This is a genomic window from Rhizobium sp. N122, from assembly GCF_002211295.1.
Classification (GTDB): domain Bacteria; phylum Pseudomonadota; class Alphaproteobacteria; order Rhizobiales; family Rhizobiaceae; genus Rhizobium.
Map to the genome: position 1 here is coordinate 168,678 of NZ_LOKU01000067.1, position 94,425 is coordinate 263,102.

A 94,425-nucleotide genomic window follows, 5' to 3' on the forward strand; every position below is an offset into this window, starting at 1 on the left:
AAGCGTCATGTCGTTCAGAGTTTTCGAAATGCCATTCATGATCGTCTCCTCGCGCGTGCCCAAGGCGGGTCGCAGCGCCGATTTTCTCGATTTGAGAGGTGGCTTTGACTGTCAGATAGGGAGGGATTCTTCAGAAGCAACGCATGGCTGCCGCGCATTTCACGCATGCGTGCAGCGAGACGGGCGGCGCATTCACTCATTTTGCCCGATCATGTCTGGCGCATCAGGAGCTCGGCAAGCATCGGTCGCTGCCCTTTCAACAGCTTTGTCTCTGCCTCGGCCGGGGAAAACCAAGCGGCGCGATCAACCTCCGGAAAGCTCTTGACCCGGCCCGATTTCGGCGGCCATTCCATTTGGAATTCAGAGCTTCGTATCGCGTTCACGTCCAATATCGGATCGGCTTCGACCGACCAGACGACGACGATCTTGCCGCCGGGCTGCCGATATTCGCCGAGCGGCGTGAACATGCCGTCGACCGTGACGCCGAGTTCCTCGGCCGTCTCCCTTATTGCCGCCGCCAGTTCATCCTCTTCCGGTTCGACCAATCCCTTCGGGATCGACCAGGCAGCCTCGTCCTTCCGAGCCCAAAAGGGACCGCCCGGATGAACGAGAAGAATTTCGAGGTCCTTGGACGCACGCCGATAGATGAGAAGTCCGGCGCTGCGGATTGCCATCGCATGGTGCCCCTTCCGCGTTCGTCACGAGGCAAGGCATTCCTCGCAGATGCCGCAGCCGTCATCGTCCATCCATTGGCGCCGGCGCCGGCAACACAGGCACGCACGACCGTCCGGCCGCTCTTTGGTGTCTTCCGGAGGAATGATCTCGATTGTCGTCTCGAATTGAGTGTCAGCTACAAGGTCCGTCATCTCGCTGCTCCGTCAGTCCGGTGGATATGAGATAGGAGCGGCTGGCGATGTCGGCAAGTTCCGGGCGAGAACGGCAACTTGCTGAAGGTTGCGTGCCAGGCTTGATCGCAAGCCTGGCGCGGAGGCTGCTCCCGTGCAGCCGGGGTTTCGATGTCAGTTGCCCGCCGGAATACGGGCGATGACCTTTATCTCGAAATCGAAGCCGGCGAGCCAGTTGACGCCGAGCGCCGTCCAATTCGGATAGGGCGGCTTGTTGAAAACCTCCTGCTTGACGGCCATGATGGTTGCGAACTGGTTTTCAGGGTCGGTGTGGAAGCTGGTGACATCGACGATATCGTCCAGCGTGCAGCCGGCTGCGCTGAGCGTCGCCTTCAGATTTTCAAAGGCCAGCCTTACCTGGCTTTCGAAATCGGGTTCGGGTGTTCCGTCCGAACGGCTGCCGACCTGTCCGGATACAAACAGCAGATCGCCCGATCGGATGGCGGCGGAATAGCCGTGCTCTTCGTAGAGAGCGTGCCTGTCGGCAGGAAAGATTGCTTCGCGTTGGGTCATTTTGGTCTCTCTTTGTTGGTGACAGCGACCGATACCCTTCACAAGATCATGCGGGATTTGGTATACGGTGCGTATGTGTAATATCTGGCATGCGCGGCGTATGTCAAACAAATATACGCGGCGTATGCGAATTGGAGAAGTTGAATGGCGACGAGACGGAGCGAATCGATGCAGGAAAACCGCCTCAAGTTGATAGCCGCTGCGCGAAAGGCGTTTGCCGAGAAGGGTTACGCCGCAGCCTCGATGGACGAGCTGACGGCGGACGCCGGTCTCACACGGGGCGCGCTCTACCACAGCTTCGGAGACAAGCGCGGGCTCTTGGCGGCGGTTGTCGAGCAGATCGACACGGAGATGGCAGCGCGCGCCAAGGAGATCGGGGTTCGGGCGGGCAGCGACTGGCAGGGCCTGCTCGCCGAGGGTGCGTCCTATATCGAGATGGCGCTCAATCCGGAAGTTCAACGCATCGTTCTGCTCGACGGACCTGCGGCCTTAGGCGATCCCTCGCAGTGGCCGAGCCAGAATACCTGTCTGCAGGTGACCAAGAGCACCGTGGAGCGCCTGATCGCCCAAGGCATCCTCAAGCCGCTTGACGCAGAGGCGACTGCCCGGTTGCTGAGCGGCGCGGCGCTCAATGCGGCTCTCTGGATTGCCGCCAGCAAAAATCCGCAAAGCGTGCTGCCGAGGGCAGTCGAGGCTTTTCAGGCCTTGGCGTCAGGTCTGCTGGTGGAGCGGTCGTGATCGGCAAATGCATGTCGCCGGTGCGGCGGTTCCCGGATAACAACATGCAAGGCCGGCCGACCGTTCGCTGCAGGTCAGCGGTCAAGGCTGCCGGCGGCGGCGATGATCTCCGCCGCGGTCGGGAAGACGGAGAGGCTATTCGGTTCGATGAGCCCCTCTATTTGCGCCCAGCCGATGATGCCCTTCGCATTGACCAGGAAGTGTCCGACGAGCTGGGTCCCGTGGTTCGCAAAGATCGCATGATCGGCTTCGGTAAGTTCGAAGCCGTCCTCGGCGTTGAGTATCGTGTTGGCTTCCATCGGGTGCAGCGGTTCCGGCAGTTCGCCGGTGGGGTTGATGCGTACCGCCTGGAACTGCGCCATCGTTGCGCTATAGGGCCATTCGGGCTGCTCGCGGCTGCCTTCGGGCAGGAACTCGGCATGCGGCACACCGTAGGCGCGATGCGTGCGGCAGTCGGGGTCGCATAGAAGCGTTATCGGCGTCGGCCGGTGACGGAAATACAGGCGGGCACGTTCGACCGGCGTATTGATAACGGCCACGATCTCCACCCCGGCGGCGCGCAGCGTCGGCTCGACGCCGGCAAGCTGTTCCAGCTGACGCCGGCAGAATGGGCAGTGCAGCCCGCGAAAGAAGCCGATCAGGAACGGGCGGCCGCTCAAGTCGGCGAAAGAGACCGTACCGTTGAAGTTGGCCGAGGCCAGTGCGAATGCGGGCGCCGCTTCTCCAGGCTGCAGCGGGCGTTTCTGGTCTCCCATGGAATAATTCCTCTATCGCGTCGTCCGGACGGACGACCGAAATTGAACTATACCACGTGTCGTCGGAAGGCCCATGCTCGACGTTGTGGCCGCTGAATGGGGTTCGGCATGCCGTTTGCAGCCGTCACTCCTTCACCGCCCCGGTCATCGAGGACACGTAATAATCCACGAAGAACGAGTAGAGGATCAGAAGGGAATGAGGAAGGTCGGATAGGTGAAGATCAGCGCCAGCCGGGAATCGTAGATCCCGAGTTTGAAGACGATGAAGGCAAGCGGGATGAAGAGGATCGACGGCGGCACGAGATAAGCGAGGAAGATCACCAGGCCGACGGAGCGCGAGCCGGTAAAGCGGACGCGCTCGATCGCATAGGCGCCGAGGACAGACGCCACCAGCGAGAGGAAGGTGGAGCAGACCGCGACCAGCATCGTGTTCCACAGCCAGCCCGGATAGGATGTTTCTAGGAACAGATATTTGATGTGCGCAATCGTCGGCCCCACCACCCAGAACGGGCTGTAATTGGTATAGTCGGTCAGCTGCTCGTTGGGTTTCACCGCGGTGATCGCCATCCAGTAGAACGGGAAGAGCAGCACGAAGACGAAAACCGCCATCGGCAGATAGAGCATCACGATCCGCCGCGGCAGGCGGTTCAGATAGCTCATGCCTTCGGCATTGTCGGTCACGACCTGATCGGCTGTGTTGGCCCGATCGGCTGTGTTGGAATGTGTCGACATCGTCATTCTCCTAATCCTGGCCGCCCTGCTGCCATTTGCGCCGTTGCAGGCCGAAGAAGCTGAACATGATCGCGCCGAGCAGGAAGGGTACCATGGCGACGGCGATCGCCGCACCCTCGCCAAGCTGGCCGCCGGGAATGCCGCGCTGGAACGACAGCGTCGCCATCAGATGTGTGGCGTTGACCGGCCCGCCCTTGGTCAGCACGTAGATCAGCTGGAAATCGGTAAAGGTGAAAAGCACCGAGAAGGTCATCACGACGGGGCGGTGGCATACATGTCGACCAGAACGTAGTCGGCCATGGTTGCCGCCGAGGCGTAGCCGAGCGGGCCGGCATAGCCGTTCGGGCGCAGCTTTTCCGAGGCGCGCGCATAGGGCGCGTGGACCGGATCGGCGGTCCAGACCGGTTTCTTGGCGAAGGCCTTGAGCGGCTGGCAGCAATAGGCGCTGCATAGCTCGACTGCCCGTCGCTCCAGGCAGAAAAAATTACGTATAAATATCAATGGCATAATTTTCGCTTGCAGTCACGGATGGCAGCGGCGCGAATCCGCTTGACTATTAGAGAGAAATGACTAACTCTTGTAATCGATTTCAATGACGTCCGACAAGGATAGATATGAAGTCATTAGTGTATATTCGGCGTATTACAGTGATATATCGGAGGTTAAATAAAGTATATCCAGGTATTAATGCGCCGTCATGCATGTAGTTTGTTGAGCTTTAGGCGATATTTCTAAAGAAAGAAGAGGAAATTTGAGTTGGCAGGTAATGACATCGTTCGGCATCCCATTGAAAACGGAAAATCACGCCTCACTATCTACAAGCTTCCGGGTGGCGGCGGCTTTGTTTGGTGCGTCGCCGGCCCGCCGGACACGTCCAAGGATCTGCCTGGCCAGACGCACGACATCTTGGCAGAGGTCGACAAGCGGCTGGCTGAAGGCGGGACCGACCGTTCAAGAATTGTGAAAGCTGAAGTGGTTGTCACCAACCATGATCGCAAACCCGAATTCGATGCCATCTGGCGCGAATGGATGCCCGAAGGTTGCGGTCCGGTTCGCTCGTTCGTTCAGTCGATCATGCCCGATGGCGACCAGGTTGAGGTCATCATCACCGCGGTCCTCCCTTGAAGTTGAAATCCAACCAGTTACTCGAGCGGTGGTCGCGCATGCATGATAGTTCCGATAACTCGCTGGCTTGCGGAAGCAGAATCGAAAGCAGACTGCAGTTGCTAGAGCAATTTTCGGCAGAGAAGGGAGCGTTAGCACGCTTCCCTCTTTCTCCTGAACTCGCCGCAGCGAATGCATTGGTGCGGGACTGGATGCAGGACGCAGGGATGACTGTCTGGCAGGATGCCGGCGCCAATATCATTGGCCGCTATGAAGGTCATCGAGGCAGTCTCCCCGCACTGGTCTTGGGATCGCATCTCGATACTGTTCGGGACGCTGGCCGTTATGACGGTATGCTCGGGGTCGTCGCGGCTATTGAATGCGTCGATCAACTGAACCGCCGGGGTGCTCGTTTTCCGTTCGCGATCGAGGTCATTGGATTTTGCGATGAAGAGGGCGTCAGATTCGGGACGAGCATCGTCGGCAGTCGGGTGGTCGCCGGCAGTTTCGACGCTGCCGAACTGCTTCGCGCAGATGAAAACGGCGTCTTGGCATTACAGGCGCTTACCGCCTCCGGCCTCGACGCGGATCGCATGCAGACCGCTGTGAGGCGTCCTGACGAAATCCTGGCGTATGTCGAATTGCATATCGAGCAAGGCCCGGTCCTGGAACGGCTCGGTCATGGTCTCGGATGCGTCTCAGGAATAGTCGGCGCCAGCAAGTTGGAGATCGTCCTGCGCGGCGAAGCAGGACATGCAGGTACAGTTCCAATGCAAGGGCGTCGAGACGCGCTGGTCGCTGCATCGGAATGCATCTTGGGTATTGAGACGATCGCTGCAAAAACCGGGGCAGTGGCAACGGTTGGGTATGTCGACGTCGAGCCGGGCTCCAGCAACGTCATTCCTGGAAAAACGTCCTTCGCCGTAGATATCCGGTCGCTCGATGACGAAGTGCGCCGGAACACCGTCGTACTGATCCGCGAATGCGTTGCGGAAATCTGCGCGCATCGGAAGGTCCAACCAGAATTCACCCTCGCGCAGCGTCAGACCACTCCATGCTCGGAGTGGCTGCAAAATCAGATCGTTGAAGCAATTGACCGAGTTCAGGGAGCTTGCCCGGTTTTGCCAAGCGGAGCGGGGCACGACGGTATTTGGATGAGCAAAGTCTCCGATATCGGCATGATCTTCGTTCGATGCGCTGGCGGTATCAGCCACAACCCTGCCGAGTCGGTCTCTGTCGAAGATCTCGAGGGGTGCGCCCAAGCGCTCCTTCAATTCATAGCCAATTTCGAGCCGCCTGGGAAAGCGGCATAGCGAAACGAATGTTCGGTCATGGGGACCAACAAAACAAAAGGGGAATAAAATGAACGTCAAAAGAATTCTTACCGGCATTGCGATGACGACTGCCGTTGCTCTCTCGGCCTTGGCCGCCAAGGCTGATGTCCTCGATGACATCAAGAAGGAGGGCGTGATACAGATCGGCGTCCCGCAAGATGTACCGCCCTTCGGCATGGTAGGCCCGGACGGCACGCGTGTGGGTTACGATGTCGAAATGGCCGAATTGATCGGCAAGGGGCTCGGAGTAACCGTGGAACTTGTTCCGGTTGCGGGCTCGAACCGGGTTCCCTTCATCGAGTCGGGCAGGGTCGCGCTCGTCATCTCGAGCCTGGGCAAGAACCCGGAGCGTGAAAAGGTGATCGACTTCACCGACGCCTATGCGCCTTTCTTCAATGGGGTTTTTGGTCCACCGGACCTTAAAGTGACGAAGGCCGAGGAACTTTCCCAAGTCAAAGTCGGCGTTACCAAAGGCACGATCGAGGACCTTGAACTATCGAAGATCGCCCCTGCAGACGCTGACATTCGCCGCTACGACGGCAGCGCCGCTGCCTATAGCGCATATTTTGCTGGGCAGGTGCAAGCTATAGCCACGGGCAACGTCGTTGCCGCGTCTCTCATGGAGACGGACCAAAGGAAGAAGATGGAGGTTAAGTTCGTAATCAACAAGTCGCCTTGCTTTATCGGCCTAAAAAAAGGCGAACCGGCGCTGCTCGAGGCCGTCAACAAGATCATCAAGTCGGCCAAAGCTGACGGAAGCCTTAACGCGATCTCGCAAAAGTGGATGCACGCGGATTTGCCGCAAGATCTTCGCAACTGAGCAACTGGCCAATAGCTTTCGCTATTGGCCAAGCGAGGAACAAGATGTTTAGTTTCAGCTGGATAGGCGAATACGCCGGTTTGCTCGCCAAATGCATCTTCGTCACGCTGGAGCTGGCGGTCGTCAGTTCAGCGTTTGGGATGCTTTTGGGTATCCTTCTAGCGTGGGTTCTTACGTGGGGACCGAGAGTCTTTCGGCCTGCCGTAAAACTCTACATAGAATCTATCCGCAACACACCGTTCATGATCCAACTCTTCTTCCTATACTTCGGGCTGCCGCAGCTTGGAGTGGAGATGGAGGCACCAACGGCTGCCTACCTGGCAATGATCCTCTATGTTGCGGCCTATTGCACCGAGATCATTCGCGCTGGATTGAATGCGACGCCGAGGGGCCAGGTCGAGGCTGGCGTAAGCCTTGGCATGTCGAAGAACGAAACCTTCTTCTATGTCCTGCTTGTGCCAGCACTTCAGCGCGTTTGGCCGGCGCTGTCCTCGCAAATCGTCATTTCGATGCTGGGATCGGCCGTAGTGTCGCTCATTTCCGTACAGGATCTCAGTTACGCGACGTCCTTTATTGAAACCAGGAATTTCCGCTCGTTCGAAACATATCTCTTTTCAACGCTCGCATATCTGCTCCTCGCGGTGGCGCTTCGAAGATTGCTTGCACTCGTACCCGTGTTCTTCTTTTCGAAGGGAAGTACGCCATGATCGAATATACCAACTGGGAGATATTTCGTAACCTTCTTTTGGGAACGCGGTGGACTGCATTACTATTTCTTGTGTGTCTGTTCGGAGGCGGAATCCTGGGAGTGGTTCTTCTTTTCGCAAGAATCTCCGAAAACAGATTTTATAGGAAGCTGGCATGGGGCTATATCGAATTCTTCCAAGGCACGCCTCTCCTGATGCAGTTGTTCCTGTTCTTCTTCGGACTCGCCTTGGTGGGACTAAAGCTCCCCGCTTGGGCCGCGGCCAGTATCGCGCTTATTTGTTGGGGTGCCGCTTTCCTTGCGGAGATTTGGCGGGGCTGCGTTGAATCAATTGCGAAGGGACAGTGGGAAGCGTCTGCAAGCCTTGGCATGGGACGCCTACAGCAGATGCGCTATGTCATCGTCCCTCAGGCCACAAGAGTTGCGATCGCTCCTACGGTCGGCTTTCTCGTGCAAATCATCAAGGCAACGGCGTTAACCTCAATCATAGGGTTTGTGGAGTTGGCCCAAGCAGGAAACGTCATCGTCAATTCCACCTTCATGCCTTTCACCGTCTACGGCTACGTCGCCCTGATCTATTTCGCGCTTTGCTGGCCATTGTCGGCGGCGAGCAAGCTGATTGAGGAGAAGCTCAATGCCAATAATCGCAGTGCGTGAACTGAGAAAAAGCTATGGCCATCTCGAGGTCCTTAAGGGGATCAACCTCGAGATTGAGGCGGGCGAGGTTGTGGCCATTATCGGCAAGAGTGGTTCAGGAAAGAGTACGTTCCTCCGGTGTATCAACGGCCTTGAGACAATCTCTGACGGAACAGTGGAAGTTGCCGGCGAATACCTGGACTACAATGAAGCGCAGTTGCGAAAACTGAGGCTGAAGGTGGGCATGATCTTCCAGCAGTTCAATCTCTTCCCCCATTTGTCGGCAGGGCGAAACGTCATGCTGGCGCAGAAGGTAGTTCGTGGCACACGTGCCTCGGAAGCCGAAGCTATTGCTCGCCAAATGCTTGCGAAGGTAGGACTTGCGGAAAAATTCGAAGCCATGCCTGGTGAACTGTCCGGCGGCCAGCAGCAGCGCGTCGCCATAGCTCGAGCGCTTGCCATGCATCCCGTGGCCTTGCTCTGTGACGAGATCACATCGGCGCTTGATCCGGAACTTGTTTCGGAGGTTCTGGCCGTTGTTAAGGGCCTCGCGAAAACGGGTATGACTTTAGCGATGGTCACCCATGAAATGAGATTCGCTCGCGAGGTCTGCAATCGCGTAGCCTTCATGCACCAAGGCAAGGTGCATGAAATAGGCCCACCGGAAGAAATCTTTGCAAACCCGCAGACCCCGGAACTCAGGCAGTTCCTCGGGGCGGCGTGACGCGAAATCCCCCTCCCCGAGATCCCGTCTGATTTGAAATCGATTACAGATACGAGAGCGAAATGAACTCTGTCCAAGCAAACGAGCAGCAAACCCCTTGGTGGAAATCCGCGGTCATTTACCAGATATACCCCAGAAGCTTCCTGGACACGAACGGCGACGGCGTAGGTGATCTGAGGGGCATTATTCAGAAGCTGCCTTACATCAAGTCGCTGGGCGTCGATGCAATCTGGCTCGGCCCGATCTGCTCTTCTCCGAATGACGACATGGGGTATGACGTCAGTGACTATCGTCAGATCATGACCGAGTTCGGAACGATGGCGGACTTCGATGAGCTCATAAGCTTAGCAAAAGCTGCCGAGCTGAAAGTCATTGTCGACCTCGTTCTCAACCATTCCTCCGATGAGCATTCTTGGTTCATAGAGTCGAGGTCGTCGCGGGACAATCCTTATCGAGATTACTATATTTGGAGAGATGCCAAAGGTAACGGCGAGCCCTCAAATTGGGAATCGGTATTTAGCGGCTCCACCTGGGAGTTCGATGAAGCTTCGGGCCAATACTATCTCCACCTATATAGCCGCAAGCAGCCGGATCTTAACTGGGAGAATCCCGAGGTCAGGCGTGAGCTGTTCGATGTGGTTCAGTTTTGGATAGATAAGGGCGTCGATGGATTTCGTCTCGACACAATTACGACGATTTCCAAAGCCCCAGACTTCCCGGACGCTCCGGTGGTTGATTCAACGCGAAGCCGACAGCCTGCAACACAGTATTACATGAATGGTCCGCGGATGATGGAATATCTTCGCGAATTCCACGATGTGTTGCTGTCCGATCCTGCGCTGGTCACGATTGGCGAAGCCCCAGGCGCCACCCCCTTGCAGGCGCTCGATCTGATCGACAGCAAGGTTGGGGTTATGGATATGGTAATCCAGTGGGAGCATATCGAAGCCGATCCTGGCACTGGTGGAAAGTGGGGACCGGAATGGTGGACGGTTCCCCATTTCCGGAAGATTATGTCTGCCTGGCAAAGAGGCCTCGCCGGGAAAGGATGGAACACCCTCTATCTCAACAATCATGATCAGCCGAGAGCTGTATCCCGCTTCGGCGATGACGCGAAATACCACAGCGAGTCTGCCAAGATGCTCGCAACATGCATCCATCTCCTCCAGGGCACGCCTTTCGTATACCAAGGGGAAGAAATCGGCATGACGAACGTCGCCTTTGCCTCGATTGGCGACTACCGATGTGTCGAAACCCTCAATATGTATCAAAAGGAGCGAGCTGCTGGTGTGAGCGATGCCACGCTCATGGAACGCATCCATCGCAAGAGCCGCGATAACGCCCGCACGCCAATGCAGTGGTCGGGCAAACCTAACGGGGGCTTCACCGGGGCGAAGCCATGGATTGCCGTCAATCCGAACTATACCGCCATCAACGTCGAAAAACAGGAAGACGATGTTCTGTCGGTCTTGAATTATTATCGAAAGCTTATCGCATTGCGGAAGTCGAATCCCGTCATCGTTCACGGCTCTTATGCGGATGTCGATACGAATAGTGATTGGGTCTATGCCTTCAAGCGCTCGCGCGATGGGACCGAACTCCTTTGCATCAATAATTTCTCGGCCAACGACATTCCGTTCCGTGCTCCGCTCCCTTCGAACGCTGACTCCATTGAGGTGATTATCGGAAATTATGAAGATGATTACGCAGGGAGCGTGCGTCCGTTCGAAACTCGGGTGTATAGGTATAGAACATGAATCGCTGAAAAAGACGGGGTCTAATGACGAGGAAAGTAGGGAAGCTGTCTATCCAGGACATCGCAGAGATGGCTGAGGTTTCGACGGCAACCGTATCCAGGGTGGTCAACGGATATCCGCACATCACACCGGAGAAACGGGAGCGCGTCCTTAAGGTGATCAAGCAGATGCAGTACGAGCCAAGCTCGATTGCACGCGAGTTGCGTATGTCGCAGACGCGGCGGATCATGGTTACGGCGGCAAACCTTACTTCCCCTGTCGTCGATGAATTGTTTCGGGGGATGGAGCGCCGAGCGACGGAAGGAGGGTACAAGGTATTTTTTGCTCCAACCTCGAAAACCTACGACCGTGAGGTAGATCTCATGGATCAACTCGCAAAACGGGTCTTTGACGGCGCAGTCCTGTTCGGTAGTACTTTATCGGCCAAGGAGCTTGAAAAGGCTGCGAAGCGGTACAACATCGTACAATGTAGCGAATTCGTGCCTGCGCGGGTTGCGGGCGTTTCGATTGACGACGAGGCTGCCGCAAAAGACCTGACGGCCTATCTCCTGTCGCATGGTCATAAGAGGATTGGTTTGCTGCGCAAGAGTTCGACCTACTCTGGCCAAGCGCGTGAGCGAGGCTATCGAGCGGCTTTGAAAGAAGCAGGCATGGCTGCTGATACCCCTCTTATTTTCGAGGCTGACTACACATATCAGGGCGGTATCGATGCAACCGCTACACTTCTTTCGTCCCATCCCGACATCACGTCGATATTCTGCACCAACGACCTGATGGCATTGGGGTGCATGAATGCCCTTCGCGCTTCTGGACGAAAAGTCCCAAACGATATCACCGTCGTTGGTTTTGACGGGACGATTGAATCCACAATGTGCGAGCCACAAATAACCACTATTTCGCAGCCGCACTTTGAAATCGGATATTGTTCTATGGATACCTTGATCAATACCATTGAAAGTGGCAGGCGGCAGTCTATGCATCGCTTCTTGCCCCATACACTAACGATCCGCGGATCCGCTTAGCGGCAAAAGCGGAACACGCGGCTCCGGCAGGATCAAGCTTGCTTCGACGCGCTGACGCCAATGCGGGTCGAAGCATAATCGAGGCCGAAATCCACTTAGCGAAACGTTGCAAGCTGTTCAGGCAAACCGAGCTATCTCTGGTAGGACCGGCGCTCCACCTCCAATAGAAGAGCCGACGTACTTTGACGGGGGCGCCTTGACCCCTTCGCACTACTTCAGGTGACGATCGTGCCACCGCCCGGGCGGGCATGATGACCCTGAAGTGCTCCCTGATTTGGGCGGGAGCTGGAATTTTCCGGGGTTATAGCTGAGTTTGGCGGGGATGCCGGTGAGCTGTTCACAAGCGAAATCGGCACTCTACCTATCGCGCTATGTTCGCCAAGTGCAGTTTTTGCATTCGAACAAGCGTTTTTTGCCACTCGTGTTCGCCCTCGGCTGGCAACTAGATTGCCGCTTGTTTGAGGGGCGGACGGATGGGCGTGAGATTTGCCGATGTTCCGGCATTGGCAGGGATTCCACTGTCTTTGGCGGCTTATTTTCTATTCAGTTCCAGCGACATGCTTGTAAAGGCGTTGACGCGGGAAGTCCCGGTTTTCCAGGTTGTCCTGCTTCAGGTGGCCTTCGCGTTCATACCGTTCATGCTTGTGGTGCTCCGGCGCGGCGGCTTCAGCAGACGTATCAGAAATCGCTCGCTGGTCGCCATTCGCGGCCTGCTCGCGGGCGTCAATACGCTTTGCGGCTTCTACGCCTTCTCGGCGCTTCCCCTGGCGGAGGTCTACGCGATCGTTTTCTGCACGCCGATCGTCGTTACGCCTCGCTTCCATTCCCGTTCTCGGGGAAACCGTCGGAATGCACAGGATCGCCGTCATCGTCGCCGGCTTCCTCGGAATTCTCGTCATGATCGATCCGATCGCCACCCATTTCAGCCTGGCGCATCTGTCGGCCTTCGGCAGCGTCTTGGCGAGCGCGGCCGTCATCCTGATCATGCGGAAAATCGGCAAAGAAGAGGACCGGGTCAGCATGGTCGCAGCCGTGCTGGCCGGAATCCTGCTCGTCGGTTTGCCGGGCGCGCTCGTCCAATGGCAGCCTCTGAACGGCAAGGCCCTGCTCATTGCCGCCGGTTCCGGCTTTTTCATGGGCGTTGCGCAATTCGTGTCGCTCGAAGCCCTTCGCCGGGCGCCTGCGTCGGTAATCGCGCCCCTGCAATATACGATGCTCGTCTGGGCGCTTGCCTACGGCGTCGCGATATTCGACGACCCTGTGAAAGCCAATGTGCTGGCCGGAGCGCTGATCGTCATCGCCGCCAATCTTTATAACTTCCATCGGGAGCGCCTGCGCGCCCGGCGGATTATCGAGGCGTGAGATCGATGAGGCGACCGTCAGGCGCCGAGATTATCGACGAGATACTGGCGAAGTCGTGCGATGGCGGGCTCGTTCCACCGGCTCTTGGAGGCATAGAAATAATAGGAGTCCAGGTAGGTTTCCGTTGCAACCGCTTCCACCAGCCGGCCCTGACCGATTTCGGGCGCGACCAGGATTTCGTTAGCAAGCGCCACGCCCTGGCCGATCGCCGCGGCCTCGATGACGATATGCGCGTAGCCCAGCTTCTGGCCGCCGAGCGTCGAGGGAGCCTTGACGCCATTGGCGTGCAGCCATCTCACCCAAGCGTCGGTGGTCTGCTCGTGAAGCAGGGGAACCGAGAGCAGGTCGCGCGGCTCCGCCACCGGATGGCGTTCCAGGAAGTCGCGGCTGGCGACGGCGATATGCCTTGGCCGATAGAGTTCGACGGAGTTGCTGTAGGCGATGTACTCCCGCCCGTAGTGAACGGCGACATCGGCTTCGAAGCGCCGGAAATCCGGAAGATGATCGGTTGCCCGCAACAGCACGACATCGACCCGGGCGGCGCGGTTGATCTCTTCGATCCGTGGCATTAGCCACGATTTGTTGAGGCCCGGTCCGCACCACACCTTCAGCTGCTGGTGGCCCGACGGGCGAAGCATGAATGTCGCGTCGTCGATATGGTCGAATGCCACGGCGATACGCTCGTGATACTCCTTTCCCGCATCGGTCAAACGCGTCTCGGCAAAGTTGCTGTCGAGCAGTTTGACTCCGAGCCAATTCTCGAGCTTGCGGACATGGCGCCCCACCACGGTGTGGTGGATCGACAGATCTTCCGCGGCCGAGCGGAGACTGCCGAGCCGGGCGACGGCATCGAAGGCCCGCAAGGCGGTGAGTGGTGGCAAATTACGAGGCATCGAACCCACGGTTTCGTAAGGAGGCGGGACGAAAACTATCATGTGCATTTTTCGCAGTGTGGTGCATTTCGTGCATTCCGGTTAGCGTTTTTTGCACCTCCCCGGGGCTCACGTTCGGCGCGATGGTCTTTCGCATGGAAACAGCTGAAGCGTTTTCGTTTTCCACCAAGACATCGAACCAGAGGATCAACTCCCGTGAGAATCGGTTTTTACACGAACTATTCCAAGGAAACCGCCGAGTTCGCCCATGAGGTCGGCTTCACCAGTCTGCAGCTCTCCGCCTGGCCGGGTTCGGCCCTCGACGCCAACACGACGACCGACGCCGAGCTCGCGGAAATCCGCAGGGATCTCGACAGCAAGAATATCCAGATCTCGGCTCTGGGATATTATCCCAACTACCTGCATCCCGACGATCATGAACGCGAGGCGGCGCAAACTTACCTGCCCAAGGTCATGAACCTCGCCTCTCGCCTCGGCGTCGAGGTGGTGGCGACCTTCGCCGGCCAGGACCCGCGGCTCAATGTCGAGGAGAACATCCCTGCTTTTAAGGAGCTTTTCTCCCGGTATTGCGATCTCGCCGAAAAATCGAACGTGAAGATCGCCCTCGAAAATTGCCCGATGATCAACGTCGTAACGATGAAGGGCAACAACATCGCCTACAGCCCGGAAATCTGGGACGTAATCTTCGACGCCGTTCCCTCCGACCGCCTCGGCCTCGAATTCGATCCGTCGCATCTCGTCTGGCAGGGCATCGATTACTGCCAGGCGATCAAGGATTATGCCAGCAAGGTATTCCATGTTCACGCCAAGGACATGGAGATCGACCGGAAGATCCTCGCCCGGAGCGGGATTCTCGGGCGCTCCTTCGCGCCGAAAAAGGGCCTCGACCGCCGCTGGTGGCGCGCGCGCGCGCCGGGCTGGGGCGAGGTCGACTGGCCGAAGTTCATCAGCGCCGTCATCGTCTCGGGCTACCAAGGCAATCTCGACATCGAGCATGAGGATGACGTCTTCGCGAGCATGCAGACGATCCACTCGATCAGGTCGGAGGCCGACGTGGTCAGCAATTACAGCCAGGAGCGCGCCGGCTTGCGGCTCGGCTACAACACGCTTTCCAAGCTGATCGTGACGTGAGGCGGGAGGTTCAGATGAGCAATTCAGCCGATATTTCCACCCTTGAAATCGTCGAGCCGACTGAAAAAATCGTGCTCTTCAACGGCAAGGATCTTTCCGGATGGTTCTCGGATATTCCGGCGCGTGACGAAGACCCGTCGTCGCCCGATATCGTCGAAGTCACCGATGGCGTCATCGTCACTCCCGGCAAGGCGGTGGGACATCTGGTTTCGGAAAACGCGTTTCGGAACTACCGCCTCGAAGTGGACTACCGATTGTCCGGCGAGGGCGGTGGCGGAAGCATTCTCGTCCATGTCTCGAAGCTTCGCATGCTTCGGACGAAATCGAAGAACATTTTCCCGCAATCGCTCGACGTGAAGATCCGGCATCATGATGCAGGCGATATCTACTGCATCATCGACAACATCCTCTGTGACAATCCCGAACGGCGACCGCTGGAAAAGGGCCAAAAGCCCGGCGGCGGCGATCAGGATGGCCGCCACATCGTCAAGATCGTCGACGCCGAAGCTCCGCTCGGCGAATGGAACAGGATGACGTTCGAGTGCAAGGGACGCGCCCTGCGCATCTGGCTGAACGGCGTCCTCGTCAACGACGGTTACGATTGCACGACCGATCACGGCAAGGTCGCGCTGCAGGTGACGGAGCAGCGCGTCGAGTTTCGCCGGGTGGAAGTTTTTCCGCTCTAATCGCCGGTATCGGCGCGCCGGCCAGCCCCGCGCGCCGATGCACCACAAACCGAAGTCGGCAGGTCTCACCATGTATCAACTTCAATTTCGGGATGTGCTCTCTGCCTGGAACCTGTTCCTGGATGGGCTGCTGCTCACCTTGGGCCTGTCCGGCATTGCTCTTGGCGGCGGGCTGCTGCTCGGCATCGCCGTTGCCGTAACGCGCGTCTATGGGCCTGGATGGGCGGCAAGGACGGTCACCGTCTATATCGAGGTCATCAGGAACACGCCGCTTCTGGTTCAGCTCTTCACCGTCTATTTCGGACTGCCGAGCCTCGGCATCCGCATCCCCGGGCTCTATGCGGCGATGATCTGCTTCGTCATCTATCTCGGGGCATATCTCGCAGAGATCATCCGTGCCGGCATCGAGGCCGTTCCGCAATCCCAGAAGGAAGCGGGGGCATGCCTTGGACTGTCGGGCTACCAGGTGTTCCGGTACGTCGTCCTCGTGCCCGCCATCAAGGACATGTTCCCGGCGCTCGCCAGCCAGTTCGTCTTCTTCATGCTGTCGACCTCGGTGGTCTCGCAAATCGCGGTATCCGACCTGTTCCACATGGGCTCGATCGTCCAGGCGATGACCTATCGCGACTTCGAGATCTACCTGCTCATCGGCGCGCTCTATCTGGCGCTCGCCCTTCTCTTCAGGGCCGGTTTCGCCACCATCTACCTGCTGTGCTTTGGAGGGGACGAATGATCCGCGACATCCAACTGCTCGACTTGCTGACGATCGTCGAGGCCGCCGGAACCACCCTTCTCCTCTCCCTGGTGGCATTCGCCGGATCGTCTCTGCTCGGGCTTCCTATCGCCGCACTCCGCCTTTCCCGCATCCCGCCGGTCCGGTGGCTCGCGATCGTCTATGTGCAAATCGTGCAGGGCACGCCTCTCCTGGTCTGGCTGTTCCTTCTGTTCTTCGGGCTCGCCACGCTGGGCTTCAACATTTCAGCCTGGCTCGCGGTCTCGATCGGCTTCTCGATCTACGGCGGCGCGTTTCTGGGGGAGACCTGGTACGGCGCCTTGCGATCGGTCTCGGCCACGCAATGGGAGGCGGCATCCTCGCTCGGGCTCGGCATCGTTCACCAGTTCACGCGGGTGATCCTGCCCCAGTCCATCCGGATTGCGATTCCGCCGACAATCGGCTTTGCCGTCCAGCTTCTCAAGAACACCTCGCTCGCATCGACCATCGGCGTCTACGAACTGACCCAGAGCGGTCAATTCCTCTCCGCGGCGACCTACAAGCCGCTGCTCGCCTATTCGATCGTCGCAGCGATCTACTTCGTCATTTGCTACCCGCTCACCACGTGGAGCCGCGGCCTGGAAAGGAAGCTTGATGTCAATCGTTGAACTGAAAAACGTTGAGAAGCGGTTCGGGCCGCTGACGGTGCTGCACGACGTCTCCCTTGATATCCAGCCGGGCGAAATCGTATCCGTCCTCGGGCGGTCCGGCTCGGGCAAGAGCACGATGTTGCGCTGTATCAACGGCCTGGAAGCGATCCAGAACGGCTCGGTCGTCGTCGACGGAATCACCGTGAACGACCCGAAGACGGATCTCAGGAAACTGCGCCAGCAGGTCGGCATGGTTTTCCAGAGCTACAATCTGTTTCCGCACCTGACGGTGGGGCAAAACATTACCCTGGCGCCGAAGCTCGTGCAGGGCCTTCCCAAAGATGAGCTGCGCGCCCTCGCCGAGGAGGCGCTGCGGCGGGTCGGCCTCGAAGACAAGCTCGATCATTTGCCGCGCCAGCTTTCCGGCGGGCAGCAGCAGCGCGTGGCGATCGCGAGATCGCTGGCGATGAAGCCCAAGGTAATGCTGTTCGACGAGGTCACTTCCGCGCTCGATCCCGAACTGACCGGCGAGGTCCTGAAAGTCCTGGAGGACGTGGCGGCGGCAGGCATGACGATGATCCTCGTCACCCACGAAATAGGCTTTGCCAAACGTTTCGGCACCAGGGTCGTGTTCATGCACAAAGGCAAGGTGTGGGAGGACGGCCCGGCGAAAGCCGTTCTTTCCGATCCGAAGACAGCGGAGCTGAGCTCCTTCCTCAGCGCCGTCCTCCATTAATCACCAAGAAAAGGGGAACCTCATGAAAAAGAAACTGATCAAAGCCCTCGCCATCGTTATCGGCGTTGCGGGTGCCGCGACGAACGCCTGGGCCGACAGGCTTCAGGACATTCTGTCGAGCGGCGTCATCCGCGTCGCCGTGTCGCTGGACAGCCCGCCCTTCGGATCCGTCGGCGCCGACGGCAAGCCCGTCGGGTTCGATATCGAAATGGCGGAAATGGTCGCCAAGGCCTTGAACGTCAAGCTCGAAACCGTCGGCGTACCATCGGCCAATCGCGTCGCCGTTCTTGTCACCGACAAAGCGGACCTCGTGATCTCCAACCTTGGCATCACGCCGGAGCGCGCCAAGCAGGTTCTCTATTCCGCGCCCTATGTGAACACGGTGCTCGGCGTGTTCGGACCCAAGAGCCTGCCTGTTTCCACGCCCGACGATCTGAACGCCTACACGGTTTCCGCGACGCGCGGAGCCGCTGCGACGCAAGCGATCCTGTCAAGAAATCCAAGCGCCCAGGTGAAGCAATTCGAATCAGACTCCACCTCCGCAACGGCCTTCCTCTCCGGCCAGACCGATCTGCTGACGTCGAGCACGACGACCGTCGCGGCGCTGAAGAAGCAGAACCCGGACAAGGAAATGGAGCTGCTGATCGCGCTCCGGTCCTCGCCGGCGCACATGGCGGTGCGGATGGGAGAGCTGAACTTTCTCGCCTGGGTGAACAGCTTCATCTACTACAGCCAGTTGAACGGCGATCTCGACCGTCTTAGCCAGACCTATCTCGGCCTGCCCTTACAGCCTCTTCAGCTGGGTCTTCCAACCCGTTAAGAACTTATCAGGGTCGATCACAGCTGCGCAGCGATCGATCCCGATCCATCAAGAGCACGCGCAGCTATTCGAAACCTATGGCCGCGATCATGCCGCCCTCTGCTCGACCGTCATCCGCTATCGGTCGAAGGGAGCGGAGCGGGACGTCGGCAAGGCCTTGGGTCCATGTTCGGAAACCCAGGATTCGCCGTTCCCGGCAGACCAAGCAGCAGCAGTGCTCGGTAGGGCTACTCCTTCACCGCCCCGGTCATCGAGGACACATAATAATCCACGAAGAACGAGTAGAGGATGACCACCGGCAGCGAGCCGAACAGCGCGCCCGCCATCAGCGCCCCCCATTCGAAGACATCGCCGCGCACCAGTTCGGTCAGCACGCCGACCGGAATGGTTTTATTCTCCGATGACTGAATGAAAGTAAGGGCATAGATGAATTCGTTCCAGGAGAGCGTGAAGGCGAAGATCGCGGCTGAGATCAGCCCCGGCACGGCGAGTGGCAGGATGATTTTGGTCAAAATCTGCCACCGGTTGGCGCCATCCACCAGCGCGCTTTCCTCCAGCTCGAAGGGGATCGAGCGGAAATAACCCATCAGCAGCCAGGTGCAGAAGGGAATGAGGAAGGTCGGATAGGTGAAGATCAGCGCCAGCCGGGAATCGTAGATCCCGAGTTTGAAGACGATGAAGGCAAGCGGGATGAAGAGGATCGACGGCGGCACGAGATAAGCGAGGAAGATCACCAGGCCGACGGAGCGCGAGCCGGTAAAGCGGACGCGCTCGATCGCATAGGCGCCGAGGACCGACGCCACCAGCGAGAGGAAGGTGGAGCAGACAGCGACCAGCATCGTGTTCCACAGCCAGCCCGGATAGGATGTCTCGAGGAACAGGTATTTGATGTGCGCAATCGTCGGTCCGACCACCCAGAACGGGCTGTAATTGGTATAGTCGGTCAGCTGCTCGTTGGGTTTCACCGCGGTGATCGCCATCCAGTAAAACGGGAAGAGCAGCACGAAGACGAAAACCGCCATCGGCAGGTACAGCATCACGATCCGCCGCGGCAGGCGGTTCAGATAGCTCATGCCTTCGGCATTGTCGGTCACGACCTGACCGGCGGTGTTGGCCCGATCGGCGGTGTTGGAATGTGTCGACATCGTCATTCTCCTAATCCTGGCCGCCCTGCTGCCATTTGCGCCGCTGCAGGCCGAAGAAGCTGAACATGATCGCGCCGAGCAGGAAAGGCACCATGGCGACGGCGATCGCCGCACCCTCGCCAAGCTGGCCGCCGGGAATGCCGCGCTGGAACGAGAGCGTCGCCATCAGATGCGTGGCGTTGACCGGCCCGCCCTTGGTCAGCACGTAGATCAGCTGGAAATCGGTAAAGGTGAAAAGCACCGAGAAGGTCATCACGACGGCGATGATCGGCGTCAGCATCGGCAGCGTCACGTAACGGAAACGCTGCCAGCTGGTGGCGCCGTCGAGCGAGGCTGCCTCCTGCAGCGAGGCGGGGATCGTCTGCAGCCCCGCAAGCAGCGAGATCGCCACGAAGGGAATGCCGCGCCAGACATTGGCGACGATGACGGATATGCGCGCATTGATCGGGTCGCCGAGGAAGTTGATTGGCCCGCTGATCAGCCCCAGTTTCATCAGCGACCAGGAGATGATCGAGAACTGGGAATCGTAGATCCACCAGAAGGCCAGCGCCGAAAGCACCGTCGGCACCACCCAGGGGAGCAGCACGATCGCCCGGAAGAAGGATTTATAGGGCAGATGCTGGTTGAGCAGCATCGCCAGCCAGAGGCCGAGCGCGAATTTCAGCACCGAGGCGACGAAGGTGTAGAGGACGGTGTTGATCACCGACAGCCAGAAGACCGAGTCATCCATCAGGAACTGGTAGTTCTCCAGCCCGACGAAGATGCCGTCGCGGCCGATCCGCGTATCGGTGAAGCCGAGCCAGACCCCGAGCCCCAGCGGGTAGGTGAGAAAGCAGACAAGGAACACCGCCGCCGGCAGCATGAACAGGAAGCCGAGCACATTGTTGTTCTGCAGGAGCGAAGAGACCGGCCCACGTCCATTCCCCGAATTTGCCATCGACATTGCTTATCTCCAGATCGCATTTCGAACTCTCGGAGGAGGCTGCGGCACGCCGATGCCGGCATGCCGCTTGTTTTCATGCATGTCGTTATCCCCGGAACCGCTACACACTTCCGGGCGACATGCATTAAGCGCGGCTCAGACGCGATAGTAGCGGTTTGCCCGACGCTCAGCTTCCTTCATCGCATCCTCAGGCGACATCTGGCCGGTGACGGCGGCGGCATACATGTCGACCAGAACGTAGTCGGCCATGGTTGCCGCCGAGGCGTAGCCGAGCGGGCCGGCATAACCGTTCGGGCGCAGCTTTTCCGAGGCGCGCGCATAGGGCGCGTGGACCGGATCGGCGGTCCAGACCGGGTTCTTGGCGAAGGCCTTGAGCGGCTGGCAGCAATAGGCGCTGGAGCCCTGGATCCAGGCATTCATCTGGTCGGCCTCCATCATGAACTTGATGTAGGCCTTGGCGGCTTCCGGATATTTGGTGTGCTTGAACAGCAGCAGCGAGCTCGTCTGGCAAAGCTCGACGCTCTTGCCGACCGGGCCGATCGGGAAGTTGGTCGTGCGGATGTCCTTGGCGATCTCGGCGAGCTTCGGGTCGTTCTTGGCGGTGTAATAGACCGAAACGCCGTTGGCGATCAGCGAGACCTGTCCGGCCAGGAAGGCGCGGTTGTTGTTGACGTCCTGCCAGCTCTCCGTGCCCGGAATGAAGGTCGCGTAGAGCTCCTTGGCATAGTTGATCGAAGCCAGCGTCTCCGGGCTGTTGATCGTTACCTTGCCGCCTTCGTCGACCATCTTGCCATTATGGCTCCAGAGCAGCCAGTGGGCGTAATTGTTGCCGTCACCGACCGCCTTGCCGTGCGGGAAGCCGGCGGGCGTGCCCTTTGCCTTCATCGCCTTGCAAAGCTCGAGGAAGCCTGCAGTATCGTTGGGGAATTCATTGAAGCCGGCGGCCTTCACGTGGCTGTCGCGATAGACGACGGCATTGCCGATCGCCGTCAGCGGCATGGCGATGAAGGTGTCGCCGCGCGTGGCATATCCCTTCACGCCGTCGTACCAGCCCTCATACTTGTTGCCGAGATAATTGCCGAGTTCGGTGAGATCGACCAGCTTGTCCGGATACTGGTGCGCGTCGTCGAACCAGCACATGATGAGATCGGGACCGGAACCGACATTGGCGGCAACCGCAGCCTTCGGGCGGATGTCCTCCCAGCTTTCCTTATCGATGCGCACTTCGACGCCGGTCGCTTCGGTGAATTTCTTGGTGTTGGCGATCCAGGCCTCCTCGTCGCCCTTGACGAAAGGCGTCCAGCGCAGCAGCCGCAGGCTGGCGCCGCTTTCCGGCGTGTAGGTCGGTTCGGCCTGCGCAAAAGATGGCTTGATGCCGAAGCCGGCAGCGCCGGCAACGGCTGCCGATGCAGCAAGAAATTCACGTCTCTTGATCGTCATGAGATTCCTCCTCATTGAAACAGCGGGAGCAATTCTCCGGCGTCCACCTCCCGCTTGGGTTGACGGCGGCCTGGCATCCCCGGAGCGGAAGCGCCCACGGAATGCTTGCGCTCCGGCGGCGGGGAAGGCTCCTCCCCTCCCGCTCCGCCGGATGGCATCAGTCGGTCAATCGCTGTCCGCCTTCGGCATCGAAGAGATGGACGTGCGAAGCGTCGATCGCCACGCGGATCGCTTCGCCCGGGCGGGCATTGACGCGCTCCCGGAATACGCAGCTGACATCGCTGCCGCCGAGGCGAACGGTCAGATGGGTCTCATAGCCGGTGGGTTCGATCACCACGATCTCGGCCGGCACACCGTTCGGATCGAGCGAGATATATTCGGGGCGCAGCCCATAGACGAGTTCGCGCCCCACCGCACTTGCGGGCGGATCGGCGACGGGCAGCCGCGTGCCGTTGGCGGCGACGAACTGGCGGGCGTCTTCCGGGTCGAGCCTGCCCTTGATCATGTTCATCGCCGGCGAGCCGATGAAGCCGCCGACGAACAGATTGGCGGGCTTGTCGTAGAGTTCGAGCGGCGATCCGATCTGCTCGACGATGCCGTCGTGCATGACGACGATCTTGTCGGCCATGGTCATCGCCTCGATCTGGTCGTGGGTGACGTAAACAGTCGTGGTTTTCAGCCGCTGGTGCAGCTCCTTGATCTCGGCGCGCATGGCGACGCGCAGCTTGGCATCGAGGTTGGAGAGCGGTTCATCGAACAGGAAGACCTCCGGATCGCGCACGATCGCCCGGCCCATGGCGACACGCTGGCGCTGGCCGCCGGAAAGCTGGCGCGGATAGCGGTCGAGCAATTTATCGAGACCGAGGATGCCGGCGGCATATTTCACCCGCTTTTCGGCCTCCGCCTTCGGCGCCTTGTTCAGCATGAGCGAAAAGCCCATGTTCTGCTCCACCGTCATATGCGGATAGAGTGCATAGTTCTGAAACACCATCGCGATGTCTCGGTCCTTTGGCGGCAGCGTGTTGACCACGCGCCCGCCGATCTTGATCTCGCCGCCGGAAATATTCTCGAGCCCTGCCAGCATCCGCAGCAGTGTGGATTTACCGCAGCCCGACGGGCCGACGAGGATGACGAATTCCCCATCGGCAATGTCGATGTCCACCCCCTTGATGACAGGATGCACACCGAAGGACTTCCGCACATCCGCGAATTGAACGCCTGCCATACTCACTCCTCCCAGAAATCGAGCGCTACATGCTTTAAGTATTCGTATTTCACTATGTCTTGCCGGCGGCTGTCATCTCTCCCAAAGTCCTTCAGCCACCGCAATCCCCCATCTGTGGGGATGGGCCTCCTCCGCCCTCCCCTTAATCTCCGCGGGACGCACCCGGAGCGTCCTCGGCGAGATAGACCTCGATCAGCTCGTCGACGCTGGTTTCGGCTATGAAACCCAGTTGCGTCGCACGATCAGGCGTAAAGGATTTCGGCCATCCGGCGACGATCCCTTCGATGACCTCGTCGCGGCGGCGGTCGATCAGGTCGACCGCCTCGGGGCCGGCGGCGCGGCGCAATGCGGCGATCTGGTCGGCAACGGTGGCGGCAACCCCCGGCATGGTCAGCGTGCGCCGCGCACCCAGCGACGATGTGTCGAGCGTTGCGGCGTGGATCAGAAATTTGACGGCGGAACGCGGGCTTGCCAGCCAGTGCTTGACCGTCTCCTCGACGGGAAGAACCGCCCGCTGGCCGGCGAGCGGCTCCCGCAGTATTCCGGAAAAGAAGCCCGACGCGGCGGCGTTCGGCGCACCCGGCCGGATGACGATGGTCGGCAGTCGAATTCCGACGCCGTCGACGAAGCCGCGGCGCGAATAATCGGCGAGCAGAAGCTCGGATATCGCCTTCTGCACGCCATAGCTGGTGAGCGGCGCCTGGACATAATCGTCGGGGATCGGATCGGGAAACGGCGCGCCGTAGACCGCGATCGACGAAGAGAAGACGAGCCGGGGAACATAGGCTTGCCGGCTTCCCTCGTGCCGGATCGCCTCCAACAGCAATCGTGTGCCATCGAGATTGACCCGGTAGCCGAGGTCGAAATTGCGCTCGGCCTCGCCGGAAACGATCGCGGCGAGATGGAAGATCACGTCGGCGCGGCGAGCCGCCAGGGCTTGCGCAGCATCGCCCTCGGAAATGTCGGCCGCCAGCGCTTCGACCGAGGTAACGACGCCTGATGGCACCGGCGGCGGCGCGATATCGACAAGCGTCATGCGGGTGATCGTTCGAGCGCCGAGGGAACCGCTGCGCGCCAAGCTGGCGGCGAGCTTCCGGCCGATCATTCCGCCCGCCCCGATAATGAGAATATGCATCCTCTTCCCCCTGTCTCCGATGTCGTGTCTCACCCGCTCTTCGCCTGCGAACTAGGCAAGGAGCAGTTTGGTTGTCGTGTAAATGCGGGTTTCATGGATCGCGAAGGCCGCGCATGCGGCGTCCGGATCCCGCGTCTCCAGGCCGGCGAGGATCAGCCGGTGATCGGCGATGCTCGTGGCGATCGTGCCGGGCTGCGAGACGACGCGCCTGCGGTGGCTCAGAAGATAGGAATAAAGATCGGCGGCCATGTCGGCCAGAACCGCATTGCCGCTGGAACGGTAGATGGCGGTGTGAAATTCGCGGTCGCAGATCAAAAAACGGACGGGATCGTCACAGGCGGCTTCCTGGGCGGCGATCGACTTGCGGAGATAATCGAGCGTCGACGCTTCCATCTTGATCGCGGCGGCCCTGACGACCTGCGCCTCGATCAGCAGCCGCGCCTCATGAACATTGTCGAGACTGTAAGCCGCAATGTCGCGATAGCGCGCCGCCTGCACAGCCAGTTCACCGACATCCTCAGATGCCACCACTGTGCGCGTTCCCTGCGCAACCGAGAGAATTCCGTGCGTGGACAGGATGAGGATCGCGCCGCGGACGGTCTCGCGACTGACCGAAAGCGCGCCAGCCAGTTCACGTTCGCTGGGCAGCGGATCGCCTGTCTTGAGGATGCCGGTGGCGATAAAGGTCGCGATTTTCTGGACGACGAAGTCTTTCATCGACTTCTTCGGCGCGCCGCCCAGCGTCGCAACCTCTTCGAGCATGGCCCGCACATCCATCGCCATGCCCTCCCCCTTAGGTCTACTGGTCCGGTAAGTGGGCCAGTAGACCTCAGGGGGAGAGGATTGTCAAACGCTTGATGTCGGGCAATCCACTCCGCCGTAATTGGGAGCGGTTTTTTGAAGGGCAAGACGGCGCGCGCGGAGAAAGTTCATCCCGCCCAAACCAGCCGGCCACGGACAAGCTCTGCCGTTCGCGATGCTCAACCCGCGCTTAACATTTTGCCTAAGCGTTTGATCGCCTGCTCCAGCGGGCGTTGGCCGTCGCAATAATCCTCCCAGGCTGACGATTTCGACAGCAGCGCCGGCACGGTGCGGATGGTGAAGCGTTTGGGGTCGAGATCCGATTTGACCTGGCTCCAGGTCAGCGGCATCGAGACGGTTGCGCCCGGCCGGGCACGGGGCGACAAGGGTGCCGCCGCCGTCGCCATCCGGTCATTGCGGAGATAGTCGAGGAAGATGCGGCCGTTCCGCAGGCTCTTGGTCATCTTGATCAGATAGAGATCGGGATTGTCGCGCGCCATCTGCTGGCAGACGTCGTGCGCGAAGCTCTTCGCCTCCGCCCAGGAAAGCGGCTTGCGCTTGTTGGTCGCGAGCGGCGTGACGACATGCAGGCCCTTGCCGCCGGTGGTCTTGCAGAAACCGACGAGACCGAGCGTCTCGAGACGATCGCGCATCTCGCGGGCGGCGGAAACGACCGTCGAGAACGGCACGTCGGGGCCGGGGTCGAGGTCGAACACCAGCCGGCCGGGCACCTCCGGCTTATGCGGTTCACAATTCCAGGGATGCAACTCGACGGCGCCGATCTGCGCGACGGCGGCCAGGCCCTCGACCCGGTCGATCTGCAGATAAGGTTTCTTGTCGCCGAAGACCTTGACCAGTTCGAGAAGGTTCGAGGTGCCGGGCATCGCATGGCGCTGGAAGAACTGCTCGCCGCCGAGCCCGTCGGGCGCGCGGATGATCGAACAGGGGCGCCCCTCGATATGCGCGATCATCCAGCCGCCGACGGCTTCATAATAGCGGGCGAGCTCTTCCTTGGTCACCGGCCGGCGGTCATTGGCATCCGGCCACAGCGGCTTGTCCGGATTGGAGATCATCACCCCCATCACCTCGGCCTTGGCGCCCTTTCGGCGGACGGGCCTCGCCTTCACGTCCGCCGCCGGCTCCGGCACTTCGGTCTCTTCAGGCCTGGCCGGCCGTTCGGCCTTGACCTCTCTCGCCGGCTTGTCCTCGCGCAAGCCCTTGAAGGCCGCCTGGCGGACGATGCCGTCGGCGGTCCAGCCGGCGAATTCGATTTCCGCCACCAGCTTGGGCTTCAGCCAGGTGACCTCGGCCTCCTTCTTCGGCGCGCCGATGCCGGTGAAGGGCGATTTCGCCGCCTCGAGCGCCTGCAGCTTCGGCAGCAGCGTTTCTACTTTCTTGGCGCCATATCCCGTGCCGACGCGGCCGACATAGACGAAGTGGTCGCCGCGGTAGACGCCGACCAGCAGCGATCGGAATTTGCCGTTGGTCTTGGCATAGGCGCCGATCACCACTTCGTGGCCGGCGCGGCATTTCGACTTCGCCCAGCTGTCGGTGCGGCCGGATTGGTAGGGCGCATCGCCCTGTTTGGAGACGATGCCTTCCAGCGACAGTTTGCAGGCGGAGCGCAGCACCGCATCGCCGCCGGTCTCGAAATGCTCGACGAAACGGATCCGAGGCTCATCGCCGGCCTCCGACAGCAGGCTTTGCAGCCGCGCCTTGCGCTCGACGACGGGCATAGAGCGCAGGTCCTCGCCGCCGTCGTAGAGAAGATCGAAGGCGAAATAGACGAGATCGCCGGTCCTGCCTTCCGAAATGGCGGCCTGCAGGGCGGCGAAATCCGGTGCGCCGTGGTCGTCGAGAGCGCAGATCTCGCCGTCGATGATGGCGTCGGGCAGCGCCGACGCTGCCTCGGCGATTTCGGGATATTTGCCGGTCCAGTCGAGCCCTTTCCGGGTCTTCAGCGTCACCTCGCCCTCGAGTATGCGCATCTGGATACGGTAGCCGTCGAACTTGATCTCGTGGATCCAGCCCTCGCCGGGCGGCGGACGCTCCAGCGTCTGGCAAAGCTGCGGCGCAATGAAATCCGGAAGGTCGATTGGCGCTGTTTTCGGCGTCCTGCCGGTTCGGCCCTCCTCCTTCCTCTCTTCGGCGGCCAGCCCGTGATTGCTGTCCCAGACCGCATCCGCCTTTAGTTCACCGCCCTTGAGCATGAACGGTTTTGGCTTGCGGCCCTTGCCGGCGGCGATGGCGTCCATCGTCCGGCCGGAGGCGACAGAGGTGTCGTTCTCCTCAAGGACCGCTGCGCCGTCTTCCTCGACCGAGAATTCGTCGTGGTGCTTGATCAGCAGCCAGTTGGTTCGCTTGCCGCCGTTGCGATCGTTGCGCATGCGCACCAGCACGAAGCTGCCGTGCAGCCGTTCGCCTTCCAGGGTGAACTTGAAGTCACCCTTGGCAAGTGCCTGCTGCGGGCTCTTCTTTCCCTCGGGTTCCCAATAGCCGCGGTCCCACAGCATCACAGTGCCGCCGCCATACTGGCCTTTCGGGATCGTGCCTTCGAAGTCGCCATAATCGAGCGGGTGATCCTCGACCTCGACGGCCAGCCGCTTGTCGTGCGGATCGAGCGATGGGCCTTTGGTCACAGCCCAGGATTTGAAGACGCCGTCGAGCTCCAGCCGCAGGTCGTAATGCAGCCGGGTAGCGTCATGTTTCTGGATGACGAAGCGGTGACGGTTGCTGCGGGCGATCTGCTTCTCGCCGCTCGGCTCCGCCGTCTTTTGAAAGTCGCGCTTCGATCGATATGTCGAGAGGTTGTCACTGGCCATGGTCGTTCCCGCAAGCAGCATCCACGCACGAAATGCCGGCCGGCGGCTGGAAGTTCCATGATGGCCTCTTCCAGCGGCGGTCTTGCCGGCGTTCCGGTCTGTCGGCGACAAAAAGCGACGAAAAAATTTCGCCGGCGCGTCGCATCGTTCTCGTGCTTCAAACGTTAATTGCTACCACCGGGATGCAAACATGCGCGTTGACCAATGGCTCTCTCTTCTCATCATCGCGCTCATGATGGGTGCCTTCGTATGGGGCCGTTACCGATACGATATCGTCGCCGTGAGTTCGCTTCTCCTAGCAATCATCGTCGGCATCGTCCCTGCCAAAATTGCCTTTTCCGGTTTTGCCGATGACATCGTCATCATCGTCGGCAGCGCGCTGATCGTCAGTGCGGCGATTTCGAGATCCGGGATCATGGATCTGGCGCTGCGTCGATTTTCGCCGGAGAGACGCGGGCCGCGGATGCAGCTGATCATTCTGGTCGCCATCGTCGCCGCCCTGTCGGCTTTCGTCAAGAATATCGGGGCGCTGGCGATCATGATCCCGGTCGCCGTGCAGATGGCCCGCAAATCCCGCGTCTCGCCGTCGATGTTCCTGATGCCGATGTCTTTCGCCTCGCTGCTCGGAGGGCTGATGACGCAGATCGGCACATCGCCGAATATCATCGTTTCCCGGGTGCGCGAGGAGATAACCGGGCAGCCGTTCACGATGTTCGACTATACGCCCGTCGGCCTGGCGCTTTCTGTCGCCGGCGTTGTCTTTCTGGCGCTGTTCTACAAGCTGCTGCCCGAGCGCTCGCGGGTGGAAACGTCGATGGACGAGGCGGTGGCGATCAAGAACTACACGACCGAAGCCAAGGTCGTGACGCCGTCGGCGGCGATCGGCCGCTCCATCAGCTGGCTGCAGAAGCCGGCCGGCGGCGATGCGATGGTGACCGCGATCATCGGCGGCAGCGGCCAGAGACGAACGCCGCTTCCCGACACCGTGCTCAAGGATGGCGACCTTCTGATTATTGAGGGGGAGCAGAGCGCCCTCGACAAGATCGTCAGCGAGGCCAGGCTGCAGCTGTCCGATCGTAAACACGAGCCCGAGATGCGCCAGGACATCAGTTCCGTCGAAGCCATCGTCGGCGAACATTCCCGCCTGATCGGCGTCAGCGCCAAAGACGTCTCGCTCTTCCACAATACCGGCCTCAACCTTCTTGCCGTCAGCCGCCGCGACAGGCGCATCACCGAGCGTCTGGGCGAGATCAAGATCCGCAACGGCGACGTCGTGGTGCTGCAGGGCGACTTGCAGAAGCTGCCGGATCTCTTGCGCGAATGGGGCTGCCTGCCGCTGGTCGAACGGGAATTGAAGCTCGGCAACGCCCGCAACGGCATGATCCCCGTCATCATCCTGCTGGCGACGATGGCGGCGACGGCCTTTGGCGGCATTCCCGTCGCGACGGCATTTTTCGCCGCCGCCTTTCTGATGGTGGTCACCGGGTCCATTCCCTTGCGCGAAGTCTACCATCATCTCGACGCGCCCATCCTGATCATGCTGGCCGCCCTCATCCCGATCAGCGATTCGCTCAGAACCACCGGAACGACCGAAATCATCGCCGACCTCCTGTCGCGCACCGCCGAGGTGCTGCCGCCATTCGGCGCTCTGGCATTGATCCTGGTTGCGGCCATGGCGGTGACGCCGTTTTTGAACAATGCAGCGACCGTTCTGGTCATGGCGCCGATTGCTGCGACCTTTGCCGCCAAGCTCGGCTATCGGCCCGACGCCTTTCTGATGGCGGTGGCGATCGGCGCCGGCTGCGATTTCCTCACGCCGATCGGCCACCAGTGCAACACGCTGGTGATGGCGCCGGGCGGATATCGATTTGGCGACTATGCGCGATTGGGCCTGCCGCTCTCGCTCATCGTCGTGCTGGTCAGCGTGCCGGCCCTGCTGGCCGTCTGGCCGATCTGACCCCAGGGCTGAGCTGGGGGTGGTTCAGGCTGCGCCGTCGCGCAGCCTGACAGTATTACTTCCACTGCGTCCCGTCGGCGCCGGCGCAGCCATAGGGTGGCAGAGACGTGGCGAAGGTGGTTTTCAGCTTGGCGCAGCCCCAGCTGTTGATCGGGCCGGGCATGGCATTGTTGAGCGTGATGCCGATTTCATCATAGGGGCTGTCGGTGTTGCTGACATAGCGATACCAGCGAAAACCGGTAAAGACGACGGCGGCCAGAGCGATGACCAGCAGCAGGCGAAGCAATTTTCTCATCATATTTCCTTTAAGTGCAAACGCCGCCGTTTAGAGCACGTCGCGCAAAGGTGCGCAGCGGTTTTGCGACAACGACATGCGCTAAAACAATGGCCCAAAGTACGAGAAGCGAATCTGAAAGATCGCGACGCGCTTTGCTCCGGCCGGATGCCGGGCGCGGCAATTCTGCGGCGTCTTTTGCGCCTCCTGAAAAGCGGCGCGCGCTGTGGTAGCAATCTGAAACACACCGGGGGCGCAATCGATTCTATGACGGGATCTGCAATGACCATCGAAGCGGCACGCAATCCGCATCCCATCTATTTCATCGGCGCTTTTGCGACCGGTGGGCTTCTGACATTCATGGTGCATCTCAATGGGGAACTGGCACGATACGGCAATCCGCTGTTCTCATCCTGGACCGCTCACGGCACAGGCATGGTCGCCGCCGTCATTCTTCTTTTGGCGCTCTACCGCCGACGCAGACCGATGGCGGGAAAAACCGGCCGCGCACCTTTGTGGGCCTATCTCGGCGGGGTATCCGGCGCCGCAACGGTCATTCTGACCTCGACGACGGTCAACTCGCCGCTCGGGCTCTCCGGCACCCTGGCTTTGGGGCTGGCGGGCCAGGTCGCCTTCAGCCTGGCGGCCGACAGCTGGGGATTGTTCGGTCTGCCGAAACGGCGTCCGGATATCAGAGATATCGCCGCGCTCGGCCTGGTCGTCACCGGCGGCGCCCTAATCATCCTGTTCGGGCGAGGTGGAGCATGATGGTCTTCATTCTCCTGGCATGCCTTGGCGGCGTGCTCGTCGGCCTCAGCCGCCAACTCAATGGGCGGTTGAGCATCTCTACCACGCCGCTGATCGCATCCTTCTGGAACCATGCCGTCGGCTTTGCCGTCCTCACCTGCCTCGGCCTCTTTGTCGGCGGCTTGCTTCCGGCAGGCGCCGCCGAGGCGCCCTGGTATATTATCTCGGCGGTCCGATCGGCGTCGTCTTCGTGGCGGCGGGCAGCTGGGCGATCGCGCGCATCGGCGCGGTCAATGCAGCCCTGCTGATCATTGGCGGCCAGATGGTGACCGGGGTGGCTTTCGATTATCTCAGCGCCGTGCCAACATCGTTCTGGGCGAACGCGACCGGAATTGTTCTGATCATCGCCGGAATGACGGTCAGCCGCAGCCGACGCAAAACCGGCGGCTCGCGATAGCCGACAGCAATGCTGCCGGCGTTGCCAGAAACAGCGGATGTTCTCGGAATTTACAGGCTGGTTCGTTCGTCCAGGGTAGAAAGAGCGTCCTGCAGTCTCAGCGCCGCCAATGCCTTCGTCGCCTCATCCGGAGACCATCCCGCCTCCAGCGCCGCGGCCAGCACCAGCGATTCCGTTTGAAGCTCGAGCTTCTCGTAAAGCGGCTCGATGGCTTCGCGCGCTGTGACGAGGTGCTGATCCGGTGGAGTGATCGATGTCGCGGCAACCGTAGGCATAATGCTCCTCCTATTGAACGCTAAGGTTCGAAACCCATTAGGGGCATCCTTGTTCCGTCTTGTTTCGTTTCACATCGCCTTTTTGGCCTTCGGGCGGCGTTGCGAAAAAAGACGATACCACATATGGCGAAATTTCCTCCACCTTAGAAATGCGCGAACGAGAATTGCCGGCGGGATCTTCCTGTGATCGCCGATCGTCCCCTGCCGGGTGACCGGCGCGTTCGGATCGAGCACAAAGGCGACCAGGATGCTCGGGGCCGCCGCTTCGACCTCGAGCCTGCCACCGGATAAAGCCAGCCCCTGCTCGCCTTCGGCGAAGGTCTGCGCACCGGCGACGACGGAACCTGTGAAGACGTAGAAAGAGAGGTCCCGGCCCTGCCGATAGGGGAATTCCACCCTTGCGCCCGCCTCCAGCCGGATGTCGAAGACGTCGACCGTGCTGCGGACATAAAACGGCGCACCTTCTCCCTGCGGTCCGACCAGGTGCCGCCAGGTGTTTGCCGCGGCCGCCGGGACCGGTCCGCACTGGATCTTCGGCTCGAGATCGGCTGCGCGGGGTCGAATAAGAATCTGCAGCATCCGCAGCGGCGGGTCGGATGCCAGCGTCTCTTCGGAATGCCAAAAGCTTGCTCCGGCATTCATCACCATCAGGTGGTCGCGGTCGATCACCAGCCGGCCGGTGGCCCTGTCGTCGTGACGCATGACGCCGTCGGGCACCCAGGAAATGATCTCGTCGTTCCGGTGCTCGTGCATCGCGATCTGCCGGCCGGGATCAAGAAGGGATTCCACGACCATGGCGAGCGGGCCATGGCCGTGATCGGTCGGCCTCGGCTTCAGCCATCCCGGCATATTGACATGCGCGACGAAGCCGCCCGCATCCCGCACCACGAAGGTTCGTTCGCCCTTGAGCAGCATCGCATCCTCCATGCTTGCAAGGCGATTATGCAGCAGAAGGGGGCATCAATGCCATCGCTGACCGGCAATGTCATCGGTCCGTCGTAAGCCGGAAGGTGGACGGACGGCGAAGATGCCTTTCCCGCCCGCCGTCATCCAAGCCACGCCCCTCTCAGGCAAGATATTTCGTAAACCAGTCGACCGTTCGCTGCCAGGCGAGCTTGGCCGCCGCTTCGTCGTAGCGCGGTGTGGAATCATTGTGGAAGCCGTGGTTGACGTCGGGATAGACATAGGCCTCGTAGGTTTTTTGAGAGGATTTCAGCGCCGCTTCATAGGCCGGCCAGCCTTCGTTGATGCCCTTGTCCAGCCCGGCATAGTGGAGAAGCAGCGGCGCCTTGATCTTCGGCACGTCCTCGGCGCGCGGCTGCCTGCCGTAGAAGGGCACGGCGGCGGCAAGTTCGGGATAGGCGACGGCCGCAGCATTGGCGACGCCGCCGCCGTAGCAGAAGCCGGTGATGCCGACCTTGCCGGTGGTGAGATCGCTTTTCATCAGAAATTCGACGGCCGCGAAGAAGTCGTTCATCAGCTTTTGCGGGTCGACCTTCTGCTGCAGTTCCCGGCCCTTTTCGTCGTTGCCGGGATAGCCTCCGACCGAGGTCAGGCCATCCGGCGCCAGGGCGATGAAACCGGCCTTTGCCACACGCCGCGCCACGTCCTCGATATAGGGGTTGAGGCCTCTGTTCTCGTGCACGACCACCACGGCGGCGACTTTGCCGGCGGCGTTTTTCGGGCGGACGAGATAGCCGCGGACCTCTCCGTTTCCTTTCGGCGAGGGATAGGTGATGTATTCGGCTGTTATATCGGGATCGGTGAATTCGACCTGGGTCGCCAGCGCATAATCGGGGCTCAGCGACGAGAGAATGGCGGCTGCCGTCAGCCCGCCGACGGCGAATTTGCCGGCCCGGTCGAGAAACTCGCGTTTGGTGATCTTCCCATGCGCGTAATAATCGTAGAGTTCGAGAAGTTCCTGCGGGAAATCCTTGGCTGTCATGCGGGTCATGGTGGCTCCTCCTGGCCTCGGTTTCTCACAGCATCCTACACACGTAAACTCGCGGTTCTTTTCAACATTTCGCGAGATTGGCGTGAGGCCCGAATTCGCCTCCCGCCTCAGGCGCGTGCGGGCGCTCCCATGCTGCAATCCGCGTCCGGCCGGTCGCGGCGCGCAATCGGCAGCCGCCTACCGATCTATGAAAATAAATTTCATGCTCGCGCTGTGAGGCCCGTTTTCTATTGACGCCTCTCGTTTTTTGTCCCAACTTAAAGAAAATAAATTACCTAAACTGGGAACTTGATCGGCATGAAAGTGGGAATCATCGGGCTCGGATTCCGGCTCGGCTATCTCGGCTACGTTTTCAAAGCGATCGATAGCAGCTTCGACATTGTCGGCTATGTGGATCCGGATCCTGCCGGGCTTCCCGGATTGACGGAAAAGGGAATTTCGGTCGGCAAGGCCTATGGCTCGCCGCAGGAGCTGCTCGCTTCCGAAAAGCTCGATCTGCTGATGATCGGCTCCCCCAATCACCTGCATCTCGATCATATCAGGCTCGGGCTGCAAGCTGGCCTCAAGGTCTTCTGCGAAAAGCCGATCGTCACATCAATCGCCGAAAGCATCGAGCTCGCCCATCTGATGGCGAAGTTCGGTCACGAGCGGCTGATGGTCGGTCTGGTGCTGCGCTACTCCCCGCTCTACAAGGATCTGCGCGCCATCCAGGCCCAGGGCAAACTCGGCCAGATCGTCTCGATCGAGGCTTCCGAGCATATCGAGCCCTATCACGGCGCCTTCTTCATGCGCGACTGGCGCCGCTACGAGCGCTATTCCGGCAGCTTCATGCTGGAGAAATGCTGCCACGACCTCGACCTTTATAATGGCGTCGTCGGCGCCAGGCCGGAGCGGGTCGCCAGTTTCGGCGGCCGCAAGAGCTTCATTCCGGCCAACGACCCGGCGCGCGAAGGCATCAACGATCTCGAGCTTTTCCACCGCAAGCCGAGCGGCTGGATGGGCTCCGACAAGGTCTTCGACAGCGATGCCGATATCATCGATTACCAGGTGGCGATCGTCGAATATGAAAACGGCGTCGGCATGAACTTCCACACCAATCTGAACGTGCCCGACCAGTTCCGCCGCTTCGCCATCATGGGCTCGCGCGGCATGGCCGAAGGCGATTTCGTGCGCGGCTATCTCGACGTGCATGAACAGCTGACGGGCAACAAGGTGGTGGAAAACAAGTATGCCGCCACCGAACTCTCCCAGCATTACGGCGCCGACGAACAGATGGCGAGCGACCTCTTGGAAAGCGTGCGCACCGGGCTCGAACTGCCCGTGTCCACGCTGAACGCGCTCGAGGCCGGCATTCTCGCCTTGGCGATGGACGAAGCGAGGATGAAGAAAACCGTCGTCGACCTGCGTCCGATCTGGGACCGCTTCGACGAGGCCCTTCACGCAAGAGCGGCTTGAGGACGGCGGCAAGATGAGTGTTCAAAGAAGCGCCTTCATCTTCGCCTGGATCCTCCTCCTTCCGGCCGTTCTCTACGTTCTCGCCATCGTCGCCTATCCCCTCGTCGATACCTTCATTCTCTCCTTCACCGATGCGTCGCTGAAGAAGACCACCAACTGGGTCGGCTGGGTCAATTACGAGAAGATCTTCAACGCCACCTTTGCCGAAGTCATCTTCCGCACCTTCGTCTGGACCTTCTTCTCGGTCGCGCTGAAAATGGTGATCGGCACCTTCGGCGCAACGATGCTGAATGCCGCAGTGCCCGGCCGCTCGCTGTTCCGGCTCCTGACCATGCCGCCCTGGATCGTGCCGATGGCGATCGGCATCTTCATGTGGGGCTGGATGTATAATGGCCAGTTCGGGATGATATCGGGCGTCTTGCAGCGCTTCGGTCTCGTCGACGGTCCGGTCGCCTTCCTCGCCTATGGCAGCACCGCCTTCTGGGCGACCATCGTCACCGATGTCTGGATCGGCGTGCCGCTGGTGACGATCTACTTCCTGGCGGCGATCCAGTCGATCCCGAAGGATCTCTACGAGGCCGCCTGGACCGACGGCGCCGGCCGCTGGTACCGCTTCCGTCGCATCACCCTGCCGCTGATGGTGCCGGCGATCATCACCATGTCGATGCTGTCGCTGATCGCCACCTTCAACTCGTTCGACATTATCTGGATCCTGACCCAGGGCGGCCCGAGCGGCGAAACGACGACGATGATCATCGACACCTATCAGACCGCCATCGGCTCGAAGAAATACGGGGAAGGGGCGGCGCGCGCCGTGTTGATCTGCATCTTCCTGTCGCTCTTCTGCTTCGCCTATTTCCGCGTCACCCGCCGCCTCAACCCGGAGAAGCGCGCATGAGCAGTCCCGCCATGATCGACCGTTACCGCTGGTGGGAGATCATCCTGATCTATTGCGGCATCGCGCTGTTTCTGTTCTTCGTGCTGGCGCCCTTCTTCGAAGGTTTCATGGTGTCGCTGAAGCCGCTCAGCCAGCTCTTCTCCTCCCCCTACCGCTTCTGGCCGGAGAACGGTTCCTTCGAGGCCTACCGGACGATGTGGGTCAGCGTTCCCGGTTTCGGGCGCTATATCTTCAACTCCTTCTTCATTTCGATCATCGTCACGCTGATCGTGCTCTGCCTTGTCATTCCAGCGGCTTATGCCTTCGCCAAGTTCGAATTCAAGGGCATGGGCATCCTGCTCGGCGCCTTCCTGACGGTGAACATGTTCTCCGGCGCCGTGCTGCTGATCCCGCTCTTCCGGCTGATGCGCAGCATGGGCGTGCTCAACACCTATCTCGCCATGATCGTGCCGGGTGTCGCCTTCCTGATCCCCTCGGCGATCTGGCTGCTGCGCACCTACATGATCCGTATCCCGCAGGAGCTCAACGAGGCCGCCTACATGGATGGCGCCAGCCATTTCTACACGCTGCGCCGCGTCATCCTGCCGATTGCGATGCCGGGGATCATCGTCGTCGCCATCACCACCTTCATCGGCGCTTACGCCCAGCAATTCATCTTCGCGCTGACCTTCAACTCGAAGACCGAATACATGCCCCTGCCGGTGGGTCTCTTTGCTTATTTCGGCAAGCAGGAGGTCATCTGGAACGAACTGATGGCGGCTTCCTTCGTCGGCATCGCGCCGGCGATGGTCGTCATCTTCTTCCTTCAGCGCTACCTTGTCGGCGGGCTGACCGCCGGTGCGGTGAAACAATAAGATCAAGAAACGAGTGAACAGCTAACACAAGAACGGGAGTCACGACGTGAGCATAACAATCAAGACAGGCCTTATGGCGCTCGCTTTGCTTGGTTCGACGGCATTGACCGCGGTCACTGCCCATGCGGCCGACAAGGAAATCAGCTGGATCTATTGCGGCGACACGATCGACCCGGTCCACACCAAATACATCAAGCAGTGGGAAGAAAAGAACGCAGGCTGGAAGATCGCGCCCGAAGTCGTCGGCTGGGCGCAGTGCCAGGACAAGGCAACGACGCTGGCCGCCGCCGGCACGCCGGTCGCCATGGCCTATGTCGGCTCGCGCACGCTGAAGGAGTTCGCCCAGAACGATCTGATCGTTCCGGTGCCGATGACCGATGACGAGAAGAAGACCTATTACCCCCACATCGTCGACACGGTGACCTTCGAGGGCAACCAGTGGGGCGTTCCGATCGCCTTCTCCACCAAGGCGCTCTACTGGAACAAGGATCTCTTCAAGCAGGCCGGCCTCGATCCCGAGAAACCGCCGAAGACCTGGGCCGAAGAAATCGAGATGGCAAAGACCATCAAGGAAAAGACCGGCATTCCGGGTTATGGCCTCTCCGCCAAGACCTTCGACAACACCATGCACCAGTTCATGCATTGGGTTTACACCAATAACGGCGCGGTGACCGATGCAGACGGCAAGGTCACGCTCGACAGCCCGCAAATCCTCGCCGCGCTGAAGGCCTATAAGGACATCGTCCCCTACTCCGAGGAAGGCCCGACGGCCTATGAGCAGAACGAAGTCCGCGCCATCTTCCTCGACGGCAAGGTCGCGATGATCCAGGCCGGCTCGGGTGCGGCCGACCGCCTGAAGAAGACGCAGATCAGCTGGGGCATCACCACGCTGCCGCTCGGCCCCGATGCCAAGGGCCCGGGCACGCTCTTGATCACCGACAGCCTGGCGATCTTCAAGGGCTCCGGCGTCGAGGACAAGGCGACCGAGTTCGCCAAGTTCATCACCTCGCCGGATGTCCAGTCGGAATACGAGCTGCAGGGCGGCGCCGGCCTCACGCCGCTGCGTCCCTCGGCAAAGGTCGATGAGTTCGTCGCCAAGGATCCCTATTGGAAGCCGCTCATCGAGGGCATCAGCTATGGTGGTCCCGAGCCGCTCTTCACCGACTATAAGGGCTTCCAGAACTCGATGATCGAGATGATCCAGTCGGTTGTGACCGGCAAGGCCGAGCCGGAGGCAGCACTGAAAAAGGCGGCCGGCGAAATCGAGGCCTTCAAGTAAGCTATCTCTCTGGGGTCGCGGCAAAAGCCGCGGCCCCTCCCCTCTATCGAATGTGCGACGAAGGCCGCCGGCGGAGACAGATTTTTGGGACAGCTCCTTCTCAACAAAGTTCAGAAATTCTACGGCGACTACGAAGTTCTGAAGGGCGTGCAGCTCGAGGTGAGGAATGGCGAGTTCGTCGTCTTCGTCGGGCCGTCGGGCTGCGGCAAATCCACCCTGCTGCGGATGATCGCCGGCCTCGATGCGACGACGGCGGGCGATATCGTCATCAACGGCGTCAGGGTCAACGACCTGCCGCCCGTCAAGCGCGGCATCGCCATGGTGTTCCAGTCCTACGCGCTCTATCCGCACATGACGGTTTTCGAAAACATCGCCTTCCCGCTGCGCGTCGAGAAGATGGAAGAGACAAAGCTCAAAGCCAGAGTGGAGAATGCGGCGCGCATCCTGCACCTCGAGGAGCGGCTGCAGCAGAAGCCCGGCATGCTTTCCGGCGGTCAGCGCCAGCGCGTCGCGATCGGCCGCGCCATCGTGCGCGAACCGAAGATCTTCCTGTTCGACGAGCCGCTCTCCAACCTCGACGCAGCACTCCGCGCCGACATGCGCATCGAGCTTGCCAAGCTGCACCGACAGCTGAAGGCGACGATGATCTATGTGACGCACGACCAGGTCGAAGCCATGACCATGGCTGACCGCATCGTCGTGCTCGACGCCGGCAATATCTCGCAGACCGGCGCGCCGCTGGAGCTCTATCACAAGCCCGCCAACCAGTTCGTCGCCGGCTTCATCGGCAACCCGAAAATGAATTTCCTGCCCGTCACCTGCAAGAGCGTCAGCGCCGCCGGCGTCGAAGTCGAGTATCGCGGCCAGACCGCCCTCCTGCCGGTGACGCCACGCGACGGCATATCAGGCAAGACCCTGACGCTCGGCATCCGCCCGGAGCATATCCAGCTCAACGGCGGCGACATCGTCTTCACCGTCACCCCGACCGTGATCGAACGCCTCGGCGCCAATACGGTCGCCTACGCCTCGCTCAACGGCGAGGCCGAGAACTTCTGCGCCATGCTCCCCGGCAGCGTCGGCATCCGTGCCGACGCGCCTGTGCCAACCGGCATCAATGCCGCCGATTGCCACCTCTTTGACGAGGCAGGCATTGCGTTTGAGCGGCGGGTGGAGCTGACCGAAATCGATATGAACGTGATCAACCCGACGGCTGCTTGAAGTGGCGGGCTTTGTGTTGCGGTTCGGCCTGCCGGGGGGGCGGTTCCTGGTGCGAAACGACACCCCCAGCAATTGCGGCTGCCCGGCGGCCGGAGTTCGGGGCATTTTCACTCTACGAACGTCGTTGGACAATCTCCTGCAGATGGCAGAGTCCGGCTCATTGCGGACAAGGTTGTCACCGGACGATATGGCTGCATTGCGCTTCCATTTCGGTCATTCCAACATCCAGACATATTTCTCATTTGCAGCCTGTGGGCCTGATGTCGTCAGCCCAGTTCGTTGTCGATTGCCTCTAGCCTCTCTACTACCAGCGTCAGCCGGGCGCGGCTTTCCCCACTTGTCTGCTTAATAAGCTTTTTAGCTTCCGCATAAAGCCGTTCCCGCTCCGCCACGAGTCTGCCATGCCGGGATTCCGAATTCCTGATTGTATCGAGCTTCAGATCGACGATCATTTGCTGGGCTTCAGCCTCTCGCCCCGATCCTTGAATAACGGAATAGACAGGCCCTTTACGCTTCAGAACGCAGTCGCTCATGCTGTCAAAATACGGATGAGGCCATCTGAATGGTGCCGCCGCTTGAGAAAAATGGACAGGGTTCGCCTTGCCTTTGACGACAAGATCGCGTGTCCCTTTCTCGACATTGCACCCCTGACATGACAGCACTAGGTTCGTCGCCGTGAACGCGAACTTGCGGTAAGCAGCGCGGGACTTGTCGAGATAGTGCTCGATGTGTTCAGACACGTTGCGGCGCTCCGGGACGATGAGCCGCTGGCAATAGGGGCAAATCTCATCCTGCTCAGCCTTCAGAACTTTCCTGATTAGGTCTTTCAGGGGCTTGAGCGAGGGGTCGCTCCACTTGATCGTACCGGCCAGATAGTCGGCAATGGGTTTTTTAAAAGTCGTCCGCTTCACGATAGTCCTGGCCACCGGTCTCAATCGCGCCATGCCGGTCAAAACTCCAGAATGGTTCCGACGATCTTGGCAAGCGGATCGTCGGGCGTAAAGTCCAGCTTCATGGCGCGCAGTTCAGTCTGCGCAACCTTGAAGTCCTCGCCTTCCGCATCATTGCGGGCGATCAGACCGAGGCACTTGTTGATGATGCCGGCAACCTCCCGCGATCGTGCGGAATAAAGATGAAACTGTTCGCGCAACACGGTGTCGCTTGCTCGGCCGAATAGATCCGCACGTTGCCACGCTTGGCCAGCAGGTAGGTCACAGATATGGACGTTGCCGTTGCGGACACTGCTCGCAATCAAAGGGGAGTGCGTTGCGATAATCAAGGTCGCGTTTAGGACCTGATCCTCCGCGACCTCGGCCAGGTCCTTTACGATGCTTAGTTGCCACTCCGGATGGAGCGAGTTTTCCGGCTCGTCGTAAAAGACTGTGCAGCGCTCGCTTCCACAGTAGATGAAGCCTAGGATCGCCAGCGCATATTGTCTCTCGCCGGAACTGAGATCGCCGAGCCCAAAAGGCTTGCCGCCACGGAAGAAGCGCATGTCTGACAACCGGATGTCGCCAGAGGCAAGGCGGCCGATATATTGCTCGATGCGCCCCAGGTCATTCGTCGGCTTGAGAAGATTGCATACCAATTCAGGGTCCATAGTGTCAGGAGCTTTGGAATGATCCAATCTTCGTTCGCTGAACCGGAACGCGACATCTGGTTGGAAGTTCAAGCGATCCAACGCGCGCGCTACCGACCACAGCAAGAGCGGCGCCTTCAGATTGCGAAGGATGTAGTGACATAGGACACGAAACGGGGCTGTGCCCGAAACCATGTTGTTGTTGACCTTGTTGCCAAGGTATACGACGTTCCAATCAGAGGCCTTCGCCTTATAGATAAGTGGCGGGTATTTGTCGTACATCGTGCCCGACAGACAAAGCAGCCGCTCAGTTTTCGGCCGACCGCTAATTTGCGATTGCCGTATCTCCTTGGTCGCATAGGCGAAGAAGCGTGATTTGCCCGACCCGTTCTTCCCGGTAACGAAGTAAACATTGCCGGGCTTGATCGAATTCAGAAGCGCGTCGAACTTTCGCTCTTCAGCTTTGTCGGTCACCGGGATCATTTACAACCCTCTATCCTGCAACCTTGCCGCCTTATGGCAGGTCTTGCTTTTGCGAACGCAATCGAGCCGTGAGACCCCGGCCTCTAGACACGTTATGTTTGCTTTTGCTCTAATTTTTGAGACGAATCAATAACAGACGCTCGTAGAGCGGAACATGGCCGTTATTGCCCGACGCGCCATGTCGGCGCGGCTGTTTTGCGCCCCCCCGTTCCGGTCGTCCAGGGTCGCTCTGCGACTTCCCGAAAGCTGCCGCGTCTTCAAACCCGTAGGGAGATCATCCGACCATCGAGAAGGCAGGTAGCCAGCGAGCTGCATCCGCCGCAATCGGCATGGCAGATGCCGGCCTGAGCAACTTCCCCCACGGCCACAAGAATCCCAGCAAAGCGCTACTCGAACATCTTGGGCTGTAGGTGCCGAAAGTAATTTGTGACGAGGGAAGGCAACGTCTGCTGATACGCACCTGTGGGTAAGCCACGGACTCCGACAACCGAAAGAAATCAATGGCCATTTCACTGTTGGGCATAATCACCCGCTATTGACTTCCGTATGGCACCGCAGAACTTGAGCGAGAATCGATTTCTGCAGGGTTAGCAAGGCGTTGCTATTGCACCAACTCGCGTTTTGGTCCTAACTGCGAAGCAGCAAGCAGCTTTTCATCATATTCTTTTGGTGAGAGGTCTGCGCAGCAACCGGGCGCAGGAGTGCCCTTCATCAAAGTTCGATGGAGGACGCTGATGGGTGCCAAGACCCTTCGTGAAATTATAATGTTCGGTGTACCCGCGATCATCGCCCTGATGATGGTCGGGGCGGCGATATATCTTGCCATTTGGACAGACAAGGAAATTCCCGGTTTCCTGGTCAACTCCTTGGGTACTATACTGGGTTATTATTTCGGCCTCGGTGTGAAGGCGGGACTGGATGGACGTGGTGACCAAGAGCGCGGTTGACGGTGAGGATATCCCTGATGCTGACGAAACCGAGGTGCGGATTAACAGTTTGGTTTGGATTACCTCCCTGCGAGACGCAGAGAAGGGTGTCACAGACCGTATCCTCGAAGACCTCGAACCACATCTGGATAAGCTTGGAATCGGCGTCACTCGCTTCGAGCCGAAGTCCCGAGATGACCTCTATGCATTCCTCGACATGCTTCGCGAAAAGGCAGAAAGTTCGTTCCGTCCGATCATTCACCTAGATATGCACGGTCACGCTGACGATGGCCTCCACGTCGTGGCAAGCGGTGAGAACGCGCCTTGGCCGCATATGGTCGAGCTGTTACGCGAGATCAACGTGGCCACGACCAACAATCTTTGCGTAATTTCCTTGGCGTGTTTCGGATTTCATATTTTGAAAGACTTGGATTTCAGCAAGCCCACGCCATTTTACGCGCTTGTCGGGTCTGATCGGGAAATCGCTGCCGGCGATATCGAAGAACGGGCAATGCGGTTCTACAAGCGGGTGTTTGAGGTCCAAGATCTAGCAACAGCCTGCGAAGAGGTCTGGCAGGATTCTCCGCGGCTTTGGCTGGCCGAAAAGTACCTGTTCGAAGTACTGGTGAATTACTTGCTCAAGACAACTAAGGGCCAGTTCCTCCGCGTACGGCGTGAGAGAGCCCTAACCTTTGCGAGAGAGCAGGGATTGCCTGCGAGCGAAATGAAAGGGTATCGCCGATGGGTTAGGGAAAACCTGAAGCCAAATCCCAACCTCATCCACAAATACGGAAAGCTTTTTTTCATCGGGCGGCCGGTTGTCTTCACACTCAGACAGCTCAAAGACGCCGCCGATCTGTTTGAGAAGAAGCTCAAAAGGACACGACACAGGCCGGGCTACGAGCCACATTTCATGCTCAATCGGCACTAGCAAGTTGCTCAAACGCCGTCGATTGTCTTGGACCGTAGGCGCGGAGTGAGACGCGTGGGGACCAATGCCGTACAAGAAGATAAGGTTCACTGCCATTGAGCGCTGGGTGGGTTTTTCCGTCCATGGCAAGAAATGCTATATCGACAGCCATCCTATCGACCTGCTGTCGATGCAAGTTGACCACATTATCCCTGAGTTTCTTCTCGCTGAGCCAGAAAGACTTGCAGATGCGGGAGCACGTATGCTGGCCTTTATCGCGAAATCATGAATGCGCCAATTCGCCTGACGCCCACCTTGGTATTGAGACCTGCCGGCTTCTATTAAGTCCAAACAAAAGGCCACGAAGGGCCTATGTCCGCTTTCGCGTTGCGTGCTCCAGTAGCAGACCGTCCGCTCCCGGCCCCTTTTTGTCAGAAATAATCCAGCAAGATCGCCCTCTTACCGAAACATTTCGTCTCTCCGGGCCATGATCCGAGCATTCCGGCGAGAAATGTGTCATAGCGGATCCCGACAAACCAAAAACGTTGGCCATGATCGACATCGTCATGACGATACTCAATGGGTTATTGCAAACGCTTAGTCCTAAGGGTACCTCCCGAGAAGAGAGGCAACGAACCCCGCGAAATTTCGTCACGACGTACGACGCCAATGCGCCAGTTGAATACGAAACACGGGCGGTCGCATTCTTCGATATCCTCGGCTGGGGGCAGGCCGTCGAGAATTCGGACACGGACCCTAAGCTCCGGCAAAAGTTATTGAATGCGGTATGGTCGTTCGCGGCACGAGCGCAAGACTATGTTGAGACGGAGACTGCGGACCATCCTTCGCGGGATGAATATTCGCAATTTTCCGATAGCGTGATTGTCTCTTTTCCATACATTGATTATCGCGACCTTTTCCGGCTGCTGAAATTTGTTACGGAATTCCAGGCCAGCATGGTCATGCTTGGGCTGCCGCTACGTGGGGGAGTGACTGTGGGGTCGCTCTTCCACACAGATGCCATCGCTTTCGGACCTGCGATGAATCGTGCCTATCATCTCGAAAGCAAGGTCGCGAAGATGCCTCGGGTTATCATCGACCGAGCGCTCGACGATGATGTTCAAGCGGCGGCCTCCGGCTTACCCAAACATTGGCATTTTGTCGTCCGCGGCGACGACGGCTATTACGAAACGGATTTCCTGACCGCCTACGCGATGACTGAAAAGCTAGCGCAGATTATCGAGCGCAAAATCGACACTTGGATCGAGCAGTATCGCAACGACGAAGGCACACTCGCGAAGTATCTATGGCTAAGGGCTCGCTGGGACGCCGCCAAAGCCGACGCAGGAGAGCGGATCAATACGAGAAACGAGTTCCACACTGCCCACAATGCAAAGCGCGGCGGCCGCAGTCGGGTTAATTGGCTAGCCCGCTGGTTGCGATAACCCAATCGCGTCAGGGACCGCTAGCTTGGTTTTACGGTGCTCCGAAATTGACGTATTTGCTGAGGCAGGGTTTCGCGCCAATGACCCCCTTCGGATCGGCGTAGGAGGTTAGTTTAGGATTTGAGATGGTGTGGTTGCGACCGCACCCTTCGCGACGCTACTCGAACTGCTGTTCTCAGCCGGCACAACATGTCCGCCATTGGCGCGATCCTGCCATGCCGTCTGTCGGCCCAAAGCAGACACCCGCCTGTAGCGCCTATCTCTGCCACTGGTCCAAGGCCATCCGCAACGCGCACGTTTTGCGAATCAGCGACCGCATCCTTACTGACACCGTGATCGCGAGCCCGAGCCCCCAACAACCGCGGCCTTCGGCGTTCAGAGCCCATTCCGCCCTTAACCGGAACCGGCGCCTACCATACGAGCCCGCGGGCCGCGACTTCCTCGACACGGGTCACCACGCCACCCCGATGAAACACCATCGTGTCGAACAGGTTGGACACCACACAGGTGTGGTTCGGGATGATGAAGAGCTTTTCGCCGATCTGCGGCCGGGGGCCGGTGCAGTTTGAGAGATCGATCACCCCGTGTTCTTCCGAGAGGCTGGTGATCCGCGCCTCGGGATAACCGACGATCAGGCCGTAATCGCTGAAGCCCTGGAGATCCGAGGTCAGCGCCTTCGAGCCGGCATCGATGACGGCGCGGTCGGCGGTCGGGCGGGAGACGACGGTGGCGAGCACGTGCATGGCGCAATCGTCCTCGGTGCAATGGCCCATGCGCACCATCTGGCGGTCGTTGTAGATATAGGTGCCGGCGCGGTGTTCGGTGGCGGAGGGCACGAGGTGCGCCTCGAACAGGCTCGGCGTTCCGCCATTGCTGACGATCGGGCAGGCGATGCCGTCGGATTTCAGGCGGTCCAGCGTCTCGGTGATGAAGGCCTCCACGGCGGCGGCCGATTGCGGTTTGGGATAGGTGACGATGCCGCCGAAGGTGAGGCCGTCGGCGGCGGCGATGCGCCTGGCGAGCGAGGCGGCCTCCTCTGGTGTCTGCACGCCGCAGCGGCCGCCGCCGGTGTCGCATTCGACAAGAACGGTCAGCGGCTTGTGGCCGGAGAAATGCGCGGCGAGCCCGTCGACCGTCTGTTCGCTGTCGGCGACGACCTTCAGCGCCGGGATTTTCTCGTTCAGCTTCGCCAGGCGCTCGAGCTTCTGCTGCCCGAGGATGTTGAAGGTGATCAGGATGTCGCCGAAGCCGGCTGCTGCAAAGACCTCGGCCTCTGTAACCTTCTGGCAGTTGATGCCCTTGGCGCCGGCGGCGACCTGGGCGACGGCGAGCGCCGGGATCTTGTGCGTCTTGATATGCGGGCGGAAGTTCAGCCCGTGCTGATCCATATAGGATTGGACGCGGGCGATGTTGGCAGCCAGCCGGTCTTCGTCGATCACCGGGCGCGGCGTCGAGAGATCGTCGATCCTGTCTCCTGCCCTGGCGACGACGGCAAAGCTGGCATCATGCATCTAGGCGGCTCCGCGTTCTCGTCCGTGTGGATCGGCCACGATCGGCCAGATTGTCTTCGGCGCCCGCCGGTATGGCGTCGTCGCCGGATTATTGGGATAGGGCGTTCCGGCGGAGCAGTAAAGGATCTCCGCGGCGATCCTGGAGAAGGAGGCGAAGAAGTGATTGGTGGATTTGATCACCAGGATCTTCTGCTTCTCGGGATCGATGCCCATCACCGAAAACAGGCTGGGATCGAAGCTCTGAGCGCGCGTCGAATTGAGGATGATGTCGATGCCGTCGAGCACGATATGGGCGGCATCGCCGAAGGGCGCGAGGCTCTCGCCGAACTGCATCTCGGCATTTTTCACCAGCTTGACGATCTTGACGGTGCCGTCGATCGGATTGCCGGTGCCGGGCGCCGATTTGGCGCCGAAGCGCAGCGGAATTTCCGCCCCCTCGCCTGCAGCAAAACAGATCTGCACCGCCATCGGATCCCAGATGGTGCCGACGGCCGCGCTGCTGACGCCGCGGGCCATCAGCTCGGCGAGAATGACCGTCGCATCCCCGGCCGTGCCGCCGCCCGGATTGTCCCAGACATCGGCGATGACGACCGGCCACGCGGTTGCCTCAATCGCACGCGCGACGGCTTGCCTCTCGTCGATCTGCGGCACCATGAAGGTGCCGCGCTTGGAAAACAGTTCGAGGCCGAGGTCGCGCGCCAAGGCGGCGCCCTTTTCCGGCTTGTCGTCGGTGACGACGAGCAGCTTCGTTCCCATTTCGGGAACGTCGCCGACCATGAAGCCGTGGATCACCGAGATCGAGAGGATCTCCGGATCATCCTTCTCGATCCGCATGATCTTGTCGACGAAGGAGCGCATCGGGTCGCGCGAGGTCGGGAAGACGTCGATCATCCGGCAGTCGAACACCGAGATCGCGGGCTTGACCCGGCCTTCCAGCGTGTCGACGGCGATGCGCCAGAGATCCTCGGCGCGGTCGACGAAATCGGTATGCGGAAATTCCTTGAAATAGACGGCGAAATTAAGCGCCGCGACGCGTTTGGCCGTCAGATGGCTATGCGGATCGAGTTCGGCGCAGATGAGCACGTTGGGGCCGACGATGTCGCGCATGCGCTGGAGAAGATCGCCTTCCGTATCTTCGTATCCGGCCGCCACCATGGCGCCATGCAGGCCCATGACGACGGCATCGACAGGCATGGCCGCGCGAAGCTGCCCGAGGATTTCGTCGCGCAGTTCCTCATAGGTCGCCCGGTTGACGAGGCCGGCGGGATCGGCCCAGGTGGCGGTTCCCTCGATCAGCTCCCAACCCTTTTCTCTGGTGACGCGCCGTCCGACGGTGATCGGCGCGGTGCAGAGCGTCGGTGTCTCAGGATGCTGGCCGGGGGGCGCATAAAGCGAGGCTTCGAATGCGCGGCGATCCACGCAGATCGGAGAGAAAGTATTGGTCTCGGTCGCCAGTGCCGCCGTGAAAATGCGCAAGAAAGTCGCCTTCGTGTTGTCTTCCCGCTTTAGCCCATCGGGTTCGGCAGGTAGCCGGTGAAACCTGAGATCTTCCAGCGCCCCTGGTGCAGCCGGCAATAATAGAGCGTCTGCCATTGCAGCACGTCGCGGGTGCCGTCGGCCCTGGTGATGCCGCCGTCGAATTTCTTGCGGACGAGCGCCATCTCGCCTTCGATCTCGATATCCTCGAGCGTCGTCGTGGTGAAGATCGCCGTGCGCGGATCTTCCGCAAAACGCTGCCCGGCGAAATCCTTTGCCTGCCTCAGCCATTCCTGGCGATAGGCCGCGAGCGTCGGAAAAGCCAGCCGCCACCGATCGGGGCTGACCTGCTTCTGGGCATCGATGCCGATGAAGCCCTCTTCGACGAAATCACGCTCCACCTTCGACCAGTCGGCGGCGAGAAAAGCATCGATATCGCGCGGAACGAGCATTTCCCAGATCGCCTGCCGGGCGCTGTCGGAGGGGAAGGGATTCTGGAAAGGGTCGCGCATATCAGCCCCGGATTGAAATTCTTTTCATAATTCATGTTTTTCACTGGTCAAATTCTGCTTTCTGTGGTCATTTGTCAACTTATCAAGAAAATAATTTGCAAGGACTTCAGCATGCCCATCAAGCGCTATGGCACTGTTCAAACGGGGGCCGGCGGCAAGGCGCTGCCTTTCGCGCGTGCGGTCGAGGCCGACGGATGGCTCTATGTTTCCGGCCAGGTTGCAATGGAAGATGGCGAGATCATCGACGGCAACATCATCGCCCAGACCCACAAGACGATCGCCAATGTTTTGGCTATCCTCGAAGAGGCCGGATACGGCGTCGAGGATGTCGTGCGCGTCGGCGTCTGGCTCGACGATCCGCGCGACTTCTGGACGTTCAACAAGATCTACCAGGAGTATTTCGGCGAGCATCCGCCGGCGCGCGCCTGTGTGCAATCGTCGATGATGGTCGATTGCAAGGTTGAGATCGACTGCGTGGCCTATAAGAAGAAGGGTGCATAAGGAATAAGGGCGGGATAGCGGCTTTGGATATCTTTTCGACATTGCAGGAAGACAAGGGCCGGCTCTCTCCCTCCGAAAGCCGCATCGCCGAGATCATCGTCAACGATTTCGAGTTCGCCGTGAATGCCTCGATCATCGAGCTTGCCGAACGCGCCGAGGTGTCGCCGCCGACCGTCACCCGCTTCTGCCGGCGGCTGGGCTGCGAGAGTTTTTCCGATTTCAAGGTGCAGCTCGCCCGCACCGCGCATATCGGCGTGCGCTATCTGAAGCCGGAATCGAAAAGTACCGATCCGGCCGATGTCGCCCAGGATATCATCACCAAGGCGCAGAACGCGCTGTTTCTGCTGCACCGGTCGCTCGATCTCGCCGCGATCGAAGCCGCCGTTTCGTTTATCGCCAAGGCCGATATGATCTATGCCTTCGGCTCGGGCGGCAATTCGTCGATGATTGCCGACGAGCTGCAGAACCGCCTCTTCCGTCTCGGGCTCCGCATCACGGCAAGTTCCGATCACAGCATGCAGCTGATGATGGCGGCCGCGGCCCGGCCGGGCGACGTGCTGATCGGCTCGTCCTTCTCGGGGCGTAATCTGGAGCTGGTGCGGGCCTTCGAGCTTGCCCGCGACACGAAGGTCAAGACGATCGCGCTCACCCAGACGGAAAGCCCGGTTGCCAAGGCCGCCGAAATCGTCGTGCCGATCGACCTTCCCGAAGGCAATAATATCTATCGCCCGACCTCGACGCGCATCGCCTACCTCGCGACGGTCGATATTCTGTCGAGCCTCGTCGCCTATGCGGTTCAGCCAAAGGCGACGACCACGCTGCGGCGCATCAAGCAGCAGCTCGTCATCCACCGCGACGGCGACGACCGGCAATTGCTTGGAGATTGAGGCTGATGAACGGGAGTCTGGGAAAATGACGAAGTCGATAGCCATCGTGACCGGTGCGGCGGGCGATATCGGCGCGGCGATCGCAGCAAAGCTCGCCGATGACCATGATGTCGTGTTTCTCGCCGATATCGATGCTGCGGCTGCCTCAGCCGTCGCCTCGAAGCTCGGGCCGGCCGATCGCTTCGTCGCCGCCGGGTGCGATGTGACCAGCGAGGCGAGCATATCGGAATTGGCCGGACGCGCCGCCGAAGCCGGCCTGGTGCGAACCCTGGTCAACAATGCCGGTGCGGCCCGCGCCACCAGCCTGCACGAGACGACGCCGGAGATCTGGCGGGCGGACAATGCGCTCAATCTCGAAGCGGCATTCCTGTGTTTCCGCGCCTTCGAGCCGATGCTGAAGGCCTCGAAGGGGTCCGTCGTCAACATCGCCTCGGTCAACGGCATGAATGTCTTCGGGCACCCGGCCTATAGTGCCGCCAAGGCCGGCCTTCTGCATTTCACCCGGCTGGTCGCCGTCGAATACGGCAAGTTCGGCATCCGCTCCAATGCCGTCGCCCCCGGCACGGTGAAGACGCAGGCCTGGGAGAAACGCGCCGCCGCCAATCCGAATGTTTTCGAGGAGGCGCGCCGCTGGTATCCGCTGCAGCGTGTTGTCGATCCGAAAGATGTCGCCAATGCCGTGGCCTTCCTTGCCGGTCCGCTCGCCGCCGCCATTTCAGGCGTCTGCCTGCCCGTCGATTGCGGCCTCACCGCCGGCCAGGCCGAGCTGGCGCGAACCTTTTCGCAGTCGGAACATTACTGAAATTCAGGGCTGCGATCTCCGAGCCGAAACGATAACATGACCTTCCGGACTGCCCGCCGCGGCTGCGCCTGCCGATTTCCCCGACAATTGATGACCCCATGAGCCGCCTCTTCCCCGACGTCTTTCGCAATCCGGCGATCCGCGCCAGCATGATCGCCATTTTCACCTTCGGAATGGCGGGGGCGATGACCGCGCCCTATCGTTCGATCATCGGCATCCGCGAATTGGGCTTGAGCGATGGCCTCTATTCCTTCCTGAGCTTCGCCTCGGCGGCGGTGAACGTCGTCGTCAGCGTCCTGCTCGGCAATCTTGCCGACCGGCTCGGTGAGTATCGATCGGCGATGATCGGCGCCTGCATCTTCGGCATTGTCGGCTACGGCATGGTCTATGCCTTTCCGAGCGCGGCCATCTTCGCCCTCAGCGGGCTGCTGCCGCTGCCGATCTTCGGGGCGCTGAATTCGCTGCTGTTTGCCAATGCGCGCGCGGCGATGCAGGGCATGAACCGGAATGACATGGTGACGGCCAATTCAGGCGTGCGCGCGATGATCTCGCTCTCCTGGGTGCTGATCCCGGGGATAACCGGCCTGCTGCTTTCGGGCGCATCGAGCATGCTGCCGGCCTATCTCTTTGCCGCCGTCGCGTGCCTTCTGTGCCAGGGCATCATCCTCTTCGCCTTGCCGAAGCGGGCGGGAACGGAGATGGCCGCGGCTCACCACCTCAGCTATCTCGGCGCGCTCAGGCAGGTGGTTTCGCCGCGGATTTCGGCGCATATCGCAGGCGTGGCGCTGATCACCAGCACGCTGCATCTGAACGACGCGCTTCTGCCATTGATCGCCACCGGCGCTGCGCATGGTCGGCTGAGCGACGTCGGCATTCTGGTCGGCATCGTCGCGCTTCTGGAGATCGTCTTCATCATCGTCTGGTCGCGGATTGCGCGCAGCGCCGGCCAGATAACGGCGCTTGCCGCCGGCACCATCATCTATGCCGTGTTCCTCAGCCTTCTCGGTTTTGCCTCCGAGCCGTGGCACCTCTATGCGCTGACCTTGCTCGCCGGCATCGGCGCCGCCGCGATCATCAGCATTCCGATCACCTATCTGCAGGATCTCATTGCCGATCGGCCGGGGCTCGGCAGCGCGCTGATCTCCGTCAATATCTTTGCCAGTGCGGGCATCGGCGCGCTGGTCTTTGCTTCAGGCACATCGGTCGCGGGCTATTCCGGAACCGCCATGCTGAGCGCCGTCACCGGCCTGTCGGGGATCGCAATCCTCGGCCTGCTGCAGCGGCGCAATGCCGTTGCGCCTGCCGATGCCGAGGTTGAATAGACCTGACAAAGAATGTGGCTTTCATCGCTATCCGTCTTGTGACAAGGGTGAGGCACCATTTCCGTTGAAGGCGACATGAAGGCGATCTCCGGCACCAATCTCGAGCAGGCCAAGTCTCACAACCGGCGTGTGGTGATCGAGGCCGTGCGGACGCACGGTCCCCTGTCGCGCGCGGCGATCGCCCGGATGACGGCGCTGACCGCCCAGACCGTGTCGAATATCGTCGAGGAACTGGAGCGGTCGCATCTTCTCGTTCCGGCCGAGGCGCAGAAGCTGGCGCGGGGACAGCCGATCATCCCCTATTCGATCAATCCCGCCGGCGCCTATTCGATCGGCCTCGAACTCGGCCGCCAGCGTGCGAGCGGCGTGCTGACGGATCTTTCCGGCGTCGTCCGCGCGCGCATCGAGCGCCATGTCGAACATCCCGATCCGCAACGGGCGATGCCGGCGCTGCAAGCGATCGTCGAGGACCTGCAGCAGGCCTTGGCCTTCGATAGGAACCGGCTGCTCGGCGTCGGCATGGCCCTGCCCGGCCGCTATGCCGATGGCGGCATCACCTCCCTCAGCCCGCAGAGCCTGCCCGGCTGGCAGGATTTTCCTGTGGGGCATGAGCTGGAACAGCGGGTCAGGGTGCCGGTGCTGGTCGAAAACGACGCGACCGCGGCCGCGATCGGCGAGCGCCTTCACGGTGTCGCCCGCGGCCTGGCCAGCTTCGTCTATCTGTTTCTTGCCGGCGGCGGCGGCATCGGCGCCGGCATGTTCCTCGACGGCCATCTCTACAAGGGCAGCCGCAACAATGCCGGCGAGATCGGCCATATCATCGTCGAGCCGCACGGCAAGCTCTGCAGCTGCGGCAAACGCGGCTGCCTCGACCGCTACGTCTCGCCGACCGTCGCCTATGAGTTCATGGGCATCGCCAATGCCGAGGAGCTGTCGCCGGACGATCTCGACGCGCTGATCGCCAAGGGCGGCGACGGCCTGGATGCCTGGCTCGGCCAGGCCGTCCAGCCGCTGCGGCAGACCCTCGACTTTCTCGAACTTGCCTTCGACCCGCAGACCATCGTGCTCGGCGGCAGCCTGCCGACAGCGCTGATGCGCCGGCTTGCCGAGCGGCTGGAGCCGCTGCACACGCCGATCGACCCCAACCGCAAGCAGACCATTCCGCGCGTCATGATCGGCATGACCGGCAAGGACACGGCCATCCTCGGCGCCGCCGCCCTGCCGATCTTCTCCGAAACCAATCCGCGCTTCGACGTGCTGCAGAAGCCGGTCGGCTAGAGCATGATGCCGAAAAGTGTGAGCGGTTTTCGGGCGACATCATGCTCTAACCCTTTAATTTAGAACAGGATTCAGATTTTAAGCCGACCGGGCCTAAAATCATCCTGTTCTAGGCGAAGGCCCACCGGCTATTCAAACAGAATGAGGCTTGCCGGCGTTGGCGGCATCGGTTTGACTGTGACGCCGGCAAGGCCGGCCTGTCTCGCCATCTCGGTCAACTCACTTTGCGTATAAGCGTCGCCCGCCGGTGTGCCGGCGAGCATCTCCCAGGAGAAGGCCGCCGGAAAAGGCGGCGACACGCGATCTTCGTTCGGCACGAAATCGACCGCAACGATCCGGCCATGCTCTGCAAGGCTCGCGATGATCTTTCGCAGCAGCCCTGCGCATGTCGGCAAATCGAAGTGGTGCAGGAAATTTGGCAGCAGGACGAGATCATAATCCCTGCCCCAGTCGACATCGAAGGCACTGCCGGCGATCGTTCGATACCGATCAGCCACGCCGGCTCTACCCGCATTCTGCCGCGACAGCTCCAATACCGCGGCCCAGTCGACGGCGACGATCTCCGCCGATGGAAAGGCCTTCGCAATTTCGATGCCGAAAAGACCTGGACCTGCGGCGATGTCCAGAACCTTTTTGGGAGACCCCCGCCAGCTGCAGATTTCGTCCGCCAGTATTTTGGCGCTGAGGCCGGTGAAGGAGCCCATGCCGCGCGCAAACTTCAACCAGACCGGATTGTCCGGCGACATGTTCGCGAGCCCGGGCGAACCGCCGTTTCGCACGACGGCGGCCGGATCGCGCAGAAAATTATCCAGTATTTCGGGTGCGGCGACGAACTCGACGGCGGAGCCCATATAGGCCGGCGAATTGCGGTCGAGGAACATTCTGGTCGCCGGGGTCATCCGGTACTGCCCGCTCTCCTTTGTCAGGAAACCATGGACCACGAGGTAGTCGCACAGGATGCGCACGCCGCGCTCCGCAGCACTTGTTGCCGACGCCAGCGATGCTGCCGTTTTGCCCTCGCCAATATGCGTAAACAGATCAAGCTCGATGGCCGCCCTGATCGCTGCCGTCTTCCGGCAGGCAAACAGGGCGTCGACCACGAGTTCGGGCGACACGACGCCGGCTTGGGCGTCCTCGACGATTGTTTCCATTGGAATACCCCCAGAACAGGATGATTTTAGGCCCGGTCGGCCTAAAATCTGAATCCTGTTCTAAATTAAAGAGTTAGAGCATGATGTCGCTCGAAAACCGCTCACACTTTTCGGCATCATGCTCTAGAGCTCGCGATCGGTCTTGCCTCGCAGCGCCAGCCGCAGGGATTATGCGTACATTCGCATATTCTACAAGACTTACCACGCTAACCCGATCGGGTGCCCCTGGCCTATATCTCGGCGGGGGTCGATCGGGACCCTTCCATCACGATCGCAATCCTGGCCTTACGACTGTTGCAGCCCGTAAAGCAGCGGCATCAGCCCCGCGAGCGCCCTGAAGCGCTCCCATGATTTGGAGGAGGGTTTTGTCCAGCCGGTTTCGGCAAGTCCTGAGATGCGCGGGAAAACGAGGCGGTCGAAGACGGCGCGGTCCGTCATCGGTTCCGACCAGATGCACGCCTGGATGCCGAGCAGCTTCTGTTTCTGCGCTGCCGTCCAGCCACCGACCGGATCGAAATTATAAAGTTTTTCCGCGTCCGACGTTCCCGCCCAGCTGGCGCCCGGCTCGTCCCAGTCCGGCCTCAGCGCCATGTCGAGGTAATAGACCTGGCCGGGGCAGACGACCATGGCATAGCCGCGTTCGGCGAGCTCGGCCGAGACCTCGACATTGCGCCAGCTGCAGAGATAGCTCTTCTCCTTGTCGATGACATCGCCGTGCGCCGCCTCTTCCCAGCCGCCGGTGATGCAGCCCTTGCTCGCCAGGAAACGCTGCACGCGTTCCAGAAATTCCGCCTGCAGGATCGCCGCACCCGAGCCATGAATATCGTCGGCGCCATGCGTGTTGGTGACGACGTTCAGCCGCTTGGCATGCGCGTCGGCAACCGCGTCGCCGGCCACCGCCCGCAGGCGCGCGAGCGCGGCCGGCGAGCCGGACCACGCACCGAGCGGCACCTCGTCGGCGCCGAGATGGATCACCTTGAACGGAAAGAGTTCGATGAGTTCCGAAAGGATGGTCTCGACGATCTCGTAGGTCTTATCGAGGGCGGGATTGATGCAGTTGTCGGGAAAGCCCTGAACCGAATAATAGCTGCCGGTCTCGGCCGGGTCGCGCAGCTCCGGGATTGCCTGCTGCATGGCGTAGCAATGGCCGGGCATGTCGATCTCCGGCACGATCTCGACGCCGAAGCTCTTTGCCTCAGCGACGATCTCGCGGATGACCGATTTGGGATAGTAGCCGCCCGTTCGCGCCGGGCTGGACCCAAGGAGCGGCGGCACCGCAAGGCCGTGGCCGCGCCAGGCGCCGATCTCGGTCAGGGCGGGATAGGCGTCGATCTCGACGCGCCAGGCCTCATCGTCGGACAGGTGCCAGTGGAAGCGGTTGAGCTTGTTCCAGGCAAGCACGGCGATCAGCTTCTTGACCTCGGCCGCGCCGTAGAACTGGCGGGCGACATCGAGATGCAGGCCGCGCCAGCCCATCGCCGGTTCATCGACGATCTCGCCTGAGGCCGGAAACTGGAAGGTTCCGGGATGCAACCTGGCGCCGCGCCAGATCTGCCCGAGGGTCACCAAGCCGTAGAGAAAGCCGGTGCGGCTGCTTGCCTCGACCGTCAGCCTCTCCTCGTCGAAGCTCAGCCGATAGGCTTCGGGGCCGAAGCCGGCGGCATCCTTCAGGGTAACCGGTACTGCGCCTTCGGCCTCGCTGCGCACGATGCCTTCGACGGCGAAGAGATGGTCGACCAGCGCCGCGAAGCCTCGCGCCGCCGCCTCGCCTTCGGTACTCTCAGCCTGCGGCGCAAAACCGGCCGGCAGCGGCCGGCGCGAGGCGACCGCCACATGGTTCGGCCAGGGGATGACCGACACCTGAACGGGTGCGTTGACGGGAACGGAATAGATCTCGGCGCCGCGCTTCAGACCGGCATTGCTGACCGAAGAGCGCGTCGGCTCGATGGCGAGCAAGATGGTGCCGCCGTCGGCAAGCGCGAGATAGGCGCTGGTCGCGCCGTCCGTCCAATGACGGAACTGCCAGCTCAGCGCATAAACCGAGATCGTCCAGGTCTCGCCGGCGGCGAGAACGAAACCGGCCGGCGGCTGGAATTCAGTGAAATTGGAGAGCCGCTTTGAGATCGTCGCGCCTTCGACCCGTCCGGCCGGATCGACGCGGCCCGGGCCGCTGACGCAGAGCGAGAAGCCAGACATCGGCTCGCTGCCGAGGTTCTTGAGGCGCAGGACATAGGAGAATTCCTTGCCGTCGGCAGGCGGGTTCCAAAGGGTTTCGAGCCGCAGGGCTGTCGGTCGCGGTGTGGACATGGTCACTCTTCCTTCGGGAAAACCAGCTGCTGAACATTCCGACAGGATGCCGGGAGCGAAAGTAAAATTTGAGCTCAATCAAATTGATTTAATATTGATAGTCGGTCTCCCGCCGAGGCGTCAATTGCCGATCTAAAATTTCCGGTTGGACGCCTTGCGAATAAAATTCGGGGTGATGGGCATCGCGACGCCGAGCCCGGCTTCCCGGTCGGGCTCGATTCTATTTGGTGATCCCGTTGCCCTAATATGCCGGTTGACATGTCGATCGTCTCGATCGCAAACATGGTCGATCTTCTCTCCGGGGCGGAAAATGCCGCGCGCGGGATCATCGTATGCTGAAACGACCTGAACCTGCCCGTCCTGACAAACCGCCCGCCATCGTCTGGCTCGGCTTCCTCGCCATGTGCGTCGGCATGTTCATGGCGATTCTCGACGTTCAGGTGGTGGCGACATCGCTGCCGACGATCCAGTCGGCGCTTTATATCGATCCCGACCAGATGAGCTGGATACAGACGGCCTATCTCATCGCCGAAGTGGTGGCGATCCCGCTGACCGGCCTGCTGACGCGGCTGCTTTCGATGCGATGGCTGTTCGTGACCGCCATCAGCCTGTTCGTCGCGGCCTCGGCCGGCTGTGCGATGAGCGGCAGCTTCGGCGCGCTGGTCGCCTGGCGGGCGCTGCAGGGCTTCTCCGGCGGAACCCTGATCCCCTCGGTATTTTCAGCCGTGTTCATCCTGTTTCCAAACGAGCGGCAGGCGCTGGCGACGACGATCGCCGGCGTGCTGGCGGTGCTGGCGCCCACCGTCGGGCCGATCGTCGGCGGATGGCTGACCGAAACCTATTCCTGGCACTGGCTGTTCCTGATCAACATCCTGCCGGGCATTGCCTCGGCCATCCTGGCCGCCCGTTTCCTGCCGCGGCAGGCGGCCGATCCGTCCGAACTCCGGCATCTCGATGGCCTGTCGCTTGTCCTGATGGCGACGGCGCTGACGAGCCTGGAACTCAGCCTGAAAGAGGCGCCGACCAGCGGCTGGGCCTCGGCCTATGTGCTCGGCCTGCTGGCCGTCTGCCTCGTGTCGGGCGGCGCGTTCGCAGCGCGGACGCTGCGCCGGCGCCGGCCGATCGTCGATCTCGGCAATTTCGCCGACCGCAACTTTCTCGTCGGCTCGGTCTTGAGCTTCGTGCTCGGCATCGGCCTGTTCGGCTCGGTCTATCTCATGCCGGTGTTTCTCGCTTTCGTCAGGGGCCACGACGCCCTCGAAATCGGCATGACGATGCTGGTCACCGGCATCGCCCAGCTGGTCACCGCGCCGGTCGCGGTCGCGCTGGAAAAGCGCATGGATGCGCGGCTGCTGTCGGCTGTCGGTTTCGCCCTGTTTGCGATCGGCGTCGGCATGAGCGCCTTTCAGGATCCGCGCTCGGATTACGATGCGATGTTCTGGCCACAGATCGTGCGCGGCGTCGCCATCATGTTCTGCCTGCTGCCGCCGACGCGGCTGGCGCTCGGCACGCTGCCGGCCGACCGCATTCCCGATGCCAGCGGCCTTTTCAATCTGATGCGCAATCTCGGCGGCGCCATCGGCATCGCGCTGATCGACACCATCATCTACACCCGCTCGGAGCCGCTGGGCCAAGCCCTCTGGGCGCGCCTTCAGGCCGGCGACGTCGAGGCCGCGGCATTCGCCGGCGCACCGCTTCAGGCCATATCGGGACATAGCGGCAGCTTCGATGCCTACACCACGGCGCTGCTCGATCCGCTGGTCCAGACCGCGGCCAGCGTTCAGGCGATCAACGAAGCCTGGATGGTCGTCGCCATCCTAACCGGCTGCGCCCTAGTCTGCGTGCCCTTCGCCAGACGGCCGGCGTCGGGGTGAAGACGGTTGCTGACGAACTTGCCTGCGGTCGCGCATTGCGATCGAAGCGAGGCTACCCCAAATGGGCAATGGTCATAGTGCCGCCACAGAATTCGATCCATTCATGCTGCAGATACAAGCGGATGGCGAAAAATGAGATTGCTGGCTCTTCTTGCTGTGGCCGTTTTGCTGACGGTGGTTCAAGCTCACGCCCAAGTTTATGAACCTTATGGTGGATACGACGAATACGGAGGCTACGACTATGATGACCCGTACAGCCCGTATCCGCCTCCGCCGTATTACGACCCTGCCCCTCGCTATCAGGAACCTCTGTATGATCGCAGGGAACCCTCAACACGAGGTACAAGGGGAACAATCGTTATCGCCACGCGTGAGCATACCCTTATTTACACCAGGTCATCGGGTGAGCAGTTCGCCTACCCAATCGCCGTCGGCCGTGAAGGCAAGCAATGGTACGGATCAACCCGGGTGGTCTCCAAGCGAATGCATCCCGAATGGCGGCCAACGGCGAGCATGCGACAGAAGAACCCGAGGCTTCCAGCGGTCGTGAAGGCCGGCCCTGCCAATCCGCTTGGAACCCGCGCTATTTACCTCGCCGACGGGCTGCTTCGCATCCACGGCACCAACGACCCCGCCTCCATCGGCACCAATGCATCGAGCGGATGCTTTCGGATGTACCGCGAGGATGTCGAGGAACTCTACGATATGGTCCAGCCGGGGACCCGGGTGATCGTGCAGCGGTAATCTCCTCCCCAGCCGAAGGTGAATGGTTTGGGGCGGGCGCGGCGAGGCGACTACCCGCTGCCGGAAATATCAATCAGATACAGTAACGTCGATCCATCGACCGGTTCCTTGGCCACCGTAGATATCCACGTCAATCCATACGTTACCACGCACGATCATATTGGCGGCCTCTGGCGTCATCGTCCCGTTCCGAAGCATCTGCTCCATAGCCTGGCGATTTACCGCGTCAGCAAAGAACGAGTCTGATTGATCGTCACGATCGCGCACGTGGTACTGGTGGAAATTCGCCCTGTCTTGACGGATGATCTGCCATGGCTGGGTCAGTCTAGCCCCATTTGAATTGTAAAGATCAGCGTTGCCGATATAGGCGCGATAGCTCTCAATCAGGCGATTGCTGTGGGTGGCTTGAACTCTCGCCTGAGCATGAGCTGTTCCCGCGACGATGACCGAGCTGAATAGAATCAATAATAATTTTCGCATATTGCCCTCTTTGAAAGAGGGGGTCTTACCCAGAATTGAGCCAATTCGCCAAGCAAAAAGCATCTCATTGGGAGCCCCCGTCGATACGGCGTCCATTGCACTGCTCAATGGGGGTACGACTGCAATCTGACTTCGCCAGCACCAGGGCCGCAGCCCCTTTAAGCGTTCATGGCCCCCTGCATTCTCAGAGACAGCGGCAGGTCTCCAGGTCCCGTCAAAGATGTTTCAACGGCCCTTGTCATCCATGGCCTCCAGCATCAATGATTTGAATCGCTCGGGGCGCGGCCGGTGACACTGACGGCAGCTTGCCGATCGACCGGCCGCCGGTAAGATTTCTCTCAATCATTTTGCGTCATCCTTCGATTCCCTTCTGACGCCAATCGACGAGATCTCAATGGCCCCGGACCCTGCCCGCAGTTTGCAAATGCCCCGCCGCGACGAGCTTGGCCTCCTTGCGATCAGCAACGGTTCCGGCCTGTCGATATCGGCGCTGCCGAACGGCACGCTGTTTGCCATCGAATATGCCGACGACAAGGGATCGGTGCAGATCAACCAGATCCAGGGCTCGCCGCTGATCGGCGGGATCGGGCGGCTTTATCTGCGCATCGGCGGCGCTCGGCCTGAGGTCATCGAAATCGTCGGGCCGCGTGCCAATGGCGGTTTCGGATATGATGCGACGCGCTTTTCGTGGAGCGGAAAAACAGGCGATATCGGCTATAATGTCCGGCTCGAGCTGCATCCCACCGAGACGGCCTGGTTCTGGCGCGTCGCCCTCCGGCATCTGAAGAAGGGAACGCTGCCGGCGGATCTGGTGCTGATCCAGGATGTCGGCCTCGGCGATCGAGGCTTCCTGATGAACAGCGAAGCCTATGCCTCGCAATATGTCGATCACCATATCGCCGATCATCAGATGTTTGGTTCCGTGGTCATGAACCGGCAAAATCTCAAACAGGGTGGTGGCCGCAATCCCTGGCTCGTCCAGGGCTGCCTCGACGGTGCGGTTGGCTATGCCACGGATGCTATCCAGCTGGTGCAGGCGAAAAACCGTCTCGACGACCGGATGGTCGGCCCCTTCGGCACCAGCCTGCCAAGCAAGCGGCGGCAGCAGGAGATGGCATGTCCGGCCATCCAGTCGAAATCGCTCTCCATTTCGGCGAGCGGCGCGACTGCGACCTTCTTCGCGCTCTTTGCCGCCGATCATCCCGAGGCGTCGAGCGATGCCGATCTTCTCCGGCTCGACGGGCTTGCGGCGGCAGAAAGTGTGATCGGCGATATCGAGGAGACGGCGCCGGTCCGCAGCCTGCTGCAGGACGCGTCTCTGCTGGAGGTCGAGCCGCTCGACAAAAAGGCGATCGGCCGCCTTTATCCCGAGCGGAGCCTGGAAGAGCGCGCCGGCGGAAAGCTGCTGTCGTTCTTCGTGCCGGATGGCGCGCTGAACCGTCACGTCGTGCTGCGCGACAAGGAATTTGCGGTGGCGCGCCGTCACGGTGCGATCGTCAGAAGCGGTGAGAATATGCTGCTCGACGATTCCACCCTTGCCGCGACCTGCTGGATGCAGGGCATTTTTGCCGCCCAGCTGACGATCGGCAATACCTCCTTTCATAAGCTCTTTTCCGTCTCCCGCGACCCCTACAACCTGACGCGCGCCAGCGGGCTGCGCATCATGGCGGATGTCGGCGCCGGCTGGCAGCTGCTGGCGGTGCCCTCGGCTTTCGAAATGGGGCTCAGCGACTGCCGCTGGATCTATCAGTGCGCCGGCCGCACGATCACCGTTGCGGCGGTCGCCTCCGGCAAGGATGCGGCGATGCGGTGGACGGTCTCCGTCGAGGGCAAGCCGTGCCGCTTCCTGGTGTTCGGCCATGTCGTGCTCGGCGAGCGTGAATATGACGCCGGCGGTCAGATCGAATTCGATACAGCAGGCAAGCGTATCCATTTCCGGCCGGACCCGGCCTGGCTCTGGGGTGAGCGTTATCCCGATGCCGGTTATTGGCTGGTGAGTTCGACGTCCGATGCCATCGAGGAGATCGGCGGCGACGAACTGCTTTATAGCGATGGGATGCCACGCAACGGCGCTTTCGTCGCGCTGCGCTCGCAGCCGACACAGGCGCTCTCATTCGCCGTCGTCGGCTCGATGACCGATGCTGCAGAAGCCGGGCGGCTGGCAGAGCGGTATCAGGCCGGCATTACCGATGAAGCCATGCTGGCGCCGGCCTCCAAATTCTGGCGCAACACCGTGCGCGGCCTGACGATCGGAAACACAATGATCGACAGCCCTTCAGCAGATCTTGCCGCACAGGCGACGCTGCTGCCCTGGCTCGCGCATGATGCCATCGTGCATTTGAGCGTGCCGCACGGCCTCGAGCAATATACCGGTGCGGCCTGGGGCACGCGCGACGCCTGCCAGGGCCCGATCGAATTCCTGCTCGCCTACGAGCATGACCGCGAAGCCAAGGAGGTGGTGAAAACCGTCTTCAGCGAACAATATCGTGAGAAGGGCGACTGGCCGCAATGGTTCATGCTGGAGCCCTATGCCAATATCAGGGCGGGTGACAGCCACGGCGATATCGTCGTCTGGCCGCTGAAGGCGCTCTGCGATTATATCGAAGCGACGGGTGATCTCGCCATCCTCGACGAGAAGGTCTCCTGGCGCGACGAAAAGACCATGCAGAAGGCGGCGGAGACCGACACCATCGCCATCCATGTCGAGAAACTGCTCGATACCGTCCGCGGCCAGTTCATCCCGGGAACGCACCTGATCCGCTATGGCGAGGGGGACTGGAACGATTCCCTGCAGCCGGCCGATCCGCATCTGCGCGACTGGATGGTCAGCAGCTGGACCGTCGCCCTGCTCTACGAACAGATCGTCCGTTATTCCGCGATCCTGCGCCGCCTCGGCCAGCGCGATAAGGCCAAGGCGCTCAGGAAGATCGCCACGGCGATGCGCCGGGATTTCAACCGCCATCTCGTGCGCGACGGCATCGTCGCCGGTTACGGCATCTTCGATCCTGCCCATGACGGTGTCGAATTGCTGCTGCACCCGAGCGATAAGCGCACCGGCCTCTCCTACTCGCTGATCTCGATGACGCAGTCGATGCTCGGCGGGCTGTTCACGCCGGCGCAAAGGCAGGACCATATGACGCTGATCGAGGAGCATCTGCTCTTCCCCGACGGCGTGCGGCTGATGGAAAAGCCCGCCACCTATGCCGGCGGACCCGAGACGCTGTTTCGCCGCGCCGAATCCTCCTCCTTCTTCGGCCGCGAGATCGGGCTGATGTATGTGCATGCGCATCTGCGCTATTGCGAAACGCTGGCGCTGGACGCTGAAGCGGACGAACTCTGGAAGGCAATTTCGGTCGTCAACCCGATCGCCGTCACCACGGCGCTGCCGCATGCCTCGCTGCGCCAGCGCAATACCTATTTCAGCAGCAGCGATGCGGCCTTCCATGACCGCTATCAGGCGGCTGCCGAATGGGAGCGCGTCAAGGCGGGAAAAGTCGCCGTCGACGGCGGATGGCGTATCTATTCCAGCGGCCCCGGGCTCTACACCAGGAGCTTCGTCGAAAATATCCTCGGCTTCAAACGGCGCTTCGGCCGGCGCGGACGCAAACCGCTGCTGCCTCAGGCTCACGCTTCCTTGGAGCTGCAGACGGATCACGCCGCCTGGCGGCGGCTGATGAAGCCGAAGCCAACGGCCTAATACTTCAAGAGGACGTGCTGGCGTCGCGCAACTCTTCGAAGCGCGCCGCACTCTTCGACAGGTGTGTTCGGATGGCGCGGCGGGCGGCGGCTTCCTCGCCGTCGCGGATCGCCGTGAATATGGCATGGTGCTCCCGGCGCATGCGGGCCGCATGGCGCTTGCGCTCGGCCGCCGTCATCTTGTCCAGGCGCGCCCATTGCCGCGGCACCATGATGTCGCCGAACGTATCGAACAGGCGGCCGTAATAGGAGTTCTGCGTCGCGACCAGGATCGACCGGTGGAAGGCGTAATCCTCCTGCGCGCCGTATCCGCCCTCCTCGAGCGCCTTGTCGAGCGCATCGAGCCGAGCCTGCATGCGGCCGAGATCTTCAGGCGTGCGCCGCAGCGCGGCAAGACCGGCGGCTTCGTATTCGACCCCCATGCGCAGCTCCAGCACGCGCAGAACCTCGTCGATCGACTGCAGGTCGTTGGGAATGATCGAGAAGGATCGCGGGTTGGGATCGTTGGAAACGAAAGCCCCGAGCCCTTGCCGTGTGGTGATCAGCCCCTTGGCGCGCAGCGTCGCCAGCGCTTCGCGAACGATCGTTCGGCTGACGCCGGTGGCCCTCATGATCGCCTGTTCGGTCGGCAGGCGCTGGCCTGGCTTGAGGTCGCCGGATTCGATCTGCGCCATCAGCATATCGGCAAGGCCGCTGCGCAGGTTCGGCAGCTGCCGAGTGGTGGTGACCGCCTTGTCCCTGTCCGTCATCTCGTGTCGATCCTGCCCCCGATGCGGCCGCGCCAGCCTCATTTCCTTTTGCTAACGCATGCCGGCAGGAAAGGCAAAACGACGTCGGTCACGACAGGTCGATGACGCGGATCACCGCGCCAGCCAGCCGCCATCGACGGGCAGCACCGTTCCGTGCACGTAATCGGAGGCTGAGGATGCCAGGAAGACGGCGGCACCGCCGAGTTCGGCAGGTGTTCCCCAGCGCCCGGCCGGAATGCGCGAAAGAATGGCGGCGTTGCGGTCGGCATCCTCGCGCAGCGCGGTGGTGTTGTTGGTGACGAAATAACCGGGCGCGATGGCGTTGACGTTGACGCCCTTGCCGGCCCATTCGCAGGCCAGCAGCTTGGTCAGTCCGGCAAGGCCGCTTTTCGAGGCGGTATAGGAGGGGATGCGGATGCCGCCCTGGAAGGAGAGCAGCGAGGCGATGTTGATGATCTTGCCCCTGCCCTTTTCGACCATGTGTCGGCCGGCCGCCTGCGACAGGAAGAAAGCCGTCTTCAGGTTGACGTCGATCACCGCATCCCAGTCTTCCTCGGTGAAATCGAGCGCATCGGCGCGGCGGATGATGCCGGCATTGTTGACGAGGATGTCGAGGCCGCCGAAGGTCTGGATGGCCTCGGCGACAATCCCCTTGACCGGTTCGATGGTGCCGAGATCGGCCTTGATGACATGGAAGCGGCTGCCCGCTTCCTTCACCAATGCTTCGGTTTCCTCCATCGAGGAGCGCCCGACGGCGACGATCGAGGCGCCGGCCTCGGCCAACGCTGCCGCGATGGCCTGGCCGATGCCGGTATTGGCGCCGGTGACGACGGCAGTCCTGCCTGTGAGGTCGAAGGGATTTGCCACGGCGCTCACCTCAGATCCGCAATGGCGATGTGATCCATGTCGGTGAAGCTCTTATTGTCGCCGGCCATTGCCCAGATGAAGCTGTAATTCTTGGTGCCGGCGCCGGAATGGATCGACCAGGGCGGCGAGATGACCGCCTGTTCGTTGGCGACCAGCATATGCCGGGTCTGCTGCGGCTCGCCCATGAAATGGAAGACGCGCTGCTCGGCTTCGAGATCGAAATAGAGATAGGCTTCCATGCGGCGGTCGTGCGTATGGGCCGGCATGGTGTTCCAGACGCTGCCCGGCTCGATCATGGTGAAGCCGAGCGTGAGCTGGCAGGACTGGCAAACCTCGGGATGAATGAACTGGTAGATCGACCGCTTGTTGGCCGTCGCGGCGTCGCCTGGCGTCAGGTGGCGGGCCTTTTCGCGGGTGAGCAAAACGGTCGGATGCGCCTGATGCGCCGGCGTCGAGACCAGATAGAATTTGGCCGGGTCGGCGGCATCCACGCTCTCGAACCGCACGTCCTTGGCGCCCTTGCCGGCATAGAGGCAATCATATTTGGCAAGATCGTAACTCGTGCCGTCGACGATGATGCGACCGGCGCCGCCGATGTTCAGCGCGCCGAGTTCACGCTCGGCGAGAAAGGTTTCCTGGCCGATCGCGGTCGGCGCCGTCAGCGGCAATCCGTCCGCCAGCGGTGTGGCGCCGCCGATGACCATGCGGTCGTAATGGGAATAAGTCAGCCGGATCTCGCCGCCCGCAAAGACGGTTTCCACCAGAAAGTGACGCCGCAGCGTCTCGGTGTCGTAATTGCGCACGGCCTCGGGATGGGAGGCGTGCCTCACGTCGATCTGCATGTCAGAATTCCTTCAGTTTCGTTGTCGTCAAGCGTCGTTGCTCCAGCGACGCCGGATCCGTTCATCGATCCGTTTCGCTCGGCAGTGAACCGAATGGTTACATAGTTGTACGACAAATTCGGAGTCAATATGTTTCTGCGGCACGCAGCCGCAACCGGCGGCGATCTCGGAAATCACCAGCAAAATCAGGGATAAGCAGGAAAGAGCCGCCATCGCCCGATAACGGATGGCGAGCCGTGGTTTTCGGCGCGATCGGCCAAAAACGAAAAAGCCTGCCGCGGGAGGAGGTGCGGCAGGCTTTCGAAAAAACCGAACGACAGCTGGGAGGAGGAGTGCTGCCGTTCCCGCAGACGACCCTGGGAGGAGGATGGGGCGCCTGCATCTCGAAGGGATGCGGGAGGAGGTGCATCGCTTCGATAGAAATAATCATACTTATTTCTTGCTCAGTTGGTAGGCATTTCTTTGCAGGGCAGCTATGCGTTATGCGAAAAGCGGACGGCTTGATCACCCGATCCCGATCTGCCTGAAGCACAAAAGCAAAGCGCCCGCTTCTGAAGAAAGCAGGCGCCGGCCAAACTCTTAATAAATGCTTAGTCTACAGGCCGTTAGCGGGCGATGGCAGCGCGGGCGACGTTGCGGATGTCACCGCGGCCGATGCCGAGGTCGTCCAGTTCGCGAGCGGACATACGGCCCAGTTCAGCGACCGTCTGACGGTACTTGCGCCAGTTATTGAAAGAGCGTGCGACGTTCACGATGATCCCCTTTCCGTGGGCTTTCGAAGCCTAGCTGCCAGTCCTTGGCGCTTCGTTCGCTTCGATGAGAGGTATATAGTACGAGCCGTTCGATAGTTGCAGCGCCAATGCATCACTGCACCTATGCGACGTTTGCATGGGTCGGCATATTTGGGGCTATTTTCGATCAGCGTCCGAACCGGTCAGAGTTTGAAGCGATCGAAGGCCGTCAGCCGCACGATCGGCGGCTCCGCCTCTTTCCACCGGTAAATTTCCGAGCGCAGATAGGAAAGCTCGTCGTCGAGATCGTCTTCGCCGACTTCGATCCACCAGGACTTCAGCCGGCCGTCGCTGCCATCCGACCAGCGATAACCCCTCGCCTTCAGATGGTCCTTCATCTCGAAGGGGCTGTGTTCGGCGAAGATGCGAATACGCGAGCGCTGGCTGGCGCGGTAAAGCTCGGCGAACGGGCTTTCGCCGTCGCCCTGCTCGCGATCGAGGATTTCCAGCAGCGCGTGGCAGTCGTCCACCGCGCGATGACCGTCGTGGAAATACCCGGCCTGGCCGACGAGATAACCGAGCTTCGTGCCTTCGAAGCCGCGGGCGCTCCAGTCGATCTCCGACACCGAGCACGCCCAGGCCTTGCCGGCGAAAATCCTTGAGAAGGCCTCGCAGAACGGTCGGTCGAAACCGGCATTGTGAGCGATGATCAGATCGGCCGGCTCGATCAGGGCGCTCAACGACCTTATATCGATGACCTGGCCTTCGACCATCGCATCGGTGATCCCCGTCAGCCGGGTAATCTCCGGCGGGATCGGCCGCGACGGCTGTTGCAGGCCGCCATAGATGCCGACAATGTCGCCGATCCCGCCCCCATCGTCGAACGTGAAGGCGACGGCGCCGATTTCGATGATCTCGTCGCTGCGGTGATTGAGACCGGTCGTCTCCGTATCGAGAATGACGCCGAGCCGCGAAAATTCCGGCCGTCTGAGCGTTGCGATCGGCCGGGCGGTCAGTTTCCGCAGGATGCGGTAATTGCCGCTCTCTTCAAGCGTGCGCGCCATATCTTCATCGGAATGGCCGGCCGGCTGCGACAACGGCCGGCGCGAGGGAGCGCGCGCCTTGGCGACTGCCGGCGACGGCTTGGCAAACATGTCGAGTTGCGAATCTCTCTGCACGCTCATCGGACCTGTATGTCACGCAGACGCGGTTTAATCCATCGCGCGCGGCGCTATCCCCAGCCCTTGCCTTTCGTGGGCATGAAAGATTAGCTGAACGCGAGAAGCCAAAGGAAAAGCCATGCCCGGTGACAACGGTAAGGGTGTCGAACAAGATGTCGTCATCATCGGCGCCGGCGCCGCCGGCATTGCCGCCGCCCGGCACCTGCAGGCGATCCGCCCGGATCTTTCGATCCTGCTTCTGGAAGCCGGCGATCGTCTCGGCGGTAGGGCCTGGTCGGTCGCGCTGCCGGGAGCATCCGATATCGCGCTCGATCTCGGCTGCGGCTGGCTGCACGGGGCGCGGACCAATGCCTGGACCGGTCTTGCCGACGCGGTCGGATTGACGGTCGATCGGACACCGGCGCCCTGGAGCGGCGGCCGGCGGCTGCAGCGCGACGATGCGGAAACCCAGGCCGCGCAACAGGCGATCGCCGCTTATTTCGAACGGCTCGACAGTCATGAGGGCGATGACACAAATCTGGCCGCGATGCTCGAACCCGGCAATTCCTGGAACGGCCAGATCCGGGCGATCGGTACTTATATCACCGGCGCCGAGCTGGAACGCTCGTCGGTCGTCGACTACACCAGATACGACCCGGGCCCCGGCCCCGATTGGCGGGTGCGCGAGGGCTATGGAACACTGATCTCGCTTTACGGCAGGCCGGTTCCGGCAAGGCTCAGCGTCGAGGTCACGCGTTTGAACCACCGCCCTGCCTGCTGTGTCGGCGTCGAGACGAACCAGGGTGGGCTCAGCGCCCGTGCGGTGCTGGTGACCGTTTCCACCAATGTGCTTGCCACGGGCAGGATCGTCTTCGACCCTCCCTTGCCCGAGAAGGTCGAGGCGGCGGCGCGCCTGCCGCTCGGGCTTGCCGACAAGCTCTTCCTCAGGCTCGCCCATCCGGAGGCGCTGCCGGCCGATACCCATATGCTCGGCTCCGTCAGCCGTGCTGCCACCGGCACCTATCAGCTCCGGCCGCTCGGCGCTCCTGTCGTCGAAGCCTATTTTGCCGGCGACCTCGCGCGCGATCTGGAGCGGGAGGGAAAAGAGGCCGCCCTTGCCTTCGCTGGAGATGAACTGGCGGCAGAATTCGGCGCCGATATCCGCAAGCAATTGTCGGTGGCCGCGATCTCGGCCTGGGCCGCTGCCCCCCATATCGGCGGCTCCTATTCCTATGCCGAACCCGGAGCCTCCGATCTGCGCGAGGTCCTCACCGCACCGCATGACGGACGGATCTTCTTTGCCGGCGAGGCCTGTTCGCGCGCGTGTTATTCGACGGCGCACGGAGCCTACGAGACCGGCGTCGCCGCAGCCGATCTGATCGCCGGGTCGCTGTCGAGAAAAGCGTAAGTCGCCGGTCGCGATGGCCCGCGGGAATATTTTTTCCCACTTGTGGCACGGGCGGGATTGGGTATGTTGCTCCAGCCCCTGCGCCAGATGAGCCAGGGCGCCAGACGTCATCCGGCGGCAAGCGGCCGCCTCAAGCTCGATATTGTCATTAGATTGCGGAAGCCCCGGCTTCTATCCCGGCGATTTTGCGCGTCGGCTGCGGGCCTCTGCATCAGGAGGAAGAAATGGATTATCGCAAGCTCGGTCCCAGCGGGACCGTCGTCACCGCCTATTGCCTGGGCACCATGACCTTCGGCGCGGAGGCCGACGAAGCGGCCTCTCACAAGCTGCTCGACGATTATTTCGCCTGGGGCGGCAATTTCATCGATACCGCCGATGTCTACAGCGCCGGCAAGTCGGAAGAGATCATCGGACGCTGGCTGAAGGCCCGCCCGACCGAAGCCCGCCAGGCGATCGTCGCCACCAAGGGCCGCTTTCCGATGGGCAACGGACCGAACGATATCGGCCTGTCGCGCCGCCATCTCGGCCAGGCGCTCGACGATTCTCTCAGCCGCCTCGGCCTTGAGCAGATCGACCTCTACCAGATGCATGCCTGGGACGCGCTGACGCCGATCGAGGAGACGCTGCGTTTCCTCGACGATGCGGTTTCCTCAGGCAAGATCGGCTATTACGGCTTCTCCAACTATGTCGGCTGGCATATCGCCAAGGCCTCGGAGATCGCCAAGGCCCGCGGTTATACGCGCCCGGTGACGCTGCAGCCGCAATATAACCTGCTGGTGCGCGACATCGAGCTCGAAATCGTTGCCGCCTGCCAGGATGCCGGCATGGGCCTGTTGCCGTGGTCGCCGCTTGGCGGCGGCTGGCTGACCGGCAAATACAAGCGCGACGAGATGCCGACCGGCGCCACCCGCCTCGGCGAAAATCCCAATCGCGGCGGCGAATCCTATGCGCCGCGCAATGCGATGGAACGAACCTGGGCGATCATCGCGGTTGTCGAGGAAATCGCCCGGGCGCATGGCGTCAGCATGGCGCAGGTGGCACTCGCCTGGACGGCGGCGCAGCCGGCGATCACCTCGGTCATCCTCGGCGCCCGCACGCCGGAGCAACTGGCCGACAATCTCGGCGCCATGAAGCTCAAGCTCACGGACGAAGACATGGCGAGGCTGAATGAAGTGAGCGCCCCTCAGCCCTTCGACTATCCCTACGGCAAGGGCGGCATCAATCAGCGTCACCGCAACATCGAAGGCGGCCGCTGAGCTAAAGCGCTCATGGCGAGCCGCAGAAAATGCGGCTCGCGCGTAGCGCCGAGACCGGCTGACGCCGATCGGCTCCCGGCATGGTCGATGAAGCGCTATGCTTCGGCGGCCTGAGCGGTGAAAGAAAATGTGATTCAAGATCTAGATGATTTCGAACCGGATTGGCATAATAGCATCCGGATACCAATCGAAGAAATAGAGCATAGGGTCATCCGAAAGCCGCACAGTTTTCGGCATTCATGCTCTAACGCCGCAGTCAACCAGTCAGGTAACAGAATTGAAAAACACCAGAAACAACGAGCTTTCCGATCGTCGCAGCGCCGCTGCCGAAGCCAAGGCTGCTCTCCTCAATGCGTATCGTGATGCCAAGGATAAGGCTGAACCGACCCGGCTCGCCAAGCAGGCGGAGCGTCAGGCCGTCGCCGCGGCCAGGGAAGAACGCCGTGCCGAGCGGGAACGGCTAAAGCTTGAGCAGCGCGCACAGGCTGAAGCCGCCGAAGCAGAACGCCAGGCGGCTGCCGAGGCCGCCGCCCGCGCCGACATCGAGGCGCGCGAAGCGGCCGAGAAAGACCGGATCGCCCGCGTCATTGCCGATGAAGCCGCCCGAAAGGCCGCGCGCGACCTGCGTTACGCCAACCGAAAAGCCAGAAAGTCGTAAGCGCCGGCGCCGCCTGTTGTCGTAACGGGCGGCGCTATCTTTCAGGCGGCCTGCACGGCCGCATTCAACGGGATTTCGACATCGATTTCGAGCGTCGAGACGTATTCGTTGCGATCGATCGTCACCTGCACCTTGTCATGATCGAGCTCGACATGCTTTGCGATCACCGCCAGGATTTCCTCACGTAGCAGCGTGACCAGGTCCGAACCGGCCGAAGAGCGCTCATGGGCAAGAAGCACCTGCAGGCGTTCGCGGGCGGCCGGTGCAGTTCTCTGCTTGTTGAAGAGACGGAAAATATTCATGCTGCCCTCCGTCCGAAGATTTTGCCGAAAATATTGCGCTTTTCCTCAGGGATCGCCATCGGCACCAACTCGCCGGCGAGCCGGCGGGCGGCATCGAAATAGGCCATCGCGGCCGGGCTGCGGCTTTCTGCCAGCGTGACCGGCGCGCCGATATTGGAGGCCCGCAGGACATCCATGCTTTCCGGCACGATGCCGAGCAGCGGGATGGACAGGATCTCCAGCACGTCGTCGACCTTGAGCATGTCGCCGCGCTCGGCGCGATTGGCGTCGTAGCGGGTCAAAAGCAGATGCTTTTCCATCCGCTCGCCGCGTTCGGCCTTGGCGGTCTTGGCGTCGAGCAGGCCGATGATGCGATCGGAATCGCGCACCGACGACACTTCAGGATTGGTGACGACAACGGCGACGTCGGCATGGCGCATGGCAAGCGTTGCGCCGCGCTCGATGCCGGCGGGGCTGTCGCAGATGATCCAGTCGAAATAGCGCTTCAGGTCGTTGATGACGCGCTCGACGCCCTCGGCCGTCAGATTGTCCTTGTCGCGCGTCTGCGAGGCCGGCAGCAGGAACAGCGTTTCCAGCCGCTTGTCGCGGATCAGCGCCTGGGTCAGCTTGGCGTCGCCCTGGATGACATTGATCAGGTCGTAGACGACCCGGCGCTCGGCGCCCATGACGAGGTCGAGATTGCGCAAGCCGACGTCGAAATCGACGACGACGACTTTTTCATTGCGTTGCGCCAGCGCCGCTCCCAATGCGGCGGTCGAGGTTGTCTTGCCAACCCCGCCCTTGCCTGACGTGACGACGATCACTTTCCCCATGTGTCTCTCCTTTGCCGTGCCGCAGTAATTCGAAGTGTTGCAGCGTCTTCCACGCGTCTCTGAAAGCCGCGCGGCGCTGTCGTTAGGTCAGTTTCTCTGCCATGATCGCATCGTCTTCGAGCCAGAGCTGAACAGCCTGTCCGCGAAGATTGGCGGCCATGTCTTCCGCCATTTTGTAAACGCCGTCGATTGCCACCAGCTCGGCCTCGAGCTTGCGGCAAAAGATCCGCGCCGATGCATTGCCGATCGATCCCGCCATGGCGCGGCCCCGCAGCGCCCCGTAGATATGCACGGACCCGCCGGCAATGACCTCGGCGCCCGAGGCGACAGACCCGACGATGGTCACGTCGCCTTCCGGGAAGATCACCGATTGCCCGGAGCGCACCGGCTCCCTGATGACGATCGATTGTGTCGTTGCCGGCCGGATCTCGGCTGCAGCAGGTTTGACCGCCGAATCGGCAGGCTCACTGGCCTGAACCTCGATGTCGGAAGCGGAGCGACCGCCTTTCAGCGCCGGAGGCATGCCCGAACCGAGAATGGAAGGCCGCGCCCCCTCGATGCCCATGATGCTGACATTGCGCGTGGCAAGCTCGGCGATGAGCTCCTTCAACTGCGGCTTGTCGATCTGCAGATCCGTCAGATCGAGCACGACCGGGCGTCCGAGGAAGAAACCGGCCGAACGCGCGGCCAGATCGTCGAGCCTTGCCAACCAATCATCGAAAGGCAGGTCCGGAGACAACATGACGGCCAGGAAGGAGCGGCCCTTGATGCGGATAGAGCGAGCGTCTGTTAGCACTTTGGTCATCTATGTGAAGAAATCGTTGACCATGTCTACCGCCGACATGGTTAACAAAAAGTTAACGCGGCGTAGATATTCCCTAACGTGAAACGGCTCGGCTGAAGGGGAGACTTCAGGTAACTCCCTGAAAAGATTATATTTTTGTACTCGCGAAGTGAGGGCAGGTGCTGGCATGGGATTAACCAAAGCCTGCATCAATTTCAAGGTTGGCAAGCGGGGCTGTTTACCGACCCTCGCCCGGATGATGGCGTTGACTGCGCGACGATAAAATGCGCTGTGACCGGCGTGACCGACGGGGCTTCGGCTGGCTACCGCCCGCAATGCGCAACTTGTACTATAGCGTACAATTCCGCGAGTGTGTTATTATCGCTACAGCTTTTTTAGAATCCGCTGTTATATCCTCTGGTTGTAATGTCATGCCATGGGGTACAGAAATGAAGTTAACTATCGCCACTACCTTACTCGCACTTGTCGCCAGCAGCGCATTCGCGGCCGACGCCGTTCAGGACGTCCCGGCTGCGCCTGTTGCGGCTGCACCCGTTTTCACCTGGTCGGGTCCGTATTTCGGCATCGATGGCGGTGCCGCATGGCTCAATGGTGATTTCAGCGTCGGCGGCTTCAGCGATTCTGAGGATTTCAACGGCGGCGTCTTCGGCGGATTTGCCGGCTACAACTTCCAGTTCGACAGCATCGTTGTCGGTATCGAGGGCAACCTGGAACACAACTGGAATGAAAAGGAAGCGCTGGGTGCAGACATCGGAACCGATTGGGCCGGCGCTGTTCGTGGTCGTGTCGGTTACGCTTTCGACAAGGCGCTCATCTTCGGCGCAGCCGGCTGGACTGCCACACGCGGTTATGTGGACGTGCCGGGCTTCGACAAGGAAACGGAAACCTTCAACGGCTACACCGTCGGCGCTGGCGTCGATTTTGCCTTCACCGACAATATCTTCGTTCGTGGCGAATATCGCTTCAACGACTTCGGCAAAAAAGATATTCTGGGTGTTGATGTCGACCTCGACCAGCACGAGCTCAAGTTCGGCGTCGGCGTAAAGTTCTAAGAACTGTCGGCCAGATTAGCGGTATGAGAGCCTCGCCATGTTGGCGGGGCTTTTTACGTTCCCCATTCCGTTGGGTGCAGTCGTTGGCTCCGCCCCAGCGTCGGCCTGGCCCAATAATGTGAGGGGCTTGTAGCGCCGGGATTGCTGGAGCCTTGCCTCGAAGAGTTTATGCCGATGATGCCGGGCGGAGGTCTTGAACTATCCCTGGAGCGTCAAAAGGCCGTCGTGTGCTGAGCGGAAACGGCCTCCGATTTTCGCCTGCGGGTTTCCCGAGGACTTTCCCCGTAAACCGACCCGTACAGTACAGAAAAGCGGCCGGCGTGGACGAAGCCCCATTTCAGGCAGATATCCCTGATGCTCTGCAGGTTCGACCGGTCCAGAAGGTCTTTTCTGGCGGCGCGTAACCTTAGAGTTCTGAGGTAACTGCCAGGTGTCGCTCCTTTGAACGTCCGGAAGCCGGTTTCCAAGGCGCGAACCGAGACGTTGGCGGATCGAGCGATCATCGCGATCGTGATCGGCTCGGCAATATTTGCGTGCATGAAATCGATAGCCCGGCGAATGTGCCGGGGAGCGGGTGTAAATGCTGCCTGCTCCAGACGCTGAGAGTAGCGATGCGGCACCGATCTGATCAGCAATTCGGCGAGCGCCTGGGGAAGGTTGGTCATTGCTATCGGCGACTGCAGCAAGATGCCGTCTCCGAGCATGCCGGAGATCATCGTCTCGACAAGGTTCTTGACGAGATGTCCTGAGGGAGTTGATCCATCAATGACGGGTGACAGGTCCAGCGATCCGACAAGCGGGGCTTCGAACAACTGCCCGAAGGTCCGGCGAATCTGCTCCCAATCGAGAAAGAGTTTCTGCGATCGATGCAGCGCTCCCCGCACGAGGAAGTGATCCGCCTCGTGGCTTTGGCCAAGCAGTATCTGGCCCGGCGACGCTGTTGTCGTGATCTGCCGTCGCGTCATGCCGGAGAAACCCTCGCGCGGCACGTGAATGGTGAGCCATTCCGGCGTCTCTGCGGTGGCCGAAAGGTTCCACTCGCCATTGCATGCGAGATCGGCAACCGTCACCGCACCGTGAGACCGTGCATCCCCCGACCAACGAAAGCCTTTAGTGCTATGAACCGGCGATGCGTCGAAGTGGGCAGGTCCGAGGAATGTCTCCAACATTCCGTCGAAGTCTGCGCCGGCCCATCGTGGAGCGAGTGCGGCGTTATGGATCATGAGGGCCTCTGAATTCGCGGGTAGGAGCGGTGAGGCCATTCGCCTGCGCTGATCGTTTTCGGCAATGACGGTGCAGAGCCGGGATCTTATTCCTCCGCTGTGTCGCCCGCGATGCGCTTGACGGCATCAGCCGCCGCTTCGAGCAGACGCTCCGACATGCCCTGATCGGTCATGATGCGAGAGATGGTTACGGCGCCCACCATGAGGGACAGGACGACCATGGCTTTGTCATAGGGTTTCGCGCCGTCCGATGCCGGGATCAATTCGTCGAGAACCTGAAGATGCGCCTCGATGCCGTTCTGAAATGGAGCCCGCACCTCTGCACTCTGGCGCGCCGCATCGGACCCAAGTGCTGCCAAGGGGCAGCCATCGCCTTTCTCTCCCTGGTGCCCGGTCGACAGATACATGCCGACAACCGCTTCAAGCGGATCGGCGCTTCCGGCGGCAACCCTCGACCACCTGCGAATGGCGCTCTCCATTGCTCGCCCGGATGCCAGCGCCACAAGGTCATCCTTCGATTCGAACTGCTTGTAGAACCCGCCTTGGGTGAGGCCGGCTCCTTTCATTAGGTCCTTCAGCCCGATGCCGTCGAAACCATGCTCCCGGAAGAGCCGGCTTGCGACATTGATCACCGTTTCACGATTGGCCTCGGCCTGAGCGCGACTGACTCTCATTGCGATCTCCGATTGGATGTCATCTGAAATCTATAGCATGATTAGAGTTGACTCGCAATCTAATTGAGCGGCTGCGTCCGTTAATGAGCCTTACTCACATGAACTGCGAGACACCCTGAAAGCGAGAGGCGCCCAATCAGCGCCGCCAACCTTGATCTCTCCGACAAAACAATTATCTAGTGCACTAGATAAAAGCACACTAGATGAAGCCATGTCAAACAACGAGATCCCATCCCGCCGGGCGGTCGGCACCCAACTTTCGTTTGCGCTCTATGGCGCAGCCAATCGGATGGCGCGCCTTCACAAGCCCTTTTTGCAGCCGCTCGGCCTGACATTCCCGCAATATCTGGTGATACTGGAACTTTACGGCGGTACGCCCCGCGCCGTTGGAGAGCTGGGTTTGAAGCTTGACATGGACACCGGAACGATCACGCCGCTGCTGAAGCGCCTGGAATTGGCCGGCATGGTGACCCGGACGCGCGATCGTAACGACGAACGGCGGGTGCTCATCCACCTGACCGAGGCCGGTGAATTCCTGCGCGAGGCGCTTTGGGCCGTCACCGACAAGATCAAAACCGCCTGCCAGCTGACGGATGAGGGGCTGGCCGATCTGCGCGACACGCTGCACGCATTCGCTCGCCCCGCTTGCGATTGAACGGTCTACTTCCACATCAGAGAAAGGACATCCCATGAAGATCGGAATCATCGGCGCCGGAAATATCGGCGCGACTCTGGCGAGAAAACTCGCCGCCGGCGGCCATCAGGTCAAACTTGCCAATTCGAAGGGTCCCGACACCATCCGCGCGCTTGCCGGTGATATCGGAGCGGCTGCCGTTTCGAAGGAAGAGGCCGTCCGGGGTGTCGAGGTGGTCGTACTTTCGATCCCGTTCGCAAACTATCGCGATCTCGCCGGGCTCTTCGATGATGTGCCTGACGGCGTCGTGGTGATCGATACGTCAAACTATTATCCGTTTCGCGACGGTGCGATCGCCGACGTCGATGGCGGCATGCCCGAAAGCGTTTGGGTCGGCAGTCAAATCGGCAGACCCGTTGTCAAGGCTTGGAACGCCGTATTGGCGGCGACGCTGGCGGCGAAGCGCCAGCCCGAGGGCGCGGATGGACGCATCGCCATTCCGGTTGCAGGCGATGTTCCGGAAGCAAAGGCGATTGCCATAGAGCTGGTCGAGGCCATCGGTTTCGATGCGCTGGATGCTGGAGGGCTGGCAGCGTCCTGGCGTCAGCAGCCCGGCACCCCCGCCTATTGCACCGAGCTTGCAGCAAATGAGCTGAAAGAGGCACTGCAATCGGCGGATCGATCCCGCGCAGCGGATAATCGCGACGCCCTGATCCAGGAATTCTTCGCGGCAGGCACGAGCCTGACCCATGACGACATGGTCGCTCGAAACCGAGCGGGGACTGCCGCTCCGAAATCCTGAAAGCCGTGAGGCTCATGCTGCTCCCCGCCGCAACGTTGGCGGGCCTTCGAGCTCAGCGCCATGCCCCGGCGCGTTTTGGAGGCGCGATCATCGGAAAAAATCGCCGCAAAAGCAAAAAGTGCTTGATTTTATATTTCGATTGACATCTAAAGCGATTATAGATGTCGATTGAAATCTTACGTGCTTTGGTGCCAGGTTCTGAAAAGCTGTCCTTTGGCGACGGGGTGAAAAGTTCCGACCTTCTATCGAAGCACGTCATCAGCCACTCGCGCCAAAAGCCAAGGAGCATGCATGTCCACAAACAGAGTTGTCGTTATCACCGGAGCATCCTCCGGAATAGGTGAAGCGTCAGCCGGCCTTCTCGTACAACACGGCTTCCAGGTCTTTGGGGGCGTACGCAACCCCGCGCGTGTCAATGCCATTCCCGGCGTGCGCTATGGAACTGTCGACGTGACCGATGACGCTTCGGTCTCCAATTTTGTTCAATGGGTTTTGTCCGAGGCAGGCAAGATCGACATCCTGGTCAACAATGCCGGCGTTTCGCTGGTCGGCCCTGTCGAGAACACGTCGACTTCCGAAGCGCACACGGTATTCGATGCGAATGTTTTCGGCCCTTTGCGCATGATCCGCGCTGCCTTGCCTTCCATGCGCGCCGCTCGCAGCGGGCTGATCATCAATATCAGCTCGGTCCTCGGCTTCCTGCCGGCACCGTTCATGGGAATATATGCCAGCAGCAAGCATGCGCTCGAAGGATTGTCGGAGTCGCTGGATCATGAGGTTCGCGAGTTCAACGTGCGCGTCGTGCTGGTTGAACCGACCTTCACCAACACCAAGCTCGATGTAAACGCGGCACAGACCGAGGCGCCCTTGGGAGTCTACGCAGCGCAGGCGGACGCGACCATCAAGGCGGTACAAGCCCAGATCAAAACCGCGCCGTCGCCCGTAAAAGTCGCGGAGAAGATATTGGCGGCAATCAACGGCCCATACAAAATGCGTCAACCGGCCGGCGGCCAGGCGACGCTTCTAAGCCGGCTGCGCAGGTTTATGCCGGCAAACGCGGTCGACAGCAGCCTGCGCAAGACGTTCGGCTTCGGAAAGCGTCCTGCGTCCTAAAGCGCGTCACGTCAAACTTGATTCATGCGACGCGCTTTAGCTCTTTGTTTTCACGCATGTCGTTGCCGCAAAACCGCGGCACACTTTCGCGCGACATGCTTTAGACTAAAGCCTCTTCTGGTCAGATTGAAGCATTCTGCCGGAGCAGATTTTCGTCAGGGTGGAGCCGACCTCCTCTCATCCTGGCGGAAAGATGCCCGCCCCACAGGCCGCATCGCTGCGCTAGAATGAGACTATCTGATCTCTGATTGAAATAGCCTTCCAGCCTCATCGGAATGCATTATCAAGCCCTGATCGTTTGACTTGCTTTTCGGCTATTTCGTCTTGTTCATACGCTCCGTTAGTTTTCGAAAAATCGAACTTCGGGCAACCGAATAACCGAACTTGCGACCAACGCTCGTGCTCATCACCAGATTTGCCAATGTCGAGCTGCGCATGACGGCATCCTCGCGGATAAGGCGCTCGTCGTAGCGCCCCTGGCTGTCAGCTATGATGCGTTTTGCAGCATTATGTCCCGGTGCACCAGAGACGCCGCCGCCAGGATGACTGCCCGAACCACAGAGATAATATCCTTCCACCGGCGTGCGATAGTGTGCGGCTTCCTCGATCGGACGTTTGTCAAAGTTATTCTCGGTGCCGACCATCGAGGAATGGAATATGTTGCCGCCGGTGATATTGTAGACCTGCTCAAGATCGCGCGGCGTGATGATATGACGCCCAAGAATTCTGCCGCGAAGATTGGGCGCGTAACGGAAGTAGACCTCGAGAACCTTGTCGGCCCATTCGTCTTTCCGACTATCCCAGTTGCCCTCTGCGAGATCAAATGGCAATTGCTGCACGCCGAGCGATATCGTGTGATGTCCGGGCGTTTCGACCAAGCCGGGATGTGTAACGGAAGGTATCAGTGCTTCGATCACGAAATCGTCCGGGAAGCTGCCCCTTTTTTGTGCCTCCCAGGCCTTTTCGTAAAGGGCTGGGCTCGCTCCCATGATGACGAGACCCTGGTGTTGCGGTCCCGTCTTGCCTGGCGCGAAACCCACATAATCGGGCAACGTGTCGACGAGAAGATGAATACGGGCCATCGAGCCACGAACGTCGATCTCCGATGCCTTCTTTTCAATCGGGGGAGACAAAACGCCTGCATCAAGAAAGCCTTCCAGCGAGCGCTTGGGATCTGCGTTGGAAATGACCAGATCTGCCTCGATCAATTCGCCAGACATCAGTTCCACACCAGCTGCCTTGCCTTCTCGAACGATTACCTTGCGAACGGGGGAGCCGGTTCTGACGGAACCGCCATGCGCTTCAAGCCCCTTGGCAAGCGCATTCGAAATCATGCCCATTCCACCTTGCGGAAGGCCGTACTGACCATAATTGCCTTCGAACTCGCCCTGAGCGTGGTAGCCGTAGACATAGGCCGTCCCGGGTGTTCGTGGGCCGCCCCAGGTCGAAACCATCCCCATGAACATCATAAAGCCGCGAAGACGGTCGCTTTCGAAATATCGCGAAAGCAAATCCTCTGCAGAAATTAGGACGAACTCGTTGAACAGTTCAGTTTCGCCGGCCTGCTCGAAAACCTCGCGAAGTTCCTCGACAGAAGGCGGATCACTCATCAAAAGCGCGCCGGTTAACTCGCCAAAACGCCTGAGTCTGGTTCCAAAGCGCATGAAATTTGCGCCGTCGCGAGTGTTGTGCTTTTCGATCGACTTCAGCGTGCGATCGATATCGCGCCAAAGCATCACATGGTCGCCATCTTCCCACAGACCCATCTCCAGCATCTCGGGTGCGACCGAGACCAGACCGAATTTCTTCAATTCCAGGTCCTCGACGACTTCGCGTCGCAGCATCATTTGGATGTAGGAGCAGGAAGAGAACGTCCCGCCGGGGACGAGTTCCTCGCTGACGCAGGCGCCGCCAATCACGTCGCGCGCCTCGACAACAAGGACGCGAAGACCTTCTCTTGCGAGATAATTTGCACAAACAAGCCCATTGTGACCTGCGCCAATCACGATGGCGTCCGTCTTCACCCCAGTTACGGATCCGGTATTCATATCAAGCGGTTCCTTCCATAAAGGCACTCAAGCCGATCAGATTCATCCATTTCTTGGTCACTACCGCGCAGGCACTTTGATCAAGGTGAGGCCGGCTCCCTGCTTTCAAGGCAAAAGTACACGGTAGACTTGGTGGTCGACGAAAGTGCCGTCCGGGTAACCTATAAAATTACCGGTTACGACGCCGGTCGCGCCTTCGAACTCGCCGCCGCCTTCCTTGATGTGCCAGGTGATCGAGCCGATCTCCTTTCCCTCGTCCGCCGGGAGCACCATGCCCGTTTCTGGAGTAAACACGTCAAGGTAGCTGTCGATCTCGGGGAAAAAGACCCGGCCAGCCTCTACGGTTCGGCCATTTCTTGCCATCACTACGGTCTCGAAGCGCGCCTTCCCGCAGGGATTTGAGAGCTGGCCGTCTTGACCGATACCTGCCATATCGGACGTTGCGATAACGCCGTCGGCCGCTGACGAGACGAATCCCTGTGCATGGCCAATCTGCTCTCCTTTTCCAGAAAAAACGATCAGCATCGTTTTCATGCGCATTTGATGTTTCCTTTCACAATTTGAATGTCTTGCGAGTGGGAGGTGTTCACCTAGCTCGCGTGCGGCGCGGCTCTTTGGCGCCCCGACAGATTTTCGACATATCGGTAAGCGACCAGGTAAAGCCCCGTGAGAACAGCCATCATCAGAAGAATGAGGCCACCAACAGCTGCAGCTCGATCGAAGCGATATTCCTGGAATGCCAGCTTGTAGAGATAGGTCGCAAGCACCTCCGAAGACCGCCCGGGACCGCCCTTCGTCATGATCCACGTCATGTCGAAGAACCGGAACGTCCAGAAGAAGTCGAGCAAGCAGGCCGTCAGCATCACCGGAGCGAGATGGGGAAGTGTGACAAGTCGGAATTTGTCCCAAGCGCTCCCTCCGTCGACGTCCATCGCCTCATAGAGATCGTCGGGTACGTTCTGCAGAGCAGCCAACAAGATCAGCGTCAGGAAGGGATACCAATTCCAAATACTGGCGATCGTCACAGCCGCCAGTGCCGAAGACGGTTGCCCAAGCCAGTCAAATGCCCAGCTGGCGAGGCCGATGTCGCGAAACAGGGAATTCAAGAGCCCGAATTGATCCTGATAGATCAGGATCCAAAGGATTGACACAGCCGCGGGGGGGAATAGCCAGGGAATGAACTGCAGCCCCCGCCAAAAGGACTGCATGCTTTTGGCTGAGTTCAATAGAAGCGCAAAGGTCAAGCCGATCAACAAATGCCCTATGACCGTGCCACCGGTAAAGATGAAGCTATTGAGCGTCGAGGTCCAGAACACGTCATCGTGCAGCGCCCATTTGTAGTGGGTAAAGCCGACGAAATGCTGCTCCCCGCGTCGCGTCTGAAAGAAACCCGTGTAGATGCTCGCCACCAGCGGAAATATGCCGGTTATAATCAGAAACAGGAATGTGGGACCGACAAAGAAAGCCCACTCTCGCCGGTAGGTCCTTGCGAGCTTCACGCGGTTCGCACTGACGGGAACCAGAGTTGCTTGAGACTGTTGTTCGATGATCATTTCACACCTCCCGCAACCATCCCCTTGATGAAGACACCTTGGAACAGTGCAAAAACGACAAGCAGGGGAAATGCCGACAGGAAGCTTGCAGCCATCAGCACTTCCCAGCTGATCGTGTAGTGACCAATCAGGAGATTGAGTGCGACTGTAATTGGGCGCGCATCAAGCGAGGCGGTGAATGTCAGCCCGTAGAGGAATTCCTGCCACGCCATCAAGAACGCGAAGATGAACGCTGCCAGAATGCCACCCCAACTAAGCGGAAGCGTGATCCGGAAAAAGCATTCCAGAGACGTGCATCCGTCAATTCGGGCTGCCTGCTCGATGTCTTCGGGTACCCCGTCGAACATTGATTTCAAGATAAGGGTGCAGAACGGCACGGTCAGCGTGGTGTCTAGGAAAATCAGCCCGGTCCAGGTGTCAATAAGACCGCTGGATTTTAGGAACGGGAAGTAACTCAGGACCAGAATCTCAACCGGGATGACCTGGGTGAATAACAGCAGGACGATAAGGGTTCCCGATAGTCCCACTCGATAACGTGACATGCCATATGCAGCCGGCGCCGCCAAAACGATCGTGAAAAACGCCGTGAGAGCGGAGATCCCGACAGAGTTTCGGAACGGCAATACCAGTTCCTCGGTCGAGAACACCTTCAGGAGGTTCTGAAAGGTCACTCGCTCGGGAATAATCTGCTTGAAGAGCAGATCTGCCGGCGTGATCGCGATGATGATCATGTAGGCGATCGGCAGCAGCATTACACCGAGCAAAAGCCCCAGTATGATGTAGGTGTGATAGTTGCCACGTATCAGGCGGCGGACGGCGGAAGCTCTTTCCCGCGGTGCAAGGCTATCGAAGGTCATGGCGCACTCCTTTCAGATTGGTGCGCGGCCCATTGGCCGCACACTGCCTTCGCGCTTGGCTATCGGGTGTAGCGGTCTCCGAGCTCGCCGTAGCTCTCGTCCCATTGCTGGTAAAGGTCGGCCCATTGCGCGGCCACCTTGTCCATTCCCTCCTGAGCGGTCTGCTCGTTGGCAACGACGCCATGAAGTTCGGTTCGGAAAATGTCCACTGCCTGCAACAGCTGTGGCGGCATCTCGCTGTAGGTATCGTAGGCGTTGGGGCGCTGCGACTGCTCCAAGGCGACCTTCAGCGAGTCGGATGTGCCTAAAGTGCCCTTCTGGACCTCGTCCCAGATTTCCTTCCGGGTGATAAGGAAAGGCCACTTGTCAGCGATCGCCTGCTGGGTGTCATGGCCTGCGAGCACCTTGATAAACTCCCAGGCGGCTTTCTTGTTTTTCGAGTTGGCGCTGATAGCATAGGTGCTGTCACCGCCCATCAGCATCGCCCCGGTAGTCTTGCCCTTGGGCAGCGGCGAAATGGCCCATTCGAACGTTGGCTTCAACCCCTCGATCACCGCCGGGACACCATTCCAGTCCGGCATCATGGCGACACGCCCGGCTGCAAACGAACTCCTCAGCTTCTCGAAGTCGGTTGTCGTGAATGACGGCACGACGCCGTGCTTGTTCACAAGATCCACGATGAACTGAACAGTTTCGACCGCTTTTGGCTTGTTGATCTGAAAGTCTCCGCCGACACGGCCGATGCGGGTTTCATTCGCGTAGAACATCCAGGCGAGAGCAAGCCAAAGCTCAGGGCCGTTACCATCGAGACCGAGGCCATACATTTCCGGTGGCTTGTTCAGTTTCTTTGCGAATTCGAGCATCTCGTCGATGGTCTCGGGAGCGCGGTCCGGAAGGCCGGCTGCCTTGAATGCCGTCCTGTTCCAGAGAAGAACGTTGGTGAGGCCGAGCGAGGGAAGGACGTAGGTCGAACCCTTGTAGCCCTTGTCTGCCCACGGCTCGTAGGCGCCAAGGATATCGTTGCCGGCCGCTTTGTCTGCATCGATCAATTCGTCGAGCGGAGCGATCCAGCCTTCCTCGACAAAGCGAGCAAGCTGTGTGGGTACCCAGAGTTCGAACGTGTCCGGCAACGCACCAGCTTGGCCCGAAAGCTCCATTTTCTTGATGTATTCGATAAAGCCGATCTCTTCGACCTGGAGATCGACATCCGGATTGGCTTTGCGATAATCATCGAAAACCTTCAGGAAAATATCCGGCATTTCGGTCGAACGCCAGTTCGAATGAGTGACGACCGTCTTGCCCTGTGCCAGCAAGCCTGACGGCAACGCGGCGGCACCGAGCGCGATCGCGCTCGATTGCAGAAGAAACCGACGCGATATATGCGGAACTGTGAAACGAGGTGTATCTGTCATGATTATTCCCCTATCGTTTTTCGATTCTGAGTGATCGATCCGTCTTTCGCTTCTAGACGTGATGCTGTCCACGGGGACCGAATGCGTGCCCAACACCACCATAAGCCGCGCCCCAGTCGCGCGAATGAGGTACCGTTCCTAATGACCGTTCCCCGGTTGGTCAGGCTGCGGCGGCAGCACTCGACTCCAGGCGTTTTCCGGTCGACTTGTCGAACGAATGAATTTCTCGAAGTGGCACCCGAAATGCCTGCAGCTCCCCGATCACGAACTTGCCGCCCGCCATGGCGGGCACGTCGGCCACGATTTGCACGTTATCGGCCCCATCCAGCGTGCCGTAGACGAGTTGAGTGGAGCCGAGTTTCTCTACCCGCCGGACAATGATATTGACTTCCCTGGTCGCAACCTTTTCGCCAACCAGCCCAGGATGAAGAAGCTGTTCAGGACGAAAGCCTTCAAGGACATTGCCGCGCGGAACGATGTTCATGGCGGGTGAGCCGACAAAAGTTGCGACGAATGTATCGGCCGGACGATTATAGATTTCATCCGGCGTGCCCACTTGGCGCACTATGCCGTCCGACAGGACCGCGATCCGATGCCCGAGCGACATGGCTTCGACCTGGTCATGTGTCACGTAGATCGTCGTTGCCTTCGTTTCCGCCTGGAATTGCTGAATTTCCTGCCGGGCGGTTGCCCGTAGCTTCGCATCGAGGTTGGACAGCGGTTCATCCATCATGAACACGGACGGACTGCGCACCAGGGCTCGTGCCAAGGCAACGCGCTGACGCTCGCCTCCCGAAAGTTGCTTCGGTTTGCGGTCAAGATGCTGCTCGATCCTGAACATGCGAGCGGCCCAAAGTGTGCGCTCCTCGATCCGCTTGCGGTCGATTTTCATCTTTCGCAATGGAAACTCGATGTTGGCACGAACGGTGAGATGCGGATAAAGCGCATAGGTTTGGAAAACCATTGCGACGTTTCTGTCCTTTGGTGACAGGTCCGTGACATCCTTGCCATCAATTCTAATGGCTCCAGTCGTAACGGTTTCGATGCCGGCAATCATCCGCATCAATGTCGATTTGCCACAACCCGATGGGCCCAGCAAAACAAGAAACTCGCCGTCGGCCACGTCGAGACTGATTCCCTTCACAGCGGCGTAATGGCCGAAGGACTTTGTGACGTTGCTGATTTGAACGAAGCTCATGTCATGCCCTCAAGTATCTGTTGAACGGTGAGCGCCTTTTGAAAGGCGCCCGATTGTTAGGCCGCTGCGTTCCGCCGGAATTCGGTGCTGCGAATGACGTCCTGAAATGCCTCCAGGAAGATGTCAGCATGTTCGGTCGAGAACGGCAGAGGCGGGCGGATCTTCAAAACGTTGCCCTCGATGCCGCTTGCACTGATCAGGATGTTCCTGTCGCGCAGCGCGTTTACAACGAACAGGCCGAGATCGCCGTCTGGCTCCTTGGTCTCGGGATCCTTGACAAAGTCCAGCCCCACAAAAAGACCCGCACCACGGATATCTCCTGCCGCCGCCAGGCCGGTCGTGAGTTCGCGAAGCCCCTGCTGCAGGTAATTACCGACCTTCACGGAATTCTCGGCAAGTCCCTCGTCCTCGATTACGCAAAGCGTGGCGTGAGCGGCGGCGCAGCAGACGGGGTTTCCGCCAAATGTATTGAAGTAGCGGGCGGTGGTTGCAAACTCGCCAAGAACTTCAGGCCGAGCCACCACGCCGCCGATCGGCAGCCCGTTACCCATCGGTTTACCCATCAGGACCAGGTCGGGCACGATCCCATGGCGTGCAAATCCCCACATCGGACCTGTCCGCCCGAATCCCGGCTGGACTTCATCGGCAATGAACAGGGCGCCTGCAGCATGCACAGCGTCGAGAGCAGGTTTCAGGAAGCCCGCCGGATCGGCGAAGATGCCGTCGGATGAGAAGATCATGTCTGCCACAAACGCGGCTGGCTTGAACCCGTGGCGAGACAGATCTTCGAAAGCTTCCTTGATGGAGGTGGCAAAGGTCTCGGCAACGTTCTCGTGTCCGAGGCGGTATGCATCCGGCGCCGGCACGGTCCTGACATGGGGCCAGAGCGGAACGCCACTGCCCAGAGACGGAGACATTCGCGCTATCTGCTCCGTGATGCCGTGATAGGCGTTTTCGGTCACGACAATGCCAATCCCGCCGGTGTAGGTTTTGGCGATGCGCAAGGCGAGATCGGAGGATTCGCTGCCCGTGCAGGTAAACATGGCATTCGAGAGTTCAGGCGGGAAATGTCCCAGCAGTTTTTCCGCGTAACTCAAGACGACATCGTTCAGGTAACGCGTATGGGTGTTAAGCACGGCCATCTGCCGGGAGACGGCCTCAACCACTCTAGGATGGCAGTGGCCGACAGAGGGCACATTGTTGTAGACATCCAGATAACGCTGTCCGCGGCCATCGGTGATCCATACCCCCTCGGCCGAAACGGCGTGGACCGGCGTTTCGTAAAAGAGCTTGTAGGATGGTCCAAGGACCTTCTTGCGCCGCTCGATCAGCTGCATCGTCTCAGCGTCTAGCCCGTCGACCGCATTGGGGTCGAACGCATTGATCATCAACGGCTTGGTCATGAGGAAGTCTCCTTGTCACAGGCAGCGAAGAACCGATCGACTGCCCAGTTTTTGTCGAGGTCCGTTAGGTGCGAAAGGGCGCGCCATGCGTAGCCGGTATTCTTCAGGATCTGGCTTGCACGCTCTGGAAGACGGGTTGCACGGAATTCCGTAATGGCGACCGCCATCGCGAGTCTGGTGAGAATGAGGTCAGGGAGGATCGCGATCTCATGCGGATTCAAGGTGGTGACGGAATTGTAGCCTCGCGCCACGTCGAGTGCTCCGGAAAGGCCGGACTCATCAAAACGCAACTGATAGCAGGCCGCGATAGCGACATCGTTGATCCGCTGGCTTCTCGTCACATCGCCGAAGTCGATGATGCCGGTGATCCTTGTTGGATCGGACGGATCCATCAGAAGATTGTGTCCGTTGAAGTCGTTATGGATCACTTGCGAGGGAAGATCGCTCAGCATCGAGAGGGTGCGATCCTCAAAACGCTGCAAGATCCGATGAGGCATTTGCCAACGGCCAGAGCTAATCGCTGGGAGGAGCGGTCGGACGTTCGCCGCATTTGCGAGATCCCAGACGAGGTTTCTCCGATCGGCAGGGTGTTCGAAGTGGGCAAGCGCCCTCGCCGTTCTTGCAAGTGCCTTCCCGATCTCGAATGCCTGCCGGCTGCTTTTGAGAGTGCTAACCTGCGGTATGCCGTCGAGAAAGGTCATCAGCTGGACTACACGATCCTCGCCGGCTTTCATCGTCGCCACCGCCTGCAGAGCGCCATCGGTACGGATAATTTCCGGCACCGGCAGAGCGGGATCACTTTCTGCAATGTGAACGCAAGCCTGAGCGCGCAAATCGGCCAAGGATGGCGATTCAGACGCGCCGTAGATCTTTAAGACGTAACGGCGATTATCATCGGTGGTAACCTCCAGGATCTCGTCACGCTCTGCTACCAGGCTTCTGAGGCTTCCGCGGATCCCCCAATATTGTTTGAGAGTGCGCGCGACTTCATGCGTCTCGACCTGAGAGTGGCTATCTCCACCTCCGTCAAACCTCTCGAGGAGGTCTTCTTCAGACATTGTGGGCTCCTCTGCGCTCTTACTACGGGGCGGGAGTGGTTTGTGACTGGACGAAGATCTCCAGCCCATTCCGACAATTGCACGCGGGACTGCCTGCGCACCTGCTTGTGGCCGGGACCACGGCGACCTTGAGCCGACATGGGAGACGGTTTGCATAGTCCCGTCAGCCCCGTTGAGCGGAGTGATGGTCATTGTCGCCGCCTGCCACTCATGTTGAACCATCGCCGTGGCTCCGATTGTTTCTCTACGAGAAGTTGAACATTACGTGGCGGATCGAGGTATAATCCTCGAGGCTGTAAATGGACTGGTCTTTGCCGTAGCCGGAATGTCTCAGCCCACCGTGTGGCATTTCACTCAAGAGCGTGAAGTGCTGGTTTACCCAGACCGTACCGTAGCGCAGGCGAGCCGCCACTTTGAGCGCTGTGGTGGCGTTTGACGACCACACGGATGATGCCAAGCCGTAATGGCTCTCGTTCGACCAATCGATAACTTCTTCGGCGGTTTCGAAACGGGATACCGCGACGACCGGCCCGAAGACCTCGCGACGGACGATTTCGTCCTGAACATTTGCGCCGACAACGAGAGTCGGCTCGTAGTAGAAGCCGTCCCCCGAGGCCGGCTTGCCGCCGGTCAGAACTTCAATATGCTTCGAGGTGCGCGCGCGCTGAACGAAGCTCTCGACGCGGTCTCGCTGACGCTGGCTGATGAGTGGGCCGAGTTCAGTCTGTTCGTGCTCGGGCGCACCGCTGCGGATGCTTTTGATTGCGGCGTTTAGCTTCTCGACAAGCTTTTCGTAGACACCGGACTGGACGTAGACGAGGCAGGCCGCGCAACAATCCTGGCCGGCATTTTCGAAGCCTGCCATCCGAATTGTTTCGACAGCGGCATCCAGATCGGCGTCGTTGAATATGATGACCGGCGCTTTCCCTCCAAGTTCAAGGTGCGTGCGCTTCAATGTCGGCACAGCAGATTGCAGCACCTTCTGACCTGTCGTGACATCGCCTGTCAGGGAGACCATCGCGACGCCGGGGTGCGAAACAAGCGTGGATCCGACGGACTCTCCACGACCGGTGACGACGTTGACGACGCCTCTCGGCAAAAGAGTTGCCAGGAATTCGCAAAGGCGAAGGAGCGTGAGGGGAGTCTGTTCGGACGGCTTTACAACAACGGTGTTGCCGACCGAAATCGGTGCAAAGACCTTCCAGGCGGCCATCATCAGCGGGAAGTTCCACGGAGCCACTGAGCCCACCACGCCGACCGGGTCGCGGCGAATAATGGACGTATGATTTTCGACGTATTCACCTGCAGCGCTGCCATTCAGCACTCGGCACGCGCCGGCGAAGAAACGAATGGCATCTATGATGGCGGGCATTTCGCCATTCAGCATGCCCAGATACGGCTTGCCGCAATTGAGGGATTCGAGGCGAGCGTAAGTTTCGATGTTCTGCTTGAGGTGCTCAACGACTTCCAAAAGAAGTTCGGAGCGCTGCCGGGGCGTGGTCAGCGACCAAGTCTTGAAGGCGGATTGCGCAGCTGCCACTGCGGCATTTACCTGATCGCGGCTCGCTTCCTTGACGGCAACGAGAGTCGAGCCTGTAGCCGGGTTCAAGATTTTCTCGTCGCCGCCAGTTCCCTCGACAAGCTCGCCGTTGATGAGCAGCTTCGTCGAAAACGCCGGAGTGATAACCATATCCATTAAATGTCTCCCTGACTGATGGGCGATCCGCAGACACCACGCCGTGGTGCCGCAATCCAATCGTCAACAGTGTGTCGCGGAAGAACCGGAAGGGAAAATTCGAAATGCTTGCGATGACGTATCGGTTTTATCGATATGTCGCTCGGCTACCGTTTCGCATGGTAGTCACGGGCGACGGTCTTGAAAATCTCGGCTTGGTCGGTATCCGGCGACCCCTGCCGCCACACCAGGCCGACGTCCAACGTAATAGAGAGGCCTTCGACCGGGCGAGCCTCAAGACGGTCGCCTTCGAGGGTGTAGGGGCGGAAGGCGAGGTCGGGCATGATGGCCACGCCTGTCTCTGTGCCGACAAGGCTTCGGACTGCCTCCACCGAAGTTGTTCTGAGAAAGACCCGATCCATAAGGTCCTCGCCTTGCAGCCAACCGGAGATTGACTCCAGCAAGTCATCATTTGCCAGCAAGATAAGCTTTTGATCGCGCAGATCGGATGATTTGACACGGCTCTTGTCGGCGAGGCCATTCTTTGGCGACACCCAGACTCTGAATCTCGATCGCACGAGTGAATCGACCGATAGGGCGAACTGCTCTTCGATATTGGACACAACCATGAGCGCAAGCTGCAGTTCGCCACTGATGAGGAGATGTTCAATATATCTTCGCTGGTCCTCGACCACTTCTACAGATACTTCAGGAAAAACGCGCCGGAACCGAGCCAGAATGTCGGAGAGAAAATAGCCTGCGACCAGGTTCGTCACGCCCAGGCGAAGGGTTCCCGATACGTTGTCTATTTTAGCTGTGAAGGCGTCCTCGGCATCTTTAACCGTGGAAATGATGAGTTTGGCGTGCCGCAGGAACCGATGCCCCTCATACGTCAATGCGATCCCCCGGGCGTGACGGGAAAATAGCGCGCTTCCGACCTGCTCTTCAAGTTGCCGGATGCTTTCGGTAAGCGCGGACTGCGAGATTCGCGCAGCAGTAGCGGCACCAGATATGGTGCCGAGTTCTGCCGTCAGCACAAAATACTGGACCTGCCTTAGCGTAAAATACATAAGCTGTTCCCACTTGTCAGAGCGCTTTTGCATGCGCCTTTATCTCTGCGCTAATCGCGGCCGGAACAACGTATCGGTATAATCGATATCTCGGCAACGGCAAAAGATACTTCTCCTCCCGCTGAGTTCGATTTTACACTCATTGCCGTCATCCCACGCTACGCCATCGTTTGAGAGGCCGCTTCTTTCAATCGGGCCCGGCTCGCGCTTGGGAACTGAGATGGATCGGTTGGCTAAGCGGGAGATTGAATGTCGGATAACCGGCAGGTCGGTATGTCAGACTCGGGAGCGAGCCAATTACCGGTAAACTCTTCGGGTCGAATGACGGCATGAGACCTTGAGAAGCCTGCACAACGAACCGAATTCCATGCATCCGGCGTTGCATGGTTCAATCGAAATTCCTCGAAGCACGGACGGAGAGTATGGTGGACCTCAAAATCGCAATCATCCCCGGAGACGGCATAGGCGTCGAGGTGACTGCGGCAGCCTGGGAAGTTTCACTTGCCGCTGCGGCAGCTTGCGACGTCAATCTTTCCGCAACGACATTTCCGTGGTCTTGCGATCACTATCTTGAAACTGGAGCGATGATGCCGGCGGACGGGATCGAAACGCTCCGAACCTTTGATGCGATCTTGCTTGGAGCGATCGGATGGCCGGCGAAGGTATCCGACGACATTTCTCTGCATGAGCTTCTACTTCGTATCAGGAAAGAGTTCGACCTCTATGCGAATGTCCGTCCGCACAAGCTGCTTCCTGGCGTGACTGGACCTCTTCGTGCCGAGAATATCGATATCCTTTGCATCCGCGAAAATACGGAAGGGGAGTATTCTGGCGCTGGCGGCAGGGTGCACCGTGGTACGGCGGAAGAGATCGCAGTTGAGACCAGCGTTTTCACCCGTCACGGTGTGGAGCGGATTCTCCGATACGGCTTTGAAATGGCGCGTAAGCGCAGGAGGCAGCTTGCTTCGGTAACAAAGTCCAACGCGCAACGCCACTCGATGGTGTTTTGGGACGACGTAACAAGGCAGCTTTCCGCGGAGTATCCGGACGTCGAGGTCCGCAGCTATCACGTTGATGCAATTGCCGCCCGCATGGTCATGTTCCCGGAAACATTGGATGTCGTTGTTGCGTCCAACTTGTTCGGCGACATCTTGTCCGATATCGGCGCGGCGATTCAGGGAGGACTCGGATTTGCAGCCTCTGCAAATATCGACCCGACCGGCCGCTCGCCGTCCATGTTCGAGCCGGTCCACGGTTCAGCACCGGACATCGCAGGCAAGGACGTGGCAAACCCGATCGCCGCGATATGGTCGGCAGCAATGATGTTCGAGCACTTGGGCCAGACGGAACTCGCGACCAAAATTTCAGATGCCGTCGGCCGCGTTTGCGCGCGTGGAATTGGTGCTGGGTCATCAGGCTCCAGCTACGGCACTCGTCGCATTACAGATGAAATTCTTCTTGAAATTGCGCGCTAGGCGCACAGACACTTTCTGCAAAGGATAGAGGCCATGGCTCTCAAAGATAAGACCCTGTTCAGACAAGCCGCCCCGGTTGCCGGGCAATGGATCGAAGTCGGCGACGGTCCTTCGGTCGACGTGGTCAATCCGGCTGACGGCCGCCTTCTCGGCCGCGTTCCGAAACTTGGAGCGATCGAAACGCGAAAAGCAATCGAAGCCGCACAATTGGCGATGCCAGCATGGGCTGCCCGCACGGCGAAAGAACGTTCTGGCCTCTTGCGGCGCTGGTTCGAACTCATGATTGAGAACAAAGACGATCTCGCCGAAATTCTTACACTCGAACAGGGCAAACCTTTGACCGAGGCAAAGGGTGAGATCGTCTACGGCGCTAGTTTCGTAGAGTGGTTCGCCGAAGAGACTCGTCGCGTATATGGCGACATCATTCCGGGGCACCAGCCGGACAAGCGCATCCTGGTGATGAAGCAACCGATTGGCGTTGTGGCGGCCATCACGCCATGGAATTTCCCAAACGCGATGATTACCCGAAAGGCCGGGCCGGCCTTGGGTGCAGGATGCGGAATCGTTTTGAAACCTGCAGCGCAGACGCCGTTCTCCGCGATTGCGCTCGCGGTCCTTGCCCAGCGCGCGGGTATTCCTCCAGAGCTTTTCAGCGTTGTAACCGGCGCGGCACGGGAGATTGGGGGCGAAATGACGTCGAACCCAATCGTCCGCAAGGTGACGTTTACCGGATCAACTGAGATCGGCGCGGAACTGATGCGCCAAAGCGCCTCGACGATCAAAAAGATGGGGCTGGAGCTTGGGGGAAATGCGCCCTTCATCGTATTCGATGATGCTGACCTGGATGCAGCAGTCGAGGGTACGATCGTGTCTAAATTCCGCAACAATGGCCAGACATGCGTCTGCGCTAACCGCATCTATGTGCAGGACGGAGTTTTTGAGGCCTATGCAGAACGGCTTTGCCAGGCGATATTGAAGCTGCGGGTCGGTAACGGCATGGAGCCGGATGTGGCGCTCGGCCCGCTGATCGACAGTGCGGCCGTTAACAAGGTCGAGGAACATATCTCGGATGCTCGGGCGAAGGGTGCGCGGGTTGTGCTGGGTGGTGCCCGGCACCAGAAGGGCGGGAATTTCTTCCAACCAACAGTGCTCGCAGACGTAACCAGTGACATGAAGCTTGCGCACGAAGAGACGTTCGGGCCGGTCGCGCCACTTTTCCGCTTCACTGATGAAGACGATGTCATTCGCCAAGCAAATTACACGGAATTTGGCCTAGCCTCCTACTTTTATGCGCGGGATCTTTCGCGTGTATTTCGCGTCGCTGAAGCGCTTGAGTATGGCATGATTGGCGTTAATACAGGTCTCATCTCGACGGCGGAAGCACCTTTTGGTGGTGTGAAATCATCCGGCCTTGGTCGGGAAGGTTCACGATATGGCATGGAGGAGTTTCTCGAACTTAAGTATGTCTGTTTGTCGGTTTGATGATCTTGGTGGTGGCCTCGCTGGCAGGTGGTGGTATTCAACACTTCAAGCGAGGCAGCGATCCGCGCCGAGCGGGGCGGCTGAAACAAGATCCAGATTTTAGGCCGTCGGACTGCGCCGCCATGTCCTTACTGCCGTGTTGCTGGCTGACACTACATTAGTCAAAGGCTTGCCCAAACTTCCAAAACGTCATCGGCTCGCCGGCGTGCTGGCGCGAAAAGCCGCAGTGCGCCGGAGCAACTGGCGAAACACGCTTTGCATTAAGCTCGCTGGCCGGCGGTGAGGAATAACTTGATGCTGGCCTCAGTTGTTGCTGATGTGTCCCAAGGCGGCGCTCAACCCATGCGTTCGGAGGCGTAGCTTCCCGGGCTGGCCGGGAAGACCACGGTTCTATTGCCGTTGATGAAGGTGCGGTGATGGATATGGGCGTGGATGGCGCGGGCCAGCACCTGGCTTTCGACGTCGCGACCGATCGAGACGTAGTCGTCGGGCGACTGGGCATGGGTGATGCGAGCCGTATCCTGCTCGATGATCGGGCCTTCGTCGAGGTCGGCGGTGACGTAATGGGCGGTGGCGCCGATCAGTTTGACGCCGCGGCCATAGGCCT

Annotated in this window: 91 protein-coding genes and 5 pseudogenes (1 of these 96 cut by a window edge); 47 read left to right on the plus strand and 49 right to left on the minus strand. The window is 60.1% G+C overall.

Features of this window, described 5'->3' with window-relative positions; translation table 11 throughout:
• From ATY75_RS30290 to ATY75_RS30300, 3 genes are all read right to left on the minus strand, one after another.
• Nucleotides 1-39 carry the start of a hypothetical protein gene (locus ATY75_RS30290; RefSeq protein WP_088940385.1) on the minus strand. 243 nt of this gene lie to the left of the window's left edge, so the window shows 39 of its 282 coding nt (coding positions 1-39); it begins with the start codon at nucleotides 37-39; its stop codon lies off the left edge, out of view.
• A gap of 170 nt (nucleotides 40-209) precedes the next feature.
• Nucleotides 210-674 carry an NUDIX domain-containing protein gene (locus ATY75_RS30295; protein WP_088940311.1) on the minus strand — a complete coding sequence of 155 codons (465 nt, stop codon included), beginning with the start codon at nucleotides 672-674 and terminating at the stop codon, nucleotides 210-212.
• 345 nt (nucleotides 675-1,019) lie between these two features.
• Complete coding sequence (locus ATY75_RS30300) at nucleotides 1,020-1,418, minus strand: RidA family protein (protein WP_088940312.1); 399 nt, start codon at nucleotides 1,416-1,418, stop codon at nucleotides 1,020-1,022.
• Nucleotides 1,419-1,562: 144 nt separating this feature from the next.
• Here ATY75_RS30300 and ATY75_RS30305 point away from each other — a divergent pair, with 144 nt between their 5' ends.
• A complete protein-coding gene (locus tag ATY75_RS30305; RefSeq protein ID WP_088940313.1) occupies nucleotides 1,563-2,156 on the plus strand; it encodes a TetR/AcrR family transcriptional regulator in 594 nt (197 codons plus the stop codon).
• Nucleotides 2,157-2,230: 74 nt separating this feature from the next.
• Here ATY75_RS30305 and ATY75_RS30310 read toward each other — a convergent pair whose 3' ends face one another.
• The 4 genes and pseudogenes from ATY75_RS30310 to ATY75_RS30325 all read right to left on the minus strand — a co-directional run.
• A complete protein-coding gene (locus ATY75_RS30310; protein ID WP_088940314.1) occupies nucleotides 2,231-2,911 on the minus strand; it encodes a redoxin domain-containing protein in 681 nt (226 codons plus the stop codon).
• Nucleotides 2,912-3,100: 189 nt separating this feature from the next.
• Nucleotides 3,101-3,643: pseudogene (locus tag ATY75_RS30315) on the minus strand (carbohydrate ABC transporter permease); the annotation flags it as partial.
• Nucleotides 3,644-3,653: 10 nt separating this feature from the next.
• Nucleotides 3,654-3,902, minus strand: a pseudogene (locus tag ATY75_RS30320) (sugar ABC transporter permease); the annotation flags it as partial.
• An 8-nt stretch (nucleotides 3,903-3,910) separates the two neighbouring features.
• Nucleotides 3,911-4,090: pseudogene (locus ATY75_RS30325) on the minus strand (carbohydrate ABC transporter substrate-binding protein); the annotation flags it as partial.
• 309 nt (nucleotides 4,091-4,399) lie between these two features.
• On the opposite strand from ATY75_RS30325, the gene ATY75_RS30330 reads away from it, so the two are divergent.
• The 8 genes from ATY75_RS30330 to ATY75_RS30365 all read left to right on the plus strand — a co-directional run bounded on the left by ATY75_RS30330 (nucleotide 4,400) and on the right by ATY75_RS30365 (nucleotide 11,746).
• On the plus strand, nucleotides 4,400-4,768 hold the full coding sequence (locus tag ATY75_RS30330; RefSeq protein WP_088940315.1) for a RidA family protein: 369 nt from the start codon (nucleotides 4,400-4,402) through the stop codon (nucleotides 4,766-4,768).
• 38 nt (nucleotides 4,769-4,806) lie between these two features.
• A complete protein-coding gene (locus ATY75_RS30335; RefSeq protein ID WP_088940316.1) occupies nucleotides 4,807-6,060 on the plus strand; it encodes an allantoate amidohydrolase in 1,254 nt (417 codons plus the stop codon).
• A gap of 49 nt (nucleotides 6,061-6,109) precedes the next feature.
• On the plus strand, nucleotides 6,110-6,901 hold the full coding sequence (locus ATY75_RS30340) for a transporter substrate-binding domain-containing protein (RefSeq protein ID WP_088940317.1): 792 nt from the start codon (nucleotides 6,110-6,112) through the stop codon (nucleotides 6,899-6,901).
• A gap of 44 nt (nucleotides 6,902-6,945) precedes the next feature.
• Nucleotides 6,946-7,608 carry an amino acid ABC transporter permease gene (locus ATY75_RS30345; RefSeq protein WP_088940318.1) on the plus strand — a complete coding sequence of 221 codons (663 nt, stop codon included), beginning with the start codon at nucleotides 6,946-6,948 and terminating at the stop codon, nucleotides 7,606-7,608.
• A complete protein-coding gene (locus ATY75_RS30350) occupies nucleotides 7,605-8,264 on the plus strand; it encodes an amino acid ABC transporter permease (RefSeq protein ID WP_064843507.1) in 660 nt (219 codons plus the stop codon). The genes ATY75_RS30345 and ATY75_RS30350 overlap by 4 nt, the downstream gene beginning before the upstream one ends.
• Complete coding sequence (locus ATY75_RS30355) at nucleotides 8,242-8,967, plus strand: amino acid ABC transporter ATP-binding protein (RefSeq protein ID WP_088940319.1); 726 nt, start codon at nucleotides 8,242-8,244, stop codon at nucleotides 8,965-8,967. The genes ATY75_RS30350 and ATY75_RS30355 overlap by 23 nt, the downstream gene beginning before the upstream one ends.
• 62 nt (nucleotides 8,968-9,029) lie before the next feature.
• Nucleotides 9,030-10,724, plus strand: a complete 1,695-nt coding sequence (locus tag ATY75_RS30360; protein ID WP_088940320.1) for an alpha-glucosidase — start codon at nucleotides 9,030-9,032, stop codon at nucleotides 10,722-10,724.
• Nucleotides 10,725-10,747: 23 nt separating this feature from the next.
• Nucleotides 10,748-11,746 carry a LacI family DNA-binding transcriptional regulator gene (locus ATY75_RS30365; protein WP_064843512.1) on the plus strand — a complete coding sequence of 333 codons (999 nt, stop codon included), beginning with the start codon at nucleotides 10,748-10,750 and terminating at the stop codon, nucleotides 11,744-11,746.
• A 539-nt stretch (nucleotides 11,747-12,285) separates the two neighbouring features.
• Here the strand turns inward: ATY75_RS30365 and ATY75_RS30370 are convergent.
• The gene (locus ATY75_RS30370) at nucleotides 12,286-12,615 is read right to left on the minus strand and encodes a hypothetical protein (protein WP_143535362.1); all 330 of its coding nucleotides are present in this window, start codon (nucleotides 12,613-12,615) and stop codon (nucleotides 12,286-12,288) included.
• Between ATY75_RS30370 and ATY75_RS30375 the strand changes: the two genes are divergently transcribed.
• Nucleotides 12,596-13,108 carry a DMT family transporter gene (locus tag ATY75_RS30375; protein WP_088940322.1) on the plus strand — a complete coding sequence of 171 codons (513 nt, stop codon included), beginning with the start codon at nucleotides 12,596-12,598 and terminating at the stop codon, nucleotides 13,106-13,108. The genes ATY75_RS30370 and ATY75_RS30375 overlap by 20 nt on opposite strands.
• Nucleotides 13,109-13,125: 17 nt before the next feature.
• Here the strand turns inward: ATY75_RS30375 and ATY75_RS30380 are convergent, their stop codons facing one another.
• Nucleotides 13,126-14,001, minus strand: a complete 876-nt coding sequence (locus ATY75_RS30380) for a LysR substrate-binding domain-containing protein (protein WP_172601327.1) — start codon at nucleotides 13,999-14,001, stop codon at nucleotides 13,126-13,128.
• 195 nt (nucleotides 14,002-14,196) lie between these two features.
• Here ATY75_RS30380 and ATY75_RS30385 point away from each other — a divergent pair, with 195 nt between their 5' ends.
• The 7 genes from ATY75_RS30385 to ATY75_RS35655 all read left to right on the plus strand — a co-directional run bounded on the left by ATY75_RS30385 (nucleotide 14,197) and on the right by ATY75_RS35655 (nucleotide 19,028).
• Entirely contained in the window at nucleotides 14,197-15,132 is a 936-nt protein-coding gene (locus ATY75_RS30385; RefSeq protein ID WP_190241455.1) for a sugar phosphate isomerase/epimerase, read from the plus strand.
• Between the two features lie 14 nt (nucleotides 15,133-15,146).
• Nucleotides 15,147-15,818 carry a DUF1080 domain-containing protein gene (locus ATY75_RS30390; RefSeq protein ID WP_088940324.1) on the plus strand — a complete coding sequence of 224 codons (672 nt, stop codon included), beginning with the start codon at nucleotides 15,147-15,149 and terminating at the stop codon, nucleotides 15,816-15,818.
• Between the two features lie 70 nt (nucleotides 15,819-15,888).
• Entirely contained in the window at nucleotides 15,889-16,551 is a 663-nt protein-coding gene (locus ATY75_RS30395; RefSeq protein ID WP_190241456.1) for an amino acid ABC transporter permease, read from the plus strand.
• Complete coding sequence (locus ATY75_RS30400) at nucleotides 16,548-17,198, plus strand: amino acid ABC transporter permease (protein WP_088940326.1); 651 nt, start codon at nucleotides 16,548-16,550, stop codon at nucleotides 17,196-17,198. The genes ATY75_RS30395 and ATY75_RS30400 overlap by 4 nt, the downstream gene beginning before the upstream one ends.
• Complete coding sequence (locus ATY75_RS30405) at nucleotides 17,185-17,916, plus strand: amino acid ABC transporter ATP-binding protein (RefSeq protein ID WP_280950622.1); 732 nt, start codon at nucleotides 17,185-17,187, stop codon at nucleotides 17,914-17,916. Before ATY75_RS30400 ends, ATY75_RS30405 begins: the two co-directional genes overlap by 14 nt.
• 22 nt (nucleotides 17,917-17,938) lie before the next feature.
• Nucleotides 17,939-18,736, plus strand: coding sequence for a transporter substrate-binding domain-containing protein (locus ATY75_RS30410; protein WP_088940328.1), 798 nt, complete (start codon nucleotides 17,939-17,941; stop codon nucleotides 18,734-18,736).
• Nucleotides 18,737-18,779: 43 nt separating this feature from the next.
• On the plus strand, nucleotides 18,780-19,028 hold the full coding sequence (locus tag ATY75_RS35655) for a hypothetical protein (RefSeq protein WP_348627422.1): 249 nt from the start codon (nucleotides 18,780-18,782) through the stop codon (nucleotides 19,026-19,028).
• Here ATY75_RS35655 and ATY75_RS30415 read toward each other — a convergent pair.
• From ATY75_RS30415 to ligD, 7 genes are all read right to left on the minus strand, one after another.
• A complete protein-coding gene (locus tag ATY75_RS30415) occupies nucleotides 18,964-19,881 on the minus strand; it encodes a carbohydrate ABC transporter permease (RefSeq protein WP_088940329.1) in 918 nt (305 codons plus the stop codon). The two genes, ATY75_RS35655 and ATY75_RS30415, sit on opposite strands and share 65 nt — an antisense overlap.
• A 10-nt stretch (nucleotides 19,882-19,891) precedes the next feature.
• The gene (locus tag ATY75_RS30420; protein ID WP_088940330.1) at nucleotides 19,892-20,824 is read right to left on the minus strand and encodes a sugar ABC transporter permease; all 933 of its coding nucleotides are present in this window, start codon (nucleotides 20,822-20,824) and stop codon (nucleotides 19,892-19,894) included.
• Nucleotides 20,825-20,959: 135 nt separating this feature from the next.
• The gene (locus ATY75_RS30425; RefSeq protein ID WP_064843533.1) at nucleotides 20,960-22,264 is read right to left on the minus strand and encodes an ABC transporter substrate-binding protein; all 1,305 of its coding nucleotides are present in this window, start codon (nucleotides 22,262-22,264) and stop codon (nucleotides 20,960-20,962) included.
• A 157-nt stretch (nucleotides 22,265-22,421) separates the two neighbouring features.
• A complete protein-coding gene (gene ugpC, locus ATY75_RS30430; RefSeq protein WP_064843535.1) occupies nucleotides 22,422-23,489 on the minus strand; it encodes a sn-glycerol-3-phosphate ABC transporter ATP-binding protein UgpC in 1,068 nt (355 codons plus the stop codon).
• Between the two features lie 142 nt (nucleotides 23,490-23,631).
• Nucleotides 23,632-24,624, minus strand: a complete 993-nt coding sequence (denD, locus tag ATY75_RS30435) for a D-erythronate dehydrogenase (protein WP_088940331.1) — start codon at nucleotides 24,622-24,624, stop codon at nucleotides 23,632-23,634.
• Nucleotides 24,625-24,675: 51 nt separating this feature from the next.
• Nucleotides 24,676-25,401 carry an FCD domain-containing protein gene (locus tag ATY75_RS30440; RefSeq protein ID WP_088940332.1) on the minus strand — a complete coding sequence of 242 codons (726 nt, stop codon included), beginning with the start codon at nucleotides 25,399-25,401 and terminating at the stop codon, nucleotides 24,676-24,678.
• 203 nt (nucleotides 25,402-25,604) lie between these two features.
• Nucleotides 25,605-28,247, minus strand: a complete 2,643-nt coding sequence (ligD, locus tag ATY75_RS30445) for a DNA ligase D (RefSeq protein ID WP_088940386.1) — start codon at nucleotides 28,245-28,247, stop codon at nucleotides 25,605-25,607.
• A 190-nt stretch (nucleotides 28,248-28,437) separates the two neighbouring features.
• On the opposite strand from ligD, the gene ATY75_RS30450 reads away from it, so the two are divergent.
• A complete protein-coding gene (locus ATY75_RS30450; RefSeq protein WP_088940333.1) occupies nucleotides 28,438-30,204 on the plus strand; it encodes an SLC13 family permease in 1,767 nt (588 codons plus the stop codon).
• A gap of 55 nt (nucleotides 30,205-30,259) precedes the next feature.
• Here ATY75_RS30450 and ATY75_RS30455 read toward each other — a convergent pair whose 3' ends face one another.
• Complete coding sequence (locus tag ATY75_RS30455; RefSeq protein WP_088940334.1) at nucleotides 30,260-30,499, minus strand: hypothetical protein; 240 nt, start codon at nucleotides 30,497-30,499, stop codon at nucleotides 30,260-30,262.
• Between the two features lie 261 nt (nucleotides 30,500-30,760).
• On the opposite strand from ATY75_RS30455, the gene ATY75_RS30460 reads away from it, so the two are divergent.
• Nucleotides 30,761-31,246 (plus strand): DMT family transporter, encoded by a 486-nt coding sequence (locus tag ATY75_RS30460; RefSeq protein ID WP_088940387.1) that lies wholly within the window; start codon nucleotides 30,761-30,763, stop codon nucleotides 31,244-31,246.
• Nucleotides 31,243-31,682 (plus strand): annotated as a pseudogene (locus ATY75_RS30465) (DMT family transporter). Before ATY75_RS30460 ends, ATY75_RS30465 begins: the two are co-directional and overlap by 4 nt.
• Nucleotides 31,683-31,732: 50 nt before the next feature.
• Here ATY75_RS30465 and ATY75_RS30470 read toward each other — a convergent pair.
• The 3 genes from ATY75_RS30470 to yghX form a co-directional block, all read right to left on the minus strand.
• Nucleotides 31,733-31,957 carry a hypothetical protein gene (locus tag ATY75_RS30470; RefSeq protein ID WP_064843557.1) on the minus strand — a complete coding sequence of 75 codons (225 nt, stop codon included), beginning with the start codon at nucleotides 31,955-31,957 and terminating at the stop codon, nucleotides 31,733-31,735.
• A gap of 69 nt (nucleotides 31,958-32,026) precedes the next feature.
• The gene (locus ATY75_RS30475) at nucleotides 32,027-32,872 is read right to left on the minus strand and encodes a pirin family protein (protein WP_088940335.1); all 846 of its coding nucleotides are present in this window, start codon (nucleotides 32,870-32,872) and stop codon (nucleotides 32,027-32,029) included.
• Nucleotides 32,873-33,023: 151 nt separating this feature from the next.
• Nucleotides 33,024-33,911, minus strand: coding sequence for a YghX family hydrolase (gene yghX, locus ATY75_RS30480; protein WP_088940336.1), 888 nt, complete (start codon nucleotides 33,909-33,911; stop codon nucleotides 33,024-33,026).
• A 297-nt stretch (nucleotides 33,912-34,208) separates the two neighbouring features.
• Here yghX and ATY75_RS30485 point away from each other — a divergent pair, with 297 nt between their 5' ends.
• From ATY75_RS30485 to ugpC (ATY75_RS30505), 5 genes are all read left to right on the plus strand, one after another.
• Nucleotides 34,209-35,366 (plus strand): Gfo/Idh/MocA family oxidoreductase, encoded by a 1,158-nt coding sequence (locus ATY75_RS30485; protein WP_088940337.1) that lies wholly within the window; start codon nucleotides 34,209-34,211, stop codon nucleotides 35,364-35,366.
• Between the two features lie 13 nt (nucleotides 35,367-35,379).
• Complete coding sequence (locus tag ATY75_RS30490; protein ID WP_049735830.1) at nucleotides 35,380-36,264, plus strand: sugar ABC transporter permease; 885 nt, start codon at nucleotides 35,380-35,382, stop codon at nucleotides 36,262-36,264.
• Nucleotides 36,261-37,118 carry a carbohydrate ABC transporter permease gene (locus ATY75_RS30495; protein ID WP_049735831.1) on the plus strand — a complete coding sequence of 286 codons (858 nt, stop codon included), beginning with the start codon at nucleotides 36,261-36,263 and terminating at the stop codon, nucleotides 37,116-37,118. Before ATY75_RS30490 ends, ATY75_RS30495 begins: the two co-directional genes overlap by 4 nt.
• A gap of 73 nt (nucleotides 37,119-37,191) precedes the next feature.
• Nucleotides 37,192-38,397, plus strand: a complete 1,206-nt coding sequence (locus tag ATY75_RS30500) for an extracellular solute-binding protein (RefSeq protein ID WP_064843564.1) — start codon at nucleotides 37,192-37,194, stop codon at nucleotides 38,395-38,397.
• An 84-nt stretch (nucleotides 38,398-38,481) separates the two neighbouring features.
• A complete protein-coding gene (gene ugpC, locus ATY75_RS30505; protein WP_088940338.1) occupies nucleotides 38,482-39,615 on the plus strand; it encodes a sn-glycerol-3-phosphate ABC transporter ATP-binding protein UgpC in 1,134 nt (377 codons plus the stop codon).
• Between the two features lie 266 nt (nucleotides 39,616-39,881).
• On the opposite strand, the gene ATY75_RS30510 is transcribed toward ugpC (ATY75_RS30505), so the two are convergent.
• Entirely contained in the window at nucleotides 39,882-40,559 is a 678-nt protein-coding gene (locus ATY75_RS30510) for a hypothetical protein (RefSeq protein WP_088940339.1), read from the minus strand.
• Between the two features lie 5 nt (nucleotides 40,560-40,564).
• Nucleotides 40,565-41,677 carry an AAA family ATPase gene (locus tag ATY75_RS30515; RefSeq protein ID WP_088940340.1) on the minus strand — a complete coding sequence of 371 codons (1,113 nt, stop codon included), beginning with the start codon at nucleotides 41,675-41,677 and terminating at the stop codon, nucleotides 40,565-40,567.
• Nucleotides 41,678-42,411: 734 nt separating this feature from the next.
• Between ATY75_RS30515 and ATY75_RS30520 the strand changes: the two genes are divergently transcribed.
• The 4 genes from ATY75_RS30520 to ATY75_RS30535 all read left to right on the plus strand — a co-directional run bounded on the left by ATY75_RS30520 (nucleotide 42,412) and on the right by ATY75_RS30535 (nucleotide 44,958).
• Nucleotides 42,412-42,624 carry a hypothetical protein gene (locus ATY75_RS30520; protein WP_088940341.1) on the plus strand — a complete coding sequence of 71 codons (213 nt, stop codon included), beginning with the start codon at nucleotides 42,412-42,414 and terminating at the stop codon, nucleotides 42,622-42,624.
• Nucleotides 42,596-43,534: a hypothetical protein gene (locus ATY75_RS30525; RefSeq protein WP_143535365.1), complete on the plus strand. Its 939-nt coding sequence runs from the start codon at nucleotides 42,596-42,598 to the stop codon at nucleotides 43,532-43,534. The genes ATY75_RS30520 and ATY75_RS30525 overlap by 29 nt, the downstream gene beginning before the upstream one ends.
• 64 nt (nucleotides 43,535-43,598) lie before the next feature.
• Nucleotides 43,599-43,802, plus strand: coding sequence for a hypothetical protein (locus ATY75_RS30530; RefSeq protein WP_088940343.1), 204 nt, complete (start codon nucleotides 43,599-43,601; stop codon nucleotides 43,800-43,802).
• A 262-nt stretch (nucleotides 43,803-44,064) separates the two neighbouring features.
• Nucleotides 44,065-44,958 carry a hypothetical protein gene (locus ATY75_RS30535; RefSeq protein WP_088940344.1) on the plus strand — a complete coding sequence of 298 codons (894 nt, stop codon included), beginning with the start codon at nucleotides 44,065-44,067 and terminating at the stop codon, nucleotides 44,956-44,958.
• 410 nt (nucleotides 44,959-45,368) lie between these two features.
• On the opposite strand, the gene ATY75_RS30540 is transcribed toward ATY75_RS30535, so the two are convergent.
• The 3 genes from ATY75_RS30540 to ATY75_RS30550 are packed head-to-tail and all read right to left on the minus strand — an operon-like array spanning nucleotide 45,369 to nucleotide 48,457.
• Nucleotides 45,369-46,469 (minus strand): D-TA family PLP-dependent enzyme, encoded by a 1,101-nt coding sequence (locus ATY75_RS30540; protein ID WP_088940345.1) that lies wholly within the window; start codon nucleotides 46,467-46,469, stop codon nucleotides 45,369-45,371.
• Nucleotides 46,470-47,945 (minus strand): M81 family metallopeptidase, encoded by a 1,476-nt coding sequence (locus ATY75_RS30545; protein ID WP_088940346.1) that lies wholly within the window; start codon nucleotides 47,943-47,945, stop codon nucleotides 46,470-46,472.
• A 29-nt stretch (nucleotides 47,946-47,974) separates the two neighbouring features.
• Nucleotides 47,975-48,457, minus strand: coding sequence for a hypothetical protein (locus ATY75_RS30550; protein ID WP_088940347.1), 483 nt, complete (start codon nucleotides 48,455-48,457; stop codon nucleotides 47,975-47,977).
• A 111-nt stretch (nucleotides 48,458-48,568) separates the two neighbouring features.
• On the opposite strand from ATY75_RS30550, the gene ATY75_RS30555 reads away from it, so the two are divergent.
• From ATY75_RS30555 to ATY75_RS30575, 5 genes are all read left to right on the plus strand, one after another.
• Nucleotides 48,569-48,958: a RidA family protein gene (locus tag ATY75_RS30555; protein ID WP_049735854.1), complete on the plus strand. Its 390-nt coding sequence runs from the start codon at nucleotides 48,569-48,571 to the stop codon at nucleotides 48,956-48,958.
• 23 nt (nucleotides 48,959-48,981) lie between these two features.
• Nucleotides 48,982-49,845, plus strand: coding sequence for a MurR/RpiR family transcriptional regulator (locus ATY75_RS30560; protein ID WP_088940348.1), 864 nt, complete (start codon nucleotides 48,982-48,984; stop codon nucleotides 49,843-49,845).
• Nucleotides 49,846-49,870: 25 nt separating this feature from the next.
• Entirely contained in the window at nucleotides 49,871-50,647 is a 777-nt protein-coding gene (locus tag ATY75_RS30565) for an SDR family oxidoreductase (RefSeq protein ID WP_088940349.1), read from the plus strand.
• Between the two features lie 98 nt (nucleotides 50,648-50,745).
• Nucleotides 50,746-51,969 (plus strand): MFS transporter, encoded by a 1,224-nt coding sequence (locus ATY75_RS30570; protein ID WP_088940350.1) that lies wholly within the window; start codon nucleotides 50,746-50,748, stop codon nucleotides 51,967-51,969.
• 75 nt (nucleotides 51,970-52,044) lie between these two features.
• A complete protein-coding gene (locus ATY75_RS30575; RefSeq protein WP_088940351.1) occupies nucleotides 52,045-53,247 on the plus strand; it encodes an ROK family transcriptional regulator in 1,203 nt (400 codons plus the stop codon).
• Nucleotides 53,248-53,375: 128 nt separating this feature from the next.
• On the opposite strand, the gene ATY75_RS30580 is transcribed toward ATY75_RS30575, so the two are convergent.
• Together ATY75_RS30580 and ATY75_RS30590 are read right to left on the minus strand one after the other, a co-directional pair.
• Complete coding sequence (locus ATY75_RS30580) at nucleotides 53,376-54,398, minus strand: class I SAM-dependent methyltransferase (RefSeq protein ID WP_088940352.1); 1,023 nt, start codon at nucleotides 54,396-54,398, stop codon at nucleotides 53,376-53,378.
• 285 nt (nucleotides 54,399-54,683) lie between these two features.
• Complete coding sequence (locus ATY75_RS30590; RefSeq protein WP_088940353.1) at nucleotides 54,684-56,705, minus strand: beta-N-acetylhexosaminidase; 2,022 nt, start codon at nucleotides 56,703-56,705, stop codon at nucleotides 54,684-54,686.
• A gap of 332 nt (nucleotides 56,706-57,037) precedes the next feature.
• Between ATY75_RS30590 and ATY75_RS30595 the strand changes: the two genes are divergently transcribed.
• Together ATY75_RS30595 and ATY75_RS30600 are read left to right on the plus strand one after the other, a co-directional pair.
• A complete protein-coding gene (locus ATY75_RS30595; protein ID WP_088940354.1) occupies nucleotides 57,038-58,579 on the plus strand; it encodes a DHA2 family efflux MFS transporter permease subunit in 1,542 nt (513 codons plus the stop codon).
• 132 nt (nucleotides 58,580-58,711) lie between these two features.
• Nucleotides 58,712-59,323, plus strand: coding sequence for a L,D-transpeptidase (locus ATY75_RS30600; RefSeq protein WP_088940355.1), 612 nt, complete (start codon nucleotides 58,712-58,714; stop codon nucleotides 59,321-59,323).
• Nucleotides 59,324-59,392: 69 nt separating this feature from the next.
• Here ATY75_RS30600 and ATY75_RS30605 read toward each other — a convergent pair whose 3' ends face one another.
• Nucleotides 59,393-59,803 carry a hypothetical protein gene (locus ATY75_RS30605; RefSeq protein WP_088940388.1) on the minus strand — a complete coding sequence of 137 codons (411 nt, stop codon included), beginning with the start codon at nucleotides 59,801-59,803 and terminating at the stop codon, nucleotides 59,393-59,395.
• Nucleotides 59,804-59,978: 175 nt separating this feature from the next.
• Between ATY75_RS30605 and ATY75_RS30610 the strand changes: the two are divergent.
• Both ATY75_RS30610 and ATY75_RS30615 read left to right on the plus strand, forming a co-directional pair.
• Nucleotides 59,979-60,083: pseudogene (locus ATY75_RS30610) on the plus strand (DUF2026 family protein); the annotation flags it as partial.
• A 114-nt stretch (nucleotides 60,084-60,197) separates the two neighbouring features.
• Nucleotides 60,198-63,500: a cellobiose phosphorylase gene (locus ATY75_RS30615; protein WP_088940356.1), complete on the plus strand. Its 3,303-nt coding sequence runs from the start codon at nucleotides 60,198-60,200 to the stop codon at nucleotides 63,498-63,500.
• Nucleotides 63,501-63,504: 4 nt separating this feature from the next.
• Here ATY75_RS30615 and ATY75_RS30620 read toward each other — a convergent pair whose 3' ends face one another.
• From ATY75_RS30620 to ATY75_RS30640, 5 genes are all read right to left on the minus strand, one after another.
• Complete coding sequence (locus ATY75_RS30620) at nucleotides 63,505-64,248, minus strand: FadR/GntR family transcriptional regulator (protein ID WP_064843848.1); 744 nt, start codon at nucleotides 64,246-64,248, stop codon at nucleotides 63,505-63,507.
• A gap of 111 nt (nucleotides 64,249-64,359) precedes the next feature.
• On the minus strand, nucleotides 64,360-65,124 hold the full coding sequence (gene kduD, locus ATY75_RS30625; RefSeq protein ID WP_280950623.1) for a 2-dehydro-3-deoxy-D-gluconate 5-dehydrogenase KduD: 765 nt from the start codon (nucleotides 65,122-65,124) through the stop codon (nucleotides 64,360-64,362).
• On the minus strand, nucleotides 65,121-65,957 hold the full coding sequence (gene kduI, locus ATY75_RS30630) for a 5-dehydro-4-deoxy-D-glucuronate isomerase (RefSeq protein ID WP_088940357.1): 837 nt from the start codon (nucleotides 65,955-65,957) through the stop codon (nucleotides 65,121-65,123). The genes kduD and kduI overlap by 4 nt, the downstream gene beginning before the upstream one ends.
• A 605-nt stretch (nucleotides 65,958-66,562) precedes the next feature.
• A complete protein-coding gene (locus tag ATY75_RS30635) occupies nucleotides 66,563-66,709 on the minus strand; it encodes a DUF1127 domain-containing protein (RefSeq protein WP_003594835.1) in 147 nt (48 codons plus the stop codon).
• Between the two features lie 182 nt (nucleotides 66,710-66,891).
• Nucleotides 66,892-67,872: a 3'-5' exonuclease gene (locus tag ATY75_RS30640; RefSeq protein WP_088940358.1), complete on the minus strand. Its 981-nt coding sequence runs from the start codon at nucleotides 67,870-67,872 to the stop codon at nucleotides 66,892-66,894.
• Nucleotides 67,873-67,987: 115 nt separating this feature from the next.
• Between ATY75_RS30640 and ATY75_RS30645 the strand changes: the two genes are divergently transcribed.
• The 3 genes from ATY75_RS30645 to ATY75_RS30655 all read left to right on the plus strand — a co-directional run bounded on the left by ATY75_RS30645 (nucleotide 67,988) and on the right by ATY75_RS30655 (nucleotide 71,170).
• The gene (locus ATY75_RS30645) at nucleotides 67,988-69,256 is read left to right on the plus strand and encodes an NAD(P)/FAD-dependent oxidoreductase (protein WP_088940359.1); all 1,269 of its coding nucleotides are present in this window, start codon (nucleotides 67,988-67,990) and stop codon (nucleotides 69,254-69,256) included.
• Nucleotides 69,257-69,480: 224 nt separating this feature from the next.
• Nucleotides 69,481-70,512 (plus strand): aldo/keto reductase, encoded by a 1,032-nt coding sequence (locus ATY75_RS30650; protein ID WP_088940360.1) that lies wholly within the window; start codon nucleotides 69,481-69,483, stop codon nucleotides 70,510-70,512.
• A 277-nt stretch (nucleotides 70,513-70,789) separates the two neighbouring features.
• Entirely contained in the window at nucleotides 70,790-71,170 is a 381-nt protein-coding gene (locus ATY75_RS30655; RefSeq protein ID WP_088940361.1) for a DUF6481 family protein, read from the plus strand.
• 41 nt (nucleotides 71,171-71,211) lie between these two features.
• On the opposite strand, the gene minE is transcribed toward ATY75_RS30655, so the two are convergent.
• From minE to minC, 3 genes are all read right to left on the minus strand, one after another.
• Complete coding sequence (gene minE / locus ATY75_RS30660) at nucleotides 71,212-71,472, minus strand: cell division topological specificity factor MinE (RefSeq protein ID WP_049734360.1); 261 nt, start codon at nucleotides 71,470-71,472, stop codon at nucleotides 71,212-71,214.
• Entirely contained in the window at nucleotides 71,469-72,284 is an 816-nt protein-coding gene (gene minD / locus ATY75_RS30665; protein ID WP_003594851.1) for a septum site-determining protein MinD, read from the minus strand. The genes minE and minD overlap by 4 nt, the downstream gene beginning before the upstream one ends.
• A gap of 82 nt (nucleotides 72,285-72,366) precedes the next feature.
• On the minus strand, nucleotides 72,367-73,089 hold the full coding sequence (gene minC, locus ATY75_RS30670) for a septum site-determining protein MinC (protein WP_088940362.1): 723 nt from the start codon (nucleotides 73,087-73,089) through the stop codon (nucleotides 72,367-72,369).
• Between the two features lie 428 nt (nucleotides 73,090-73,517).
• Here minC and ATY75_RS30675 point away from each other — a divergent pair, with 428 nt between their 5' ends.
• A complete protein-coding gene (locus tag ATY75_RS30675; protein ID WP_088940363.1) occupies nucleotides 73,518-74,141 on the plus strand; it encodes an outer membrane protein in 624 nt (207 codons plus the stop codon).
• A 212-nt stretch (nucleotides 74,142-74,353) separates the two neighbouring features.
• Here the strand turns inward: ATY75_RS30675 and ATY75_RS30680 are convergent, their stop codons facing one another.
• Both ATY75_RS30680 and ATY75_RS30685 read right to left on the minus strand, forming a co-directional pair.
• Nucleotides 74,354-75,310: a helix-turn-helix domain-containing protein gene (locus ATY75_RS30680; RefSeq protein WP_245317663.1), complete on the minus strand. Its 957-nt coding sequence runs from the start codon at nucleotides 75,308-75,310 to the stop codon at nucleotides 74,354-74,356.
• A gap of 140 nt (nucleotides 75,311-75,450) precedes the next feature.
• Entirely contained in the window at nucleotides 75,451-76,038 is a 588-nt protein-coding gene (locus tag ATY75_RS30685; protein WP_064843618.1) for a TetR/AcrR family transcriptional regulator, read from the minus strand.
• Between the two features lie 211 nt (nucleotides 76,039-76,249).
• Here ATY75_RS30685 and ATY75_RS30690 point away from each other — a divergent pair, with 211 nt between their 5' ends.
• The 3 genes from ATY75_RS30690 (at nucleotide 76,250) to ATY75_RS30700 (ending at nucleotide 78,587) form a co-directional block, all read left to right on the plus strand.
• Nucleotides 76,250-76,693, plus strand: a complete 444-nt coding sequence (locus ATY75_RS30690) for a MarR family transcriptional regulator (protein ID WP_088940364.1) — start codon at nucleotides 76,250-76,252, stop codon at nucleotides 76,691-76,693.
• Nucleotides 76,694-76,727: 34 nt separating this feature from the next.
• Entirely contained in the window at nucleotides 76,728-77,474 is a 747-nt protein-coding gene (locus tag ATY75_RS30695) for an NAD(P)-binding domain-containing protein (protein ID WP_088940365.1), read from the plus strand.
• Nucleotides 77,475-77,765: 291 nt separating this feature from the next.
• A complete protein-coding gene (locus tag ATY75_RS30700; RefSeq protein ID WP_088940366.1) occupies nucleotides 77,766-78,587 on the plus strand; it encodes an oxidoreductase in 822 nt (273 codons plus the stop codon).
• Between the two features lie 314 nt (nucleotides 78,588-78,901).
• On the opposite strand, the gene ATY75_RS30705 is transcribed toward ATY75_RS30700, so the two are convergent.
• From ATY75_RS30705 to ATY75_RS30750, 10 genes are all read right to left on the minus strand, one after another.
• Entirely contained in the window at nucleotides 78,902-80,635 is a 1,734-nt protein-coding gene (locus ATY75_RS30705; protein WP_088940367.1) for an NAD(P)/FAD-dependent oxidoreductase, read from the minus strand.
• Nucleotides 80,636-80,740: 105 nt separating this feature from the next.
• On the minus strand, nucleotides 80,741-81,175 hold the full coding sequence (locus ATY75_RS30710) for a hypothetical protein (RefSeq protein ID WP_049732709.1): 435 nt from the start codon (nucleotides 81,173-81,175) through the stop codon (nucleotides 80,741-80,743).
• 50 nt (nucleotides 81,176-81,225) lie between these two features.
• Complete coding sequence (locus ATY75_RS30715) at nucleotides 81,226-82,188, minus strand: sugar ABC transporter permease (RefSeq protein ID WP_049732710.1); 963 nt, start codon at nucleotides 82,186-82,188, stop codon at nucleotides 81,226-81,228.
• Complete coding sequence (locus ATY75_RS30720; RefSeq protein WP_049732711.1) at nucleotides 82,185-83,045, minus strand: carbohydrate ABC transporter permease; 861 nt, start codon at nucleotides 83,043-83,045, stop codon at nucleotides 82,185-82,187. The genes ATY75_RS30715 and ATY75_RS30720 overlap by 4 nt, the downstream gene beginning before the upstream one ends.
• Before the next feature lie 59 nt (nucleotides 83,046-83,104).
• Entirely contained in the window at nucleotides 83,105-84,559 is a 1,455-nt protein-coding gene (locus ATY75_RS30725; RefSeq protein ID WP_245317661.1) for a sugar ABC transporter substrate-binding protein, read from the minus strand.
• Nucleotides 84,560-84,617: 58 nt separating this feature from the next.
• Nucleotides 84,618-85,655, minus strand: a complete 1,038-nt coding sequence (locus ATY75_RS30730) for an ABC transporter ATP-binding protein (RefSeq protein WP_088940369.1) — start codon at nucleotides 85,653-85,655, stop codon at nucleotides 84,618-84,620.
• 56 nt (nucleotides 85,656-85,711) lie between these two features.
• Complete coding sequence (locus tag ATY75_RS30735; RefSeq protein ID WP_088940370.1) at nucleotides 85,712-87,058, minus strand: aspartate aminotransferase family protein; 1,347 nt, start codon at nucleotides 87,056-87,058, stop codon at nucleotides 85,712-85,714.
• Nucleotides 87,055-88,116 (minus strand): phosphotransferase, encoded by a 1,062-nt coding sequence (locus ATY75_RS30740; protein WP_190241457.1) that lies wholly within the window; start codon nucleotides 88,114-88,116, stop codon nucleotides 87,055-87,057. The genes ATY75_RS30735 and ATY75_RS30740 overlap by 4 nt, the downstream gene beginning before the upstream one ends.
• A gap of 244 nt (nucleotides 88,117-88,360) precedes the next feature.
• Nucleotides 88,361-89,806 (minus strand): gamma-aminobutyraldehyde dehydrogenase, encoded by a 1,446-nt coding sequence (locus ATY75_RS30745; protein WP_202799477.1) that lies wholly within the window; start codon nucleotides 89,804-89,806, stop codon nucleotides 88,361-88,363.
• 152 nt (nucleotides 89,807-89,958) lie between these two features.
• Complete coding sequence (locus tag ATY75_RS30750; RefSeq protein ID WP_049732719.1) at nucleotides 89,959-90,861, minus strand: LysR substrate-binding domain-containing protein; 903 nt, start codon at nucleotides 90,859-90,861, stop codon at nucleotides 89,959-89,961.
• 422 nt (nucleotides 90,862-91,283) lie between these two features.
• Between ATY75_RS30750 and ATY75_RS30755 the strand changes: the two genes are divergently transcribed.
• Together ATY75_RS30755 and gabD are read left to right on the plus strand one after the other, a co-directional pair.
• A complete protein-coding gene (locus ATY75_RS30755; RefSeq protein WP_088940372.1) occupies nucleotides 91,284-92,336 on the plus strand; it encodes a tartrate dehydrogenase in 1,053 nt (350 codons plus the stop codon).
• Between the two features lie 33 nt (nucleotides 92,337-92,369).
• Nucleotides 92,370-93,818, plus strand: coding sequence for an NADP-dependent succinate-semialdehyde dehydrogenase (gene gabD, locus ATY75_RS30760; protein ID WP_088940373.1), 1,449 nt, complete (start codon nucleotides 92,370-92,372; stop codon nucleotides 93,816-93,818).
• 335 nt (nucleotides 93,819-94,153) lie between these two features.
• Here gabD and ATY75_RS30765 read toward each other — a convergent pair.
• Nucleotides 94,154-94,425, minus strand: a 272-nt coding sequence (locus ATY75_RS30765) for a formyltransferase family protein (protein ID WP_280950563.1), incomplete at its 5' end; no start/stop codon positions are given.

Excerpts from the sequence above, each read along its gene's own strand:
- ATY75_RS30715 (WP_049732710.1), bottom strand. The coding sequence starts at position 82,188 with ATGATCATCGAACAACAGTCTCAAGCAACTCTGGTTCCCGTCAGTGCG.
- ATY75_RS30475 (WP_088940335.1), bottom strand. The coding sequence starts at position 32,872 with ATGCTGCTCAAGGGCGAACGAACCTTCGTGGTGCGGGATGCGGGCGGC.
- ATY75_RS30555 (WP_049735854.1), top strand. The coding sequence starts at position 48,569 with ATGCCCATCAAGCGCTATGGCACTGTTCAAACGGGGGCCGGCGGCAAG.
- ATY75_RS30675 (WP_088940363.1), top strand. The coding sequence starts at position 73,518 with ATGAAGTTAACTATCGCCACTACCTTACTCGCACTTGTCGCCAGCAGC.
- ATY75_RS30540 (WP_088940345.1), bottom strand. The coding sequence starts at position 46,469 with ATGCATGATGCCAGCTTTGCCGTCGTCGCCAGGGCAGGAGACAGGATC.
- ATY75_RS30390 (WP_088940324.1), top strand. The coding sequence starts at position 15,147 with ATGAGCAATTCAGCCGATATTTCCACCCTTGAAATCGTCGAGCCGACT.
- minD (WP_003594851.1), bottom strand. The coding sequence starts at position 72,284 with ATGGGGAAAGTGATCGTCGTCACGTCAGGCAAGGGCGGGGTTGGCAAG.
- ATY75_RS30415 (WP_088940329.1), bottom strand. The coding sequence starts at position 19,881 with ATGTCGACACATTCCAACACCGCCGATCGGGCCAACACCGCCGGTCAG.
- ATY75_RS30410 (WP_088940328.1), top strand. The coding sequence starts at position 17,939 with ATGAAAAAGAAACTGATCAAAGCCCTCGCCATCGTTATCGGCGTTGCG.
- ATY75_RS30340 (WP_088940317.1), top strand. The coding sequence starts at position 6,110 with ATGAACGTCAAAAGAATTCTTACCGGCATTGCGATGACGACTGCCGTT.
- ATY75_RS30420 (WP_088940330.1), bottom strand. The coding sequence starts at position 20,824 with ATGTCGATGGCAAATTCGGGGAATGGACGTGGGCCGGTCTCTTCGCTC.
- ATY75_RS30605 (WP_088940388.1), bottom strand. The coding sequence starts at position 59,803 with ATGCGAAAATTATTATTGATTCTATTCAGCTCGGTCATCGTCGCGGGA.
- ATY75_RS30400 (WP_088940326.1), top strand. The coding sequence starts at position 16,548 with ATGATCCGCGACATCCAACTGCTCGACTTGCTGACGATCGTCGAGGCC.
- ATY75_RS30355 (WP_088940319.1), top strand. The coding sequence starts at position 8,242 with ATGCCAATAATCGCAGTGCGTGAACTGAGAAAAAGCTATGGCCATCTC.
- ATY75_RS30530 (WP_088940343.1), top strand. The coding sequence starts at position 43,599 with ATGCCGTACAAGAAGATAAGGTTCACTGCCATTGAGCGCTGGGTGGGT.
- ATY75_RS30310 (WP_088940314.1), bottom strand. The coding sequence starts at position 2,911 with ATGGGAGACCAGAAACGCCCGCTGCAGCCTGGAGAAGCGGCGCCCGCA.
- ATY75_RS30755 (WP_088940372.1), top strand. The coding sequence starts at position 91,284 with ATGGTGGACCTCAAAATCGCAATCATCCCCGGAGACGGCATAGGCGTC.
- ATY75_RS30460 (WP_088940387.1), top strand. The coding sequence starts at position 30,761 with ATGACCATCGAAGCGGCACGCAATCCGCATCCCATCTATTTCATCGGC.
- ATY75_RS30295 (WP_088940311.1), bottom strand. The coding sequence starts at position 674 with ATGGCAATCCGCAGCGCCGGACTTCTCATCTATCGGCGTGCGTCCAAG.
- ATY75_RS30575 (WP_088940351.1), top strand. The coding sequence starts at position 52,045 with ATGAAGGCGATCTCCGGCACCAATCTCGAGCAGGCCAAGTCTCACAAC.
- ATY75_RS30360 (WP_088940320.1), top strand. The coding sequence starts at position 9,030 with ATGAACTCTGTCCAAGCAAACGAGCAGCAAACCCCTTGGTGGAAATCC.
- ATY75_RS30380 (WP_172601327.1), bottom strand. The coding sequence starts at position 14,001 with ATGCCTCGTAATTTGCCACCACTCACCGCCTTGCGGGCCTTCGATGCC.
- ATY75_RS30550 (WP_088940347.1), bottom strand. The coding sequence starts at position 48,457 with ATGCGCGACCCTTTCCAGAATCCCTTCCCCTCCGACAGCGCCCGGCAG.
- ATY75_RS30455 (WP_088940334.1), bottom strand. The coding sequence starts at position 30,499 with ATGAGAAAATTGCTTCGCCTGCTGCTGGTCATCGCTCTGGCCGCCGTC.
- ATY75_RS30750 (WP_049732719.1), bottom strand. The coding sequence starts at position 90,861 with ATGTATTTTACGCTAAGGCAGGTCCAGTATTTTGTGCTGACGGCAGAA.
- ATY75_RS30710 (WP_049732709.1), bottom strand. The coding sequence starts at position 81,175 with ATGCGCATGAAAACGATGCTGATCGTTTTTTCTGGAAAAGGAGAGCAG.
- ATY75_RS30405 (WP_280950622.1), top strand. The coding sequence starts at position 17,185 with ATGTCAATCGTTGAACTGAAAAACGTTGAGAAGCGGTTCGGGCCGCTG.
- ATY75_RS30645 (WP_088940359.1), top strand. The coding sequence starts at position 67,988 with ATGCCCGGTGACAACGGTAAGGGTGTCGAACAAGATGTCGTCATCATC.
- yghX (WP_088940336.1), bottom strand. The coding sequence starts at position 33,911 with ATGACCCGCATGACAGCCAAGGATTTCCCGCAGGAACTTCTCGAACTC.
- ATY75_RS30500 (WP_064843564.1), top strand. The coding sequence starts at position 37,192 with ATGGCGCTCGCTTTGCTTGGTTCGACGGCATTGACCGCGGTCACTGCC.
- ATY75_RS30590 (WP_088940353.1), bottom strand. The coding sequence starts at position 56,705 with ATGTCCACACCGCGACCGACAGCCCTGCGGCTCGAAACCCTTTGGAAC.
- ATY75_RS30615 (WP_088940356.1), top strand. The coding sequence starts at position 60,198 with ATGGCCCCGGACCCTGCCCGCAGTTTGCAAATGCCCCGCCGCGACGAG.
- ATY75_RS30705 (WP_088940367.1), bottom strand. The coding sequence starts at position 80,635 with ATGAATACCGGATCCGTAACTGGGGTGAAGACGGACGCCATCGTGATT.
- ATY75_RS30570 (WP_088940350.1), top strand. The coding sequence starts at position 50,746 with ATGAGCCGCCTCTTCCCCGACGTCTTTCGCAATCCGGCGATCCGCGCC.
- ATY75_RS30335 (WP_088940316.1), top strand. The coding sequence starts at position 4,807 with ATGCATGATAGTTCCGATAACTCGCTGGCTTGCGGAAGCAGAATCGAA.
- gabD (WP_088940373.1), top strand. The coding sequence starts at position 92,370 with ATGGCTCTCAAAGATAAGACCCTGTTCAGACAAGCCGCCCCGGTTGCC.
- ATY75_RS30745 (WP_202799477.1), bottom strand. The coding sequence starts at position 89,806 with ATGGTTATCACTCCGGCGTTTTCGACGAAGCTGCTCATCAACGGCGAG.
- ATY75_RS30495 (WP_049735831.1), top strand. The coding sequence starts at position 36,261 with ATGAGCAGTCCCGCCATGATCGACCGTTACCGCTGGTGGGAGATCATC.
- ATY75_RS30450 (WP_088940333.1), top strand. The coding sequence starts at position 28,438 with ATGCGCGTTGACCAATGGCTCTCTCTTCTCATCATCGCGCTCATGATG.
- ATY75_RS30490 (WP_049735830.1), top strand. The coding sequence starts at position 35,380 with ATGAGTGTTCAAAGAAGCGCCTTCATCTTCGCCTGGATCCTCCTCCTT.
- ATY75_RS30365 (WP_064843512.1), top strand. The coding sequence starts at position 10,748 with ATGACGAGGAAAGTAGGGAAGCTGTCTATCCAGGACATCGCAGAGATG.
- ATY75_RS30690 (WP_088940364.1), top strand. The coding sequence starts at position 76,250 with ATGTCAAACAACGAGATCCCATCCCGCCGGGCGGTCGGCACCCAACTT.
- ATY75_RS30375 (WP_088940322.1), top strand. The coding sequence starts at position 12,596 with ATGCACAGGATCGCCGTCATCGTCGCCGGCTTCCTCGGAATTCTCGTC.
- ATY75_RS30730 (WP_088940369.1), bottom strand. The coding sequence starts at position 85,655 with ATGAGCTTCGTTCAAATCAGCAACGTCACAAAGTCCTTCGGCCATTAC.
- ligD (WP_088940386.1), bottom strand. The coding sequence starts at position 28,247 with ATGGCCAGTGACAACCTCTCGACATATCGATCGAAGCGCGACTTTCAA.
- ATY75_RS30735 (WP_088940370.1), bottom strand. The coding sequence starts at position 87,058 with ATGACCAAGCCGTTGATGATCAATGCGTTCGACCCCAATGCGGTCGAC.
- ATY75_RS30580 (WP_088940352.1), bottom strand. The coding sequence starts at position 54,398 with ATGGAAACAATCGTCGAGGACGCCCAAGCCGGCGTCGTGTCGCCCGAA.
- minC (WP_088940362.1), bottom strand. The coding sequence starts at position 73,089 with ATGACCAAAGTGCTAACAGACGCTCGCTCTATCCGCATCAAGGGCCGC.
- ATY75_RS30640 (WP_088940358.1), bottom strand. The coding sequence starts at position 67,872 with ATGAGCGTGCAGAGAGATTCGCAACTCGACATGTTTGCCAAGCCGTCG.
- ATY75_RS30345 (WP_088940318.1), top strand. The coding sequence starts at position 6,946 with ATGTTTAGTTTCAGCTGGATAGGCGAATACGCCGGTTTGCTCGCCAAA.
- denD (WP_088940331.1), bottom strand. The coding sequence starts at position 24,624 with ATGCATATTCTCATTATCGGGGCGGGCGGAATGATCGGCCGGAAGCTC.
- ATY75_RS30685 (WP_064843618.1), bottom strand. The coding sequence starts at position 76,038 with ATGAGAGTCAGTCGCGCTCAGGCCGAGGCCAATCGTGAAACGGTGATC.
- ATY75_RS30510 (WP_088940339.1), bottom strand. The coding sequence starts at position 40,559 with ATGGCGCGATTGAGACCGGTGGCCAGGACTATCGTGAAGCGGACGACT.
- ATY75_RS30370 (WP_143535362.1), bottom strand. The coding sequence starts at position 12,615 with ATGACGGCGATCCTGTGCATTCCGACGGTTTCCCCGAGAACGGGAATG.
- ATY75_RS30395 (WP_190241456.1), top strand. The coding sequence starts at position 15,889 with ATGTATCAACTTCAATTTCGGGATGTGCTCTCTGCCTGGAACCTGTTC.
- ATY75_RS30680 (WP_245317663.1), bottom strand. The coding sequence starts at position 75,310 with ATGTTGGAGACATTCCTCGGACCTGCCCACTTCGACGCATCGCCGGTT.
- ATY75_RS30620 (WP_064843848.1), bottom strand. The coding sequence starts at position 64,248 with ATGACGGACAGGGACAAGGCGGTCACCACCACTCGGCAGCTGCCGAAC.
- ATY75_RS30440 (WP_088940332.1), bottom strand. The coding sequence starts at position 25,401 with ATGGATGTGCGGGCCATGCTCGAAGAGGTTGCGACGCTGGGCGGCGCG.
- ATY75_RS30700 (WP_088940366.1), top strand. The coding sequence starts at position 77,766 with ATGTCCACAAACAGAGTTGTCGTTATCACCGGAGCATCCTCCGGAATA.
- ATY75_RS30470 (WP_064843557.1), bottom strand. The coding sequence starts at position 31,957 with ATGCCTACGGTTGCCGCGACATCGATCACTCCACCGGATCAGCACCTC.
- ATY75_RS30350 (WP_064843507.1), top strand. The coding sequence starts at position 7,605 with ATGATCGAATATACCAACTGGGAGATATTTCGTAACCTTCTTTTGGGA.
- ATY75_RS30535 (WP_088940344.1), top strand. The coding sequence starts at position 44,065 with ATGATCGACATCGTCATGACGATACTCAATGGGTTATTGCAAACGCTT.
- ATY75_RS30520 (WP_088940341.1), top strand. The coding sequence starts at position 42,412 with ATGGGTGCCAAGACCCTTCGTGAAATTATAATGTTCGGTGTACCCGCG.
- ATY75_RS30740 (WP_190241457.1), bottom strand. The coding sequence starts at position 88,116 with ATGTCTGAAGAAGACCTCCTCGAGAGGTTTGACGGAGGTGGAGATAGC.
- ATY75_RS30600 (WP_088940355.1), top strand. The coding sequence starts at position 58,712 with ATGAGATTGCTGGCTCTTCTTGCTGTGGCCGTTTTGCTGACGGTGGTT.
- ATY75_RS30650 (WP_088940360.1), top strand. The coding sequence starts at position 69,481 with ATGGATTATCGCAAGCTCGGTCCCAGCGGGACCGTCGTCACCGCCTAT.
- ATY75_RS30525 (WP_143535365.1), top strand. The coding sequence starts at position 42,596 with ATGGACGTGGTGACCAAGAGCGCGGTTGACGGTGAGGATATCCCTGAT.
- ATY75_RS30565 (WP_088940349.1), top strand. The coding sequence starts at position 49,871 with ATGACGAAGTCGATAGCCATCGTGACCGGTGCGGCGGGCGATATCGGC.
- ATY75_RS30695 (WP_088940365.1), top strand. The coding sequence starts at position 76,728 with ATGAAGATCGGAATCATCGGCGCCGGAAATATCGGCGCGACTCTGGCG.
- minE (WP_049734360.1), bottom strand. The coding sequence starts at position 71,472 with ATGAATATTTTCCGTCTCTTCAACAAGCAGAGAACTGCACCGGCCGCC.
- ugpC (WP_064843535.1), bottom strand. The coding sequence starts at position 23,489 with ATGGCAGGCGTTCAATTCGCGGATGTGCGGAAGTCCTTCGGTGTGCAT.
- kduI (WP_088940357.1), bottom strand. The coding sequence starts at position 65,957 with ATGCAGATCGACGTGAGGCACGCCTCCCATCCCGAGGCCGTGCGCAAT.
- ATY75_RS30725 (WP_245317661.1), bottom strand. The coding sequence starts at position 84,559 with ATGGTGGTGTTGGGCACGCATTCGGTCCCCGTGGACAGCATCACGTCT.
- ATY75_RS30595 (WP_088940354.1), top strand. The coding sequence starts at position 57,038 with ATGCTGAAACGACCTGAACCTGCCCGTCCTGACAAACCGCCCGCCATC.
- ATY75_RS30515 (WP_088940340.1), bottom strand. The coding sequence starts at position 41,677 with ATGATCCCGGTGACCGACAAAGCTGAAGAGCGAAAGTTCGACGCGCTT.
- ATY75_RS30305 (WP_088940313.1), top strand. The coding sequence starts at position 1,563 with ATGGCGACGAGACGGAGCGAATCGATGCAGGAAAACCGCCTCAAGTTG.
- ATY75_RS30300 (WP_088940312.1), bottom strand. The coding sequence starts at position 1,418 with ATGACCCAACGCGAAGCAATCTTTCCTGCCGACAGGCACGCTCTCTAC.
- ATY75_RS30720 (WP_049732711.1), bottom strand. The coding sequence starts at position 83,045 with ATGACCTTCGATAGCCTTGCACCGCGGGAAAGAGCTTCCGCCGTCCGC.
- ATY75_RS30485 (WP_088940337.1), top strand. The coding sequence starts at position 34,209 with ATGAAAGTGGGAATCATCGGGCTCGGATTCCGGCTCGGCTATCTCGGC.
- ATY75_RS30425 (WP_064843533.1), bottom strand. The coding sequence starts at position 22,264 with ATGACGATCAAGAGACGTGAATTTCTTGCTGCATCGGCAGCCGTTGCC.